We start from the raw sequence: 115343 nt of genomic DNA on the forward strand, positions 1-115343 counted from the left end.
TGTCCACCTGTTGGGGGTATTTGTGGGGAGGAATGTTTCGAAAGATCAACCAGGGGCGACGTGAACTCGACCGACTTGTGCGCATTCGGACAGGGCCTGAGTGGTCATACTGATTTGAGACAGGCATTCGTAGGAGAATGACTGCATGTCCAAGCGTCAAAAATTCACTCCGGAGTTCCGCGCAGAAGCAGTGGAGCTCTACCTTTCCTCCGAGAAATCCCTGAGCGAGGTCTCCACCTCCCTGGGCATCAACGAGGGAACGCTGGGCAACTGGGTCCGGTCCTACCGTCAAAAGCACCCGGAGCCCGAAACCCAGGACCGGGGTCCGGTCGATTGGGCCCACCACGAGAAACTGCAGAAGGAGCTGGCGGAGGTGAAACGGGAGAACGAGTTTTTAAAAGCTGTCGGCGCCTACTTCGCGGCAGAACGCAAGAAGTAGGCGCGGTCTTCGGGTTCATCAAAGCCCACCGGGACCAGTTTCCCGTGGACTGGATGTGCCACCGCCTGGCAGTCTCCCGCGCCTCGTTCTACCGCTGGCTTAACCCGCCGGCCGAGCTGACTCCCACGGCGGTGCTGCGGGCCGAACGCAAGGAACTGGTCCATGCCGTGTTCACCGAGGCCGCGGGCATGGCCGGGGCCGGACAGATCGTAGAACTGCTGCGCAACGAACACGACCACCTGGTGGCCAAGGCGACGGTGCTCTCGATGATGAAGGAGCAGGGGCTTCAAGCCAAGCGGCTGAAGGCCTCCAAGACGACCACGACCCGGGACGCCGATGCCAGGACCGCTCATATCAAGAACCACATGCTCGACAAGGCCGGGCGCCGGGACTTCCGTTCCCCCGCTCCTGGCGCCAAGCTGGTCGGAGGACATCACGTATTTGCGCACCGGTGAGGGGTGGCTCTATTTGGCCACCGTCATCGACCTGCACACCCGCATGATCGTGGGCTGGTCCATGGCCCAGACCATGCAGACGCAACTGGTCATCGATGCCATGGAAATGGCCCGGGCCAGGGGTTTCATCCGGCAGAAAACTGTGTTCAACTCAGATCGTGGATCGCAGTACACCTCCACCGCTTTCCAGGACTGGTGCAAGGCCGCAGGGGTCCGCCAGTCCATGGGAAAAACCGGTTAATGTTGGGATAATGCCGTGGCAGAATCGGCATTTTCCTCGTTGAAGAACGAGATGTACCACCACCGGGCCTTCACCCATCGGACCACTGCGCGTACCGCAGTGGTGGAATACATCGAGACTTGGTACAACCGCCGCCGGCCTCATACTCACAACGGCGGGATTAGTCCGTTAGCCAAGTTCGAGCAGTACCAGGAAGCTCAGATTGTGGCCCTCGCGGCCTGAAACCCAGAAGATCCATCAAACAATCTGTCTCAAAAACTTGACCAGCTCATTCCCTGGCTGTCTTTGGGTCCTTGCGTGCCTGCTCCATGAATTCGGAAAGTACCCATCCGTTAGCCTCAGCATGACTCTCTGCAGCTGCGGGCGCTTTTGATTCCATCTCTCCATCATGCCTGAACCCGTGATCGAACTATCCGACCAAGTCAGATTCCGGATGGCCCGTTACTACTTGAACAACACGTCCGAGGCGAACGGCCACATCTTATGGCGCGCCTAGTAGGCAGGGCAGGGCCCTTGCAGCTTCAACACCTTGAATAACCAGAGGCTTCTGGCGATCCTGCTACGACAGGCTTGCCCCGCCATACCGCTCAGCCATAGTGCTGCTTGAGGTGATGATGTGGAAGCGGCAATCGTAGAAAAAACAGGGAGGAAACACTTCCTAGCCCGGCGAGCTTCCGTGAGGTCTCGTGGGCCTGCTGGGCTGTGAGCCGGGGGCGTTGCCCGGGCAGTTGAAAACCGGAGATGAACGGTTCATGGTGAGCCGCACGGTCGCGCACCACGTGGACAATAGTCACGGTTTCCAGGCTCCAGGTCCTGGTGAAATGGGCACCCAAGGCGGCGGCCAGTACCTTAACGCCGGGGAACGCCTTGAGCAGCACTGTGCGGCACTGGCTCTCGTAATCGGTAGAGAATCGCCGGGGCTCGCGCCCCTGCTATCCCGAAGCGCGGATGAGTTATGAAAGCAGTCGGATGTCCTGCCCGGGCCGGCGCCCGGACCCCGGCCTGCCAGCTCGAATAACCCGTGCCCGGTCCCGTAGAACCCGGCTGCGGCACGCCGTGTAGGCGTACCCATGGATCCTGCGTGCCGACCATCACCGTTACGTAGTGCTTGTCTGGTTTCTGTCGACGACAACCAAGGCCAGCTATATCGTTAGGGATACGGTCCACCCGGCAGGAACTGGCGGCGTCTCGCATTAAGCTGGAACCATGACCCAGCTCGAGCCGGAGCTTCCCGGCGACTATTCCGACGCCCTGACCACCCTGAAAACCCTCGTGCGGGAAGCCCAGCACCGTGCGCAGCGTGTCGTGAACACCGCCATGATCGAGCTGTACTGGAACATCGGGCGCACGATCCTGGAGCGGCAGATAGACCAGCCGTGGGGGAGCAAGGTCATGGACCGGGTGGCACAGGACCTGCGCACGGAATTTCCGCACATGAAGGGATTCTCCCGGACCAATGTGTACAACATGCGTGCCTTCGCCACGGCCTGGAGCGGTGAGGAACCAATTGTCCAGACACCGTCTGGACAATTGAGTTGGAGCCATAACGTCGCGCTCCTGAACAAGCTCGATAACCAGGAGCTGCGTCGATGGTACGCCTCACGGGCCGTGCAGCATGGGTGGTCGGTAGCGGTCCTAGAACACCAGATCCGCACCTCGCTGCACACTCGTGCCGGTGCGGCACCCAATAACCTCGAGGTACGGTTGCCGGGTGAAGGTACTGATCTGGCGCGGGAGGTCGCCAAGGACCCGTTGGTCCTGGACTTCCTGGGGCTTACAGAGGACGCCCAGGAACATGCCATGGAGGAAGCCATGACGCTGCGCATGGCCCAGACCTTGGCCGAGTTCGGTGAAGGCTTCGCCTTCGTGGGGCGTCAGTACCACCTCGACGTTGATGGGGATAGCTTTTTTGTCGACCTGCTCCTGTACCACGTGCCGTCGGACCGGTATGTGGTGGTGGAGTTGAAGGCCGGCAAGTTTAAGCCAGCGCATTTGGGTCAGTTGAACTTCTATGTTGCGGCCATCAACGACATGCTCCGGCTGCCCCGGCAAGCCCCGACCGTTGGGATCCTCGTCTGTGGGTCCAAGAGCGAACGCACCGTCCGCTACGCCCTGGATGGTTCAACCCAGCCGTTGGCCGTGACGTCCTACACCTACGAGGCACTTCCCGTCGATGAGAAGGCTACGCTGCCGTCCCCGGACGCCATCATGGCAGCCCTTGAACACGATCCGGGGGATGACCCGGAGGCCTGATACGGTGACCGCGCGCACCATCCACCGATGCGGCATACGCGAGCCCAGCGAGCCGCAGGCCATACCACTGAGTCTTATTCAGCGGATTCTGCAATAGGATCATTTCCCGATTTCATATGTGCGGTTATCGGCGGTTTAAGGCGACGCGCGAGGTGGAATCGATCGGCCAACGCCTCAACTGACGGTGAGTAGGCCTCCTGCGAGGACCCTCCGGTCCAACCCGGTCCAGGGTGAAATCATCAAGGGCAGCGCGTGGAGGTAACTAAACAGGAGTGCTCAGCGCACGAGGTTCTCACCCTCGCCGACGACGACGTCGTCGATCGCGGGAAAGCACGCGTCTGGTCTGGCGAATGGATGCGACCCCCATTTTGCGCTGGCGCCGGAACCCCGGAAGGTCTAGGGGTTTGTCTCGTTCCAGTGACCCATGGGAGGTTGCCAAGCTCAATATCCCCAAGATTCTCAGTATCAGGACTGCTTCGATTGGTCCGATTGATGATACGTAGCCATGGGCAATGGTATTTCTGAGGTTCCACCCCTCGGCCATCAGTACGCTTCGAATCGTTCGGCTCCACCCAATTTCAAAACCCTCTTCATCAAGCTTGGCCAGGTAGGTTTCCAGACTGGGGAAACGGCCTCGGATGTCGCCAGCGGGAGCTCGGTAAACCGGCAATCCAAGAAATTGTGAAAGTTCTCGAGCCACTCTTTCGATCTGGAACATCGTGACAGTACCTACATGCTGAAAGTCCTCGTCCCAGAATGCTTGGATGCCTTCTCCAAGAACCAGGGCATTTTCGGGAGGAATGTTCATCTCTGAACTGAAGAAAGCCGCCATGTCGATGTGGGCCAGGTCTGGGAATTGATCGCGTAGCCGCATGAGCCCCGCCGCTGCAACTCCACCTTGAGCCTGAAGCGCAAATGACTCGACCCTCCCCAGATCGGCAGCTAAGGCTTGCTCTTCGGTCGTCCTGATGCTTTCAGGTAGCTGGTGTATCCCTACTCTTACATTCGTAAATGTATTTCGAATAGGGGAGTTGGCCATTAGCCTTTGGGCAGACTGCATATTTTTGGCATGATCCCCGGTCGGCGCGGGGAGCAGAAGAAATCGGTGCAGAGAGGCTTTCCAGTCGTCCCTGACGAATATTTTCTGGATCTCCCTCTCGATGATTCCGCGAGGGATAGAAATCTTTGATTCCACTTTCTGCCAGTCCATTGAGCCCTTGGGAACGTCTTGCAAGCTTCGAATGGATTCATCATGCAGGTCTTTCAACTCGTAGGCTTTTGCCAGCTGGGCTGCCTTTAGAAAGTGATGTTGTTTGGCGACTCCATCAGCAGCTATTTGGCCCAGCATCAGTTGGTGCAGGACGTGTTTGGACTGTACGGAATATCGGTCTTCGTCGTTGCGAGCCAGCGCGAGTCGTTCCGGCACCGCGTACTCGGCAAACTCCGACTGCTCGAACTTTGACCAAAGCCGACCAAGCAACTGCTGCCACCGAAGGCCCTGGGCGCCGTTGGCCGCAGGCAGGGTGAATTCACCCTGCCTGGGCGCCGTTGGCCGCAGGCAGGGTGAATTCACCCTTTAGGGCCTGCACAAGTCGCAGGAAGACGTGGTGAACCACACCCGCGGTATCGATGCATCGTTCGATCTCATCCAAGACGGCAGCATGAAGCGGTTCGACCAAGCCAGTAATCCTGAACTGTTGCACCACCGACAATGCCCGCATTGCCAAGTTGTATCGATCGCTCCTGTCCCAATCAGACTGGAGGGCCAGGATGGCCGACTCGACTAAAGATGATGCCCTGGCAGGAACATGCCCGTACTTGGATGACAGAAGCAGGTCGGCCAATCGGGCCTTGGGTGCCCCGTCGTCCAAGGAATTGTATAAAGCCTCCCAGGTTTGTTGCACAGGTTCAGGAGTTTTTTGCAGATTGGGTGGCCAGGGATCCTCGCCCCGATACTCAGACTCAAGACTCACCCGAATTCGCGCTCGGTTCCATGTAATCGAGGGAATGTAGGAGAACGCCTCCCCAAGAAGTTTCAGGGCTTGGGGTTCCTTGGTTTGGCCAGTCATGAAGCGTTCCGAAAGTTCATAACCTAGATCCCGGAATGAGGTTTGCCCGCATTCCTTGATTAAGGCGGAGAGAATCTGGACGTCCTTCTCGGAATACACCAGCTCGAATTCTTCTAAGTTGTCTTCCGCCATAGTCGGGCTATCGTTCACGACTGCTCATTCCATTTCATAGGTATTCGATGCTTCTAGCGTTGGGGGCAGTAGCGACTGGATTCAGCGAGCTCCTTTGACCACGTTCTGGGTGGAGCAAATTTGGTGGCGAAGATCAGGGCAAGAAAGCTAGCGGCCAGCAGTGGTAACGCTCGTTGCTTCCCTAGGTGCGTGGGTCGGTAGTCGTTTGACCAACGGCACCACCCACGAAGGAATACCGGCCCGGCCCGGCCGCCGCAGGGTCACACCACGGAGAAAAAGGCCTCCGGGCGCATCCGCCCTTCCCCGGGGCCCTCAAACCGGACCAGTGGGTTCTGGCGCGCAGCGCCAGGGCCCACCTCCGACCCTGGCTATCCGGCACCCTGGGCCCGGAACGCATGCAACTTGAGCAGGTTATGCCCTGCCGCCAACAACTTCCACTCCGCCTGCGCGTTCTGAAGTCCGCGCAACAACAAGTGCTTACCCTGACGGGTTTTGATCTGCCCGAACACCGGTTCCACGATGACCTTCCGGCGCGAGTAGACCTTCTTGCCGGGCTTGGTCTTCAGCTTCCGGGCCATCCGCTCACCCAAGGTGGCGTTGGCCGGGATCCGGCCCCGCGGGGACTCCGGGATCGGGGTGGAGTGCTTCACCCGGGCGGTGGAGATGAAGAACCCGGTCCCATGCTCCGCCTCCATCCGCCCCGCCTCCACCAGGTTCGCCTTCGAGCAGTACCCGGTATCGGCGCTCAACGTTTTGGGCATCATGCCCAGGTTTTCCTGGACCCGCTCGACCATGGGGACCAGCTGTCCGTAATCGTTGGCCCCTTGGCCCAACTCGGCGGCAACAATGACCTGATGCCCGGCGTCCACCACCGCCTGCGCGTTATAGCAATAGTGATAGGACCCGTCGGCGGTCTTCATGATCCGCGCTTGGGGATCCGTGAAATTCCGTTGCGCCGTGGGCCTCGGTTCCGATTCCCGGGCCGCGGTGTCACCGGCACCGGTGATCTCATCATCGTCATCCCCGCGCTTGGCGGCCTTCTCTTCGGCTTCTACCCGTGCCTTGTCCGCGGCCTCCTGCTCCAAGGAAGCCCGCGCGGCGGCCATGGCCTTGGACCGGGCCTGCCGGTTGGCCAGTTCCACCGGCAGCTCGTCCCCGCGCTTACCGGGACCGAACTTCGCATCCTCGGACTCGTCCACGGTCTTGGCCTCCGCCATCAGATCGCTGATCTCCTGGGCCAGGACCTTCTGCTTTTCGGTCAGCCGCGCGTAGGACATCGCCTTGTGCCGAGAGGCGTTGGCCCGCAGCTTCGTTCCGTCCAGCGCGACCATCCCGAGTTTGACCATGCCCGCGGCCCGGCAGAGTTCTAGCGCCTGCAGGAACACGTTGGCCAAGGCGGCCAGGTGGCGTTGGCGGAAGCGGCCGATGGATCGGAAATCCGGGGCCTGTTGGGCAGCCAGCCAGCGCAACGCCACCACGTCCGTGCATGCGCGCTCCAGCTGGCGGGAGGAGCGGACCCCGGTGCAGTAGCCGTAGAGCACGATGCGCAGCATCAGCCGTGGGTCGTACGGCGGCTGGCCCTTGGCCTTTTTGTGGGAGGCGTAGAACCGGGTCAGGTCCAGCTCGTTCTCGACCAGTTCGGCGATGAACCGGGCCAGGTGCCCCTCGGGCAGCCACTCCTCCAGGGAGGGTGGCACCAGCATCACCGCATCGGGTTCAAAGGCCCTGAACCGCTTCCGCTCCCCGCCGTTGGCATCCATCAGCCCGTCATCAACGGGCTCGAGGCGCTCCACCAGGGATGCGTCGAACAAGCCGTCCTGCGGGATGGAAGAAGAAGGGGAGTTCATACCCCTCATTCTTCCAGCGACCCCTTTGCGGCCCTGGTTAATTCCTCGGCGTTTTAAGAATCATTTGAGCCCGGCACCCGACTACCGACCCACGCACCTAGAGGGATGCATCTAGCGGGATTGGATTCCGTGCAGTGCCAGCGCCGCTTGGTAGGGAGGAAGGTTTACTGCGATGCCTTGCGCCCGAGACACCTGGGCCACGTCGTCGTCGAGACCAATGTCCCGGCGGCGCATCCAAAAGGCGTAGCAATGGCCGTGGCCGGCTCCGGCGCTGCCGTGCTTGGACGGGAACCGGATGCCCAGGGGATAGGACCCATCGTCGAGCACCTGCTCGCGCAGGTGCGCGGCCAGCAGCGTGGTGCTCCGGCGGTCTCCTCCGGTGACTTCGGACAGGGTCAGGGATTCGGGTAGCACGCCGTCATCGTAGAGGTCATGCCCGATAGCGTCGTTCAGGATTTTGAGCGTTGCCGCATGGGCGATGTCGATCCACCAGCCCGCACCGAACTCCAGGGTGTAGAGCAAGCGGCCCTCGCGCCAGTTCGCCGGAATCCATCCCGGGACCATGCTGGAATTGGCTGACCATTCCTCCTCAACGATCCGGCGCATCTCCTCAAGGGGCAACCCCATGAACTTGGCGGTCTTGGCCAAATACGTGCGGTGGCCGTGGGTCATCCGGGCCCAGGAAAGCCCCTCGATGAAGGCGCTCTCGGGATCGGCCGCGGCATAAAGCGTCCTGCCCGGGGTGTCGAAGCGGTACCAGTTGGCGCGATCCTCGTCCAAGGATCCGCGTTCCTGCGGGTTCAAGGGTCCGTAGGATTCCTTGGCCACCCGGTAGGCAGTGAGCGGACTCTCGATGAGGGCCAGCCCCGTTTCCTGGCAAATGCGGCTCAACCGGAGAACCCGTCCTCGACCATGGCCGTGGCGGCCGCGGCGACTTCCTTGAAACGGTCCTCACGGATCGCATCAAGGGGGGAGTCGTGCTCCAGCCAAGGGTTGGAACCGATGAACCACATGCGGGCCACGTGCTCGCCCTCGGCCTCGGCCACCAGGCTCCACTGGGTGTAGGCGAATTGGAGGCGCTTGACCGCGGCCGGCTTGGGGGTCGGTCCGTCCTGTTGGGCCCAACCGTAGCTGATCTTGCGGTCCTTGCTTCCGGCCAGGGCGGCGACGAGGGTCGCGCCCAGGGCGGCATTCAGCCGGCGGACGACCTCGCGGATCCCCAGCCGGGCCGTGCGCGCATGGGCCGCCCCGGTGATCGTGGCAATGCTCATGGGAGTAACCCTTTCCCGCGTGTCCGTATGGTCCGCTTGGCTGCGGCCATGCCTCAACAATACCCTGCATGGACACTAAAGTGTCCGTATGGAGACTAAAAATGGACAAAAAATCTACCAATTTCGGCATTGGGTTGCGCATTCGGCTGGCGGTTCCGCGGCTTCCGGGCGGAGGCGAACCTACCTTGAGCGGTGCGTTCACCAGGTCTTCGGCCCCGGTGGGGGAAGATATACCAATGGGTTCTTCATCTTTCGGCCAAGTCCTTGACCAGCTGTACTTTTCCGCCACCGACGAGCGGGACAAGGGCACGAAGTTCGAGCGGTTCATGAAGCGTTACCTGGAGCTGGAGCCGATGTATGCCGACCAGTTCTCCCAGGTCTGGCTATGGGACGAGTGGCCCGAGCGCAATGGGCAGGTCGACACCGGCATCGACCTGGTCGCCCGGGACCGGTACACCGGGGAACTGACCGCGATCCAGTGCAAGTTCTACGACCCCGCCCGGACCCTGGACAAGAAGCAGATCGACTCCTTCTTCACCGCCGCCGGCAAAACCGACTTCGCCTACGGCATGGTGGTCTCCACCACCGACAAATGGTCCAAGCACGCCGAAAGCGCGCTGGAGGACCAGTCCAAGCCCATGACCCGGCTGCGGCTGGCCGACCTGGCGGATTCGACGATCGACTGGTCCGAGTTCGACCTGGACCGTCCCGAAGACATGGTGCAGCTGGACCGCAAGGAACCGCGCAAGTACCAGCGCGAAGCCATCGACGACGTCGTCACCGGGTTCCAGGACGGCGACCGCGGCAAGCTGATCATGGCCTGTGGCACCGGCAAGACCTACACCTCGCTGAAGATCGTGGAGGAAATGGTCCCCGTGGGCGGGTCCGCCCTGTTCCTGGTGCCCTCCATCGCGCTGCTGCAGCAGACCCTCAACGAGTGGAGCGCCCAAGCCACCGTCGCCCTGCGTCCCCTGGCGGTGTGCTCGGACACCAAGGTCGGCCGGCGCGAACACGAAGACGTATCGGTGCATGACCTGGCGTTCCCGGCGACCACCGATCCGCAGAAGCTCTTCTACCGGGCCAGCATCAGCACCGGGACCGAGACGGTCACCGTGGTGTTCTCCACCTACCAGTCCATCGACGTCATTGCCCAGGCCCAGGGGCTCGGTTTGCCCGAGTTCGACCTGATCCTGTGCGACGAGGCGCACCGCACCACCGGCATCACCGAGGCCACCCACGATGACTCGGCCTTCGTCCGGGTCCACGACCAGGGGTATTTGAAGGCCAAAAAGCGCCTGTACATGACCGCGACCCCGCGGATCTATGTCCAGGAATCCAAGGCGACGGCCGCGGAGAACGACGTGGCCGTGTACTCCATGGACGATGAGGCCGTGTTCGGCCCCGAGTTCCACCACCTGGGATTCGGCAAGGCCGTGGAAATGGGCCACCTCGCCGACTACAAGGTCCTGGTGCTGGCAGTGAACGAGGAAGCTGTCTCCCGCTCCTTCCAGGGCCTGTTCGAGGAGAACGGGGACCTGTCCCTGGATGACGCCGCCCGGATCGTGGGCTGCTGGAACGGGCTTTCCAAGCGAGGGATCAACGGGGAACGCCTTTCCATCGGGGACAGCTCGCCAATGAACCGGGCGGTCGCGTTCGCGCGGAACATCAAGGAATCCAAGAAGCTTGCCGAGCAATTCGAACTCATCGGACGCCAGCTGCTGGTCGAGGACGAGCAGGCGCTGAAGCTGGAGGCAGAGCACGTCGATGGCACCTTCAATGTGCTGGAGCGCTCGGCGAAGCTCGCCTGGCTGCAGGAACCAGACACCACCAACACCTGCCGGATCCTGTCCAACGCCAAGTGCCTGACCGAGGGCGTGGATGTCCCGTCCCTGGATGCGGTGCTGTTCCTGAATCCGCGCAACTCCCAGGTCGACGTGGTCCAGGCCGTGGGCCGGGTCATGCGCAAGACCGAGGGCAAGGAATACGGGTACATCATCCTGCCCATCGCCGTGCCGGCGACGTCGGATCCGGAAACCGCGCTGAACGACAACAAGAAGTACAAGGTCGTCTGGGACGTGCTCCAGGCGCTGCGCGCCCACGATGATCGGTTCGAGGCGATGATCAACAAGCTGGACCTGAACGGGAATTCCAATGGGAAGATCGATGTCATCACCGTCGCGGACCCCTTCGGTGCCGGTGCCGGCGACGGCCCCGGCGAGGAGGACGGCAGCAAGAAGGCCGACGGGCAGGTCACCGAGGCGCTGTTCCACATGGCCAACGCCGACGAGTGGCGCAACGCGATCTTCGCCCGCATGGTCCGCAAGGTCGGGGACCGCCGCTACTGGGAACAGTGGGCCGAAGACGTCAAGGGCATCGCCGACCGGCACATCATCCGCATCCGCACCATCCTGGAGGGCCCCGATGCGCGGGTCCGCGACGAATTCGCCGTCTTCCTCGACGGGCTGCGCGGGAACCTGAACGCCTCGATCACCGAGAGCGACGCGATCGACATGCTCTCCCAGCACCTGATCACCAAACCGGTGTTCGAGGCATTGTTCGAGGACTACTCCTTCGCAGCGCACAACCCGGTCTCCCAGGTCATGGACTCCATGGTGCAGGTCCTGGAGCAATACAACCTGGACTCCGAGGTGCAGAACCTCGAGGAGTTCTACCGCTCGGTGCGGGTACGCGCCGAGGGCGTGGAAACCGCCGAGGGCAAGCAGAAGATCATTACCGAACTCTACGAGAAGTTCTTCAAGCTCGCCTTCCCCCGCACCGCCGAATCCCTGGGCATCGTCTACACCCCGGTGGAAGTCGTGGACTTCATCCTGCGCGCCGTCAACGACGTGCTGAAAAAGGAATTCGGGGTCTCGATCTCCGACGAGGGCGTGCACGTGCTGGACCCCTTCACCGGCACCGGAACCTTCATCGTGCGCCTGCTGCAATCCGGGCTCATCAAGCCCGAGGACCTGCTGCGCAAGTACACCCACGAACTCCACGCCAACGAACTGCTGCTTATGGCCTACTACATTGCCGCGATCAACATCGAGGCCACCGTCCACGGGCTGCTGCGCGACCACGCCATCGCGGCCGGGACGGATCCCGACGCAGTCGGGTATGCGCCCTTTGACGGGATCGTGCTCACCGATACGTTCCAGATGACCGAGGACGGGGACACCCTTGATGAGCACGTGTTCACCAACAACAACGCACGCGTCACCCGGCAGAACAACCTGGATATCAGGGTCATCATCGGCAACCCGCCGTACTCCGTGGGCCAGAGCAGCGGCAACGACAACAACGCGAATCTCAAGTACCCGACCCTGGACGAATCCATCCGCACCACCTATGCGGAACGCTCCACAGGACGATTGAAGACCTCCCTCTACGACTCTTACATCCGCGCCATCCGCTGGGCCTCCAACCGTGTCCTGAACTCAAACCATGGCGGAGTGGTGTGCTACGTATCCAACGGCGGCTATATCGACGGGAACACCGCCGACGGACTGCGCAAGACCCTCACCGACGAATTCCACGAAATCTACATCTACAACCTGCGCGGGAACCAACGCACCGCCGGGGAACAGAGCCGCAGGGAAGGCGGCAAGATCTTTGACGCCGGCAGCCGTGCCACCGTGGCTGTCATGCTCCTGGTCAAGCGCCCCGGGAAGGTCGACGCATGCCGGCTGAACTACCGGGACATCGGCGATTACCTGGACCGCAAGGAAAAACTGGCCATCATCGGTGGATCTACGCTGGGAAACATCCCCTGGGAACAGGTTACCCCGAACGCCGAGGGCGACTGGATCAACCAACGCAACGACCTCTTCGAGACCTTCACGCCCCTTGGTGCCAAGGATTCCAATGATCCCGCCATCTTCCAAACCTACTCGGGAGGACTCAAGAGCAATCGCGACGTTTGGGTATACAACTCCTCCCAGGAGAAACTGCGGCACAACGTCGAGTCCATGGTCGACTTCTACAACAGCGAAGTCGATCGCTATGCCGATGCAGGAGCAGGACTAGCGGTGGATGGATTCGTTAATAGGGACCCGATGAAGTTCAGCTGGGACCGCGCGGATCGGCAACGGCTTCCTCGGGGAACCAAATACACCGTGGATAGAGATCGTGTATTCGTTTCCGCTTACAGGCCCTTCACCAAGCAGCACGTCCAATTTGAGCGACACCTCAACAACACGGTATATCGACTCCCCGTCATCTTCCCCAAGACAGACACAGACAATGTCGGTTTCTATATTGTTGGCGGTGGGAGCGACAAACCATTCTCGACGTTGATGGTTGATGCGATACCGGACCTTTCATTTTGGGGATCCGGACAAGGCCAGTTCTTCCCTCGTTTCACCTATTCCCAAGTAACCGAAGGCAACGATCTGTTTGCTGAGCTGGAAGCTTCCTCGTCCCATGCCGGTCCACAGCGCATCGACAACATCACTGACGCATCGTTCGTCGACTACTGCAGGGTCTACGGGCCCGAAGTCTCCAAGGACGATATCTTCTACTACGTCTATGGACTCCTAAACTCGGCAGAATACCGCGGCAGGTTCGGGGCAGATCTGAAGAAGATACTCCCTCGCATCCCCAAGGTCTCCGACGAAGCTCGGTTTCGGGCATTCGCTGATGCCGGCCGTCAGCTCGCCGGATTGCACATCGGCTACGAAGACGCCGAGCCATACCCGCTGGTTGAAACCGATACCGGATTGACGCCCCAGGACAACGATTACGCCAAGTATTCCGTGAAGAAGATGAAATACGGCGGCAAAGCGGGGGCCTGGGACAAGACCCGGATCATCTACAACGGGCACATCACCCTCGACGGCATCCCGATCGAAGCCCACCAGTACATGCTGGGCTCCCGATCGGCCATCGACTGGATCCTGGAACGCTACCAAGTCAAGACGGACAAAGCCTCGGGGATCGTGAACGATCCCAACGACTGGTCCCGGGAACACCAGCATCCCCGCTATATCCTTGATCTCATTGGACGGATCGTAGCCGTGAGCATGGAAACGAATCGCATCGTCAACGCCTTGCCGTCACTGGGGCTGGATGAAAAGGGGAAGCAGTTGTGAGTGCCGGAAAATCTGTTCGCCTGTTTCTGGTGGATGGCACCCCTGGTGGTTTGGTGACCGCCGAAATCATGAATTGGACGGGCCATGTCCTGGCCGGCCCACGCAGCGGCATCGCGGAACTAGTCAAACGGCCCGAGGCCAAACGCACCGGTATCTATGTGCTCCTGGGGGAGGGGTCGCCCACCAGCCCCGGCGGGATCAAATCATATATTGGTGAAGGGGACGACATCAGCCGCAGACTCTATGAGCACACCCGCTCGGAGGACAAGGAATTCTGGAACCGCGCCATACTACTGACCAGCAAGGATACAAACCTCACCAAGGCCCACGCTCGCTACCTGGAGGCCCGCCTCATAGCCCTGGGCCACCAGGCAGCACGGTCTGAAATCGTGAACGGAACTGCGCCGACACCGCCGGCGCTGCCGGAATCAGATGTTTCGGACATGGAGTACTTCATCACCCAGGCGCTGATCGCCCTCCCCGTCCTGGGCATCAACATCTTCCGCGCCCCCGCGACGATTCCATCCCCAGCCGAAAACGTGAATGTCTCCGTCAAGACCGCGGAATTCAAACTGAAGCTCTCCAATACGGGAACCATGGCCCGGGCTGTGGAAGTCGATGGGGAGTTCACAGTTCGCGCCGGCTCGCCCGCCCGCGGATCCTGGGTGGGCACGGCCAATGCCGCGGGATATCGCCCGCTGCGCGAAGACCTCGAACGCGAAGGCGCCATCACCATCCGTGATGCGTCGGCGAAGGACGGCGCCATCTTTGCCCGGGACCAGGTCTTCGCCAGCCCCAGCGCCGCGGCAGCGGTAATCCTGGGCCGGGCCTCCAACGGCCGCAAGGAATGGATCGAAACAACGAGCCAGCGTACCTACGGGGACTGGCAGGAACGCGAATTGGTCGCCCCGCTGTAACGGCATCCGGTTTCGGAGCGAACCTGTTGCGATCGGACATGCCCGCGGTGAAGGCTACAAGACCGCGAATGTCTGGGAAGGACCGGATATGTCTTGGTAACCATGCCTCTTACAAGACGGCGGCATGATTTTCGGGACTCATGTCTGTTATCTAGAATTGGGGGGATCGGACTGCTTGGCGTGATTTCTTCTGAGCCGCTTTAAAGAGTTGCTCCACATCGTCCATAGTTTGTTGAAGGACGCTGCCTTTAATCATTCCATCGAGTCCCATTAGGTATTCATATACACGATGCTGGATTGCTTCAAAGGCTTCTCTTAGATCATCGGGTGCGACGATGGACAGTTCTAAGTTTCGTTCTTCTAAGATGTCGAGAGCCTTAACGATGTCTGTGAAGGCGTCGGCGGCCTGCTGGTCTGATTCGGCGGCTTCCTCGGCGTCGATTTCTTCCCATTCGGCTTCTTCGTTATCAGCAGGTCGGGTTCGACCACCGCCTCTCGGTGCATGGGTACCAAATTCGTTTGGTTCTCCTGACGTGAATGTGGGTCCCGTTATCTCTGGTACGGGAGCCTGACTTCCACCGGTCCGCAGGCGAGCATGATCAACGCCAACGCGGCCTCGGGACTGTGGAATCCGTAGGAGCGGCGGGTCATGGTGCGGATCTTATTGTTCAGGCCCTCGTGCTTCCCATTGGACAGCCCGCGGGTCACCGCGGCATGGACCCCGTCGATGTGCCCGCGCAGGGTTGCCCCGGCCTTCATGAACGGCCCCAACCCGCTGGTGGTGGCCGCATCGCACCAGGACTGGATCATCGCCATCACCACCTCAGGTTCCAGGTCCCCGGCAAAGACCTCGCGCAGGGACTCCTTGAGCAGATATCCCTCCCAGAGTGTCCCGCCGTCCTCACGCAGCTGTTCCAAGGTTTCTTGTTGCGTGGGGGTGAGAGTTCCGGGGTTTTTCAGCAGGGCGTAGCGGTTGCCCTGATACTTCTTCGCAAACGCCTGATCCGGCAGGGACCGGGCACGCTGCCAGTGGGCCCGGCGTACGGTTTCCAGGGCCTTGGTGCCAAGCTGGACCACATGGAACGGGTCGATGCAGATGGCAGCGTTCGGTGCGTTGGCCTTCACCGACTTGATGAACGCGGCCCCCATGTCCATGCTCACCGCCTGAATGTTCGCGGTATTTTCGGGGCCGATCTCGGAGAAGAACTGATCCAACGTCGCGGCGTTCTTCCCGGCTGATCCCCAGAGGATGGTGGAGGTTTCATGGTCCGAAACCAGGGTGAGGTAGTTGTGGTGCTTACGCCAGGAGATTTCATCCACGCCCAGGTTCACCAGGTTCCCGAAGCGGGAGGCATCGAGCTGGTCCGCGACCACGCGTTCGCAGATCGCCCCCACGGTGCGCCAGGCAATCCGGGTGAAAGCGGAGACGCTGGACTTGTCCATACGGGTCACCAGCCAAGCGACCAGGTCCTCGAAGTCACGGGTGAACCGGGAGCCATGGCGAGCGAAGGGCACGGCCTGAACCACGACTCCGTGGGCGGGGCAGCGTAGGCGCCGGCGCAGCATCTTCAGGATCATTGGTGTTCCGGCGGTGTCCAGGTGCCGCCAAGAGGATGCGTTCCAGCGGGTGTCATAGCTGGCGGTGGTGCTGAAGGGGCAGTGCGGACAGGAAAGTTTCGTGCGGGCGGTGAGTTTGACGGTGGCGGTGACCGGTCCGTGGCCGGGGTAATCCACGGCGGTGACCGTGGCGCCGGTGAATGTGAAGACGCGGTTCAGTAGAGTGGAAGCTCGCATGGGTGACTCCGTGTAGGTCTGTTGGTGTGAGAACTTCCAAACCTACCGGGGTTGCCCATGCTTTTTCGTACCATGCTTTCCCCGACCCACATCTCAGTCAGGAGAACCATTCGTTTAGGGATTCCGTTAGTTTCCTGCATGCGGTCAAGCTATCGAAAGTGGCGCTCATTAGTCGATCGCGAAGATCTTTGTGAAGTTCACGTTTGTGAGACAACCGGGAGGTTAGCCAGATGCCAGCGATGACGCTAAGCACTGGAAGAACTGTTTTCCAGAATTCACTGTCAGTGGCAACCGCCGAAAATGTTTTCCAGATCGGCATGAGATCGATATTGACGAAGGGGCGCGCGGGAGCAAACCTAATGTTCTGAAATAGGAACGCACCAGCAGCGGCTGAGATCACGACTATGAGCGTCAGTCGGATATTGGGATGAAGGGAGCGCCAATTTCTCATTATCAAAACCTATCCTAGAAGAGGTTTTGCATTCAGCGGATTGGCCGGCTCGCCTTCGACTGTGACGTACTTTGGCGTAGGGCGTTTACATACTCTCGACAGCATCGTGCACCCTTGCAGCGTTGTGGTGGTCCGGCCTGTTGTGTGTACATACCCTGGGCCCGTACTCATTGGAACGGCTGCCCCTGCTGGTGGGGTTGCAGCGCCATGCAAATTCATTAATAGGTGCGGCACCAATGAGGGCCGCGCCTATTGGTTGGGTTTCATCAGGAAGCTGGTGCATTGCAATGGCCGGATTGATCGTCTGGTGACGGAGTCCAATCAAAGGATCCTTTGATGGGATGCCGCACCGCTTGTCCCCACGCCGAAATCTAAACGCCATGAACAGCCGAATTTCGGGGAAACCAAAATTCTCAACATGGTGTCTCGTGTCCTATTTCTCAAAGAGGACGAAATCTAACCTTTGATAAGACCCGGGGGAGCCGGTTTAGCCGAGCACGACTTCTTCCCCTCGATGCCGGGCGCCAACCTGCCGGGTGTCGCACGAATCGTCCGCGAGTACTGCGAGGAACTCCAGGTCCCGTACACGGTGGCGATGCCGGCGCAGTCCTACGCCCCAGTGATCAGCCACCTCAACATGGTCGGGCTCTCCGTGTGTTTCGTCAACTTCAAGTCGGCCATTAAAGCGCTAAGAATCAGGCCACCTGGGCTCGTTTTCCTGCCATGTTGGCGTTTGGCCTATTTCATCAGGGCGTTCTTGACCCGGTAGGACTCCCCACGGAACTGCAGCAGCCTTCCGTGGTGGACCAGCCGGTCGATGACGGCAGCGGCCATGTTGTCATCCCCAAACACCGTCCCCCACCTTGAAAACTCCAGGTTGGTGGTAATGATCAAGCTACGGTTCTCATAGCTGTCGGCGATGACCTGGAACAACAGCCTGGCACCCTCGGTGTCGATCGGCAGGTAGCCCAGCTCGTCGATGGCCAAGACCTGATTTTTGGCCAGGGATGCGAGCTCCTTATCCAACCGGTCCTCCTCCTTGGCCCGGCGCAGCATCATCACCAACGCCGAGGTGTGAAGAACCTGGCCGCGATGCCCCGCCGGCAGGCCGCGGCCACCAAGGCGGTGGCCATGTGCGTCTTGCCGGTCCCCACGTCGCCATAGAGGACGAGGTCTTGGGCGCGGTCGATGAAATCCAGGGACTCCAGGGGCTCATGTCCGTAGTCCCCGGTGAACTTCACGCAGGTGTAGTCGAAGCCGCTCAGGGTTTTCAAGGCCGGCAGCCGCGCTGCCTTCAGCAGCCGCTGGCGCCGGGATTCGAGTCGGGATTCGTGCTCGGCGACCAGGACCCCGTGCAGGTATTCGCGTTGTTTCGGGGTGCCTTTCTCGGCCCACTCGGTGAGTACGCTGCCGGTCAGCGAGGCGTGCTTTCCGGCCTCGAGGATCTCCTGGACGGTGATCGGATTCATGCGACTTCTCCCGTGCTGGTGTTCAGGATGGTGAAGGTGTCATAGACGCTCAGATCCACGTTGGCCGCCGGTGGTTCGGTCCCGTCGGCCAGGCGGCGGGCCAGCATGCCCAGCATGGCCATGTCCGGTTCGTCCCCGCGCTGGATCAGGGTGTCGGCGGCCTGGATCGCGGTATCGAACCCGGTGGTCCCGGACGCGGCGTCCACCGCGCTGAACAACCGGCGCCGGTTGGTGGCGGTGGCCGCATCCAGCCAGTCGCGCACCGGGTCGCTGACCAGGGTCCGCAACGGGGAATGGGACCACGCACCGGGTTTGGTCACCAGCAACGGGAGAGGGGACGCCGGGTCGAAGATCGTCTCGGCCTGCGTCCCGAAGACACGCTCGAAGGTGCGCACCGGTGCCGAGTGCTCGTCCAGGATCTGCACCACCTCATGGCCCAGCCCCACGGTGAGCATCCGCCCATTGAACATTGGCCCGGCTGCGTAGGTGTTCCCATCAATGAGCAGGTTCCCGGTCTTGTCGGCCCTGCGCGATTCGTAGCGCACCGCTTCGAAACCGATCCCCGGCAGCTGAAGGGACGCGGCCACGTCCTGGGCAAACAGCTCGCCCAGGGGCAGGCCCTTGCGGTAGTGCACGGTGGCGGCCAACGAGTCGCATTTGGCCATCAACACCTCATTGAGCCTGGCCAGGGAGGCAGCTTCTGGCAGCGGGACCATGAAGTTGCGGCGCAGGAACCCGACCGCGTTTTCTTTCGTTGCCCTTCTCATGCCCCGAATACGCGTTGCAATAGCGTGATTCGGACCGGTAGTGGAGCTTGAACGCACCAAAGAGCTTCGACTCGACGACCTTGGTTCCGACCCTCCGACCGATGCCCGTGGCGTTGTCGAACACCAGGTGCCGTGGCGCCGCGTTGATGTGCTCGAACACGGTGCGCAGCCCGTGGGCGACGCATTCGGCGGTCTCGCCGCGGTAGGCCTGTACGAAGCGCATGTTCGAGAACGGGAAGGTCACCAAGAAGATGTGCAGCACCTGCCGGACCCCGGCAATGATGGCTTCGGCCTGCCCGAAGTCGACCTGCACGGTGCCGGCGGGCCAGAGAAGCTCGGTGAAGCCCTCCCCGGGCTTCCGGTGGGCGGCCTTCCATTTCTTCGCGTACCGCTGCACCGCCGAATACGCGCCGGTGAAACCGTGTTCCTCCACGAGCCGGTCAAAGACCCGTTTGGCCGTATGCCGCTGCTTGCGCGGTCGGCGATCATCATCGGTGAGCCACTGCCCGATGTGGTGCTCGAACCCGGTGAGCACCGAGGCGCCCGGCCGGGCGGTGGGGGCCGCCGGGGCCGGGGAGAAATCCTGTTGGTTGGCGTACTTGGAGACCGCGTCCCGGCTGACTCCCAACCGTCGGGCGATCTCCCGGCCCGAGATTCCCTGGGAATCCATAGTTCTGATATTTTCTTGTACGGACATGGGTACCGTCATCTGCTTTCCAGTTCCTTCCGGCGCACACGCTTTGCAATGGCAGCGCCGTATGGAACTTATCTGGGTGGTGGCGGGCCCATGTGCCTTGACACACTGGACGGGCCCGAACCACCGGGTGGTCTTTCTCTGCAGGCCAGTCCGGGAATGATGATTTCCGGGTGGAATTCTCTGGCCTGATTCTTACCGCTCTTTTGGCTGGAAACCGGCCACCAACTTGGCTGGATTCCTTGGCTCAAACGGCCTACAGATAGTCGATCACACACATCTCCGCCTGCGACCCGTTCGACTGCCCGATGGTGGACGAGTACCGCCCCTACTAAAAAAGGCGCAGCCCGGCAGCCCGTTGGCGTCGTCCAGGGAAGAACTGCACGGCGAGAAACATCTGCCCGGCAGACTGTCGCCGACCACCATGGAATCGCCTCAAGCGCCCGGCCGGGGATTCCACGGCCGGACGCTTGAGGTTTCACCGCTTGGGGGATAAACGTCTTCGCTGTTTTCCCCGGCCCGGGCAGAGGCGGCAAGATGCCCGCACCTCGAGGGCGGACGAGGGACTCGTTCCGGGTAAACAGAAGGCCCCTCTATGCCAGAGGGGCCCTCGATGAATGGGGTGGTTTGTCTCGGTTTAGGTTTAGCTTAACGGCGACGTGTCCCTCCCCTCTTGGCCGGTCAAATCCATCAACGGATGCAAGTAGCAATAGGCTAATAACGAGTGCCGGGCCCTGTCAAATCCATCCCTGCCCAGTGCTTCCGTGGCTGAATACAGCCAGTGGCAACCCCAGGCGACCAGGGGGAACCAAGCCTCATTCCGGACCAACAAGCTCAGGGGTCCGGTCCCGCGCCGAACCAACCTTTTCAGCGGACTGCATCAAGGTCCTGGACCACAAGGGTGTCGATGACCCCACGGGCAGGAACTTGCAGGTCAAAGCCCAAGCACCCGAGAACACCCGTTTCTTCAGCAGAACCGGCAAGGATCCGTGTGAATCAAGCGCCAGAGGTGTGCCCTCGGCCGCACCAGGCGGTTCTGCGGCGGCTTCCGTGCCGCGATGAGCGATTTTGCTGCGTTGCCAGGACCAGAACCGCACCAAGGAACTGACCGCAAGCATCGGCTACGAAGACTTCGACTACTCATTGGTTGTCCCCTGAGGTAGCGCCTTTGCTTGTGGCAACCCGATGACCGCGATCGACAGCTCCTCGTCCCGGTGGGTCCACCGCCGGCCGGCAGGATCTGCCCGCCGGTGAGTCCGCTACGGCCAGGTCCCCGTTACCCCGGGGCATCCCGAGGGGACCATGCCGTAAGCCAGCGACCTCGCTTGGTTTGGTGCCCAACCCCTCCAAAAACCCCGGAAACTTGGGGATTTGATTTTCTCTGGAAGCAGTACTATATTTTTTGGCATGCGGGGGAGGAGAGCGAATTACCCCCAGATTGAGGAAGCTGCAGTTGCTTCCTTTCGGGGGAACCCCGCATGGCAGTACCCGGCCGTCGGACAGCTTGAGACGGCCACCGCAGTAAAGAAGTGCCAGCAGTAAAGCAGTAGCCGGAGGGCGTGGTCGTCGGACAGCTTGAGACGACCGCAGCAGTACAGCAGTACAGCAGTACCAGCAACACCAGCAGTAAAGCAGTAGCCGGAGGGCGTGGTCGTCGGACAGCTTGAGACGGCCGCAGCAGTACAGCAGAACCAGTTACCCCGGCAATCAAGCAGTACCAGCAACACCAGCAGTAAAGCAGTAGCCGGAGGGCGTGGTCGTCGGACAGCTTGAGACGACCGCAGCAGTACAGCAGAACCAGTTACCCCGGCAATCAAGCAGTACCAGCAGTAAAGCAGTACCAGCAGTATCCGGCCGTCGGACAGCTTGAGACGGCCGCAGCAAAACCGGCAGTACCAGCAGTAAATCAGTAAAGCAGTACCCGGAGGGCGTGGTCGTCGGACAGCTTGAGACGACCACAGCAGTACCAGCAACACCGGTAGTACCTGCAGTACCGGGCCGTAGGACAGCTTGAGACGGCCACAGCAGTAAAGCAACACCCTATGGGGCGGGCTAGAGATGGAGCTATATCCATCACTAGCCCGCCTCATGCCGTTCGTGTCAAAGTTTGCATCGCTCACCAGTTGCGCGCACCAGGGCAGGAATCGGAGTTGACGCTCTCCAAGAGCTCACCCCTTGCCTCCTCGGGTGTTCCTCGGCCGCCCGCTAGAGCTTCCGCCTGGGGGTGGGGCATGGGTAGCAATGGCGTGAAATAGCGCGCCAGGTCACACGTGCCAGTTTGGGGTATACCCCAATCAGACGACAGGAGACGAGTTAACTACGTCTGGTTAGAGTAGTGCCCCGTAGAGTGGTGTAACACCCACCAGTGACCTGTACGTTCGTGAAACGGGCGCGGTCACCGTGGGTCCTTCGAGGAAACTCTCACATCCCACTCGAAAGGACATCTCACGATGACCGCTCCTCATATTGTCGACCCTGCCACCGTACTTTCCGAAGCATTAGGCGACGCGTCGCCCGATCTGATGCGTCACTTGCTGCAAACCATGATCAATGCCCTGCTTTCAGCCGACGCGGACGCCGTGGCCGGCGCCGAATGGGGCAAGCCCTCATCCGAGCGCCTGGCCCAACGCAACGGCTACCGCCACCGCGAGCTCGACACCCGCGCCGGCACCATCGATGTCGCCATCCCGAAACTGCGCCAGGGCACCTACTTCCCCGACTGGCTCCTGGAGCGCCGCAAGCGCGCCGAAGCGGCCATGATCACCGTCGTCGCTGACTGCTACCTTGCCGGGGTCTCCACCCGGCGCATGGACAAGCTCGTGAAAACCCTGGGCATCCACTCCCTGTCCAAATCACAGGTCTCCCGCATGGCCACGGACCTCGACGAGCAGGTCCACGCGTTCCGCACCCGGCCGCTGGGCGATGCGGGCCCGTTCACGTTCGTCGCCGCCGACGCACTGACGATGAAGGTCCGCGAGGCCGGGAGGGTGATCAATGCGGTGGTCATGGTCGCCACCGGCGTCAACGCGGACGGTCACCGCGAGGTCCTCGGGGTCCGCGTGGCCACCAGCGAGACCAAGGCCGCCTGGAACATGTTCTTCGCCGACCTGGTGGCCCGCGGCCTGACCGGGGTCCTGATGGTCACTTCCGACGCGCATGCCGGCCTGGTCGAGGCCATCGCGGCGAACCTTCCCGGGACGTCCTGGCAACGCTGCCGCACCCACTATGCGGCGAACCTGATGTCAGCGACCCCGAAAAACCTCTGGCCGGCGGTGAAAGCCATGCTGCACTCGGTCTATGACCAGCCGGATGCAGCCAGCGTGAACGCCCAGTTCGACCGGCTCCTGGACTACGTCGAGGAAAAGCTCCCGAAGGTGTTCGAGCACCTGGACGCAGCCCGTGCCGACATCCTCGCGTTCACTGCGTTCCCGAAGGATGTCTGGCAGCAAGTCTGGTCCAATAATCCCAATGAGCGTTTGAACAAGGAGATCCGCCGCCGGACCGACGTGGTCGGGATCTTCCCCAACCGCGACGCGATCATCCGCCTGGTCGGGGCCGTCCTGGCGGAGCAAAGTGATGAATGGGCCGAGGGGCGCCGCTACTTCGGCCTTGAAGTCCTGGCCCGCTGCCGCCTCACCATCGTGGACTCCGGCCCCGAAACACGCAGCGACCTGCCCGGACTGGAAACCCTGGAAGCCGCCGCATGAGCCACACCCGGACCGCTGCCCCGGAACGCGGGGACGACCCCGCGCTTCTTGCTGCCGGCCACGACACCGGCTGGTGGGACGAGCACGGCTGCCCGGCGCCCTGGCCCGCGGACTTCTGGCAGCCCGACGGCACGATCAACCCCGCTTGGCAGCACGCCGGCATCACCCACGAGGAGGTACCCTTCACCGAGTCAGATAACCACAGCTTCTAGCCCTCACCAACCTCGAAGCACCAAAACGGTTACACCACTCCACGGGACTTGACCCTGGTTAGGCTCATGGCTCGGTGGTGCCGACATTTTCTTGCACGCTCTAGGAAGCTAACTGGACATTTTCACGTGGATGGAAATCTGAGGTGACCCGGGAAAGATGCCTCTCGCAAAAAGACGGCATGATTTCCGGGATACTTCAGAGTGCCCGCGCTTGGGTGCGTGGCGAGGCCAAAATGATGAAGACGCGCGCCGTAGGCAGGCATGCGATGGGCGCGCGGCCAGAGACCTACGTGGGGGCAGCACGCTATCCCGCGTATACGGCCGGCCAGGCCGGTGTCGTCGCGCATGTCGCCGCAGGGCAACTCGAGTGTCAATGGCAGCGCGAACAGCGCCCAATGGTCATTCAAGAGCTAGTACCTAAAACCAGCGGTTGCGCAACGACATCTGCTGGTCGGTTTTCGACCCAAGTAAGCCTGCTGGCGAGCCCTTCGAACATTCCGTTTGAGGATCTGTGACCGAACAGATATCGCCGTCTCTTGAGTATGAGTCACCTGGGTGCGCGGCACAGTGTGGATGATGCTCGGCAAAATTCGCCCCAGCGCGTCCGAAGCGCCAGAAGCCTGCTGACCTATTCGTCGTCAGCTTCGTTTGTGCTCTCCGCGACGACCAGTTCGGCCTCGATCTGCTCTGAGTCTTGGACATCCTCGCCGACCTCGTTTCCTCGGTCATCTTCGCCAAGGCTGGCGCGGTATTCGTTGCGAACCTCCCAGAGCGACTTCCCAGACTCCTGGATCTTCCAGAATCGCCAACCATTGATGACGCCCCGATACAGGCCGGTCGAGTTGGCAGCCACCCCCGCCGCGGACGGCGTGTCATAACCAACATCGTCGACGAACACGCGCCCGTCGAGCCCGACCGCGGCGGTCGCACCGTTCAGGACAGCGGGGCGAGCGACGAGCACGGTTCCCGGCTGAATGAGCCCCTCCGAGACAAGTAGCGCCAGGTCGACTTCCCCCGAAGCTTCAGGCTGGACCGGCTGCGTTGCGAGCCCAATATGTCCTGCTGGTGCAGGCCAAACCTTTAGGACCGACGCCGCGAGCATCGTCGTACGCGCAGTGATCAGCGTCTCGTCCCAATTGGTCGGCGCGGACTGAATGACATCGTTCGTGAGGAGCACGTCGTTGATGTGCTGAAAGTGCTCTACCTTCTTCGACCATGATCCGTTTGAAACCTTCGAATTCAGTTTCTGGGTCACTAAGGTGAGGTTGCCGAGTTCGTGCAGAGTGCGGTCGCGTGACGCCGCCTTCGTTTCGGCTTCGTCGGGCGACCATATAGCCGGCCAGTTTGCCCGCCACTTTTGAGGGAGTAAGTGCTCGACCGTACCGACCCCACGCGCGATCGGCCCCATACCGAGTGCATTCCAATCAGGGTAACCACGGCGGTAGTCTTCGAGCGCTTCAAGGATCATTCGGAGTCGAGCACGGAGATACTTGTTGTATGCGGGCGCACCCTTCAGCGTCGAGGCGACCTCTGTGTCGTCCGGCCAGTACCCGACGGGCGTCTTGTTCGAAGCGAGGTAGGACTGGACTTCAATGGCCAGACGATCGTGCGGCTGCCTGCTGAGGTGGACGATGAGGTCGACCATGAATCGGTTTGTGCCCTGCGAGGGCGCTTTTACGATCGCGCGGCGGACGAACCAGCTTTCGAGGTACTTGAGGATCTGGGTCTTGTCTTTTTCCGGAACATCGGATTGCGGCTCCTCATCGAGCCAGATCAGCAGCGGTCGCACGACCTCAGAATCGAGAGTGCCGACACGATAACTGAACCATTGCACCCTCGTCAACGGACCGTTTACCGCTTGCGCCCCCTCGATGACGAACCGATATCTATCCGCAGCCGTCTTGATCTCCGGTAGCAAACTGGACAGGTCGGGCCGCCTGTCGGTCACGTAGCCCTTGAATTGCGTGAATAGCTCTCGGATCGGGAAGTCTTCGAGCCGTCGGGCGCGCAGCCAGTGCCAGAGGAACCAGGACGCACGCGGGTGCGAGGTGCGTCCGGCCGTGACCTGAGTGACCCACCACGGACTCTCGAGTTCAGCCCAGTTACTGAGGTACGCGACTTCGACTTCCGCTTCGGTTCCGGCGTGATTCTGGAAGATGAAGTTCTTGATGAGGTCCGCGGCGCTCAGCGGCTCGCCCCGTGCATTCAGCGTCTCAAAGATCGCCTGCGCATCCTCTGTCGCGTCGAGGCGAATGCTCACGATCTCAAGCTGACCGGACACGGCATCAACGAGGAGCTTCGCGCTGATCTCGAGCTCGTCCGCTTTGTCGAGCCACGCGCCGATGGAGTCGCTGAAGTACTGATGCGCCTCAGCGAGCCGCGACGGCACGACGCTCGAATAGTCAACCGGAGCAGGGGCGCTCATGACCGATTTGAATCCCGCCCGGTCGAGATTCGTCGGCCAGACCTTGTAGCGGTCCTCAGGCTTCTTGTGGAAGGCGGCCGGATTGACGATGAGCGGCTCGACCTGTGCCGCGAGCATTGCCAGACCGCGGGATTCAAGCTGCGAGTGAAGTGAATCGAGGAGGATCTGGAGCGTCGTGAGTCGCTGCTGACCATCGATGACACTCCACTCCTGCATGGTGCCAAGCGTGGAAGGCAGCTGCTGTACGACGAAAGCGCCGAGGAAGTGCGTGGCGGCCGGGTTCTTCGTGGCCAGCACATCAGCGAGCCGCGCTATGTCCTCCCAGAGGGGCTGCCATTGCCGCTCCTTGGACCAGACGTAAGGGCGCTGGAAAAGTGGCACCACCATTCTTGAGGGCTGATAGAAGACCTCCCGTGGATTGACCTTTTCGGGCTTCATGCCTTGTTCTCGTTCGTCGTCATAACTGCGTATTCCTAGCTGGGTGAATCAATTGTCATCCGCTGTCATCGGTTCTCCTTAAGGGATGGCCCGAGACAGACCCACATCTGAACCTACACAGCGTCGCTGACGTTCAGGATCACCAACGGTCTCGGCGCGCCGCGCCGCGCCTCCGGTGTCCATCGGAAACGGCCGTTTCCGGCATGGAATGGCCTCTATGGATATTTACCGGACATGCTGCTTCAGTGATGCACTCGCCCTGGCTGTGCGCCGGTCTGGGGTTCGCTGGGGGTTCTCCGACCTCGGGGATGGTGTGGCCGCTGCAGGCCGCCTTGGTTACCGCGGCCTGCTCGATGCGCGATACGGTAAACCGTCGCATTGCGTCGCGCATTCGGCACCACCCTACGAGGTACCACTGGCCGTCCGTGGAGGCGAACAACACGGGTTCGACGTCAGGGGTGGTCGTGGTCCTGTCTCTCGATGTGTAGCGAATGCGGACTACTCAATGCTCGGCCATCGCTTCCTCCAGGGGGGGACCTGACCATGCGCGATGAGGAGGGCGGCGTGCTGACCTAGATACGGTGGGCCAGCTCGTCGGCTCTTGCCCGCGTTCTTGGATCGAGGACGTCCAGGATCTTCTGGATACCGGCTGCTGCCAGGTCGGCGTAGGGGCATCGGGTGCGGCGGACACGGCCGCCATGAGCGCCACGGCCTGCGCGGGAGACAGGCTGACGGGTGGCAGGGACGCGTCGGCGGCCAATCCGTACCCACCGCCCGGACCTGGGCGCGCCCATAGAGGCGCGCCGCTGTTCTCCAGCGCATCGAGGTCTCTCTTGATCGTGCGCACGGAAACCTCGCACTCTCCGGCCAACCGTTCGGCGGACCCCCCACGCGCCGCTGCGGCTTAACCACTCAAGCTGGCCGAAGGCAAGACGACCACAAGGTCAGCCGTGAGCATTCCGGCTTAGGCCACTAACGCATTGCTGCCGTATGGCAGTGTCGGAAGCCTAGTGAGAACGCTGAATGATCCGGTACACCGTGCTCCGGGCCACTCCGAAGAGTTCGGCGATTTCGGCGCTGGTGTGCTGGCCTCCGCGGTGGAGGGCGACGAGGTGTTTTTCCTGGGCGGGGGAGAGCTTGGGCTGTTTGCCGCGGAGCCTGCCCTTGGCCTTGGCGATTTGCATGCCTCCGCGGGTGCGGGCGCGGATGAGGTCGGATTCGAATTCGGCGACCATGGCCAGGACGTTGAACAGCAGCTGGCCGACGGGGCCGGTGGGGTCGTGGATGGAACCGCCGAGACTGAGCTTGATGTTGCGCTTGGTGAGGTCCTCGACGATGTCGCGGGCGTCGGGCAGGGAGCGGGCGAGCCGGTCCAGCTTGGTGACCACCAGGGTGTCCCCGGCCCGGCATGCGGCGAGGGCTTGGTTCAGTCCCGGGCGTTCGCGGTTCCGTCCCGTGAGGCCGTGGTTGACATAGACCAGATCCTCAGGCACGCCGAGAGACTGGAGTCCCGCTTGCTGGGAGGAGAGGTCTTGTTGGTTGGTGGAGAGACGCGGGCGTACCCGACCAAGTGCGGTGACATGGATTGTGTAGCGTTTGCACCACCTTCACCGGGCATTAGTGCTGGCGGGGCATGCGCGAATCTGCAGGCTGCCGAAATAATTGAATTTTCGTAACTGTTCAGGGGGTGGCGGGGATCCAGGGGTCCCCGGCGAACGCGTCCTGGAGCGCCCGGAGCGTGTTGGCGCCCTGCTTGCAGGCGGTGCCCACGTAGGAGCGGATGGCCAGGAACGCCTCGGCGCCGTCCCATGAGCGCCAGGAGCCGGAGACCTTCTGCTGCAGCTTGACCATGCGGATACCGCGCTCGGCTTCGTTGTTCGAGAACGGGACCCGGAAGTCGCTCGCGAAACGCAGGACATCATCCCGGTTCACGTCCAGGCGCCGGAGCAGGGACCTGATGGTTCCCAGGGCCGGACGCCCGCGTTTGCCGATGGGCGGAGGCAACGGGTTCAGCCTGATTCCCTCGGCAACCAGGCGTTGGTATCGGCGTCGGTAGCCACGCAGGACCCGCTTGTTCAAGCGGGTCCGCCCGGCGTCCTTGGCCTCGTTGACGGCCACCAGGATTTCGACCAGCAACCCCGCCAGCCCGGTGGCCCATTGCTGCCCGGTGCCCTCCGCGATCCCGTCCAACTCCCGCAGGTGGTGGACATCGCACAACCCGTGTTGCACCGGGAACTTCCGGTAGGCCGGCAGCCCGTCGTGGACCGCGACCCCGGTGAAACCGTGACCCAGGATCCCGCCGGAGCCGATCGCCTCGGCTGAGCGGCCGGTGGCCAGATGCAGCAGCGTCAACTCGGGCGTGCATGCCACGTGCACCCTCCGCAGCACCCCGTTGACGCGGGCCCCCGTCTCATCGAAGTGTACCACCGAGGCGTGCCGCAGCCCCCGGCGGGCCGTTTCGAGGAATGGTTCCAGCAGTGTCTTTGCCCGGGCGGCCAGGGAAGCCAGCCACCCGGTGGACACCGGCGCGCCGAACGCGTCGGCCATGAGCTCGGCGGTGCGGGCGACCGGCAGGTGCTGCCGGTGCAGCAGGTAGGCGCCAAGTCCCTGGATCCGCGGTCCATAGCAGGTGGTGGCAGTCGCCTCGGGAGGGAACAGGGCCTCGGTGCGGTGCCCGCAGGAACACGTGCGGGTGAGCACCCGGTGCTCAACGATCTGGAGCCGGATCGGCGGCAGATCGAAGACCTGCCGGAAACGGTCCCCGGATATTGGTGCATCCGCCAGGTCCAGCCCGCACCGTCCGCAGGCGTCGGGTTCCTGGAAGAGCACTTCATCGGGGTGTTCGGCAGGCTCCAGGCGCATCCCCGCTTCCCCGGACTGCTTGCCGGGCTTGCGCCCGGTGGGCTGGCGCAGGGATCTGGGCGGGGGTTTGATGAACGCGTCGGTGCTGGGCGGCTTGGAGGAGTTCTGTGAGTTTTTCCCCAGGCGAACCTCGAGGGTGGCGACGGTGGCCTTCAAAGTGTCGATCTCGGATTTCAGTTGCACGATCAGCGCATCGCGTTCCTCCAGCCGGGCCAGCAAGGCCTGGACCGTGGGGACAACGGATGAATCGGACATGGAAACCAGCCAACCCTGGCGAGACGGTGCCTATCTGCGAACACTTTCAGGATCCACCCGCAGGGACGGGAAACCGCGGCAACACGCCGCACCAACCCCCTGAACAGTTACGAATTTTCAATGTTTTTAAATGTCGGGTCTTTTGTCAGTGGGTGTCGCGCTGGGGGATCGGTGAAGGGAACTTGTGGAAGGAAGTTCGCCATCGTCAAGCGATACCTCTTCATATTCAATGTGGCCAAGTTTCCGGGCTCTTGAACTTTGGACGTGGTGCTGGTGTTCAGCACGGCCGGAGGCCCGCCGTGGACAACAGTATACGAAGCCGATAGTTCCGGTGATTCCGGTAGCCCCGGCCGATCCGTTTCATGTTCTTCGCCGTCAGGTTCGCCGCCTCACTACGGGCATTGGTCAACCGGGTCACGCAGAACACCTGAAGCTCCGCCTTCCACGACTTCAGGGTCCGCAGCAGCGATTTTGCCTCCGGCATCGTGGTCGCCCGCACGCCGGCTTCCAGCGCCTCCCAAGCCGTTCCGAACGCCTCCAAATCGGTGGTTTTTAGCAGCTCCCGGACCTTCTCCTTCACCGCATACACGACACCGAGCTCAATATCGGCGGCAATGATCTCCTCCAACCGCACCTGCTGTCTGGAGCTCATGTTCTCCACGTTGCAGGTCAGCAGTTTCCGGTACTTGTAGCTCGGTTCGGTCATCCGTCCGCGCCGGCCCACCGTCTCATGAGAGCGGCGCAACCGCACCGCGGTGACCATCCGATTACTCAAGGCAACAACGTGGAAATGGTCCACCGTGATCTCCGCTTCAGGCAGCGCCTCGCGGACCGCCTTGCGGAACTCGGCTGACATGTCCATCGCCACGATCCTCACCCGGTCCCTCCAGGCTCGGGGCCTCTTTCCGATCCAGGAGAGCACCGTGGGCCCGCGCCGGCCATCGACAACGTCCAGGATCGTGCCGGTTTCCAGTCTCCGTGAACACGATCGACCACGGCTCGACCCGCATCACCTTGCCCGTGGTTCCCAGCACGTAGCGGACCTTACGAAACCGGTGCTCATCGACGCCCAGCCAGCGCACGTGCCGGGCGTCCACGTCCCCGACGGTCTTCTCGGTGGCGGTCAGTTTGCGCATCACCGTCGGCCAGGAGACACCGGACGCCCGGGCGATGCCCGTCACGGCGCGCAGCTCGTTCATGCCGGCGTCCACGATCTCGCCCACCAGGCGCGTGGTCAGCCGTGAGCGCAGCGGCAGCTGCTCGGTGCACTGCACAAAGGAGCGCCGCGTGCAGGCAGCCTCCCGGCAGGCGAGCCTGCGTTTGCGCACCAGCACCTGCAGGTCCTTCCCGCCGCAGGCCACGTCCTTGACCCGGTGCACGGGTCTGGCCTGGATGCGCGAGGAAAGAACCCCGCAGGAAGGGCACCCGGCCTCGGTGGAAAGCGGCTCGACGACAACGGTGCGCCCGGCCGTGGAAGTCTCCACGGACAGCACCCGGTAGTCCTCGAGATTGAACAAAATCGACGCGGCATCAACAGCGCCGGTATCCTTGAACACGGCTCGTAGTCCTCAGTATGAATGTCTTGAACAACACCAATACTTGCAGGGCTACGAGCCCTATCTATATTTGGGACACCACGCTAAAAGTCCGAGAGCCAGTTTCCGTAGCTGACGTGTCTCGAAGTTGCCTGCCGTAGGTTCCGAATACCCTGGTCAGATGGTGAACAACGATGGATCGAATGAGAACGAGTTGCCAGATGGCCTCTTTGAGGTATTACTGACCAGCGACCTTGAGAGCCACGTGGAGTCATTCGAAGGGCGTTCCGCCGTAGTCGAGGGGCTTGGCGTTGAACAGGCCCCGCGATCTTTGACCAGGTTTCTGGCTGATTCCATCGAAACGAGAATGAGTCAGCTTGCACCCCAAGACATGGTGCTGCTGTCAAATAAGATACTGCGCCTTATAGAAAGCGCTGAGGTCGTAGTCGATGGACCAAAGCGGCTCCGAGCGATTCAGAGGGATACGACATTCCGACGCCGTGAGATGCTGCGGCCCCAAACACCGCTGGACTCGGCCGCGCTCCTGACAAATAGCCGAGAAGATCCTCAACTCGCTGCCGAGCTGAAAGCCGAGTTGTCATCCGCCGATCGTGTTGACCTGCTTTGTGCTTTCATCAAATGGCAGGGGATCAGACTCCTGGCCGAGGCGCTTGACGAAGCGAAAGTCCGCGGGATTCCGATTCGAGTGATCACCACGACATATATGGGCGCGACCCAGCGTGAGGCCATCGATCAACTGGTTCAGCGTTACGGCGCCGAGGTTCGTATTAACTATGAAACGAACGCGACCCGTCTTCACGCCAAGGCATGGATGTTCCACCGGAATTCGGGATTCGATACGGCCTATGTGGGCAGTTCGAATCTCAGCAGACCGGCCCTTCTTGATGGACTTGAATGGAATGTGCGGTTGTCGGGCGTTGCAACGCCGCAGCTCCTACAGAAGTTCGGTATGACCTTTGACAGCTACTGGGGCGACCCTGCATTTGTTCCCTACGATCCAGTCCTCGATCGGGATCGCTTAGACGCGGCACTCAAACGAGCAGGAAGTACAACGGCCGAACGAACATTAGGCGCCACCGGCCTGGAAGTTGTTCCACTGCTGCACCAGAAGGAGATGCTCGAAGAACTGGATGGAGCTCGCTCGAACCGGGGCGAACATAGGAATCTCGTGGTTGCGGCCACAGGAACAGGCAAGACTGTACTTGCTGCGCTGGACTATAAGCGCCTCAATGAGGCCGCCGGCGAAGACCTGACGCTGCTGTTCGTTGCGCACCGCAAGGAGATCCTGGAACAGTCTGTATCCACCTACCGGAAGGTGCTCGGGCGTGGTGCCTTCGGGGAGCTCTTCGTGGATGGACAGCGTCCAACGTCCTGGAAACACGTATTCGCGAGTGTCCAGTCTCTTGCCGCCCTTGGACTGGCTGAAATTCAGCCTGGTGCTTTCGACGTTGTGGTCATCGATGAGTTCCACCATGCCGAAGCCAAGTCCTATCGTAAGCTCATCGAGTACCTGCAGCCCCAGGAGCTCCTCGGGCTGACCGCAACTCCCGAGCGTGGTGACGGTGTCAACGTCGCTGATACCTTCTTCGACGGACGGATCGCCAGTGAGCTGCGACTGTGGGATGCGTTGGATGCCGACTTGCTGGTGCCGTTCCATTACTTCGGGGTAGCCGATGACGTTGACCTGAGCGCCGTCGAATGGAAGCGCGGGAACTACGATATGACGGAACTCAGCAACGTTTATACCGGAAACTCCGTCCGCGCCCTGAAAGTCATCACGGAGTTGCGGGACAAGGTACTCAGTACTTCTGACATGCGGGCGTTGGGGTTCTGTGTATCCGTTCAGCACGCCCACTACATGGCCAAGGTCTTCAACGACGCCGGTATTCCGGCCGTTTCCGTCTCCGGGGACACTCCTTCGCAAGAACGAGAAGCAGCCCTGCGGAAACTGCGGGCAAGGGAACTGAACTGCATCTTCGCAGTTGACCTTTTCAATGAGGGGCTCGACGTCCCTGAGATCGATACGATCCTGCTCTTGCGGCCGACTCAAAGCAGCACCATCTTCCTCCAGCAGCTGGGCAGGGGTCTCCGCCGGGCCGATGACAAGGCCGTACTGACGGTGCTGGATTTCATCGGTCAACAACGTCGTGAGTTCAGGTTCGACGTGAAATACCGGGCGCTGCTGAATGCACCACGTGCCGAGTTGGAGAGAGTCCTGAATGGGCAAGGCCAGGGACTTCCTTCCGGATGTGCGATCGTGCTTGACCGGGTCGCCAGGAAGATCGTTCTCGATAACATCCGGAATCAGCTGAAACTGAATCGTCCGGCACTGGTCAGGGAAATTCGCTCCTATGGGCGAACGGAACTGGATGTGTTCCTCGAAGAGTCAGGACGCGACGTCCGCGATATCTATCGCAAGAGCGGGGACGCCTGGACGGAACTGCTTCGGAAAGCCGGGCTGGTGACTGCCCGCTCGTCGTGGGAGGAAGGCCTGGCCGAAATCCTGCCCGAGCACCGAACTGAAGAACAGGAGCTCCTTAAACGGATGACTCGTTTCTTGCACGTCGATGATGCAGAGCGGGCCGAGGCATATTCGACGCTTCTTGACCCAGAATCGCCACGCTATGAGGCCTTGGGGCAACGACAACAGACATTTGCCCGGATGCTCTTCTTCACGTTCTGGGACGATGGCGGAAGCTACAAGACCTACGACGAAGGATTGGACCGGATTCGGGCCAACGGATATGTTGTGGCCGAGCTGCGATCGAGCCTGGCCCGCGGCGTCAACTCAAGCGCATACGCGCCGAAGGGATTGGGCCTGGGACTGCAACACGTTCCGCTGTATTCACATGCGACCTATTGGAGGTCGGAGGTGTTGGCTGCACTCGAATATGGCTCGTTGGAAATGGGGAAGGGTGTCAGCCACAGGGAGGGGGTTGCCTGGTGCCCGGCTTCGTCCACGGACGCGTTCTTCGTGACGCTCAACAAGGATGAAAAGGTCCACAGTCCAAATACGTTGTACAAGGACTATGCCATCAGCTCCGATCTCTTCCATTGGGAATCACAGAACGCCACTTCTCCGAAGAGCCCCACAGGTCGCAGATACCTGGATCGGAAGTCCCACGGCTCCCACATCCTCCTGTTCACCCGGGATATCGGAAAAGACAGTCAAGGCCTTTCGCAGCCTTTTACCTGTCTGGGAACAGCAGATCTCGTCCAGCATCGGGGTGAAAAGCCTATCGCCATCACGTGGAAGCTGAAGCGGGATATGCCGGTCGATGTTTACAACGTGGCAAGTGCCGCAGCGCGGTAGCTATGGCAGAGAGGTCATGGTGAACTTTCTGGCCACGGCTGTCCTGATGTTTCCGGATGACACCAACGTCTGGAATCCATAATCTCGGAACCTGGAGAACTTTCCAGGAAACGACCGGCCAAGGGCCATGTTGAGGTGTGCCTGCCTGCCGGCAATCTTTGCTGCTTGGAGACGTTGAGCGCTGAAACGCTTCAGTAGGGCGGACACATCTCCGCCACAAGCGAGGATCGTGGCCAGTGCCATCGCATCAATCAGTCCTAAGGCCATGCCCTGACCACCGATGGGACTGACTTCGTGGGCGGCATCGCCTAATAGCACGACATGACCGTTGACCATGTCAGATACCCGGCGATTGGATGACCTGAACTGGCTTTCCATCGTGCAGGACTTTGGATCGGCCAGATGCCCAGTGCGCAGCCGAACCAGCTCGCTTAGGTCCTTCTTTTCGGAGGCGCTGGTCCAGGCCACCCAGCGGCGAATATTTCCGGGGAGCGGGAAAGATTCAACGATCCCATCATGGTGCAGGAAGAGCGCGGCTGTGGAACCGAAGTCCGTGGTATCCGGGTAATCGCCCATGACGTAGTGATCCGGGTACCGGCTGCCGCCAAACGTCAGACACATGGATTCACGCACAGAGGACTGGGTGCCGTCTGCGCCGACCAGATAGCGCGTATCAAGCTCGGCGACCGATGTGCCCAAAGAATCTCCGACGTGAGTCGTCCGAATCGATAGTCCTCGTTGCTGAGTGCCCTCGGTATAGCCACAGAACTCGACACCCCCTAGGAACGCCTCTGGATCAAGCTCATGGAGCCGGGACCGCAGGATCCTCACCGTCTCGTTTTGCGGCAGGGCGAGGACATATTTGTGCGGGCCCGGCAGGACTCCGAAGTCCAACGAAGCAATGACCTTTCCGCGCGAAATTCCCACACCTTCCCGGATCTTGATACCCCTACTGACGACCTCATCCCCGACGCCCGCCAGGTCTAGGACGTCCAACGCCGGCGGGTGGATACCTATGGCCCGGGAATGGCTGCCGATCTCGGGCCTTCGCTCCAGCACCTTGACCTTCATGCACGCTTGGATCAACAAAATGGCCAGCGTTAGCCCGGAAGGACCGCCACCGACAATGACCACATCAAGCATTGCCGGGCACCTCGGGTTGGAAAAGAGCAAGGTTCCGATAGAGGCCACCTTGTTGGACCTGCCAACCAGCCGGAACCAATCGAGCCAGTTCGTCCGCTGTGTAACTCCGCCTAATGGAGGTCAAACCATCGCGTCGGATGAAAGACGACTGTGCCAAGGGGAGCGTCGCGGCACCGAACCAGAAGAGTGCGGATCGGCTCCGACGGATATCACTGTGGATTGCCAAGGAACCGGTGAGTGACTCCGTATCGGAGAAGAGCCCCGCCAGTTGGGGCGGGCTCAGATGATGCAGGATGTGGTTCGAGACGACCACATCGAATTTTGCACCTTCGGCGACCAACTCCGAGCTGAAAGCGGGACGAAAGGACAGCCGGTCCCTTCCGAGCCCGGTCTTGTCGGCTGCTCTGGTGGCAAAGCGATAAGCGCGTTCATCGGGATCAATGCCCAGCACCCGGATGTCGAAGCCGTCCTTGGCGGCCCAGCGGGCCAGATTGATGGTGATGTCTCCGCCGCCGCAACCGATGTCCAGAAGGGTGGCCCGACGATCCCGGGGGAGTGCTGGTCTGATCAAGGACGTGTAGACCCCGCGCCACCCGGAGACGAACCTGTTCACCAGGGGGAACTGTGTGTACGTGCGTTCCAGCAGGCGCGGATCGCAGTCCGGGCGATCCATTTCCTCGATGGCGTCGGCATCACGTTCCACTGTGTTGCTCAGCTCGTGCGGTCCGGCAACAGGGTCATCAGGGCGGTCTCCACAGTCAGTCCGGGGCCGAAGGCCATCGAGCACACGCGTTCGCCCTCTGGTCCAGCCCCGGTAACGGCACCTTCCATGATGTCCTTGAGCACGAACATCACCGTGGCGCTGGACATGTTCCCGTAGTCGTTCAGGACCCGCCTGGCCGGTTCCAGCTGTTTGTCGGAGAGTTCGAGGCGACGCTGCACCCGGTCCAGGATGGCCCGGCCGCCGGGATGGATGCCCCAGTGCGGGATGTCCGCATAGGTGTCGGTCAATGATTCGTCATGGGCCAGCAATGGCTCCAGGGCCCCGACGATATGGTCATCGATGATGTGTGGAACATAGGTCCCCAACACCATCTCGAACCCCTCATCCCCGATGTTCCAGGCCATGGATTCCTCACCCACCGGGGTGAGGATCGTTTCGAAGTGATCCAGCCGCATGCCAGCGCCCTGGTACTCACGGGCCGTGACGACGGCAGCGGCGGCGCCGTCGGCAAAGATGGCCGATCCCATGATCGCGTCCGGGTTATTCGAGCTGCGCACATGCAGCGAACAAAGCTCGACGCAGATCACCAGCACCACGGCGTTGGGATCTGCTTCGCAGAAGCTCTTGGCCGCCCGCAGCCCCGGGAAGGCGGCATAGCAACCCATGAAACCTAGGTGATAGCGCTGGGTGGAGGGGCTCAGCCCCAGGCCCCGGACCACCTGGTAGTCCGGTCCCGGGTTGTAGAAACCCGTACAGGAAACGGTGATGACGTGGGTGACATCGGCTGCGGTCAGGTCCGGGCAGGCATCCAGTGCCTTGCGGGCCGATTCGATGAAGAGCGGGCCAGCCTCGCGGGCAAAGATCTCGTTGCGGACCTTCGTGCTGGGACTGAGCAACAAACCCGTGTCCCGATCGAAGAACACCGGATCTTGGGCCCGTGAGTCCAGGGTGAGCTCCGCAACTGCGGTGCGCCGGGTGGAGATCTGGGCCGAATCAAAGGACGTGGCAATCAGCCGCTGGCCCAGCCGGGTGAGCCCTGGCTGGGCCGCAAACACATCTCGGGCCGGTTCCTGAAGCAGCACGGTGGGTGGAAGAGCAGTCTGGATGGTTCTCATCATCACTGGCATGAGCCGAGCCTATGGCCCCTGGGCAACCACCGTAAAGGGTAGGGGCCCAAGATTGGCAAGTGATCAGACGGTTTGCAGGATTTCCACCTCGCTGGCGATGGACCGCGCCCGTTCGATCAGCGAATCGTGGCCCAACCCGCCGCCGAGCGAAACCACCACATAGCCCTGCGGATGCCCCTGCACCGGAGTGATGCTGGAAGCCAGCATGCGCACCGGTGTGCCTGTCTGATCCTGGAGTTGGTTGACCAGTGCCGACACGTCCACCGGACGGGTTCCGTCAAAGCGCAGCACCAGCTGAGTTTCCCTCTTATCCGGAGCGCCGGCCGGCGCCACGCCGGACAGTGCCCGGGTGATCTCCGGCAACGAGCTGCGCCGGAAGGATTCGAGCAGGCTCAACGTGGTCGGATGTTCCGGGGAGCTGAAGACCTGCCAGACCGGGCCGTGTTCCACGACTTTGCCCCCGTCGATGACGGCCACCAGGTCGCAGATCTCCTGGATGACACCCATCTCGTGGGTGATCAGCAAGATGGTGACACCACGCTCGCGGTTGATCCGCTGCAACAGTTCCAGGATGGATCGGGTGGTCTCCGGGTCCAGCGCCGAGGTGGCCTCGTCGCAGAGCAGGATCTCGGGATCCTGCACCAGCGCCCGGGCAATGCCGACTCGTTGTTTTTGTCCGCCGGACAGCTGGGCCGGATAGGCGTCGGCGCGGTGGTCCAGACCCACGAGTTCGAGCAGTTCGGCGACGCGTTGGTCGGCCTCCGCGTCGGGGACTCCTGCCATCCGCAACGGCAGCCTGACGTTTTCCCACACGGTCTTGGAGGACATCAGCGAGAAATGTTGGAAGATCATCCCGATCCGCCGGCGTACCTCGCGCAGCTGGTTGCCGGTGACCGCGGCAATGTCCTGCCCATCAAGCAGGATCCGGCCCGAGCTGGGACGTTCGAGCAGGTTCACCGTGCGCAGCAGCGTCGATTTGCCGGCACCGGAGCGGCCGATCACCCCGGTGATCTTTCCCGGCGGCAGATCCAGGCTCACGTCATCCAGCGCCAGCACGCCGGTGGCTGCGCCCTTGGCGGCGTAGGACTTGGTGATGTTCTCGAAGCGGACGCTGCCGCGCGCCGGGGCAAGGGGTGAAGAGGTCATTAGAAGCCCAGCGAGATGTCGCCGTGGTACTTGTCCAGGATGAACTGACGGGTCTTCTCCGAGTTCAGTGCCTCGCCCAGCTTCACGATGCGCGGGTCGTCCTTCAGCTCGGGACGGGTCACCAGGTACTCGGCATACTTCGGGTTGGCCTTGTCGGTGTAGATCGCCGTCTTCACGTCGATGCCGGCATCCAGCGCGTAGTTGGCGAAGACGAAGGCGACATCCACCTGGTCGATCGAACGGGCCAGCTGGGCCCCCTCGAGTTCCTTGATATCCAGCTTGCGCGGGTTATCCATGACGTCCTTGATGCTGGACTGCGAGTCGCCCGGGTTCTTCAGCGTGATCAGCTTCTGCTCCTCGAGCAGGACCAGCGCGCGGCCGGCGTTGACCGGGTCGTTGGGGATGGCCACGGTCGAGCCGTCGGTGACCTCGTCCAGGGTCTTGAACTTGGTCGAGTAGGCGCCGAAGGGTTCGATATGCACCGCGACGGTGGGAACCAGGTCGCCGCCGGTTTCCTTGTTGAAGTTATCCAGGAACGGCAGGTACTGGTAGTAGTTGGCATCCAGTGCCCCGGAGGCCAGCTGGGCGTTGGGCTGGATGAAATCCTGGAACACCTTGACCTCCAGATCGATGCCCTGTTCGGCGAGGACCGGTTTCAGGTTTTCCAGGATCTCGGCGTGGGGGACCGGGGTGGCGCCGACCACCAGCTTGGTCCGGGCTGCCGCCGGCTCGGCGCCCAGATGCGGCACGATGGCCACTGCGGCAACAGCCACGATGATCACACCGGCCAGAATCGAACCGATCATGATGTTGCGCTTCTTCGCCTGGGCGCGGCGGGCCGCAGCCTGTCCGGCGAGGGCCTGCGCCTTTGATTCCTGGGGTTCCGGCTGTGCCATGGGAGTGCTCCTGAAAGAAATGGGTTGTCCGTGTGATGGGAAGGAAACCAGCGCACCAGATGGACGCCCCGGCAGTGAAAACGCCCGACATGAACCGTCTTATGAAGGACACCGACGTGATTGTGACGCCGAAAGCGTCCCGCGTGACGGCGTGGATGACTGATTGTGACGACATGTTCCAACCCCCCATCCGTCATATGACGGACGGTCAGTCTTAGCCGGGTGGAACCGGACAGAATCGGGACAAAGAAGTCGTGACGTCGAAAGAGATCCACCCATGAGCACCACCGCAGCCACCACGTTGGCACACCGCATTACTTCGGAAGCCGAGGCCCTGGACCTGGCCGCCGACCTGGCCGCCCAATTCACCTCCCGCGGAGCCGAAATCGACGAGTCCGGAACCCTGCCGGCAGACGTGGTCGACGCGTTCTCGGCCAGCGGGCTGTGGGCCATCACGGTCCCGCAGGAGTTTGGTGGCCTGGGCGCCTCCACCGCCACGCTGGTGGAGGTCATTGCCCGGATTTCATCGGCCGACCCGTCGCTGGGACAGATCCCGCAGAACCACTTCTGCCTCATCGAGGACGTGTTGCTCTCCGGTACCCGCGAGCAGCAGGAGTTCTTCTTCTCCCTGGCACTTGAAGGTGCCCGCTTCGCCAACGCCTTCTCCGAGGCCGGCGGCAAGACCGCAGCCGAGGTCCAGACCCGGATCATGCGCGATGGCAATGACTACGTGGTCAATGGGCGCAAGTTCTACGCCACCGGCACGCAGTACGCGCACTGGATCCCGGTGCTGGCCGTGGACCCGGACGGCAAGGAACTGCTCGCCTTCGCGCCACGCGATGCACAGGGCCTGCACGTGGTGGGGGACTGGGACGCCTTCGGGCAGCGGGCCACCGCCAGCGGCTCGGTGGTACTCACCGACCTGCGCGTTCCGGCGAACCGGGTCTTCCCGATGTACCGCGAATACGAAAACCCCACGGTCGCCGGCCCACTGGCACAGATCACCACGGCGGCGATCGACCTGGGCATTGCCCGAGGCGCCTTCGCCGCCACCCTGGAAGCGGTACGTTCCTCACGCCCGTGGGTCGATGCGAACATCGACTCGGCCACGCAGGACCCGCTGACACTGAACGAGCTCGGCCGCCTGGACATCGACATCAACGCCGCAGACGCGCTGATACAGCGAGCGGCCCACGTGCTGGACGCAGCCAAGGACGAACCCACCGAGACCTCGGTGGCAGCAGCCTCCGTGGCGGTGGCCAGGGCCAAGGTGCTCACCACCGAGGTGGCACTGGCCGCCGGATCCAAGCTGAACGAACTCGGCGGAACCCGCTCGGTGGTCGGCGGTCGCCGGCTGGATCGCTTCTGGCGCAATGCCCGCGTGCACACCCTGCACGACCCGGTGCGCTGGAAGTTCAACCTGATCGGCAACTACGTGCTCAACGGCGTGTTCCCGAACCGCCACTCCTGGAACTAAGGCCATGACCCTCAACGAAACAGCTGCCTCCCGGCCCGCCGGTGAACTGATCCTCAACGCCTTCACCATGAACAGCCCCGGGCACCTTTCGCCGGGCCAATGGCGCCACCCGAAGGACGCCTCCCACCGTTACCTGGACCTCGACTACTGGCAGGAGCTGGCCCGCACGGCCGAGGCCGGACTGCTCGATGCGGTCTTCTTCGCCGACGTGCTGGGCATGTACGACGTCTATGACGGCACCGCTGACGCCGCACTGCGCGGGGCCATCCAAGTCCCGGTGAACGACCCGCTGCAGCTGATCCCAGCCATGGCAGCCGTCACCGAGAACCTGGGCTTCGGGGTGACGGCATCCGTTTCCTTCGAGCACCCGTTCCCGTTCGCCCGGCGCATGTCCACGCTGGACCACCTGACCAACGGGCGCATCGGCTGGAACGTGGTCACCAGCTACCTCTCCAGCGGTGCGCTGAACCTGGGATTGACCGGCCAGCAGGCCCACGACCGCCGCTACGACGTCGCCGAGGAATACCTCGAGGTCTGCTACAAGCTCTGGGAAACCAGCTGGCAGGACGACGCGGTCATCCGCGACGTTCAGCGTGGGATCTACACAGACCCGTCCAAGGTCCACCCCATCGGCCACGCGGGCGAATTCTTCACCGTGCCCGGCATGCACCTGAGTGAGCCCTCGCTCCAGCGCTCGCCGTTCATCTTCCAGGCCGGTGCCTCACCACGCGGGGTGCAGTTCGCCGCCCGCCATGCCGAGGCGGTGTTCGTCGCCGCACCGAGCAAGCGGGTGCTGGCCAAGCAGGTCGCCGCGCTGCGCAATGCGCTCACCGCATCGGGCCGGGATGCCGCACGGGTGCCGATCCTGAACCAGCAGCTGGTCATCGTCGGGGAAACCGACGCCGAGGCCAAGCGCATGCTCGACTCCTATCTGGAGTATGCGGATCCGACCGGGGCGCTGGTGCTGATGTCCGGGTGGACCGGCATCGACTTTGCCGCACTGGATCCGAACGAGGTGCTCACCCACCAGGAGTCCAACGCTCTGGCCTCCGTGGTTTCCGCCTTCACCGAGGCGGACCCTCAAAAGCAGTGGACCATCCGCGAGATCGCCGACTATGCCCGCCTGGGTGGAGACGGTCCGGTCATCTTCGGTTCGCCCGAGACAGTCGCAGATCAGCTGGAGGCGTGGGTTGCCGAGACCGGAGTGGACGGGTTCAACCTGGCCGCGGCGATTGTTCCAGAAACCTTCTCCAACATCGCCCACCTGCTGGTGCCCGAACTGCAGAAACGTGGACGGTTCAAAAAGGAATACCGCACCGGATCGCTGCGGGCCAAGCTGACCGGCGGTTCGGATGCCGTTGATTCCGCCCACGCGGCAGGAACGCTCAGGGACGCAGCCTGGAGTGCAACGCGTGGATAAGCTGCTGCCCAACGTCAGCTGGCCCGAAATCTGGACCGCGCTGGGCGACACGCTGATCATGCTCGGCAGCGCATTGTTCTTCACGTTGCTGTTGGCGCTTCCCCTGGGCGTGCTGATGTACCTGACCGCCTCGGGGAATCTGAAGGCGAACGTGGGTGTCTACCGGATCATCTCGTTCCTGGTGAACATCGTGCGCTCGGTGCCGTTCATCATCCTGATGATCACGGTGCTCCCGGTGACCGCGTTCCTGACCGGCACCACGCTGGGCGTGCGCGGGGCGGTACCGCCGATGGTGATCGCAGCCGTGCCGTTCATGGCCCGGCTGGTGGAGATAGCGCTGCGCGAGGTGGACAAGGGCCTGATCGAATCCGGCCAGGCGATGGCGGCCACCACCTGGCAGTGCATCCGCTACATCCTGCTGCCCGAGGCCCGCCCGGCGCTGATTGCCGCCGGGACGGTCACCGCGATCGCGTTGATCGACTACACGGCCATGGCCGGCGTCATCGGTGGCGGCGGGCTGGGCGATTTGGCGGTGCGTTACGGTTACCAGCGCTTCCAGACCGACGTCATGGTGGTGACCGTGGTGCTGCTGGTCCTGTTGGTGCAGATCCTGCAGTTCTCCGGGGACCGGCTGGTGCGCCGCTACACGCGCCGGCGCTGAGCGTGGTTCCCGGAGTCGGCAACCTGTTCTCGGGCACAATGGGTGCATGAGATCAGGTTTGCCTTCCATCGTGCCCCGAACGATCCACACCCTTCGCCTTGAACTGCAGGAGGTGGAGCCGGCCATTTGGCGAACCTTCGAGGTGGATGGCGGCATCCGTCTGGACCAGTTCCATGAGATCCTCCAGGTGGTGATGGGTTGGACCAACAGCCACCTTCATGGCTATTCCAGCCGTCCTCCGTTCGAACGCGTTGGGTCCGGGACTCCGCCGATCATTGAATGGCTGATGGAGTCCTCGCTGATCGAGCAGGAGGTGGACGGGATCGATGAAATGCAAGCGACCCTTTCCTCGGCGCTCGCTGCCACCGGTGGAAGGCTCTACTACACCTACGATTTCGGTGATAACTGGCTCCACTTGATCACCGAAATCTCCGCCAAACCGGCCGACCTCCAGGATCCGGTAGTCAGGATCCTGGAGGGAGCCCATGCGGCACCCCCGGAGGACTGTGGTGGCATTGGCGGATTTGCCAACCTGCAGCGGGTTCTCGGCGGTGAAGACACGGAGGAGCGTACCGACCTGCAAGCCTGGTTGGATTTCATCAGCGGCGGGTGGAACCCCTATGCACCGTCGGCTTTCGATGCTGAAGCCACCAGGCGGCAGCTGGATTTCATCTGCCACCTGCAAGGCATCGGCAGGGAACGCTTCGATCCGGAATCAGCCACAATGAACCGGCTGGGCAAGTTCCTCTTCGAACGCTCCCGCAGGGGAGAGCCGGACGGCCCGCGGGTCTTCCTGGCGCTGTTGATGGTGGCGGCTGGCCTCGATCCATTGGCGGCCCCTGTGAGCGTTCCCTTCCCGGAGGGCATTGATCCGCATACGGGGTGCTACCAGTGGATCCTGCGTGAAGCACTGGACGAGGGGATCAAACTGACGGCGGCCGGGTGGATGACACCGGCAGTAGTAAAGAAGGCTTACGCCGAACTGGACTTCGGACGGGAACTGTACTTCTGGGAACCGGTTGGTTCCGAATCCAAATCCACGACGGTCGCCGGGATGCGAGCCTCGGCCGTGGGCGTCGGACTGCTCAAGGTCGAGGGAAAGAAACTCACGGTCACCGCCGCGGGAAAGCGTTTGCTGGAGGAACCCGGCAAACTCTGGGGGCACCTCGCCTCCCGGGCCGTTGAACCGCGGTTGGAGGCCTCCAGGTTGGAGACCACCTTGTTGATCCTGATGGAACGGGCCCTGGACCGGGGCGAAGGCAACCCAGTCGGCTGGGAAGCCGCGGTGGCTCAGGGGCTGACCTGGTTGGGCTACCAGAACGCGGATGGTTCACCGATCAGCGACGTGTGGTGGTCGCACTCCTCCGAACGGCTGGGCGGCATTGACTCCTCGCTGAATATCGGGCATCGGGCGCCCGCAGGAAGGGCCGAAGCTACCCGTGCCTTTGCCCGGGCGGTCCTGCTGTCCTGACGGGTTACCGGGGAAAACCTGTGCGGGCGGGCATGCGCACAGGCAACAGGGCCCCTGCGCAACTGCGCAGGGGCCCTGTTGGTCGGTGGCGAATCCCTTAGGCGTTCAGGGCACCGTCAATACGACGCGGCAGCGACCACGGGTTGGCATCCTGCAGTGCCTCGGGCAGCAGGGCAGCCGGCACGTTCTGGTAGCTGACCGGACGCTGGAAGCGGTAGATCGCCAGCGAACCCACCGAGGTGGTCCGGGAATCCGAGGTGGCCGGGAACGGTCCGCCATGGACGATGGTGTCGTTGACCTCGACGCCGGTGGGCCAGCCGTTGAACAGGATCCGTCCGACCTTGCGTTCCAGGATCGGCAGGATCGAGCGGGCCGCTTCGGCATCCTCATCGTTGGCCTGCACGCTGGCGGTCAGTTGGCCCTGAAGGCTTTCCAACGCCGAGGCAAGATCCGCAGCATCGTTGTAACGCACCAGCAGGGCGGCGGATCCGAAGATCTCCTCCTGCAGGTCCGGGGTGCTGCGCAGCGTGGCCGTATCGGTCTGGAACAGGACCGGAGCCGGGGCGTTCTTCCCGGCAACTTCCTGGCCCTCGGACACGGCGGAGACACCGGGGGTGCCGGCCAGGCGGCTGACGCCCTGCCGGTAGGACTCGCAAATGCCCGGGGTCAGCATGGTCTGCCCGTTCAGTTCCTGCAATGCGGCGCCGGCGGCTGCGGCAAAGCCCTGGTCATTCGCGGGGACGAAGACCAGTCCCGGGTTGGTGCAGAACTGTCCCGAACCCATGGTCAGCGAGCCGACGAAGCCGGTGGCCAGCGCGGTCATGCCGGCTGACAGGGCGCTCGGGAAAACGACCACGGGGTTGATGCTGGACATTTCGGCGTACACCGGGATCGGTTCCGGGCGGGCGGCGGCGGTACGCATGAGTGCCAGGCCGGCGCCCTGGGATCCGGTGAAGCCCACTGCCTTGATCCGGGGGTGGGCCACCAGGTGCTGGCCCACGGCCGAGCCGGCGCCGAAGACCTGGGAGAAGACACCGGCCGGAAGGCCGGCTTCCTTCACTGCGGCGCTCACTGCCTGGCCCACCAGGGACGCGGTGCCCGGGTGGGCGTTGTGGGCCTTGACGATGACCGGGCAGCCGGCTGCCAGTGCCGAGGCGGTATCCCCGCCGGCGGTGGAGAAGGCCAGCGGGAAGTTGCTGGCGCCGAAGACGGCGACCGGGCCCAGCGGGATCTGGCGCTGGCGCATGTCCGGGGCGGGTGCCGGGGTGCGGTTGGGTTGGGCGGCATTGATCCGCACTTCCTGGTGGGCGCCGAGTCGCAGCTCGCCGGCGAAGAGCCGCAGCTGGTTGGCGGTGCGGCCCAGCTCGCCGGTCAGGCGGCCCAGCGGCAGGCCGGATTCCTGCACGGCGCGGGAGATGATGCGCTCGCCGTCCTGCTCGATGTTGCGGGCGATGAGTTCAAGGAAGGCGGCACGGGCTTCGGGGGAGGTGGCGCGGTAGGTATCGAAGGCGGCCCAGGCCGCTTCGGCTGCCTGGTCGACGGCGTTTTCGTCAACGAAGGTGAAGACGGGTTCCAGGACTTCCCCGGTGGCCGGGTTGATGCCCTGGACCGCTCCGGCGGTGCCCGCGAGGTGTTCTCTGGCGATGATTGAGCTGGCGATGATGGTCATGGTTCTCCTCTGACGTCTTGGTGGTGTGGGGGTGGGGTGGGCGGGGGCTAGGCCCCGAGCCAGCCGCCGTCGACATTGAACAGCTGGCCGGTGATGTAGCTGGCGGCATCCGAGAGCAGGAACACGGCCATGCCGCCGAGGTCGGAGGGATCGCCCAGGCGGCGCATCGGAATGCGGCCCATGATCCGGGCCTTCTGCTCGGGCTGGGCCAGCAGGTCTTCGGTGAGCTTGGTACGGAAGTATCCCGGGCCGATCACGTTGGCGCGGATGCCGCTTGCGGCCCATTCGGCCGACAGGGAGCGGGCAACGCCGAGAATGCCGGTCTTGGTGGCCACGTACGGGGCGATGCGGGGCAGCCCGATGCTGCTGTTCAGCGAGCCGACGAACACATGCGAGCCCGGGCGCTGCTCATCCTCCTGCAGCCGTGCAATGGCGGTGCTCAGGAAGAAGGGGGCCTGCAGGTTCATGGTCTGGACGAAGTTCCAGTCCTCGGGGGTGATGTCGATGGCATCCTTGCGCAGCTGGACCCCGGCGGCGTGGATGATCCCGTCGATGGGCCCGTTCTGGGCCGCTGCCCGGACCAGGTCTTCCAACCCGGCCAGGTCGGACAGGTCAGCCGGCAGGACGTGGCATTCGCCGCCGCGTTCGGCGGCCAGCTGCGCGGTGTGGTTCAGCTCGTCAGTCGAACGGGAGATGGCGGTGACGCGTCCTCCGCAGGCGGCAACGGACAGGGCCATGCCCTGGCCCAGGCCGCGGCCGGCGCCGGTGACCAGGATGTGCTTTCCGGCCAGGCTGAAGGCGCTGGGCAGGCAGGCGAGGGTGTCGGTCTGCTGGGTCTGGGTGGTGTTCATGATGTGCTTTCCTTGCTTGTCGTGAGATGTTCGCTGGCGGCCAGGACGCGTTCGAGGTGGGCGCGGGTCATGGCCGCGGCTTTGGTGCTGTCACGCGAGAAGATCGCTTCGGCGATGGCAGTGTGTTCCTGCAGGGTGGCGTGTTGCTCGGCAACATAGCCCAGGCTGGATTTGTAGGTCCGGCGCAGGTACTCGTTGATCGGTTCGACGCTGTGCACGAAGAACGGGTTTCCCGAGGCGATGGCCAGGGCACGGTGGAAGGCCAGGTCCCATTCCAGGGCCTTTTCCTGATCGGCTCCTGCCGTGCCGTAGGCGGTGATCGTTTCACGGATCAGCGCCGCATCTGCTTCGGTGTGGTTCAGGGCGGCCAGCTCGGTCATCCCGACCTCCATGACCAGGCGCATTTCCATGAGCTGGCGGAAGGTTCCGTCGGTGAGTTCGAGCATGAGTGCGTATTGCCGGGAAATACCCGAACCGTCGAAGGCCGCTACGACCATGCCGCGACCCGGGCGGATATCAACCAGGCCACGTTCATCGAGAATGCGACCGGCCTCGCGGATGACCGATCGGCTCACGTCGTACTGTTCCACCAGTTCCGGTTCGGTCTCGAGCCGGTCGCCGGGCTTGAGGCCGCGGCGGATCAGATCGGCGGTGATCTGTTCGGCGACCTGTTCGGAGAGTCGGTTGCGCTTGGGGCGCGGAGTGGAAATCAACCGGGACATGGGGCTTTTCTCAGTCTGCATGGTTCAAGTGTCCTTGGTTGCTACGCGATTCGGCAGCGAAGCGGCTCGCCGTTCAGGGCGCGTCCTGCTTCTTCGCTGGCCAAACGCTGAAGGTTTGCCAGTGAGTCGTCGTCGTAGAAGGCTGCATGGGGGGTGAGAACCACCTGAGGGAAGCCTCGGAGCGGGGAGTCTGCCGGCAGTGGTTCGGGATCGGTGACATCCAGTGCGGCGCCGGCAATGCGGCCATCGGCCACTGCCTCGGCCAGGGCCTCCAAGTCCACCAGCGGACCACGGGCGGTGTTGACGATGAAGCTTCCGCGCTGCATCCGGGCCAGGAATTCGGAACCGATCAGGTGGTGGTTTTCCGGGGTGCTGGGGGCATGCAGCGACACGGCGTGGGCCTGTTCGGAGAGTTCCTGCAGGCTGACCGAGGTCACGTTGAGCCGTTCAAAGACCTCCGGTCCGCAGAACGGATCAAAGGCGACAAAGCGGAAGCCGAAGGGAGCCAGGCGGCGGTGTACCGCCTGGGCGATGCGGCCGAAGCCCACCAGGCCGATGGTGGTCGACCTGAAACCGCGCAAGGAACCCACCTCGGCGGGCTTGGCCCAACCATTGGCCTTGATCAGTGAATCGTAGACCGGAAGCCGGCGCATGATCGCCAACAGGCTGGAGGTCGCGTGGTCAGCCACCGTTTCCACGCCGTAATCGGGCACGTTGGCCACCGCCACGCCGAACTTCTTGGCAGCCTCGATGTCCACGTTGTCGTAGCCGATGCCGTAGCGGATGAGGGTGGCGCCCGGCTTGAACCGGGAGAGGACCGCTTCGGTCATCGGGGCGAAGTTCACGAAGGCCACGTCCGCGTCCTTGATGGCGGCAATGGTCTCTTCCTGCTCGTCGCAGGAAAAGCATTCGAACTCGGCGCCGTGCTTCGCGGCGATGGCCATTTCAAATTCCACGTCACGGAATGCGTGGTCCGTGACTACTACTCGCTGGCTCATTGATTCGTTTCCCCTCCGGCGGTCCCTGCTGGGCCACGTGCGTTGAATCTGCGAAGAAAAGTTCCGCGGATTGCTTGTTCAGATCATATGATGATTATATGTTAGACCATGACAGGTATCACAAGCCCTCGTGAGTCATCTCGCACACGGCTGAGTGACAGAAAAAGCCCGCGGTCACCAGGCCCGGGTGAGACAGACCATCGGCATCAAGAATTAAGGCGGCACAGCATGGCATCGACTCCCACTTTTGCCCTTTTGTCCAAGCGGACGGCCTTCAAGGCCCTGGCCTTGGGATTGGGCCTGGGACTGAGCCTCACGGCATGTGGGGGAAAGGCCCCGACAGCCGCCGGGGCATCCGCGGACGGCCTGAAGGTCGGCATCTTCGTGGACAACGCGTTCGGAGACGGAGACTTCTTCGACCAGGCCGGCGTTGCCGTCGATTCGCTCAAGAGCGACCTCGGCGCCACCGTCAAGACCTACGAGGGCCAGCTCCAGGCACAGAACTTCGCACCGATGATGCAGGACGCCGCAGACGCCAACGACCTGGTCTTCGTGCTCGGATACGAAGCCATCGACGCCATGGACAGCGTTGCCGAGCGCAACAAGGACACCACGTTCGTGTTCATCGACGGAACCGTCGATAACCCGGAGGTCATTTCGGCAGGGTTCCGCACCGCCGAGGGCTGCTTCATGGCAGGCGCACTGGCCGGCGTCGTCGGCAAGGACAAGTCCGCCGCGGCCGCCGGATTCATCGGGGGCGCCAACGCCCCGGTGGTCAAGAACTGCGAAACCGGCTTCACCTCCGGCGTATCCAACGTCGCCCCGGACATGAGGGTGCTCGCCCAGTACGTCGGCTCCTTCACCGATCCCAGCAAAGGCCGCGAAGTGGCCCTGGGCCTGGAGAACCGCGGGGCGCGCAGCATCTTCGCCTACGCCGGACTCTCCGGCGCCGGTGCCTTCGACGCAGCCAAGTCCGGCGCCGACATCGCACCGATCGGCATCGTCGCCGACAAGAGCGCCCTGGCACCGGGCAAGGTCCCCGGAAGCCTGATCATGCGCGTGGACAAGGTCATGGAAAACATGGCCCAGGAATTCGTCGACGGCAAGCTCAAGCACGGCGAACAGCGCAGCTACGGCTTCGCCGAAGGCGGCTGGGAAATGATCTACGACGACAAGCTGGTCCCGGCCGACCAGGTCAAGGAACTCGAAGCGCTGCAGGCAAAGCTGGTCAGCGGGGAAGTGGCTCCTGATGGCAAGTAACAGCACGACTGCCACACCCCCGGTCCTGGAACTGCGCGGCATCACCAAGACCTTCGGCCCGGTCATCGCGAACCAGGACGTCGACTTCGATTTGAAGGCCGGCGAAATCCACGCCCTCGTGGGCGAAAACGGGGCGGGCAAGACCACCCTGATGCGCATCCTCTACGGGATGTACCAGCCCGATGGCGGCGCCATCGCGATGGACGGCCAGCCGATCTCCTTCAAGAAGCCGATCGAGGCCATCAAGCACGGCATCGGCATGGTGCACCAGCACTTCATGCTGGTCCCCGGCTTCACCGTCGCCGAAAACGTCACCCTCGGTGCCGAGCCACGCAAGCGCGGGCTCTTCGACCACGGCGCGGCCAGCGCCGCGCTGGTCGACCCGATGAAGCGCCTGGGCATCGAGCTGGATCCGGACACCATCACCGGCACGCTGAACGTGGCCACCCAGCAGAAGCTGGAGATCATCAAGGTGCTCTACCGCGGGGCGAAGATCATCATCCTCGATGAGCCCACCGCCGTGCTGACCCCGCAGGAGACCGAGGAGCTCTTCGTCCTGCTCAAGTCGCTGGCCAAGGACGGGGCTTCGGTCGTGTTCATCTCGCACAAGCTGCGGGAGGTCTTCGCCGTGGCCGACAGGATCACCGTGCTGCGCAACGGCAAGACCATCGAGACCTTCGTTGCCGCCGATACCGACGCCGCAGCCGTGGTCGCCTCGATGACCGGACGCACCGACGTGAACCTGGGCCGGGTCCAGCGCACCGAACCCGGCACCTCGACGGTGTTGGAGGTCAGCGGCCTTCACACCGCAAAGCACGGATCCGATGCCGCGCTCAAGGCCGTCTCCTTCAGCGTCCGCGCCGGCGAGGTCCTGGGCATTGCCGGTGTCGAGGGCAACGGCCAGAGCACCCTCGCCGAGACCCTGATCGGGATCCAGTCCATGACCGGAGGAAGCATCCGGCTGAGCGAGGCCGATCTGGGCGGCCTGAACGTCGCCGAACGACGCTCCCGCGGACTGTCCTACGTTGCCGAGGACCGGCACCTGGAAGGCATCCCGCTCAACGGCACCGTGCTCGAAGGCATCACCGCCGGTTTGATCCGGCGCGATTCTTCCGCCGCCGGGCTCGGACGGGCGTTCCCCCGCACGGTGCGCCACTGGGCCACCCACATGATCACCAAGTACGGCATCAAGACCTCGGGCTACGACGCCAAATGCAGCACGCTCTCGGGCGGCAATCAGCAGAAGATCGTCATGGCGCGCGAGCTCGAAGACAAGCCCGAATGCATCATCCTGGCCCAGCCGACCCGCGGCGTTGACCTCGGAGCCATCGAGTTCCTCTACAACCAGGTCGCCGAGGCCACCGCCGCCGGCTGTGCCGTGGTGCTGATCTCCGCCGACATGGACGAGATCCTGCGGCTCTCGGACCGGGTACTGGTGATGTACGGCGGTGAAGTGGTTGCCGAACAACGGGCCTCCGAAACCAGCCGCGAGGAACTCGGGATGTACATGGTGGGCGCGCAGACAATGAAAGTAAACAAATGAGCCTCAAGACACCCTTCAAGACCCTCCCGCAGTCCCAGGAGGGCGTGAAGTCTCCGGCCAACTCGAGCGTGCGGGCACTGGCCCGGCGCGCGGTCCCCGGGCTCTTCACCCTGGCCGTGGGCCTGGTGCTGGCAGTCATCCTGATCGAAGCGCAGGGCTACCAGGCGCTGCCGACCATCATGGCGGGCCTTGACTACGCGGTCGGGGATGCCACCAGCATTGCCCGCACGCTGGCCTGGGGACTGCCACTGATCGTAGCCACCCTGGGCGTCTCGCTGGCCTACCGCTCCGGGATGTTCAACATCGGCGCCGAGGGCCAGATCTACGCCGGTGCCATGGCAGCGGCCCTGACCGGCGCCTACATCGGTCCGATGTTCACCGGGCTGCACCTGTTCCTGTGCCTGGCCGTCTCCGCCGTGGTCGGCGGCGCCGTGGCCGCGGGCCTGGGCTGGCTGCGTGCGGTGTGGAACGTCGATGAAGTGCTCTCGACCCTGCTGTCGAACTACATCATCATGCTCTTCTGCGCCTACCTGGCCACCGCACCGCTGCGTGATCCGGCCCGACAGAGCGGAACCACCCGGGCCGTGCACGACACGGCGATGTTCACCGAACTGATTCCCTCCACACAGCTGACCTCCGCCCTGTTCGTCGTGATCGTGCTCTGCGGGGCCACCTGGTGGCTCAGCGAACGGTCGGTCACGGGCTACCGCTGGCGCATGACCGGGGAATCCCCGGCCTTCGCAGCGGCGTCGGGCATCAACGTCCGCCGTTCCCGGATCGGTTCGATGGCCGTCAGCGGCGCCCTGTGCGGCATCGCCGGCGCCCTGCTGGTCACCGCATCGCAGGGCCGGTTCTGGACCGAGATCGGCACCGGAATCGGCTGGGACGCCGTCCTGCTGGCCATGATCGCCCGCGCCCGTCCGGTCTCCGCGATCATCTGGGTGCTGGTCTACAGCGTCATGCGCTCCGCCGCCCGCGGCATCGAACAGGTCTCCACCGTTCCCTCGGAAATGTCGCTGATCCTCATCTCCGGAATCATCATCGCCGCCACCGCGCGGGCAGGTTTGTTCACCCGTCTCGCCGAGCTGAAAAACCGCTACATTCGTTCGGAAGGTAAGTAACCGATGGAACTGCTCAATTCCTTTCTAGGATCCGGGGTCCGGCTCACGACCCCCATCCTCCTGGCCGCACTGGCCTGCCTCCCGACCCAATGGACCAAGGACCTGAACGTCGGGCTGGAGGGTGCCATGCTCTTCGGCGCCTTCGGTGGCGTGGTATTCGGCCTGGCCTTCGGCTCCGGATTCGCCGCGGTCACCCTGACCATCGCCGCCGGGATCCTCAGCGGCCTGGTCTTCGGCTGGATGATCACCCGCCTGAACGTGAACGTCTTCATTGCCGGGATCGTGTTGAACATCTTCGCTGGAGCCGCGACGGTCTACCTCCTGCGCTCGCTCTTCGGCGTCAAGGGCACCCTCAGCGCCCCGGGCATCCCCTCGCTGCCGACCTACCGGATTCCGTTCATTGACGGCGTCCCGATCCTCGGCCCGATCCTCTCCGGCCATACGGTGCTCACCTACCTGAGCTGGGTCATCGTGGCCGTTGCCCTGTTCGCCGTGAAGAACACCGTGCTGGTCCGGCACCTCAAGGCGGCCGGCGAACACCCGGCAGCCCTGGCAGCCGCCGGCGGCAATGTCCAGCGCATGCGCATCCTGGCCCAGGTCTGGTGCTTTGCCTTGTGTGCCATCGCCGGGGCCCAGCTGAGCATCGGCCAGCTGACCCTGTTCACCGAGGGCATGACCAACGGACTGGGCTTCGTGGCCCTGGCCGCCGTCATCTTCTGCCGCGGCCGCGTGCTGCTGCTGACCATGATGAGCGTGGTCTTCGGACTCGCCTCCGCCGTGGCCATCCAGGTCAACGACGAGGTCATCCCGCCGCAGATTGCCCAGATGCTTCCGTACCTGATTGCGTTCATCGGCCTGGTGGTCCTGGCCAGAACGAGCAAGGACGGCGGAGTCCGTATTGCCACACCAACGATGGAGTCCTAGGACATGCACGTCAACGAGCTGGATTCCAGCGACATCGAACTCTTCGAGTCCGTCAAGAGCCTGCTGCTCGCGCGCCACGATGCCGAAAAGCATGTCGTGGCGGCCGGAGTACGCACCAGCACCGGGCAGATCCACCTGGGCCTGCACCTGGGCTCGCGCCGGATCAACGTCTGCGCCGAATCCTCGGCCATCGCCAACGCGGTGATGTCCGGGGACGATCAGATCGCCACCATGGTCGCCCTGTGCCTGGATGACGAGGGCCGTGCCATCGTCACCAACCCGTGCGGCGTCTGCCGCGAACTCATGGGGGCCTACTGCCTCGAGGCAGAGGTCATGATCGATGACCACGGCGCTGTACGCAAGGTCGCCTCCGCGGCACTGATGCCCCAGCGCTGGATGTTCCCGCACGAGAACGACTGGGCCGTTGAAGAGCCCCACGCAGCAAAGGAAACAAACTAATGCACAAGCCGAACATCACCGACATCTGCCTGATCACCCGCGACCTGGACCGGTCCATCGAGTTCTACACGCAAAAGCTGGGCTTCACGCTCAAGCACCGGATGCCGGGCTTCGCGGACTTCGCCGGTCCGGGGGTCATCCTGGCCCTCTGGGAAGCGACCCACATCCAGGAAACCACCGGGGTCATCTCCCAGCGCGAGGAACCGCAGGGCCACAACGTCATGCTCGCCGTGAAGCTCGACGCCCCGGCCGCGATCGACGCCATCCACGATGAACTCGTGGCCCAGGGCGTTCAGGTCTACGGCGCACCGGATGACTACCCGTGGAACGCCCGCTGCCTCTACGTCTCGGGCCCCTGTGGAGAACTCTGGGAGTTCTTCGCCTGGTATGAGGGCGGCGAACCCGGAGCCGTCGCGGGCGCAACCACCGCGCAGGAAACACTCTAATGAAGAAGGACACCATGGAATTCTCGATCACCGATTTGCTGCCGCTCGATGCGGAAAAGGCCGTTCTGATCGGCCGCGTCTTCGACCCGCTGGTCGGAGGACCCTGCGTGGTCGTCGTGGACGGCACCCAGGCAGTGGACATCAGCTCCGTGGAGCCCACCGTCTCGACCCTGCTGGAACGCGATGACCTGCTGGCGGCAGTGCGTGAAGACTTGAGCGGCCGCCGCTGGGAACTGCAGGAGCTGCTGGACGCCACGGCAGCCGGGGATTCCTCCCACGCGCAGCTGCTGGCCCCGATCGACCTGCAGGCGATCAAGGCCGCCGGGGTGACCTTCGTGGAGAGCATGCTCGAGCGGGTCATCGAAGAGCGCGCCCAGGGCGACTCGTCCAAGGCCCTGGCCATCCGCGAACGGCTTTCCGCAGCCATCGGCGGTGCCATCTCCTCGGTCCGTCCCGGATCCCCGGAAGCCGCACAGGTCAAGGAAATCCTGCAGGCCGAGGGCCTGTGGTCGCAGTACCTGGAAGTGGGGATCGGCCCGGACCCGGAGATCTTCAGCAAGTCCCAGGTGCTCTCCGCCGTGGGCACGGGTACCGACATCGGCGTCCTGGCGCGTTCCACCTGGAACAACCCCGAACCCGAAGTGGTCCTGGCCGTGCGTGCCGACGGCCGTGCCGTGGGCGCCGCACTGGGCAACGACGTGAACCTGCGCGACTTCGAGGGCCGTAGCGCCCTGCTGCTGACCGAGGCCAAGGACAACAACCGCTCCTGCGCCATCGGCCCGTTCATCCGGCTCTTCGATGACTCCTTCTCCATGGACGACGTCCGCGAGCTGGACATCGAGCTGACGGTCTCCGGGCCCGACGGATTCTCCATGGACGGCACCAGCTCGATGAAGAAGATCAGCCGGGATCCTCAAGAGCTCATCGGCCATGCCCATGGCAAGCACCACCAGTACCCGGACGGGTTCGTGCTGTTCACCGGCACCCTGTTCTCCCCGACGCAGGACCGGCACGCACCCGGAGCCGGCTTCACCCACGAGGTCGGCGACGTGGTCTCCATCTCCAACCCGAAGCTGGGCATGCTGCGCAACACCGTCAAGCATTCCGAAGAGGCCGCACCCTGGACCGAAGGCATCTGGTCGTTCATCCAGAACCTGAACTCCCGCGGCCTGCTCTAACCACCCAACACGAAAGTCACACACACCATGTATCAGGTCATTAACCCCGCCACCGGTGAACTCGTCGCCGAGTACCCCCTCGCCACCGACGCCCAGATCGGCGAGGTCGTGTCCCGCTCGCACCAGGCCTACCTGTCCTGGCGCGATACCCCCATCGAGGAGCGCGCCCGCCTGGTCAAGCGCGTGGCCCAGCTCTTTGCCGAGCGCACCGACGAGCTCGCCGCGATCATCACCCGCGAAATGGGCAAGCGCATCGAGGAGAGCAAGGGCGAGCTGCAGACCGTCTTCGAGATCTTCACCTATTACGCGGAGAACGGCCCCGCGCTGATCGCCGACGAGGCACTGGCCATCCAGGGCGGAAACGCGCTCATCCAGAAGCGTCCGATCGGCTCGCTGATCGGCATCATGCCGTGGAACTACCCGTACTACCAGGTGGCACGCTTCGCCGCGCCGAACCTGATGCTGGGCAACACCATCATCCTGAAGCACGCCCGCAACTGCCCGGAATCGGCTGCGGCGATCGAGTCGATCATGGTGGAGGCCGGCCTCCCCGCCGATGCCTACATCAACGTCTACGCCTCCGCGGCGCAGATCGCCACGATGCTCACCGATGACCGGATCCAGGGTATTTCACTGACCGGTAGCGAGCGGGCCGGTTCGGCCGTCGCCATGGAAGCCGGACGCAACCTGAAGAAGGTCGTGCTGGAACTGGGCGGTTCGGACCCGATGGTGCTGCTCGACAGCTCGGACCTGGACAAGTCCGTGGAGATCGCCGTCGAGGCACGCATGGGCAACAACGGCCAGGCCTGCAACGCACCCAAGCGCATGATCGTGATGGAGGACCTCTACGAGGTCTTCGTGGCGAAGCTGACCGAGCGTTTCGCGGCCTTCGAAGCCGGCGATCCGGCGGACCCGGCCACCACCCTGGCCCCGCTGTCCTCGCAGGCTGCCGCCGACGAGCTCGTCGGGCAGATTGCCGACGCCGTCGCCAAGGGCGCCACGCTGCACACCGGCGGAACCCACATCGAGGGCCCCGGCGCCTACGTGTCACCGGCGGTGCTGACCGGTGTCACCAAGGACATGGATGCCTACTACGGCGAGCTGTTCGGCCCGGCAGTAGTGGTCTACAAGGCCTCCAGCGAGGACGAGGCCATCGAACTGGCCAATGACACGGTCTACGGCCTGGGCTCGGGCGTCTTCAGCGACGACGTGGCTCGCGCCCGCCGGGTGGGCGACCGCATCGAAGCCGGCATGGTCTACATCAACGCCGCCGGCGGATCCCAGGCTGACCTGCCCTTCGGTGGCATCAAGCGTTCGGGTGTCGGACGCGAGCTCGGCGCCCTGGGCATGGATGAATTCATGAACAAGCGGATCGTCCGGCTCTAAGCGCATCGAAGCGGGGGCCTGAACGGTCGATCATCACAGCGGGCGGGGTTCCTTTTCGGAAGGAACCCCGCCCGCTGTTTTTGTTTCCGTCCCCGGTCATTGCCGACTGCGGGCTTCGGGACGGATCCGCCGGTGGCATCATTCCGGATCCGGGATAACTCGATTCTCCGGACTACCGTGCCGTCCTTGCGGTTAATGACGTGGATGTGGGTCGTGGCCGGGGCTGTGGCGAAGGCCGTTTCGCCTTGCACGGACAATGCCGACCGCGGTTGCTGCCGTTGCCGCGGTTCCTCCCCATCCGCCACGACGCCACCGGCCGCGGTTTCCTTGCCGAAGGCGGCGTCGTAGCTGTTCAGCTTTTCGTCAGTGCCCTGGTGACCGATCATCGGCGTTGCGAGTGAGGTCACCTTGGCACGAGGCCGCCGAACCGCTCCGAATGGATGCATCAACGAGCGGAAACCTCCGGCTGGGGATTCGGGGAGCGCTGGTCCGGTTACGTGTTGGTGCACCGGCTCGCGGAAGGTTCCCATGGTGAGCTAATTGAACAAGTGTTCAAAAAGTATTGAACGATTGACCAGTTAACGTTACGGTCATCACATGACACAACACACTGAAAGCACCGAAGACCGGGTAGTTCTGGCCGACGACGAGGTCGACGCGATCTCGGCTGGATATGGTGCCGACCCTGGAAACTCCCATTCGCTTCGCGCCGAGGCCTATACGGAGCAGAAATGGCACGATGTTGACCTCAAGGCGATCATCGGCCGTACGTGGCAGTGGGTCTGCCACGTGGAGAAGCTGCGGGCCCCCGGCAGCTACCTTGCCGTCACCATCGCCGACATGCCGATCGTCATCGTCCGGGATCGTTCACAAAACACCCTTCGTGCCTTCTACAACGTCTGCAAGCACCGGGCCCACGAGCTCCTGAAGGGATCGGGAACCACTCGTGCCCTCGTCTGTCCCTATCACGCGTGGACCTATGACCTGGAAGGCAACCTGAAGGGGGCCCGCCAGACCGATCAGCTGGAGAATTTCAACAAGTCGGAGATCTGCCTGGACCAGGTGCAAGTGGAGGAGTTCTGTGGTTTTGTCTACGTCAACCTCGACGGAAAAGCACGGCCGCTGGCGGAGCAGGCGCCCGACTTGGCCGAGGAAATCAATTTCTGGGCACCGGACGTAGAGCAGCTGACGCATGCCAAGCGGCTGACCTACGACGTGGCCACGAACTGGAAGAACGTGATCGATAACTTCCTGGAGTGCTACCACTGCCATGTGGCGCACAAGGCCTTCGTGTCGCTGGTCGACATGGACACCTATGACGTGAAGACCCACGGGATCTGGTCCAGCCACTTTGCCGATGCCGGCACCTCGGAGAACGCCGCCTACGATGTTTCCGACGCGACGGTCAAGACCCACGCCGTGTGGTGGCTGTATCCCAACACCTGCCTCTTGCGCTATCCCGGCCGCAGCAACTTCATGGTGTTCCAGGTCATTCCGGCCGGACCCAATAGGACCCTGGAAACCTGGGATTTCTTCCTGGAGACCGCTGAACCCAACGAGGCCGAAGTGGAATCGATCAAGTACATCCACGAGGTCCTCCAGCAGGAGGACATCGCATTGGTCGAAAGCGTGCAGCGGGGCATGTCGTCGCCGGCGTTCAACCAGGGACGGATCGTCTATGACCCCGACCATGCGCCGGGGCTCTCAGAACACGGAATCCATCACTTCCACGGGCTGGTCCTCGACTCATACCGTTCGCTGGCCGAGGACTAAGCCCGCATGAGCAAGATCAATCCATCCTCTGAACACTGGAAGGCGTAACCGAATGTCCAAGCCAGTCATCATTACCTGCGCACCGACCGGTGGCATCCACACTCCGACCATGTCTGCGCACCTGCCGATCACCCCGGACGAGATAGCAGTCGCCTCGATCGAAGCGGCCGAGGCCGGCGCGGCCATCATTCATTTGCATGCGCGGGATCCGGAAACGGGAAAACCCGATCCCAGCCCGGAAATCTTCGCGCAGTTCCTTCCGCGGATCGCGCAAGCAACCGATGCCGTCATCAACATCTCCACCGGTGGCGGGCTCGGGATGACACGCGAGGACCGGCTCAAGGCCGCCAATGCATTCTCTCCCGAGATGGCGTCCCTGAACGTGGGGTCGCTGAACTTCGGGATCTTCCCGATGAAGAAAAAGTACACGGATTGGAAGCATCCCTGGGAGCCCGAGTTCTTGGAATCAACCCGGGACCTGGTCTTCAAGAACACCTTCGCGGACCTTGAATACACGGTGAAGGAACTGGGACAAGCACACGGTACCAAGTTCGAGTTCGAGTGCTATGACCTCGGTCATCTGTACAACCTGGCCTGGTTGATCGACCAGGGTTGGGTGAAGGGGCCGTTTTTCGTGCAGATGGTCTTCGGTGTGCTGGGCGGAGTGGGCGCCGATGTCGATAACTTGATGCACATGCACACCATCGCGGACAAGCTCTTCGGTGACGACTACGAATGGTCGGTCTTGGCGGCCGGCAGGCACCAGATGAATTTCGCCACCCAGTCGACTCTTCTCGGCGGGAACGTGCGGGTCGGGCTGGAGGACAGCCTGTACCTCGGGCCGGGGCAGCTTGCTCCCTCGAACGCCAGTCAGGTGAAAAAGATCCGAACCATTATTGAATCGCTGGGCCACACCATTGCCACTCCGGCTGAGGCCAGGCAGCGGCTAGGCCTGAAAGGGGCAGACAATGTCAACTTCTGATGCTGATATCGGCACGGGGAGCATCGAACGCGTCGCAAGCTTGGGCGGGGGAGTCATCGGTCAAAGCTGGACGGCACTCTTCCTGGCCGCCGGCAAGAAAGTCAGCGTCTTCGACCCCGATCCATCGGCGCCTGAACGGGTCAGGGCGGCCGTGGCGGAAGCGTGGCCGATACTTGAACAACTGGGGCTTGCCGAGAACGGTAGCCCAGATAACATCACCTTCTGCGCTGATGCCCGCGAGGCGGTAGACGGGGCGGACTTCGTCCAGGAAAGCGTCCCGGAACAAGTCGCGCTGAAACATGAGCTCTATGGGCTCATCGAACCGGTGCTGGGCAGCGGAACGATCGTGGCATCATCGGCCTCCGGGCTCACGCTGACCGAAATGCAAGCCGGCTGGCGGGACCCGAGCCGTTTCATCCTGGGTCATCCCTTCAACCCGCCACATCTGATCCCGCTCGTCGAAGTGATGGGCAACGACCGCACCGCGGCCGGCGTGGTCGATGCGGCCAGCCGGTTCTACGAATCGATCGGGAAAGTCACGATCGAGATAAAGCGTGAAGTTCCTGGACATGTCGCGAACCGGCTGCAGGCCGCACTCTGGCGCGAAGCGATTCACCTGATCAACGAGGGAGTGGCCAGCGTCGAGGACGTCGACAAGGCGGTCTCCGCGGGCCCGGGTCTGCGCTGGGCTGCCATGGGGCCGACGCAACTCTTCCATTTGGGTGCCGGGGACGGTGGCCTGAGCGCATTCTGTGATCGGTACACCGAGAGCTTCAACCGGTGGTTCGACGACCTGGGTACGCCACATCTGGATGCTGCAACGGTATCGCGTCTGGTGGCAGGGCTTTCCGCAAACGAGGAGCCGCATTCCATCGAGGAGCTGGCCCGTCGCCGAGATGCATTGATCGCCCGGATGGTTGCCCTCAAGGCGTCCCAGGAGGTCCTGGGCGGAACTCGATGAGGCGAAGGCCTCTGTCAATGAGGCCAAGCACCTGATCAGGCGTTGCGGACCATCGGTGGTCCGCAACGCAACCGTTCGTTTTAACGACTGCGGCTAAACGGAGTGTCTAGCTCCACCTCACCCAACCACGAGTGCAGAAGACGGTCTGCCGCAGGCGCACCAACAGGCTCGGCCCTTTCCTGGAGGGCCCCCGAAACAACGCGTGATAAGTGAAGGGACGATCAAAATGCGACTCCTGACATCCCCGGGCCCTGTGCTAATCTCATGAAGATGAGCGCCGAACCTGGAAAGAAGATTCACCGGGAGCAGCTCATTCTCGATGCCGTTCTCACGCTGTTAGCCCAGCACGGGATATCCGGTGTGAGTATGCGTGCCGTCGCCAGTGAAGCCGGCGTTTCCTTGGGTCTTGTCAACTACTACTACTCGGACAAGATCTCCTTGATGGCCGCCGTCCTGGAACGTGTGGAAAAGGACGACATGTCCATCGTCACCCCGGATCCTGACAAGAGCGCCGAAGAAAACCTGCGGCTGGCCCTACACCAGGTGAACAGCCCCAAATTCCTGACGACGGACTATGTCTCATTGCGTCTTCAGTTGTGGGCGCTTGCCCCGTCCCATCCGAGCTTCGAAGAAATCAATACCAGGGCCCAGAAACGCTACCGGCAGGGACTCTCGGTCCTCATCCGGGCAGCCCGCCCCGAACTTTCACTCTCGGATGCCAACAAGTTGGCGACGGATATCGATATCATCCAGAACGGCGTATGGCTGACCTCATTGCTCGGTGTGGGGCGTCCCGCCGTGAAGCGGGCCACCGAGCTGTGCGAAACGATAGCCTTCAGTTAATCAAAGTCGCCAAGCCGGACCGAACCGATGAACAGCTCATCAAGGCCTGTGCCGCTCAGGCTCATGCCCTGGATTCCCGCTGTTTCACCGACGTTGACCTGAATGGCACCGGAAGGCCAAGCGAAAGTCAGTGAATCCCCGTCCCGGGTTTCCGACCCACCCAGTACATCCCCGAAGAGCTGCTGGGAGGCAGTACGGTCCGTTGACCCCAGATGCGTTTTCCCCAAGGTGCCGAGGGCGGATGGTTCGGCATCCCACACATCGGCCCACCACAGGGGTTCAGTGGCACCCAGGACACTGGGCAGTTCGTCAATGTTGCGGGTTCGTGTGCTCAGCAGTTCTTTCGGAAGGGGGTAGCTGCGTTCGGACTGGGCGAGTTGAATGACAACGCCATGAACGGGGTCCGGCATGATGAACGCTTCGCGCCAGGGTGGATGCTCATAGTGTTCCCCCACGACCGTCAGTCCCAGCGAGCGGGCTGCTGCGACGGCAACGCCCACGTCGGGCACGGTGAACGTGATGTGGTGGGGCCCCTCGCCGCGCTTTTCCAGGTTCCGCTGGAGGAAGCCCGGCCCGGTGGGTTCAATCAGTTCGATGCGGGCTCCTTGGGCGGCCGATCCGAGGTAGAGCAGCAGGTACCTGAATTCGGAAAGTGCCTCACCGATGATCGGCGTCGCACCCAGATCCCGGCGGAGGCGCATTCCCCACTCAAGTGCGTTGTGAACCGCAAACGACGTGTGGTCCAAATCGACGACGTTGCCGGTCGAGTCGATGCGGGAGGTGGATGACGAGCCCATTAGAAGGCTCCAGGGGTCATGGGCGAGGCGACCGTCAGGCCGCCGTCTATGGTGATGCACTGACCGGTAATAAAATCGGATTCTTCAGATGCCAACCAGGCTACGGCGTTGGCGATGTCCACCGGCTGACCGAATCGGCCCGCCGGAGTGCGGGCGAGGCCATCACGTCTCGCGGCCTCTGGATCCCGGGCCAGGGCGAAGGCATCTTCTGCCATTTCGGTCATGATCCACCCCGGTTGGACGGCGTTGCAGCGGACGTGCGGTCCGTGATCGACGGCGATCGAACGGGTCAGTCCATGCACGAACGCCTTCGAGGCGTTATAGGCGGCCATGGAACCATCGGCCACGTCCCCGGAGATGGAGCCCACGTTGATGATCACGCCGCCGTGCTCGGTCATCTGGGGAAGTACCGCGCGGGACATGTTGAATACCCCGGTGCAGTTCACGCCCAGGACCAGTTCCCAGTCCCGGTCGGTGGTATCCATCAGGGTCTTTTCGACTTGTACACCAGCATTATTGACCAGCAGGCTCACCGGCCCGAAAGCATCGTTCGCGACGGCGAGCATGCGTTGGGCATCGGCCGGCGAAGACACGTCTCCGCTGAACCACAGGACAGCATCGTCTAGCTCATCGGGGCGTTCGCCCCGTCCGCAGGTCAGTACCCGGGCTCCATCTGCGGAAAGCCGCTTGACGATCGCACGGCCGATTCCGCGGCTGCCGCCGGTGACGATCGCGGTGTGGGTGGTGGTTTTCATGTCCGTCATGGTGATTCCCCTTACCGCATCTGCTGTACTTGGGCCGTCAGTCCGCCATCGAGGACCCACAGCTGTCCGGAGGCGTAGCCGGCTTCGTCGGATGCCAGCCAGGTGACGAGGTTGGCGACGTCTTTCGGTGTCCCGTACTTGCGCAGCGGATGCACATCGCGGACCGATTGTTGGAGTTCGTCGATGGTTTTTCCGTCTCCGCCGGAACCCGCGCCATTGAAGAAGCTTTGGAGCATCGGCGTATCGATGTAGCCGGGGCAGATGGCGTTGACTCGGATGCCTTCCGGGCCGTGGTCGCAGGCCAGGGCGCGCGTCAAGGCATGCACCGCACCCTTGGTGGCGCAGTAGGCGGCCAAGCCGGGATCGGCGATGAAGCCGTCGTAGGAGCCGAAATTGATGATCGAGGAAGTGATCTCCCCGCCCACGGCATGGCGAAGTAGCGGCAAAGCATGTTTGCAGGTCAGGAAGGTGCCGGATACGTTCACTGCGAAGGAGAGGTTCCACTCATCGAGGGTCGTGTCCTCAATGGTCTTCTCGATCTCGATACCGGCCGCGTTGACCAGAATGTGCAGTTCCCCGGCTTCCTTTCGGACGACATCCATGGCTGCCATGACCGCGTCCTCATCGGTGACGTTCATCGAAAGGTAGCGGTAGTTCTTGTCATCGAAAAGTGGTGCGGTTTGTTGGGGTGCCATGTCTGTCGCGTAGACGACGGCGCCCTCGGTGAGGAAGCGTTCGACGATCGAACGACCGATTCCGCCCAGTGCCCCGGTGACAAGCGCGGTTTTTCCAGAAAGCTTCATGCGGGTTCTCCTTTGAACGATCAGCAAATGGGTCACGTGACGATGGAGCGTGGATGGCACGGTGGATGGGTTGCAATGGCGGGACCAAGGGTTTGCGGGTGGAAAGTCGGCGGCCATGTCGTGATAATTGAACGATCGTACAACATGAGATGAGAAAAGTCTTGAACGTATGTACAAGCTGTCGTAGATTATGGACGTACTCCAATGAGATCCAGATCACAATCTAATTGAGGGAAGTCGACATGCATGAAGCGCCAGGCGAAACCGGTAGTCCAGCCGCCACCATTGATATACCGCAGCAGACCCGCAGGAGCCGGGTGAACCTCCCGGTTTTCATCGGCTCCGCGGTCATCATGCTGATCATCGTGATCTGGACCATGGTGGCGCCCGAGTCGGCCTTGGACATCATTGGCACGCTCTCGGCTTGGACCATTGGAAACTTCGGCTGGTTCTATGTCGCCTTGGCTGCCGCGGCCCTTGTCTTCCTGATCTACCTGGCGCTGTCCCGATATGGGCAGATCAAGTTGGGCCCCAAGTATTCCAAACCCCAATACAGCACGTTTGCCTGGGCCGCCATGCTTTTTGCCGCCGGCATCAATATCGATTTGATGTTCTTTGCCGTGGCCGGCCCGGTCTCCCAATACATCTCCCCTCCGGCAGCCGAGGGAGGCACCGACGCTGCGGCGCGAGAGGCAAGCGTCTGGACGATCTTCCACTACGGGATCAACGGGTGGGCGCTTTATGCGCTGATGGGATTGGCCCTTTCATACCTCACCTACCGCAGGAACCTGCCGCTGGCCGTACGTTCCCTGCTCTATCCCATCGTCGGCAAGCGCGTCAAAGGCGTGGTGGGCCACAGTGTCGATATCGCAGCCATCCTGGGCACCATCTTCGGCGTGGCAGCATCGTTGGGAATCGGCGTGGTGCAGCTCAACTTCGGCCTGCAGGCCATCTTCGGCGTACCCGAACACATCGCGGTGCAGATCGGGCTGCTCGGCTTCGGCCTTCTGATAGCAACGATCTCGGCAGTCAGCGGCGTGGATAAGGGCATCAAATGGCTATCCCAGCTCAACGTCGTGTTGGCCGCACTCCTGGCGGTCTTCGTGCTCTTCGCCGGAGAAACGATGTACCTGCTCAACGCCATGGTCCTGAATATCGGCGACTACTTCACCTCTCTCGGCAGCCGCTCCACGGAGACCTTTGCCTTCAATCCACAGACCGAATGGATGGGAGACTGGACGCTGTTCTTCTGGGCCTGGTGGATCGCCTACGCCGCGTTCATCGGACTCTTCCTCGCCCGCATTTCCCGTGGACGTACCATCCGTCAGTTTGTGGGAGGCGTCCTGATTCTTCCCTTCTCCTACATCGTGATGTGGATTTCGATCTACGGCAACGCCGCCATCGGACTGATCCGCGGGGGCAACACGGACTTCGGTGAAATCGCCGCGAACTTCCCCGAACAAGGCTTCTACACGCTTCTTGCGGAGTACCCGGCATTCACCCTCGTCGCCTTGATCGCCACGATCACCGGAGTACTCTTCTTTGTGACCACCGCTGATTCCGGGGCGCTGGTCATGGCACAGCTCAGCTCCCATTCCAAGGATTCGCGTGATTTACCGCGCTCGGGTCTTCGGATATTCTGGGGAGTTGCGATGGCCCTGCTCACCGCGGCAATGATGATTTCCGGCGGCATCGCCGTCATGCAGTCGGCCACGATCATCATCGCGCTTCCCTTCAGCTTCGTCTTGATCGTGGTGATGCTTGGCCTGCTCAAGTCCCTGCGCAGGGAGTTCGTCACCGATCGTGGAGGCAACCCCCGTGAACCTCGCCGGCAGGGTGGCCGAGCCCGGTCCCGTCGCGGGGCAGGCGTATTCCCCGGTGACGAATCCGCAGAAGATTATCTGGATGCCGTTGCGATGCCGGCGATCGAGGAACTCGCCATCGAACTCCGCGACCGTGGCTTTGAGGCATCCACGCAGAATGGTCATCGGGAGGATGCGGTGAAGACGGTGGAGCTGACGATCATGGCTTCAGATCCTCAAGAGTCCATGCTGCGCATCAGCTTGAGCCCCCGGCCAGTTGCCGAAGGAGTGCGTGCAGCAGAGGTGCTCAGCATCTACGTCGATGGAGTCAGGCAAGCCAAAGTGGTCCAAGACCTGGCCTATGCGCAATTGATCGACTACATTTTCGATGAGTTTGTCGGCTGGTCTGAATCGTTGGGTATCAACGAAGAAGCACTGCATACAGGCATAGCCGCACCCGAGGATATCGGAGGAGGCTACGCCGTGGACCTGGCAGCTGCAGGGGAGCCGGAGCCCTCCATCTAATCCAGGCCACGGGGTGCCTCGTGCCTTTGCCCGATCGGAGGTCCTGGGTGGACCATCATCTGCCCAGGACCTCTGGATAATCATCGGTTTGCTTGAGCTGCCAACGGAAGGGTCCTCCTTGATGCCATAGAAGAAGCTGAAGAGCGATGGGACTGATGAAAAGGTGCCACCGCCCGCGATTCTGCTTCGGACGGGGTGCTGGGACTCATCCGCTCCGCTGGCCCCGATCCATGGTCAAAGCGACATGACACGCTGGTTTCCGAGGGATTGCCGGAGCGCCGGAGCGCCGACAGGCATACGTCCATGGGCAAGACACGTGCACGCAAAGCCAAGCCCTGGGTGCATGTTCCTTCATAGGCTGGATGAACGACCGAAACCGACGGAGGACACCCGCAGTGGCGATTGAAACAGCAGACCTCGTACTGAAGAACGGCACCATCGAGACCATGGACGAGGGCGAGAGGCGGGTCTCCGCGCTCGCCGTGCGCAACGGCCGCATCCTAGCCGTCGGGGAGGCCGCGGAGGCGGCCATCGGCGCGGGGACCCGGGTCATCGACCTGGAGGGCGCCTTCGTGATGCCGGGACTGCAGGACGTGCACAACCACCACATGCTGGCCGGCCAACTGGACTTGTTCGAACTGGACAAACCGCCAACGCTGAGCCTCGACGGATTCCTGGCTGCCATCGCCGAGTACTCGGCCACTCTCGCTGCCGATGCCTGGGTAGTCGGTGGCAGTTGGGGTTCGGGACTGCTCAACGAGCTGAACACCGTCGACGCGCTGGCGCGGCTGGACGCGGCCACCGGCGGGCGCCCCGCCCTGTTCAAGGACGACAGCAAGCACAACCGCTGGGCCAACACCCGGGCCCTGGATTTGGCCGGCATCACCGCCGAAACCCCCGACCCCGACGGCGGGCAGATCCTGCGCGATAAGAACGGGGCCGCCACCGGCGTGCTCATCGAGGCCGGGGGAGTCCTGGTCGAAAAGGCATTGGCGCTGCTGTCGCCGACCACCACCGAGCAGCTTTCCCGGGCTGCTGCACGCGGCATCGAAATCCTGCATAGCTACGGCATCACCGCCTTCCAGGACGCCGCCACATCGCTGCAGCTGATGCGGGCGCTGAAGGCACTCGATGACGACGGGCAGCTCAAGGCCTGGGTCACCAGCTCCATGGCTGCCAACGACTTCATCTTCGGCACCACCCCGCTGGGTGAGGGAATCATCGAGCACCGCGAGGAAACCCGCTCGCCGCACCACCGCCCGGACTTCATCAAGATCTTCCTGGACGGGGTGCCGCCGGCAGGCACCGCGGCGTTCATCGAGCCCTATCTGAAGGACGTCGGATTCGGTGACTGCCACTGCGGCGGCACGACCATGCCAGCCGAAGACCTCGAGCACTGGCTCATGAGCACCGCCGAGCGTGGCATCTCCGCCAAGATCCACTGCACCGGCGACGCCTCGGTACGCCTGGTGCTGGACACCGTGGAGAAGGTCCGCGCAGCCGGCCACCACGAGGTTCGCTACCACATTGCCCACGGCCAGTTCATCCAGCCCGATGACATCGCCCGTTTCGCGCAGCTGGACGTCACGGCGGACATCTCGCCCACGCTCTGGTTCCCGGGCGTGATCTCCGAGGCCATCGCCACCGTGCTCTCGCCCGAGCGCGGCAACAAGATGCACCCCAACCGCGCGCTGCTGGACGCAGGCACCCGCATTGCCGGCGGCTCGGACTGGCCGGTCAGCGTCTCCCCGAATGTCTGGGAAGGCATCTACGGGCTGATCACCCGGCAGGACCCGTCGGGCGAATTCCCGGGAACGCTCTGGGCCGAGCAGGCCGTTTCCCTGCGTGACGCACTGCGGATCTACACCATCGACAGTGCCGAGGCCATGGGTGTGGCAGATCAGGCCGGTTCGCTGGAGGTCGGCAAGTCGGCGGACTTCGTGATCCTCTCTGCAGATCCGGGCGCGATCGACGTGGACGGCATCCGCTTCATCACCGCGCGGCAGACCTGGTTCGCCGGCGAGCTGGTCTTCGAGGCTGCCGAAGTTGCTGCGGCAGCCGCCAGCTGATCGACGTTTCATCGGCAGCCCCGCTTCCGCGCCCGCTGGTGCGGAAGCGGGGCTGCCCGCTTGTGGGAGGTTGCCTGACTGCAAGGAGCCGCGTGGTGTGTCACGTGCCGGAACGAAGTGGAAGTGCCCGCTGCAAGGCGCTAGAGTTTGAAAATGTGTCGCGGCCCACATTTCCTGGTCGACGGGAATCCGCATCCCGGAACACGATTAATAACAACCCTCGCACCATAGGGACGTCTCGAATGAATGCCTCAACAGGATCCGTCAGCTCCGTTCGATCCACTGTGGTCGATTCGTTTTCCGATTGGCATGACCTCGTTTCCGATTCATTTGTTCCCTTGCGCGTGCAATCCAAGGACCCCGTCACATTCCGCGGAAGCATGAAATCCCGGAGCCTGGACGATCTGGCGGTCGTCGAGGTCTCCGCCTCTGGACACAGCGTGGAACGCACCGAGTCCCTCATTGCGCGTTCGGACCGCCCCTATTTCAAGCTTAACCTCCAGCTGTCTGGAACCGGGATCCTTGTCCAGGACAACCGCGAGGCAGTGCTGCGGCCCGGCGACCTGGCCGTCTACGACACCAACCGGCCCTACACATTGGCCTTCGAATCGGATGCCCGAACGCTGGTGCTGATGTTTCCCCATGATGCGGTGGACCTCCCGGCCGGATTGCTGGGTCGGCTGACGGCAACGCGGATGGCCGGGGACCAGGGCATGGGGCAAATGGTCAGCCCGTTCATGACCCAACTGGCGCAGAACCTCGACGTGCTGTCGGGACCCAGCGGCAGCCGGTTGGCCCGCAACACGGTTGACCTGTTGAGCACGATGTTCGCGGCCGAACTCGACCTGCTGCGCGATGGTGCCACCAGCCCGCAGGAGGAACTGCTGAACCGGGTCAGGCGTTTCATCGAGGCGAACCTCTCCGACCCGGCATTGTCGCCGTCGAGCATCGCCGCCGCCCACTTCATTTCCGTCCGGCACCTACACAGCGTTTTCCGGGTGGCCGGAACCACTGTGGCTCATTGGATCAGGACGGTGCGCCTGGAAAACTGCCGCCGCGAGTTGCGCGACCCGCTGCTGGCCCACCATCCGGTCAGTGGCATCGCCGCCCGATGGGGCTTCATGGACGCAGCCCACTTCAGCCGCATCTTCCAGACCGCGTATGGCGAGCCGCCCAGTGCCCAACGGCAGGCTGCGCTGCTCTCCCGGTAGCGAGGGCCAACCCGAGTTTTATGGCTCTCCTGACGTAAATGTGGGTGGTGTCATTTCTGGTATGGGAGCCGGGTGGTGACCGGTCCGCAGGCGAGCATGATCAGTGCCAGCGTGGCCTCCGGTGAATGGAACCCGTAGGAGCGTCTGGTCATGGTTCTGATCTTGTTGTTCAGGCCCTCATGCTTGCCATTGCTGATTCCTCGCGTCACCGCCTGGTAAATGCCTTCCATATGTCCGCGCAAGGTCGCTGCGGCCTTCCTGAACGGAGCCAGGGCGCTGGTGGTCGCGGCGTCGCACCAGGCGCTGATCATGCCCATGACGTCTTGGGTTTCAAGGTCCCCGGCGAAGACCTCCCGCAAGGACTCCTTGAGCAGGTATGCCTCCCAAAGTTCCCCTCCGTCCTGCTCCATTTGCTTCAGGGTCGCGCCCTGCTTTTCGGTGAGGTCCCCGGGATTTTTCAGCAGGGCCCAGCGGTTGCCCTTGTATTTTTTGGCGAAGGCCTTATCCGGTAGTTCACGGGCCTTTTGCCAGAAGGCACGACGGACGGCTTCCAGGGCGTTGGTGGCCAGCTGGACGCAGTGGAACGGATCGATGCAGATGGCGGCCTGCGGCGCATTCTTCTTCACGGATTTGATGAATGCCGCTCCCATGTCCATGCTGACCGCCTTGATGTCTTGGGTGTTTTCGGGGCCGATTTCCGTGAAGAACTGATCCAGGGTGGCGGCGTTCTTCCCGGCTGCTCCCCAAAGGATGGTGGAGGTTTCGTGGTCCGAAACCAGGGTGAGGTAGTTGTGGTGCTTTTTCCAGGAGATCTCGTCCACGCCCAGGTGCACCAGATTCTCAAAGCGTGTGTCGTCGAGTTGTTCCTCCACGACGCGTTCACAGATGGCTCCGACGGTGCGCCAGGCGATCCTGGTGAAGGCGGAAACGCTGGTCTTGTCCGCCCGGGTGACCAGCCAGGCGACGAGGTCCTCGAAGTCTCGGGTGAACCTCGCATTGGAGCGGGCGAAAGGCACGGCCTGGACCACGACTCCGTGTTCGGGGCAACGCAGCCGCCGGCGCAGCATTTTCAGGACCAGGGGGCTGCCGCCCAGATCCAGGTGCCTCCACCTGGATTCGGCCCACCGGGTGTCGTATCCGACCGTGGTGGCAAAGGGGCAGTGCGGGCAGGAGAGCTTCTTCCGGGCGGTGAGTTTCACCGTGGCGATGACCGCGCCATGACCATCGAATTCGACGTTGGTGATACTGGTGCCGCTGAATTTGAGGGCGCGATTGAGTAGAGTGGTAGCTCGCATGGGTAACTCCGGTTAAGTCTGATAGTTGAGGAACTTACAAACTTACCGGGTTGTGGCGAGCACGGCCTGATGGTACGGTCAGTCCGGGCACCCGGTACCGTTCATTTCGGCTAGGTGGTACCGCTCCGGAATGAAACATGGTCCGCTGAAGAAGCCGACGGCACATCGGGTGCTGCCGGCTTCGACGGAGAGGTCCTTTCATGGCTGATTACGGCGCGATCATGGCGTTGGTGCTCGAACACAGAAGTTACAGTGAAATTGTCGAGACGGTGGGATGTTCACGCCGGGAGATTTCCCTGGTGAAGAAGACCGTCCACGCCCACTCGATCACCGCAGCCCAGGCTGCGGGAATGAACCGGGAGCAGCTGGAGCGGCTGTTTCCCGATGGCAGGAAGAACGTCTCGGCCGGGTTCGCTCAACCAGATTTCCCCGGGATCGTCAGATCGATGAAATCCAACCGGCACTACACGTTGCAGCAGGCCTGGCACCGCTACCTCCAGCTCATCGGTGTTCCGGGGAAGAAATACGGATACACGCAGTTCTGCCAATTGTTCAACGACTACGCGGCAACCCACGAGGTGGTCGCGACGCTGCACCACGAACCGGGACGGGCGATGCTGGTGGACTGGGCCGGAGACACCTTGGCGCTGCAGGATGCGCTGACCGGGCAAGTCACCAAAGCGTACCTATTCGTGGCGGTGCTGCCGTATTCGGGCATGGTGTTCTGCCGTGGGTTCACCGATATGAAGCAGCCAGCGTGGAACAGTGCGCACGTAAAGGCGTTCGAGGCCTTTGGCGGGTCCAGCCAAATCGTGGTGCCTGATAACGCTGCCACGGCAACGAACCGACACAGCCAGGGCGATGGCACCAGAATCGTCAACGCCAGTTACCGGCGACTGGCGGACCACTATGGCACCGCGGTCGTCCCGGCCAGATCGAATCACCCTAGAGATAAGGCTGCAGCGGAATCGGCGGTCAACGTGGTCAACAAGCGGGTCATCGGCTACCTGGCCGAAGAACTCTGGTTGACCCTGGACGAGCTGAATGCCGCCATCGAGGAACGGGTGGTGGAGATCAACGAGAAGATCCGGCGGGTGGATGGATCGACCCGTTACGAACGGTTCACCCAGGAGGAAGCTGACTTGCTCCAGCCGTTGCCGGCGGAACAGTTCGACTCGGTGGAATGGAAGCAGCTGAAGGTCGGACGCAACTACCACGTGAGCGCCGATTACCAGCATTATTCGGCACCCTACACCTTGGCCGGTCGGATCCTGAAGGTCCGGCTCACCAGCCTGAAGGTCACCATCTTCGATGGGGAATCGGTGCTTTGCGAGCATCCGCGCAAGCACGGACGCAAAGGCCAGTATTCGACCCTGCCCGAGCATGTTCCGGCGCAGCACCGTGACGTGGCGGGGTTATGGTCCAGAAACTGGTTCCTAGAGAGGGCACGTGGTTTCGGGCCGGCAACGGTGGAGGTGATTGAGATGCTTCTTGATCGTGCCGCCATCGAGGCCCAGGCATATCTGGATTGCCAGAACATCCTGATGGGTTTGGGCAAGCGGAACCGAACCCGGTTGGAGGCAGCCTGCCAGCAGGTGGTGAATCAGCACGGCTATCCCACCTACACCACGCTCAAGCGGGTGATGGCCGGGCTCAATAGCGACAGTCAGCAGGCTGCGGCCCCCTCCCCGGTGCCCTCGGACATGAAGAAGAAGACAGCACCTCCGAGCCCGGAGGATGAACCGCTCCAGGTGTTTGTTCGAGGTGCCGATTACTACGGTGAAGGGCGGTGAGGGCCATGTTCAGCAGCGTGGACCACGACAAGTTCCGAGCGTTGCGCATGACCCAGGTGGCGCTGGCGTTTGAGGAACTGATCAGCGATGAGGGCAATGAGCAGCGCACCCCGGAGGACCTCTTCCTCAGTGCGGTGGATGATGCGTTGGAGCTGCGGCGCTCGAACCGGATCGATAAGCTCATCCGCCAGGCGGGGTTTCCTTTTCCACATGCTTCGATAGCCGAGATCGATTATTTGCCCGAACGCAAGCTCACGCAGGTGCGGATGCAACGATATGCGACCCATGATTGGCGGGCTGATCCGACGAATCTGCTGCTGATTTCCCCGACTGGTGGCGGCAAGACCTATATTGCCTGCGCGATCGGAATCGCTGCCTGCCATACGGAACACAGCGTGCATTACGCCCGGATGGATGACCTGGCCCGGGAGCTGATTGTTGCCCGTGGAGACGTGATTGCCCACCAGAATCTCTTGAACAGGCTCAGCGATGTTGAGGTGCTGATCATCGATGACTTCCTCACGGTAGGCATCAACGAGGTCATAGCCAATGACCTGTTCACCGTGTTGGTGAATCGGGATCAGCGGTTGCCGACGGTGATCGCCAGTCAGTCAGGTCCGAAGTATTGGGTGGAGACCCTGCCGGAGAAGGTAGCTGCCGATTCGATCGTGAACCGGCTCTCCAGTCGAGCCCGCCAGATTACCTTGGGCGATCTGGATATGCGCCGGTTACGTGCCGATCAGGAAAGGGCAGTTGCCGATTATTGGGAATAGCGGCGGCGCGATCCGGTAAGCCACTACCGGAGTTGGGGCTCTGGGTGCCGGTCGGGAATCGGAGGTGACGGTTCCTGGCCGGTACCCGGTCGCTGAAACAAACGGTACCGGGTGCCCGGACTGACCGTACCATCACGCCGAATTTGCCAGGTTGCCCATGCTTTCTCGTTTACCACGTTTTCCCTGACCCACATTTACGTCAGGAGAGCCAGTTTTATCAGTAGTGAAGAAGGCTGCACTCCAGGCAGTCTCGTCAGGCCGAAGGAGGCACGTGGTGGAAAACGGTGGACCCACGGCGAAAGCCACCGAATCCGTCACGACCGGACACATCGAGGAATTCGCGCGCATGGTCTCCGCGCGGTTTGCACCGCTGAGCATCAACACCGATCGAGCCGAGCGGTTCAAGGGCCGTATCCTGGGCCGGGACCTAGGTGACCTCGAGGTCTTCGACGTCACCGCGAACCAGCATGAGGTGCTGCGCACCGAGCCGATCGCGTCCCAGACGCCCAAGGGCAGCTACATGCTGCACATCCAGCTCGAAGGCATCGGGGTGATCAGCCAGGACGGTCGCGAAGCCGTGCTGCAGCCCGGTGACATGGCGTTCTACGACAGCGACCGGGGCTACTCACTGTCGCTTGACGACGATTTCCGCAACGGCATCATGGTCTTTCCGCGACGCCAGCTGGCCATCCCCGTTGAATCCGCCGGGCAGCTCACCGCCACGCGGATTTCCGGCACCGAGGGATTGGGAGTCGTGGTGGTGCCGTTCCTGACCCATCTTGCCCGGAACCTCGACCAGATACCCGGGCATAGCGGCCTGCGCCTGGCCCACAATGCCCTGGACATGATCACCACGGTGCTGCACGAGAAGCTCGGTGCCACGTGGGAAGGCGATACCGAGCTGGTGCGCAGGGAAAACCAGCTGAGACAGGTGCGCGCCTACATCGAGGACAACCTGGCCGATCCGGTGCTGAACCCACAGCAGATTGCAGCTGCCAACTTCATGTCGGTCAGGCAGCTGCATGCCTTCTTCAGCAAAGAGGGAACCACCGTGTCGGCTTGGATCCGCACGCGCCGGCTTGAGCGGTGCCGCGCCGACCTGAACGACCGGTTGCAGGACACGCTGCCGGTCAGCTCCATCGCGGCGCGCAGCGGTTTGGTTGACGCCGCCTATTTCTCACGTCTGTTCAAGGGCGCCTACGGGGAATCCCCGAGTGATTTCCGCCAGCGCATGCGGCGCCGAGGCGGCCCGGAGTAAGCCGGGCCGCCCCGGAGCCGGGTCGTTGCGCAGCGATCACCAAGTGCTCGCAAAACGTCAACTCCTGCGCACGGAAATACAAGTAGCTTCCCGAGCTTTCGCCCTACGGTTGTAGAAAGTGGAGCGCAGTGACGCGCAACACACTCTTGGGAGGACATCATCTTGCGCATTCATAGGAAAATCACCGCATTCGGAGCCATGGCCGCCGTGGGCGCGCTGGCCCTGACCGCCTGCGGCGGCAGTGCGCCGGACGCCAGCACGGCCACCGGCGAACCGATCATCGTCGCCTCGGTCAACGCCCTGTCCGGACCGGCAACCTTCCCCGAGGCCTCGGCCGCGGCGGCCGCGGTCTTCTCGGACTACAACGCAGCCGGTGGTTTCAAGGGCCGTCCGATCCAGTACGAGGCCTTCGATGACAAGGGCGACCCGGCTGCGGCAACGGCAGCAGCCCGCGATGCCCTGGGCAAGAAGGCAGTGGCCATGGTCGGATCGGCCAGCCTGCTGGACTGCGAGGTCAACTCGAAATACTACGAGACCGAGGGAATCGTCTCGATCCAGGGGACCGGCGTTGACCCGTTCTGCTTCAGCACCCCGAACATCTCCCCGGTGAACACCGGCCCCTACCTGGATACCACGCTGACCCTGACCTATGGTTCGGAAAAGCTGGGCCTCGAGAAGATCTGCGGGCTGCTGGCCATTGCCGGCTCCACCCGCCCTGCCTACCAGGCGGCCATCGACGAATGGAGCAAGGCCACCGGCAAGTCATTTGTCTTTGTTGATGACACCGTGCCTTACGGCGGAGCCGATTACACCCCGTACGTCATCAAGGCCAAGCAGGCCGGTTGCGATGCCATCTACTCCAATGCCGTCGAGCCCGAAGCCGCCGGCCTGTTGAAGGCCGCAGAAGCGCAGGGCATGAAGGACATGACGTTCCTGTTCCTGACCTCGACCTACTCGGCGCCGTTCGCCGAGGCAGCAAGCTTCGTCGGCAAGGGCGTGCACGTCCCGGCCGAATCCGCACCGTTCACCGTTGAGGGCATCGAGGCCAACAAGGAGTGGTCAGCACTGATGGAGAAGCACGACGTGCCGCAGTCGGCCTTCGCCCAGGGCGGCTACATGGCAGCGAAGCACTTCATCACCATGCTCGAATCCATGGACGGGGACATCACCAAGGAGAGCGTCACGACGGCGTTCAAGTCCCAGACCGAAGGCTACGTCACCGACATGGTCGGTGACCCGTGGATCTTCGGATCCGGCGACAGCCACGGTTCGAACCGCTCGGGTTGGCCGATCACCATCGCACCGGGCTCCACCACCTGGGAATCGGAAGCCGATACCTGGTCCCGCTTGAGCTAGCAGTGACCCGTGGAGGGGCCGGTGGGCAACAGCCGCGCCGGCCCCTCCACAGCTTCACGATCCACCGGCATTTGATTTGAAACACAGCTAAGGAGAGCAGCATGCTCCAGGGAGCACTGGCCGGACTGGCCGCCGGAGGCGTTTACGCCGTGGTGGCCGTCTGCCTGACCATGATGGCCCAACTTGTACGGGTCATCAACTTTTCACAAGCGGCCATCGGAATGTTCGGTGCCTTCACCTCGGTCCTGCTGATCGCCAACAAGGTTCCGCACATCCCCGCTGTTTTCCTGGGCATCCTGGTCAGCGCGCTGCTCTCGGGCATCATCGGCTGGATCATTGCCACCTGGCTGCCCGACGCCTCGATCAGCGCACGTTCGGCGGTGACCATCGCCGCGCTGCTGTTCATCATCTCGCTCTCCTTCATCCTCTTCGGCACCAAGCCCAAGGCGTTCAAGGCGATCGTCTCCGGCCCCGCGTTCGAGGTCTCCGGTGTGGTGGTCTCCAAGGTCACCATCGTCATGGTGCTCTTCGCCGTGGTACTCGCCGTGGTCTCCAAGCTGGTGCTGGGCAAGACCAAGATCGGTGTGAAGCTGCGCGCGATCGCCGACAAGCCGGTGGCAGCGGAGCTGATAGGCATCCCGGTCAAGCCCCTGGCCATCGGCGTCTGGGTGGTCACCGGTCTGGTGGTCGGCCTGGCAGTGGCCATTGTGGCCCCCACCCAGAACTCGGATGCCGTCTCGCTTTCAATGCTGGTGATCTACGGTTCGGCAGCTTCGCTGCTCGGCGCCTTCAAGAGGCTGGACCTGGCGCTGGTCGGAGGCCTGCTGCTCGGCGCCGTTCAGGGTGCTGCAGCGCAGTTCCAGGTCCTGTCACTTGCCCGGGACTGGATCCCGCTGCTGGCCATCGTCGTGTTCCTGCTCTGGAACCAACGCAAGGAGGTGTGGGATGCTGCCCGCTAAGAATTCGACGTTGAAGACCACTGCCCCCTACCTGGTGGGCCTCGGTGCCCTTGCAGCCGCCTGGCTGCTGAGCATCGCGCTGCCGAACTACCTGGTTTTCCTGGGCACCACTGCCCTGCTGGCAACCATCGCACTGATCGGTTTGGGTATCGTCACCGGCACCGCCGGCATGATCGTGCTCTGCCAACTCACGTTTGCCGCTGTCGGCGCGTGGGTGGTGTCCTGGTGCAACGTGCACGGGGTCCCCGGCGGCCTGATCATCTGGATCATTGCCGGAGCGCTGGTCGCCGCGGTGATCGGGCTGCTGCTCGGGCTCCCGGCGCTGCGCCTGCGCGGGGTGAACCTGGCTGTGGTGACGCTTGGCTTCGCCGCCGCGGCGGACATGACACTGACCAAGACCCAGTTCCCCGGTGCCGCACAGGCAGTGAAGATCGCTGTGCCCGGTCCCTTCGAGACAGACCGCGGCTACTTCCTGCTGGCCGCCCTGGCCACCATCGTCATCGGCGTTGCCGTCTACCAGATCCAGCGCACCCGCTTGGGCAGCGCCTGGAAGGCGGTGGCGTTCTCCGAACGCGGGGCCGCCGCTGCCGGAACCTCGGTTCGCTCGGCCAAGCTCAGCGCGTTCGCGATCAGCGCCGCCATCGCCGGTGTTGCCGGCGGGCTCATGGCCGGTCAGGTCGGCACCGCCTATGCGGCGGGCTTTTCCACGCTGCAGTCCCTCGCCCTGTACGTTTTGGCCATCGTCGCCGGCGCGCACCTGGTCGAGATGGCGCTGTTCGGCGGCATCCTCTGGGTGCTGATCCCCGAACTTCTCAAGCGCTGGGGAGTGCCCCAGGACTGGGGCCTGGTGGTCTTCGGCGTGCTGGGCATCCAGGCGCTGACCACCAACTCGAACCTCGGGGCGGACCTGCGCAATGCGGTGGCCAAACGGCGCCGGGCAAGGAACGGCCCGCCGGAAGCCAAGCTGGTTCCGCTGGAAACCGACCCGGCGCGCCTCCCCGCGAACGCCGATGCGCCGACACTGCTCGAGGTACGCCATCTCGGCGTGGCCTTCGGTCAAGTCAAGGCCCTGAATGACGTGTCGTTCAGCGTGCCGGCCGGACACATCGTCGGATTGATCGGCCCCAACGGCGCCGGCAAGTCGACATTTGTTGACTCGGTCTCCGGCTTCCTGCCGCAGCACACCGGCGAGGTCTTCCTCGGCGGGGAACCGGTCAACGGGCTGGCCCCGCACCTGCGTGCCCGTCTGGGCCTGCGCCGCACCTTCCAGCAGGACCGCGTGCCGCCGTCGCTGAGCGTGGCCGACTACATGGCCTACCTGTCCCACGGCAAGGCAACGACGGAGCGCATCGCCGAACTGATCGAATTCTTCGGCTGCCCGGGCGCGGGGGAGAAGATCTCCTCGATCGACGTCGGCACCCGGCGCATCATCGAGGTCGCCGCGAACATCGCTGCCGACCCGAAGCTGCTGATCCTCGACGAACCGGCCGCCGGGCTCTCGCATGAGGAGCACGTGGCCTTCGGCCAGCGCCTGCGCCAGGTGCCGGCCCGCTACGGCACCACTGTACTGATCATCGAACACGACCTGGACCTAGTCCGCAGCGTCTGCGACTCCTTGGTGGTGCTGGACTTCGGTTCGCTACTTGCCTCCGGCCCGCAGGAAACGGTACTGAACGACCCCAAGGTCCTCAAGGCCTACATGGGCGAAACGGAGATGCTATGAGCACGTTGAAACTCACCGACGTGGCAGTCAGCCGCGGCGCCGGACCGGTGATCTCGAACGTCTCGCTGGCGGTCGCACCGGGGGAGATCACCGCACTGGTCGGTCCCAACGGGGCCGGCAAGACCAGCCTGCTCGAATCGATTTCCGGTGTGCTCGCACCGAGCCACGGGACCCTTCAGCTCGACGGCGTGGACATCACCAGGGCCTCGCGGCGCAAACGCTTCAAGGCGGGCATCGTGCACGTTGAACAGGGGCGGGCCGTCTTCCCGTCGCTGACCGTGCGCGAGAACCTCGAGCTGACCGCCACGACGCCCGCGGCGCTGGAACAGGTGCTGGAGATGTTCCCGGAACTGAACAAGCGCATCGATTCGCCCACGGCGCTGCTCTCGGGTGGCGAACAGCAGATGGTGGTGCTCGCCCGCGCGTTCGCCGCCGGACCGAAGATCCTGCTCATCGACGAGATGTCGCTGGGGCTCGCCCCCGTCGTCTTCCTGCGCCTGCTGCCCGTGGTGCAGACCATCGCCGCCACCGGCGTCGGTGTGCTGCTCGTCGAGCAGTTCGCCCACTTGGCCCTGAAGATCGCCGATACCGCCCATGTGATCACCGGCGGCATGGTCAGCTACAGCGGCCCGGCCGCCGAACTGGTCGCCGACCCTGAACGGCTGCAAACCGCCTACCTGGGCTAGCGCCCCGAACGGCCGGCACCGGCCACAATAGCTTCCACCCAGTTACGCGGCAACAAGGAGAACACCACAACATGAACACCACACCGAACTTTGACGTCGATGTCATCGTCATTGGGGCCGGTTCCGCCGGTTCGGTCATCGCCCGCCGCCTGATCGATGCAGGCAAGAAGGTGGCAGTGCTCGAGGCTGGCGGATACGACACCAACCCGGTCATTTCCAACGTGGCGATGGCCGGAGCGCTCTGGGGCGGCCCGGAGGACTGGAACTACCAGACCATGCCCCAGTCCGGCTGCGACGGCCGCCAGTTGAACCTGCCCCGCGGTAAGGTCATGGGCGGATCGCACGCGTTGAACGCCACCATCTGGGTGCGCGGCGCGAAGCAGGATTACGACACCTGGTCCTATTTGGGCTGCCCGGGCTGGAGCTGGGACGAGGTGCTTCCGGTGTTCAAGGACATCGAGAACTTCGACGGCGGCGCCTCCGATTTGCGTGGATCCGAGGGCCTGCTGGACGTGCGCCGGGACTTCGAGCGCAACCCGATCCAGGAGGACATCTACGCCGCCGCGGTTCAGATCGGCATCCCCGAGAACCACGACTACAACTCCGGGGACGTCGAGGGCGTGTCCCGGATGCAGCTGAACGTGCGTGACAACAAGCGTTTCAACACCTGGCACGCCTACCTCAAGCCCGTTGCCGTGCACGAGAACCTGACCCTGCTCACCAACGCGCTGGTGCACCGGCTGATCCTTCGTGACGGTGTGGTCACCGGCGTCGAGTTCGAGCACGAGGGTTCGCTGAGCACGCTCACTGCCGCCGAGACGGTGCTGGCCGCCGGAGCCATCGGTTCACCGGCGCTGTTGATGCGTTCGGGCATCGGCCACGCCGAGGAACTGGCCCGGGTGGGCGTCACCCCGGTGCACCACCTGCCCGGCGTCGGCAAGAACTTGCATGATCACCTGCTCTCCCCGGTCATCTACACCACCACCGAAAAGGAGGTTCCCTCCGGTGCGGTGGCGGCGGCCGAAACCCACCTGTTCCACAAGTCCCGCCCGGACTTGGCGGTGCCCGACACCCAGCCGATCCACTTCTCGCTGCCGATGTACTTCCTGAACACCATGTCCGGGCCGGATAACGGCTTCTCGCTGGTGGCCGGCATCGTGCGCCCGGTCTCCCGCGGTTCGATCGAGCTCACCGGACCCGGTGCCGAGGACGAACTGGCCATCGACCTCGGTGCCCTGTCCGATGAGGCTGATGTAGATTCGCTGGTCGCCTCGGTGCGGCAGTGCCGCGAGCTGGGCCGGGCCGACGCGTTGGCCCACTGGGGACCGGTCGAGCTCTACCCGGGCCCAGAGGTCGGCGACAGCGACGGGGAACTGGAAAACTATGTCCGCTCCACAGCAGTGACCTACCACCACCAGGTCGGCACCTGCAAGATGGGCATCGATGAAATGGCAGTGGTGGATCCGCGCACGCTGCAGGTCCACGGGCTGTCCGGCGTGCGCGTCGCCGACGCCTCGATCATGCCGCTGATCCCCACCGGCAATACCAACGCGCCGGCGATCCTGATCGGTGAACGGGCAGCAGCGCTGCTGGCCGGCTGACCTATTTTCGCAGCACAAGGGAACGGGCACCCGAAACCACATTGGTTTCGGGTGCCCGGCTCCTTTTTTCTAAGGGCCCACCATGGGGCCCCGAAAGCAGGGATTCCTAGTTTTCCCAGAACGGGTAGTCCGTGTACCCGGTGGCGCCACCGGTGTAGAACGTGGCCTGGTCGGGCTCGTTCAGCGGCAGGCCTTCGCGCCAGCGGCGGGCGAGATCCGGATTGGCCAGGACGGGGCGGCCCACCACGACGGCATCGGCCCCGCTGTTCCCGGTCAGCGCGAGGGCATCGTCCAGTGTGGTGATGGCCGCAAAGCCCGTGTTCAACAGCACCGGGCCGCCAAACCCGGTGCGCAGCGACTGGACCAGGGGGGCCGAGGGATCCTGGTGCAGGATGCTGAGCCCGGCCAGCCCGATCGGTGCAATCCCCGCCAGAAGTGCCGAGTAGGTGGCCAGGGTTTCCTCCGGGTCGGTCTCCAGTGCCCCCTGGATGTTGTGTTCGGGTGAGATGCGCAGCCAGGTGCGATCGGCCCCGATCGCGTCGGCAACTGCAGCAACCACCTCGATCACCAGGCGGGCCCGGTTTTCAGCGCTGTTGCCGTACTCGTCGGTGCGCTGGTTGGCCGCGGGGGAGAGGAATTCGTGCAGGAGGTAGCCGTTGGCGCCGTGCAGTTCGACGCCGTCGAACCCGGCCTCTATGGCATTGCGGGATGCCTGGACAAACTCCCCGATGATTCCGGGAAGCTCGGCGGATTCCAGGGCCCGGGGTACCGGGTAGGGCAGCTTGCCCACGTAGGTGTGGGTGAGCCCCTCGACGGCAACGGCACTGGGAGCCACCACCTCGTGCCCGCCATTGATCTCCGGGTGGGTCACGCGGCCCGAATGCATGACCTGGGCGATGATGCGTCCACCGGCTGCATGCACGGCATCGGTGACCCGCTTCCAGCCGGCGATCTGTGCCTCGGTCACCAGCCCGGGCTGGCCGCAAAATGCCTGACCGGCGAAGCTCGGGTACACGCCCTCGGTGGTCAGCAGGCCCATGGAGGCACGCTGGCTGTAGTACTCGACGACGATGTCACCGGGGACGCCGTCCAGCCCGGAGCGTGAACGGGTCAGTGGCGCCATGACGAGCCGGTTGGGAAGCGTCAGGTTGCCGAAGATGACGGGGGAAAACAGATTCAAGGACTTCTCCTGGTGCAAGGTCTGGGAACCATCCGATCCCCTTCATGACAAGTGCGGGCCCTGCGTAAATATTCCATCGGCGCGCGGATCCCCTCGCATTCCACTGGAAGCCGGATGGCCTGGAGCGTGGCCGTGATGCCAGCCATCGAGATGCCCGGCATGTTCCCGGGGGTTCTGTGGTGGGCGCGTCCGTCGAACCAACTGCGCGCTGTTCGTCAAAGCCCGGGCACAGATAGACAAGCCCCGGCAGCCCCCGCCTCCCTACAGTGGAAGGAGCGGGGCGGAAGCCGCAGTGCGGCAACGCACCACGCGTCTCCCGCGCGCCCGACCGGGGCCGCCTCCTCCCGGAGGCGTCCCACCAGCAGCGCAGAGCCACCTGTCGTTCCACTGACGCACATCCATAGCAGCCAAGGAGAACACCACAGATGAACACCTCAGATATCGACGTCATCGTGATTGGAGCCGGCTCGGCCGGTTCGGTCATCGCCCGCCGCCTGATCGATGCCGGCAAGAAGGTCGCCGTGCTGGAGGCCGGCGGCTATGACACCAACCCGGCGATTCACTCCGTGGCGCGGCTCGGCGAGCTGTGGGGAAGCGCCGAGGACTGGGCGTTCAAGACCACCCCGCAAGCCGGCTGCGACGGCCGGACGTTGAACCTGCCCCGCGGCAAGGTCATGGGTGGATCCCATGCGCTGAACGCGACCATCTGGGTACGCGGCGCCAAGCAGGACTATGACACCTGGGCCTACCTTGGCTGCCCCGGCTGGAGCTGGGACGATGTCCTTCCGGTGTTCAAGGACATCGAAAACTACGACGGCGGGGCCTCCGAACTACGCGGGTCCGAGGGCCTGCTGGACGTGCGCCGGGACTTCGAACGCAACCCGATCCAGGAAGACATCTACGCTGCAGCAGTGGAGATCGGCATTCCCGAAAACCACGACTACAACTCCGGGGACGTCGAGGGCATATCCCGGATGCAGCTGAACGTGCGTGATGGCAAGCGCTTCAACACCTGGCACGCCTATCTCAAGCCCGTGGCCGAGCACGAGAACCTCACCCTGATCACCAACGCGCTGGTGCACCGGCTGATCCTCTCGGACGGAACCGTCACCGGCGTCGAATACGAGCTCGACGGTGAACTGCACACGCTCACCGCCACCGAGACCGTACTGGCCGCAGGGGCGATCGGCTCCCCGGCACTGCTGATGCGTTCGGGCATCGGGCACGCCGAGGAACTGGCCCGGGTCGGCGTCACCCCGGTGCATCACCTCCCGGGTGTCGGCAAGAACCTGCACGACCATCTGATCTCCCCGGTCATCTACACCACCACCAAGAAGGAGGTTCCGGCCAGCACCGTCTCCGTCGCCGAAACCCACCTGTTCCACAAGTCCCGCGCGGACCTGGCCGTACCCGACACCCAGCCGATCCACTTCTCCGTCCCGATGTACATGTCCGAGGGCATGAGCGGCCCGGACAACGGGTTCTCGCTGCTGGCCGGGATCGTGCGCCCGCTGGGCCGCGGTTCGATCGAGCTCACCGGCCCCGGGGCCCAGGACGAATTGGCGATCGACCTCGGGGCGTTGACCGAGGAAGCCGACCTCGACGCGCTGGTGGCTTCGCTGCGCCAGTGCCGTGAGCTGGGCAGGGCCGACGCGCTGGCGCACTGGGGACCGGAAGAAATATACCCGGGCCCGGGCATCGGGGACGGAGACGAGGAGCTGGAAGACTACGTCCGCTCCACCGTGGTGACATACCACCACCAGGTCGGCACCTGCAAGATGGGCCTCGACGAGATGGCCGTGGTCGATCCGCGCACGCTGCAGGTCCACGGGCTGGCAGGGGTGCGCGTCGCCGACGCCTCGATCATGCCGCTGGTCCCCACCGGCAATACCAACGCGCCTTCCATCCTCATTGGCGAGCGCGCCGCAGCATTCATGAGCGCCTAGGCAAGGAAAGGCACCCCGTGGACACCACCACCGACCTGCGCTCCATCACCTTGGCCGAAGCCGAGGTGCTCATCCGCGCCGCCCTGCCCGCCTACGGGATCGAGGCGGCGACTGCCGAACTGGAACTGCTCAAACACCGGGAGAACTTCGTCTACCGGCTGATCGTTCCCGGAGCCAGGGACGTGGTGGTGCGCCTGCACCGCCCCGGGTTGCGCAGCGATGCGCAGATCGGGGTGGAAATGGACTTCCTGGCCGCCGCCGCCCAACGCGGGATCAGTGTCCCTGAGGTCATCGCCGCGACGGACGGGCGGTTGTTCATCTGCGCCGTGGACCCCGTCGGGCGCGGCTGCCAGATAGACCTGCAGGAATGGATCGATGGTTCCGCGCAGATGGGTTCGATCGATGAGGGACTCGCCGGAACATCCGCGCTGGAACCGGAAGCCTTCCTCGAGCTCGGCGTGGCCCTGGCCAGGCTGCACGAGCTGGCCGTGGAGCTGGGTCCTGTGGCCGGCGCCTCGCGCGGGGCCTGGGACGCCGAGGGCCTGACCGGGGAGGCGCCGCTGTGGGGAGACCCGCTGCTGCTCCCGGGCCTCGACGCCGACGGTCGCATCCTGCTCGGCGAGGCACTGGCTAAGGCCGGGGCAGAGCTGTGCGCCTACGGCACCGGGGCGGACCGCTTCGGTGCCATCCATGCCGATGCCACGCCGGAAAACGTGCTGGTCTCGGACACCGGCCTGCGGGTGATCGACTTCGACGACTTTGGTCCGGGCTTCTTCCTCTTTGATCTGGTCACTGCACTCTTTTGGTACCAGCCGCACCCGCGCTACCCGGAGTACGAAGCTGCGCTGTTCAGCGGGTATCGTTCGGTGCGCCGGCTGGGCGTGGAGCACCTGGAGCTCTGGCCGGCACTGCGGCTAGCCCGCGGGGCCAGCTACCTGGGCTGGGCCGCTGCCCGCGACGGGCAGGACGATGCCGGCTTCATCACCGAAAACGTGCTGCCACTGGTGCTGCGCCTCGCAGCGAATTATCCGAAGGGACCCACCGTGGAATCATCATCAACGAAGGAGCTGCTGGCCCGTCGTTATGCGAGCATCGGCAAGCACTCCCCGCTCTTCTACTCCGAGCCGCTCTCGCTGGCATCGGCCCAGGGCGTCTGGATCACGGCCACCGATGGGACCCGCTACCTGGATGGCTACAACAACGTCCCGCACGTGGGCCATGCCAATCCCACCGTGGTGGAAGCCGCCAGAGCGCAGGGCCTCACGCTGAACCTGCATAGCCGCTACCTTAACGAACCCATGGTCGCCTACGCGGAGAAGCTGCTGGCCACCTTCGATGCACCGCTGGACAAGGTCTTCTTCACCAATTCCGGTTCCGAATCAAATGAGCTGGCACTGCGCATTGCGCGCCAGCACACCGGGGATCGCGGCGTGCTGATCAGCGATTTCAGCTATCACGGAAACACCACTTCGCTGGCTGAAATCACCACCGGGCTCACCGCCCGCGAGGAGTTCGCCGACTACGCCCGCACCATCCACATCCCCGACCTCGAGCATGCCGGCGGGCTGGACGAGGAAGCGCTCACTGCCGCCGCACTGGCCCAGGTCGACGAGGCCATCGCCTCGCTGGCCGATGCCGGCTACGGCCTCTCCTGTGTGCTTTTGGATCCGCTCTTCTCCACCGAGGGGCTGAACAAGGTGCCACGTGGCTACGTCACCGGGCTGGCCGACCGCGTCCACGCCGCCGGCGGACTGGTCATCAGCGACGAGGTCCAGTCCGGCTTCGGCCGCACCGGGCACTCCATGTGGGGCTTTGGCCTGTTTGGCATCAACCCGGATCTGGTCACCTTGGGCAAGCCCATGGGCAACGGCCACCCGATGGGCGCCGTGGTGACCACCAGCGCGTTGCTTGACGAATTCGGCGAGCACAACATGTTCTTCAATACCTTCGGTGGCAACCCGGTTTCCGCGGCTGTCGGCATGGCAGTGCTGCAGGTCATGGAGGAACAAGACCTGGTGGAGAACTCCCGCCTGCTCGGCCTGAGGGTGCGGGACGCACTGCGCCCGGTGGCAGCCGCCTCGATGATTGCCGGCCCGGTCAAGGGCACCGGGCTGTTCTTCGGCGTGGAAATCATCAACGCCGACGGCACCCCCTGGGCCGCCGGGGCCAAGGCCGTCATCGAGCATATGAAGGCCAACATGGTGCTGGTATCCCGGATCGGTCCGAACGACAACGTGCTGAAGATGCGTCCGCCCATGGTCATCAACGCCGGGCAGGTTGACCTGCTTGTGGCGGCCTTCGCCGCGGCGCTGGATGCCGTGGAGGCCACGGTGCCCGGCGGCTGATCGATACCCGACGCGGCAAGCAAACCTTTGAAGCGGGCCCCGGGGGAAGCAGGCGACGCCGAACGTGTGGCCAGCCGTTGGCGGACCCTCGTTGGCGCGGCTGGCTTCGCCAAGGGCCCGTGGCAGGCACTTGGGATGCATGCCCTTCCGGGCTAGGCCACTTTGGGGCGCATCCGTGTTGCCACGAAGTGGACCAGCAGGGAAGCGAAGACCGCCATGCACAAGATGGCGCCGATTTGGAATGACAAGCTGATTCCTGCGCCGCTGGAGTGCTGGTCCGGGCCCATGTGCGCGGCGAGTACAGCAGCCGAAACTGCCGTGCCGAAGGAACTGCCCACGGTGCGCAAGACCTGGTTGAAGCTCACCGAACTGCCCAGTTCTTCGGTGGCAACGGAGCGGGCGATCAAAGCCGGCATGGCCGCGTAGCTTGCTCCCATGCCCAGGCCGAAGAGCAGCATTCCGAGCAGGACTTCCCAGAGCCGGGTGTGGGCAAACCAGAGCATGGTTCCGGAAACCATGACGATGCCTGCGCCGATCGGCAGCAGCGTCGCCAGTCCGATCCGGTGTGCCAGTCGACGGACCAGCCGGTTCGCCGCAAAACTACCCACCGACAAGGGGAGCATGACGAATCCGGCCCAGAAGACCGGAAGGGCGATGCCGTACCCGGTAGAGGTCGGCGCCTGCGCGACCAGGCTGGCCATGGAGAATCCGATGTACAGGGCGGCGCCCAGGCCGATGGCGGTGGCGTTGGCCAGCAGCACCTCGGCATTCCGGAAGACCCGGAGGTTGACCAATGGATACTGCTTGCGCAGGGCCCCGCGAACCCAGAGAGCCAAAACCAGGGCGGCGAGGATGAAGGCGCCAATGGTCAAGGTGGATCCCCAGCCCCAATTGGGGCCTTCGCTCACGGCCAGCAGCAGGACGCCCAAGCCCAGCCCCAGCGAGCCGGCACCGACGTAGTCGAAAGGATCCGAGCTTCCCTGTTCATCGGGTCCGTCGGGCACGATGCGGGCGACCACGATGAGGGCGCTCACGACGAACAAGGCGGCAAACCAGAAGGCGAAGCGGAAGTCGAAGAGGCCGGCGAGGATTCCTGTGAGCGGGTATCCGACGCCGATGCCGGTGGATACGGTCACCGAGAGGCTGGAGATGGAGAACTGGACCTTATCGGCTGCGACATAGCGGCGGGCCAGGGAAATCGTTACCGGGACGATGCCGTAGGTCAGGCCCTGCAAGGCCCGGCCGATGAGGAAGATCGTAAAGTTTGGGGCCATGGCCGCGATGATCGACCCGATGAGGATGATCACCAAGGACCACATCAGCAGTCGTTTCTTGTGCCTGCCGTCGCTGAGCCGGCCCATGACGGGTGTCGCTATGGCCCCGACCAGGAGGTTCAGGGTGAGCATCCACTGTGCCGTACTGACCGAAACGTGCATTTCGGTGGCGATTGACGGCACGAGCAGCATGCCCAGGGAGCTGACGATGGCGGTGGAGAGCGCCGCGTAGACCAGCGCAGGGACCAAGCGTGATTGTGTTTTCTGTTCAGCCACGGGGTGACTCCGATCCCAGCTTGCGCAACAGTGGAACGATGGCTTCCAGATCCCGGCGTTCCTGCTCCGTGAGCCGGTCTTTGAGGGCCCGGTCCATCCAGCCATGTCCTGCGGCCAGTTCCTCGGCCAAGCCCTCCCTGCCCGCATCGGTCAATTCGATCCGGATCCTGCGGCGGTCCTCCGGGTCGGGGATCCGGGCCACGAAGCCCAGCCGTTCAAGTTCCCGCACTGCCAGCGAGATCCCCTGGGTGCTCACATGGAGGATGGCTGCCAGCTCGGTGGTAGTCGAGTTCCCGTGCCCCTCCAGATGACGCAGTACGCCTAGTTTGCCGGGGGAGAGGGTCCGCCTGGCGCTCAAGTGCGCGGACAACGGATAAAGCGTCTGCAGGAAGGAGTTCGTCAAGGATTCTTTGCTCACTCACTGAGTATAAAAGCCTGCAAGTAACTTTATCAACTTACTTGGCGGATTTTTATCGCCACCGACATGCCCGGCAGCGCCGGAGCCTGGGCCGCGCCAGCCTCAGGCCGGAAAGCCAAAAGGCCACGGGGCCGGGAAAACAACGACTACGTGTTTTCCCGGCCCCGTGGCTCCGGCCTCCATCTGCTTCTAGACAGTGTTCGACACGTGTCGCACGAAGCGCTGGATGCGTTCGTGGCCCTCGCTTCCGAAGATGAGCGCCGGCGGACCGGCCTCGACGACGTTGCCGTCTTCCATGAACACCACCCAGTCCGCCACATCGCGGGCCAGCTTCATTTCATGGGTCACGATCACCATCGTCATGCCGTCATTGGCCAGGTCGGCAATGACCTCCAAGACCTCTGCGACCAGCTCGGGATCCAGTGCGCTGGTAGGTTCGTCGAAGAGCATGACCGACGGTTTCATGGCCAGTGCCCGGGCAATGGCCACGCGCTGCTGCTGTCCGCCGGAGAGCTGGTGCGGATACTTCGACGCGTGCTGCGCCAAGCCGACCCGGCCCAGCAGGGTGCGTGCGTATTCCTGAGCCTCCTCCCGACCCATGAGCCCGGTCTGCTGAGGTGCCAGCGCAATGTTTTCCAGCACGCTCAGGTGCGGGAAGAGGTTGAAGCGCTGGAAAACCATGCCGATGTTTGACCGTTGTTCGGCCATGGAGGCATCACTGCGGGGTATCAGTCGGCCGTCGTTGCCCGGCCGGTACCCGACGGTCTCTCCGTTGACCAGCACTATTCCGCCATCGTGGGGTTCGAGGTGGTTCAGCGTCCGCACCAGCGTGGTTTTTCCGGATCCGGAGGGGCCGATGACGACCACGACCTCGCCGCGGTGCACATCCAGGTCCACTCCCTTGAGAACCTGGTTCTCGCCGAAGGTCTTGGTGACCCCGCGTGCTTCGACGATCTTCTCGCCGCTGTGCGGGTGCGCTTCGCGAATGCGCTCGACCCGGCCCGGAAGGTCGGAGGAGACGTTCTCCAGCGCCGTGTGGCGGCGGGTGACATCGAGGTGTCGTTCGAGCAGCCCGCGCAGCTGATCGAAGATCGTGACCAGCAGGACGTAGAACGCGGCCACGGCGGTCAGGGTCTCCAGCACCAGGAAGTTCTGCGTGTAGAGGCGCTGACCGACCAACAGGATTTCCGGCAGGGAAATCACGCTGGCCAGCGAGGTGAGCTTCAGGATCGAAACGAATTCATTGCCCAGCGAGGGCAGCGAAATCCGGAAGGCCTGGGGCAAGACGATCCGGCGCTGGAACTGGCCGTAGCGCAGGCCCAGGGCCTTGGCTGCCTCGCGCTGGTCCAGGCCGACGGAGAGCAGGCCGCCACGGTGGATCTCGGCCATGTAAGCGGCCTCGTGCAGGATCATCGCCACCAGCGCAGCATTGAAGGACGAACCCAGGATGACTTGGGACGGGGGAAAGACCTGCGGGATGTTGTAGGCAAACACCAGTAGGACCAACAGCGGCAGGCTCCGGAAGAGCCAGATGTAGAGCCCCGCGACGATGTTCAGGACCCGGGTGCGCGATTCACGCATGAGTGCCAGGATGATGCCAGCCACGTTGGCGATGGTCCAGGCAAGAACGGACAGCGCGACGACGATGCCGGCGCCTTGCCATAGCTCGGGATCCAGGAACAGTGAGAACGTGTAAGCCCAGTCGAACTGCATGGCGTTCGCCTACTTCCGTTCCATGGATGCCTTGAGTACTGCGGGATCCACGGGCTCGAGGTTGTACTTGGCCAGCAGTTCGTCGTAGCTGCCGTCTTCCTGCATGGACTTGATGGCGTCGGTGATGGCTCCATGCATGGGCGCATCGCCCTTCTTGACCCCGATGCCCACTGCAATGGGGTAGATCAGGGAGGTGCTGGTCAGCTTCAGGCGGCCCTTCGTCTTTTCCACCGCGACCTTTGCCACGGCGCCATCGGTCATCTGGGCATCGACCTGGTTCGAGAGCAGGGCCTGGGTCGCTTCCGGATCGGTCGGGAACTCCTTGACTGTGATCGCGCCCTTGCCCTCGGCCTTGCAGCGGTCTGATTCCTCCTTGGTCATGATCCCCACGATGACGGTGGCGGTGACCACGCCGACGGACTTGCCGCAGAGGTCTCCCGGGCTGACATACTCGGTTCCGTCGGCACGGCTGATGATGGAGTTGCCCGTCTGGAAGTAGGGCACGAAGTCGACTTCCTTGGCGCGGGGAGCCGAGACATAGAGGGTGGATGCGATCGCGTCATAGCGGTCGGCCTTGATCCCGGCAATGATCTGGGCGAAGCGGGTATCGACGTAGTTGGTGGCAACGCCCATCTTCGCGGCCACGGCGTCCATGAATTCGACATCGAATCCGGCCGGCTTCCCGTTCTCCAGGGTGTCATAGGGGGGATAGGTCAGGTCGGTGCCGATCGTCAGCTTGCCCGAGACCTTGGTGGGAATCGTGCTCTCGGAACCGGGTGCTGCATTGGTTGTCGGTGAAGCGGAACCGCAGGCACTGAGTGCGAGGGCGGCGATGGCCGTTCCTGCAACGAGACTGCGACGAAGGGTGGTGCGCATGGTGATCTCCTCGAACGAGCTGGATGGGGAAGGGTGGTGCGGGGACCTGCGGTGAAGCTGGCGGCTAACGCGGTTCGTTACACCACTGGTCAGCCAACGCCGAGTAGATGGCGATGATCTCGTCGTACTTGGCTTGTTCGACCCATTCATCGGCCCAGCTGTAGGGAGGGGTGCCAGGGCCGATGTTGACGGCTGGGATGCCGGCTTGAGCCAGGGGCACCATGTCGGTCCAGAACGGAATCCCGCGGAAGACCGGGGTCGAGCCGATGCTGCTCACTGCCGCTGCCACCGAGGTGGCGATCGGGCTTTCCGGGTCGATCTCGTAGGGCAGCCGCGGTCCGGAGAGCCAGTGTTCGCTGAACTCGACGGTTGCCTGGATCCGAGGATCCTGGCGGGCCAGGTCCTGGATCATGCGCTCTGCCTGGTCGCGCACGTCGTAGGGATCCTGGCTGGGCAGCAGTCGGATATCGCAGGTCATCTCACACCGGTCCGGGACCTGGTTGTGCTTGGTGCCGCCACGGATGGTACCGATGTTCAGGTTCGGGCCTCCAGGAAGTTCCGGGTGCGGTTCGTAGGGCATCTCTGCCTCGAAGCGCCGCATCCCGGCCAGGAGCGGTTCCATCGTTTCAATGGCGTTCAGTCCGAGCTCCTTGGCGGAGGTATGGGCCTGCTTGCCGTGTGTGGTGACCTTCAGGTAGGCGGCCCCCCGGTGGACGGTGCCGATGGTGTTGTCCGTGGGCTCCCCGCAGATCCCGGCATCCGCGGTGAATCCGGCTTCCAGCAGGGAGCGGGTTCCCACGCCTCCTTCAAAGTGGCAGGAGACTCCATGGAAGACCACGTCGCCTTTCGGACGCCTGCCCGAGGTGGCGATATCGCGCATCACCGCCAGGCCCGCGGTGGTGGCGGCCTTCATGTCGGCGATCCCGGCGCCGTAGATGCGTCCGCCTTCCACGGTGGCGGCGAAGGGCTCCTTGGTCCAGTCCGGCGAGACTTCGTAGGTGTCCAGATGGCCGTTGAAGAGAATCGATTTCCCGCCCCCGGTGCCCCGGATGCGGCCACCGACTGAATAACGGCCCGGCATTGACTCGACCAGCTCTACCTCGTCGACCCCCCATTGGCGCATCTGCTCGGCCATGAATTCGGCCAGTGGAGTTTCCCGGCCCCACGTGGAATCGATCGAGAGCACTTCGCTCAGCAGCTGAAGGTTGCGTGCGGAGGTGTATTCGGCGGTGGATTCGGTGGTGTGCATGGACATGGATGCTCCTCATGCTCGGGGTGGGGCGTGCGGCGCGTCCGCAGGCGTTGAGTAGACTATGCTCCACGCCGTAGGGTGTTGTATATCACACGTAATCTGCGAAAGGTATCGGAAAAATAGATGGCAGACATTACGCTCAAGCAAATCGAGTACTTGATGGCTGCGGCCGAAGCGGGGAGCGTCACGGGAGCCGCAGCCAAGCTCTTCCTGAGCCAATCAGCAGTTTCCACCGCACTGACCGATCTGGAGCAGGCCCTCGGGGCTCAGCTTTTCGTACGCCATCCGCGCGGCATGACACTGACCGCAGCGGGCCGTGAAGCGCTGGCCGAGGGGCGCCGCGTGCTGGCCGGGGTCGAGGAGATGCGGGAAACCGCTCGCGCAAACGTGGACTCATTGGCGGGGCGGCTGCGCATCGGGTGCTACTCGACGCTCGCGCCGGTGCTGCTGCCGCGGGTCATCGATGGATTCCTTCGCAAGAACCCGTTGGTCGACCTTTCCTTCATCGAGGGGTCGCAGTCGGCGCTCGCCGACGCCTTGCGCAGCGGGACCATCGACCTGGCCATCGTCTACGACTACGACGTCCATGAGATGCGCCATCCAGATGAATTCACGCTGCGGCGCGTCCATGCCTCCGAGCCCTACGTCTTGCTGCCCCCGGAGCATCGCCTGGCCGGTCGGCGCACGGTGAGCCTGCAAGAGTTGGAATCCGAGGAGATGATCCTGTTCGATCTGGCCCCGGGCGGAGAATACTTCCTCTCGCTCTTCCACCAGGCAGGGCTGGAGCCGAACGTCCGCTTCCGGACGAGCAGTTTCGAAATGGTCCGCGCCATGGTGGCCAGGGGGCTGGGTTATTCGATCCTGAGCCAACGCACGGATATTTCCATGAGCTATGAGGGCAAGGTCTTTACCGTCTGCGAACTGGCCGAGGAAATCAAGCCGCTGGGCATCTCCACCTCGCGGCTGACTCGGGCCAGGCCCACCCGGCGGATGCGCGCGTTCGCCGAAGAGCTGAGCCGGCAACTCAGCAGCTGGCGGACGGGAGGAAACCAAGAGTCCTGAGATGGCTTCTGTTTTGCCGATGGACATCCTCTGAAGAATCTGATTGTTCTATTGAGAGCTGTCTCACAAACTTGTTCATATCAGCGAATGCACCGGTGAACCCCGGATGAACAAGGAGGCAGAAGATGGCTACATCAACTGAAGCCAGCACGGTCGGCGGCCCGGTTGCCGCCGCCGGCGAAGCGACGGAGCAAGATATCCTGCGCACGTCATTCATCGAAGCTATGGGCCGCACCGCCACCGGTGTCACCGTGGTCGGCACGGACGGGCCCGCGGGCCGCCTCGCCCAGACCGTGAGTGCCATGTGCTCGGTCTCGGCGGACCCCGAAACCCTGCTGGTCTGCGTGCATCGCAAGAGTCCCCTGAACGAGGCCATCGCCCGTCACGGCGTCTTTTCCGTCTCGGTCCTGGGAGTCCAGCACGACCACGTGGCCGACACGTTCGCCGGCCGGCCCTGGCCGGGCAAGGAGCGCTGGGATTTCACCTGCGGCAAGTGGGTCAGCCTCCCCTCCGGATCACCGGCGATCGAAGACGCCTTGGCCTACTTTGACTGCAGCGTGCGCCAGGTCGTGGAATGCGGATCGCACTTCATCTACTTCGGCAACGTGCTCCATGCCGGTGGAGAAGCCGGCGAGCCGCTGACCTACCACGCCCGGACGTACGGGAAGCCGCTTCCTGTCCCGCCGTCACAGTTTGACGACTATCCGGGTTCCGGACCGGTCCGCTAAGCCCAGAAAAGACTAAATCAACGATTGTTAGGTGGTTATTGTGCTTCGTACTGGAGAAGAATACCGGGAGTCCATCCGAGATGGCCGCAAGGTCTACGTCAATGGCGAACAGGTCCGGGATGTCACGACGCATCCGATGTTCAAGCCGATCGTGGACCGCCGCGCCCACATCTACGACATGGCGCACCAGGAATCCACCCAGGCGGTGATGACGTACACGGACGAAGCGAGCGGGGAGCTGAACGCGATCGGCAACCGGCTGCCGCGCACCCAGGAGGATTGGTGGGACAAGCGCCGTGCCGTGGATGCCGTGCAGCGCGAGTCCGGCGGAGTGGTCACCCGGGTGGGCGATGAGACGATCGGCGAAATGTGGTCGCTCTTCGATGGCCAGGACGTGCTCAACGAGGTCGATCCGCGCTTTTCGGATAATATCCGACGGCATATCGAGCACTCCATCAGTGCTGATACGTTCCATATCTCGGCGAACACCGACCCCAAGGGAGACCGGTCCAAGGCTCCGCAGGATCAGGATCCGGACATGCTGCTGCATGTGGTCAAGGAGACCGACAACGGCATCGTGGTCCGCGGTGCCAAGTATGAAACCGCTGCCGCCTACGCCAACCAGGCGTTCACCAAGCCGACGATCGCCAACTGGGGCAACAGTGAACTTTCCGAGTACGCGGTGGGCTTCATTGCCGACCTGGGCAGCCCTGGACTGCAGTTCATTTCGCGCACCGGTTTCGCCGGACGTGCCTCGGCCGCCGACTATCCGCTGTCGAATTCCGTGGACGAGGTCGAATCGCTGGTCATTTTCGACAACGTTGAAATCCCTTGGGAGAACGTGCTCTTCTACCGCCACACCAAGGCCGCGAGCTTCATCCGCTCCACGCTTCACCGCTACTCCGCGTTCCCGTTCGTGCAGCGCACCCAGCATCTGGCGGACCTGATGATCGGTGCCGCGCTGTGGAACGTGAAGCAGACCGGCCTGGAAAAACAGCAGGCCGTCCAAGAGAAGCTCGCCCAGCTGGCTTGCTACCGTGAAAACATCAATGCCCACCTGACGGCATCCATCGCGCTGGCGGAGCCGAGCCCCGGTGGACTGTTGATGCCCAACCAGTCGCTGCTCTACACCGGACGCGTCACCGCGCTGTCCCAGCTCCCGGCGATGATGCACATCGCCCGCGAACTGTGTGGCGGTCAGATCTGCATTACCCCGGATGCCGGTGCGTTCAGCCACCCCGACACCAAGGAATGGATGGAAAAGTACTACAACGTCAACGAGAACTGGATCGCCGATGACCGGCGCAAGCTGCTGGCCTTCGCCCGCGACCTGCTCAACAGCGACTACGCCGGACACCGGCTCACTTTCCAGCTCTTCGCCCAGTCCCCGCCGTTCGCCCAGCTCGGTGCGATCTACCGAAACTTCGACTTCGATGGACCGCTGGACCTGGTCCGGAAGGCCGCCGACCTCTCGGAGAACGTCTTGGGTGGACAGGTGCTAGGTACCGGTAACCGTGCGGCACAGGATGGAAAGGTCGCGGTCAAATGATGACGCGCAACACCACTACCTTCAACCCAGAGGAGAAACAGTAGACATGACCTTTTCACTCGTTGCCAGGGACCCGAAGACCGGCGCCTTCGGCATGGTCGTCACCTCATCCAGCCCGGCTGTCGCTGCCCGCTGCATCCATTTGCGTTCGGAAGTGGGTGGCGTCGCCTCGCAGAACGTCACCGATCCCGGGCTCGGTGCCCGGATCCTGGATGAGCTGGCCCGTGGAGCCGACGCCGTGGAGGCCTTGGCCCGCGTCACCGGAGCCGCGGCAAACATCGATTTCCGCCAGCTTTCCGTGGTCGACGCGGCGGGCAACACCGCGTCGTTCTCGGGGGCCGGAACATTGGGCACGCACCGCACCGTGGAACAGGACGGGGCCGTGGCTGCGGGAAACCTGCTCAGTGACCCCAGGGTTCCACAGGCGATCATGGATGCCTACCAGAATTCCACCGCCGAGGCCTTTGAACGCCGGCTGCTCGATGGCCTGGCGGCTGGGCAGGCTGCCGGGGGTGAAGAGGGACCGGTGCATTCGGCCGGCCTGATGGTGAAGGACCGGCACAGCTGGGCCCCCACCGACCTGCGGGTGGACTGGGACGATGAAGACCCGATCGCAGCCCTGGCACTTTTGTGGGATCGGTGGGCTCCGGAAAAGGAGGCCTACCGCACCCGGGCGATCGAGCCGGCGACCGCTCCAACCTATGGCGTCCCCGGGGACCAGTAGGCTCGGAGTTCGGCTTCAAAAGGAAGGCGCTCTGGCGGCCGCTGGCCGCCAGAGCGCCTTCTTCGCGTAGGGGGACAGTTGGCAGGAACCGGCCGCAGATCGGCGGCTGTGCGGAGAGGAGCCACGGATGGCTGCGCTTGAGCGGCGCACCATCAGCGCGCCGGAAGTACTGGGGTGATTCAGCTGCCGGAATCGGCGTCCGGGTGCTCAATGCCTGCACCGGTGGCTACCGCTGCAAAGCGTAACAGGATGCCTCTGGCCTGTGCCGTGCTCAAGGCGCCACTGCCGGCAATGATCTGCAGCCCCAAGCCGTCTTCCATGGCAATGAAGGCCCGGGCCAGGGCCAGGGGCTCGGCGGCCAGGACGAAATCTCCGGTATCGCGGCCCTTTTCCAATACCCGTTGATACAGCGATACCTCGTCCCGGTACAGGTCGGACATCAACTGCTCGTGCTGCTCACTGCGTGCCGCGCTGAGGCTGAGTTCGAACAGCACCCGGGTGAGCACGTCCTCGCGCCCGCTGGGCAGGCCGCTTTCGATCAGGCCCGTCAGTGCCTTGGTCGGGTTAAGGTGCTTGTCGATGGCGTTCAGGCGATTCCAGTAGTACCGTTCCGAGGCCTTGCGGTGGGTGGCCGAGACCAGATCCTCGAGTTGCGGATAGTAGTAGCTCACCAGCCGTTCGGAGACCTCGGCCTCGGCGGCAATGTCCTTGATGCGCAGCTGTGGCAGGCCGTTGCGCGCAATGGTCTGCACCGTGGCATCGACGATTCCGTCCATGCGCTTGTCCCGGTTCCGTGACAAGTTCCCGTCCTTTCCTGCCCTACTGCGTAAGCTCTCGCTTATTCCGAAGGGAAGCCGCTAATAATCAGAGGCATGGGGATCTCGCCTAAGTGACTAGGCTCACATAAAGTTGCGGTTAAGCGCAAACTTTAGCAACGCCCGAGGAGACATTCCATGCCCAGCAATACGCTAGCCGATTGGCAGAAGCTCGCCGAAAAAACCACCCTTCCCACACGTGCTCATATCGATGGCCAAGCCGTGGACGCGCTCTCGGGGGAGACGTTCACCTCCATCAACCCGGCCAATGGCAAGTCTCTGGCCGAGGTGGCTTCCTGCGACGAGGCCGATGTCGACCGTGCCACGCAAGCGGCCCGGGCCGCCTTCGCGGACGGACGCTGGTCCAGGGCACCACAGGCAGAACGGAAGCGGGTCATGGGCCGCATGGCCGAGGCGATGCGGGAGAACGCCGAGGAACTCGCGCTGCTCGACAGCCTGGACATGGGCAAGCGAGTCGTCGACGCGCTGAGCATGGATGTGCCGTTCTCGGCCTCGCTCTTCGACTTCTATGGCGAGGCCATCGACAAGCTCAACGGCGAGGTGGTCACCACTGACCCCGGTGTGCATGCGACCATCACCAAGGAGCCCTTGGGCGTCGTCGGTGCCGTGGTGCCCTGGAACTATCCGGTGGACATGGCCGCATGGAAATTGGCCCCGGCGTTGGCGGCCGGATGCAGCGTGGTGCTGAAGCCAGCCGAACAGTCCCCGCTCTCGGCACTTCGCCTGGCCGAACTCTTCTCCGCCGCCGGGCTGCCCGACGGGGTGCTTAATGTACTCCCCGGGATGGGCGCCACCGCCGGCCGGTCCATTGGCCTGCACCAGGACATCGACACCGTCGTCTTTACCGGTTCCACGCAGGTCGGCAAGATGTTCCAACGGTATGCCGGCGAATCGAACATGAAACAGGTGTGGCCAGAATGCGGTGGCAAGAGCCCCAACCTCATCTTCAATGACACCGCCGACCTGCAAAAGGCCGCTGAATCAGCGGCCTTCGACGTCTTCTTCAACCAGGGGGCCGTATGCTCCTCGCACTCCAGGGTCCTGGTCCAGCGCGGCGTGCACGCCGAATTCGTAGGCCTGCTGCGGTCGATCGCCGCCGGGTATGCCCCGGGCAACCCGCTTGATCCGGCAGCCGGCATGGGCGCGCTGGTCACCAAGGAACACACCGACATGGTGCAGGGCTTCATCGAACGTGCCCGCCCGGACGCCGAGCTGATCCACGGCGGGGGACGCCTGTTCCTGGAGGGCAGCGACTGCTACATCGAACCAACGATTTTCGACCAGGTGCATCCGGACTCCGAGTTGGCCCGCGACGAAGTCTTCGGACCCGTCATGGCCATCATCCCCTTCGACACTGAAGAAGAGGCCCTGCGCATCGCCAACGACACTCCCTTCGGGCTCGCCGCCTCGCTATGGACCTCCGACATCTCCCGCGTGCACCGGCTCTCCCGGAGCCTGGTCGCCGGTACCGTCACGGTCAATGCGACAGATGCCTTCGGAGCCCAAACGCCCTTCGGTGGTTTCAAGGGATCGGGATACGGCAGGGACCTGTCCCTGCACGCCCTGGACAAATACCAGGGCTTGAAAACCACCTGGATCTCCTACTAGGAATCACTCCATCACTTCCACCGGATCATCCATCTTGAAGGGAACCATCATGAATGCCCATCACTCCCAGTGCTCCAAGAACGGGGGGAACCGCCATGGCCAGTCTGCTTGAGCAAAACTCCATCGGACCGATTCCCCAAGATGAACGCCACGGGCGTCCTCGGGACCTGTTCTTCGTGTGGTTCGGCGCAAACATGTTCCTCATTACGGTGGTGACCGGCGGTCTGGGAACCACGGTGTTCGGACTGAACTTCTGGAGTACGGTCACAGCCATCGTTGCCGGACTTCTGATCGGCGGCCTCTTCATGGCCTTGCACGCGGCCCAGGGCCCCGTGCTGGGGGTCCCGCAAATGATCCAGTCACGTGGCCAATTCGGTTCACGCGGGGCGACGGTGATTGTCATCGTGGTGATCGTGATGTACATGGGCTGGTTCGCCTCGAATGCCGTGGTCGGCGGGCAGGCTCTGCACAGCCTCATTCCCGGCATTTCGGTCGGGCTCGGCGTGGTGCTCCTGACGGCCACCAATATCGTGGTCGCCGTCATCGGCTACCGGATGGTGCACCTGGTCATGCGTGCCGGAACGATCATCCTTGGCGGGGGTTTCCTGATCTCGCTGGTGCTTACCCTGACCAGCGGACAAGTGAGCGCGCCGGTATTGGCCCAGGGGGACTTCAGCTGGGCAGGATTCTTCTCGGTGCTCTCGATTTCGGCCCTGTGGGCCGTGGCCTACGCGCCGTACGTCTCGGATTATTCACGCTACCTGCCGGCAAAGACCGGACCCAAGCCCGCCTTCTGGGCGACCTATGCCGGGATCGGCATCGGATCTGCCTTGCCGATGGTGCTCGGCGCGCTGATCGGTTCGTTGATCCAGGGTGATGACGTGGTGGCTGGCCTGCTTGCGGTGATTGGACCCTTCGGAATCTTCCTGCTGTGGGCGGCCGTCATGTTCTCCGGACTCAGCAACGCCATGAACCTCTACGGCGCCACCCTCTGCAGCATCACCCTGGTCCAGACCTTCGCCGAACGCTTCATTCCGCGGGCCCGCGGCCGGGCTGTCATTGCCATTCTGCTCGGGATCCTGGCCATGATTCTGGGTGTTGGCGGTTCGGATAACTTCCTCGTGCTGCTTGTGGACCTGATCGGGCTGATGTTCTTCGTGATCACGCCCTGGACGGCGATCAACCTCATGGACTACTACGTGGTCCGGCGCGGTCACTACGAGGTCGACGAATTCTTCAAGCGTGACGGCGGCATCTATGGACGCTGGAACAAGGCGGCGATGACCTGCTATGCGGTCGGCCTGCTGGTCCAGATCCCCTTCCTTGCATCGACCGTCTATACCGGTCCCTTCACCGAGGCGATGTCCGGGGTCGATATCTCCTGGCTCGTCGGCCTGGCTGTGACCTGCCCGCTCTACTACCTGCTGGTTCGGAGCAGTTCCACCCCAAAATCATCGATCGCCTCCGCCGACCGCAAGGGAGCAGCGCTGTGACACCGTCCCGGCTAGCCACGTCCAGAACCAGCCCTGCCGGAAGTGAACTTGAGGGTGCTGGCCCCGGCGCCACAGTGACCGAGCGGATCGTGCGGCGGATTGCGGCCAACGAGGCCGAGTTGGTGGAATTGGCCTCGGCGCTGGTGGGCTTTGACACCACCACCCGCTCCGAAGACCACGAACCGGCCCGGGAAGAGGCCGCCCTGCAGCGGTTCCTGGCCGACCGGCTGGCGTCCATGGGTGCGGAAATCGATTTGTGGGAACCGGAGCCCGCCTCGCTTCCGGAGGCCCCCCAGATTCCGCAGGGCGCGACTTTTGCCGGACGACCTCAGCTGATCGCCCGTTTCCCCGGCCGTGGCTACGGTAAATCGGTGGTGCTCAATGGGCACATTGACGTGGTTTCGGCCGAACCCCGTGGGCTGTGGGGGTCGGATCCTTTCACCGCCGTGGTGGAAGGCCGCCGGCTCATCGGACGCGGAACCTGCGACATGAAGGGCGGCATCGCGGCCATGGTCATGGCGATGGCCGCGCTGCAGGCCGAAGGCATCGAGCTTGCCGGCGACGTGCTGATCAATACCGTCACCGATGAGGAAATCAACGGAGCCGGGACGGTCGCCTCGCTGGCCCGCGGGCTTCAGGCCGATTACGGAATCGTGCCCGAGCCCAGCGACCTTCGGCTGTGCACGTCCAACCGTGGAATCGTCGCGGGACGGATCACCTTCACCGGGCGGCCGGGCCATGCCGACATACCTCAACCGCATTGGCGCGACGGAGGCGCCGTTAACGCGATAGAAATGGCCGTCCCTGCCATTGCCGCACTGCAGGACCTGCGGGGCCGGTGGATCGAGCAGCATGATCCGGGTTCGCCCCTTCCTGCCGGGAACATCGTTCCGACCACTATCAAGGGCGGTGAATGGGTGGTCAGCTATCCATCGGACTGCTCCTTCGAAGTCGATGTCACCTACCATCCGGATCAGGCCGACAGCCAGGGCGCAGGTAGCGGCATCCGCCAACAGATTGAGCAGGCAGTGCTCGGCAGCGCGCCGGATCCGGGCTGGGAAGCCCAACACCCGACGGACTTCACGTGGTACACCGACCTGCCACCGGTGGCGCTGCCGGAGAACCATCCGCTGGTCGAGGCGCTGGTGCAGGTGGCCGGTGAACTGGACCTGGACCCGGGCACCGTCGCCCATCCGTCCTGGACCGATGCGGCCTCGCTCACGCATGCCGGCATCCCGTCGATGGTCATCGGTCCGACGGCCACGCGTCCGGATGGATCGGCAACCCTTCACACCATCGACGAGTACGTGGACATCGATGACCTGCTGGCCACCGCCCAGATCCTGGCTCTGGCAATTGTCAGACTGACCGGAAGCTGACCCGCACTCCCGCGTCCACCGGGCGCGGGACCCCTCGTCCGGTATGTGGCCGGGCTTTCATTGGACTCACGTGTCTTCGGCATGCCCGAAAACACGACTTGCTCGGAAGGAGCAGGCAATGGCAACAACGAACACGCAGTATATGGAAGAACAACAGGGAAAACTGGTCCGGACGCTGGGCCGGATGGATATTGTCCTGCTGACCATCGCCGCCGTGATCTCCATCGAGATCCTGGGCCAGCTCTCCTCCTATGGAGGTGAAACGTTCACTTGGCTCGTGGTGCTCGTGATCACCTTCCTCATTCCCTATGCGCTGCTCTTCTCGGAGACCGGAAGCACATTCGTCGAAGAAGGGGGCTGTTATACCTGGGTCAAGCGGGCCTTCGGCCGCCCGGTGGCAGCGGTTTCCACCGTGTTCTACTGGGTGACCACACCGGTGTGGATCGGTGGATCGATGGCCTTGCTGGCAGGGGAGACCTTCAGCGTTTATTTGATCCCGCTGAACACCAGCGGTGCCAGCGGTTACCTGTTCTACCTCGCCTTCATCTGGGTGACAGTGCTTGCCGCGATAGCCAGCCTGCGCTGGGCCAAATGGCTGCCGAACTCCGGTGCGATCGTGAAGGTGGCCCTGTTGGCACTGTTCGTAGTGACCACTGTGCTCTACGGGCTCCAGCATGGGTTTGATGGAATATCGTTTGGGGACCTCAGCCCCACCTTGACCGGACTCTTCGGTGTGGCGCCGCTGCTGCTTTTCGGTTTTCTCGGCTTCGAGGCGGCTAACGGTGCCGCGGGCGAAATGAAGAATCCGCAGCGCGATGTCCCCAAGGGGCTTGCCCGCTCGACCGTCATTGCCGCTGCCTGTTACTTGCTGCCGATCCTGGGAATCCTGCTGGTGATTCCCAAGGACCGCATCAACGGTGTCTCCGGGCTGATGGAAGCCGTGGGAGAGGTGTTCGTGGTCTACGGGCCCGCTGCCCCGGTCATGTCCACCGCTGCCGCACTGATGTTCGTCTATGTGTTGGTGACACAGGGCGGTGCCTGGATGATCGTTAGCGACCGGGTGCAGGGCATAGCCGCAGCCGACGGCGCCTTCTTTGGCGGGTTCTTTGGAAAATTCCACCGCACACTGGGCACCCCGATCCGCATCAACCTGCTCTCGGGCATCCTGGCCAGCGGCTTCCTCGTTGCTTCGCTGACATTGATCGAAGGTTCTTCGGCCGCTGTTTTCGGGGTCGTGCTGACCATTTCCATCAGTACCTATCTGATCTCCTATCTGGCGATCATTCCCGCTGCGGTGGTGCTGCGTTTCAAGGACAAGCGAACGGTCCGCCCGTTCCGGGTGCCCTTGGGTAATGGCGCCTTCGCCGCGATGGGTGCGTTGTGCCTGCTCTGGGTGGCGTTGGGATCATTTGTCGCAGTCTTTCCCGGAGTGTTGGAGGCGGTGTTCGGCATCGACTATCCGTTTGTTGAGATCTGGGGTGTGGGACGCGGTTCATACGCGGTCTTCACCTTGGGCACACTCGGATTCCTGACCGTCCTGGCGCTCAGCGGTTATGCGGCAGGGAGAAAGCTTCGGGCAGTGCAGAGCGAGCACCCTGAGGGGCTGGCCCCGGATGCGCCGGCGCCAGGGGAGCCGGAGCAGCTCAGAACCCGCTGAAGGAGCAGCGAGGGAGCGGTCCGCAGCCGGCAAGGTACCGCTCCCACGCTGTTTTAAGCGTCACGGAATCAACATGGGCGAATTCTAGGGGTCGATGCAACACCCGTGGTTATGTCGTGACCAGTAAATCCCGTAGACGCTCGGCCGGGGTGTCCCAATCCAACGTTTTACGTGGCCGGCTGTTGAGCTCCTGGGCGACATGCTCCAGATCCTCCAGCCCATAAACACCTAAATCGGTGCTCTTGGGGAAGTACTGACGCAGCAGCCCGTTGGTGTTCTCATTGGACCCGCGCTGCCAGGGGCTATGTGGATCGCAGAAGTAGACATCCATGTCGGTCGCGACGCTGAAAGCCAGGTGTTTGGCCATCTCCGACCCCTGATCCCACGTCAGCGAACCACGCAAGTGTTCGGGCAGGGTGAGCATTGCTTCGATGAGCCCGTCACGCACCGATGCGGCCGTGTGATCCACCGGTAGATGTATCAGCATCACGTAGCGGGTGGTGCGTTCCACCAGGGTCCCGATCGCCGAGCCACTGTGCGCCCCGATGATCAGGTCCCCTTCCCAATGCCCGGGCACGGCACGGTCCTCAACCTCTGCCGGGCGCTCAGAAATATTGACCATTGGATCCCGGAAACGCTCCGTACGCTCCCGGGGATTCTTGTGCTTTTTGCGTCGGGTACGCCCGGTACGCAGGGCCGATTTCACCTCCAGGCTTAGCCCACCACGGGCCTGAAGATAGAGGGCCTGATAGATCGTTTCGTGGCTCACGCGCATGGAGGGGTCATCGGGGAACTCCTTGATCAACAAGTTCGAAATCTGCTCCGGGGACCAGTGCTTACGTAGCTTGGCAAGCACGTAATCACGCAGTTCTCCCGGCGCTGCCAGCTTACTGGGCTTGGGCCGCTGGCGCTGGGCGGTGGAGGTTCGCTGGGCGGTGTAGGGGCGGTATCCCAACACAGGGTGGGAGTTGCGCTTGATCTCCCGGCCAATCGAGCTGGGGCTACGCCCCAGCTCCCGGGCGATGGCCCGCTGCGAGGCACCGGCTTGGAGCATGTCCCGAATCGTTTCGCGCTCGGGCAGCGACAGGTAGCGGGTGCTGTTCGTGGCTTCGAGGACCTCCAATGGAATCTCGGGGATCAGCGCAGGTTCCAGGTTCCCGGGGTCGAGGCTGGCCGGTGAATCGGGCACCCGAACCCCTAAAACGGGCAAGCAGGTTTCGAGCGCAGGTGTTTCGCAGACGAGTGTGGTCACCTCCTGTTTATACGCGTCTGATGAAAGGTTTGGGGTATCAAGACGATCTATGACCGGCATCAGTGCCTGTTCCCAGCGGGCTGCATTCTTCCGCTTTGCGCCCGTGGCGGCTACGGCTGTCTTCTGGGGCATGCCCTCACGGCGTAGTGCCAAGTATTGATCGCGTTGACCCGAGAGCCGGGGGATGTTGCGGATCCCGGCGGCCCTGGCCCAACTGGCGCCTTGGCTGGGTTCCACGCCCACCTCCCGGGCGGCGACGGTGACGCTTCCCACGCGCGCCAGTGCGGTGAGGAACCCCTCGCGCAAGGGTTTGAGTTCCTGTTCTCTGGCGCTCAGGGCGCGCTGGGGCCTGCGGGTGACCGCCTTGATGGAATAGGCCCAGTTGAATGCAGTTTGGACGTTGATCCCCAGCTGCCGTGCAGCATTGGCGACGTTGTTCAGGCGGTCGTGCAGGACGAAGAACTCCTCGCGCTGCGCGGGGGTGTATTCCTGTCCCGGGGGCTGGGCAGTGGTGCGGGACCACATGGTGCAAGTGGCACGGTTGAAGCCCAGTTCCCGGGCTGCGGCCGCGATGGTGCCCAGACGGTCCAGCGCCTCGAAGAACGCGGTCTTATCTTGGGGTGTGTGGTGCCGGTTGGGGCGCTTAGCCGGTGCCGGGGGTGTGGAGGCTGTTTTTCCCCTTAAGGAAGCATTATTTGATGGTGAGGGTGCGGTGTTCATGGTTGTTGCATCTCCCGAGGGATTCGGGGGTGTTGCAACGATCACTAGAACTCAAGATGACATCGGCAGAAGTGAAGGCAAGCAGCGGCTAAGCCCATGGGAAAACACCTAGGAAGTGTGACGCGCAACATATATTCTTGCGGTTAAGCGCAAAGTTTTTACCGGTTGAACCGGTCAGTCGATCTTGGAGGTTTTGATGCAGTCAACCGTTCTATCCCCGGCAGATTTAGGGATCACCCACCCGCTGGACATGCTCACCGCGCAGGAAATCAATGCCGCGCGACAGATCCTCATCGATTCCGGCAAGATAGGAACCGGCACCCGGATTCCACGCCTGCTCCCGGTGGAACCCGATAAGGATTTGCTCTCCAGGTTCACTCCGGGCCAGACCGACTTCGACCGTTCCGTGCGTGTGACCCTGTTGGAGCCCTCCACCGGCGAGGCGGCCGAGGCAGTGGTCTCCGTGACCTCCGGTAGCGTGACCGGCTACCGCGTCCTGCCCACCGGGGAGCACCCGTTCGGCCAGCCGCAGTACCTTTTCGAGGAATACGAGCAGGCACAGGCCATTGCCAAGGCCGACCCGCGATGGCAGGCCGCCATGGCCAGGCGCGGCATCATCGACACGACCCACACCTTCCTCTCGCCACTGGCGCCGGGCTTTTTCCCCCGCGAGGGAGAAACCGGACGCCGCATGATCCGTTCATTGACCTTCCACCGCAACTTCGAGGGTGATAATGCGTGGGCGCACCCGGTGGAGGGCCTGATCTGCCACACCGACCTGACCGCCGGCATCGTCACGCGTGTGGAAGACGACTACGAGCACAGCGAGCCAGTCCCCATCCCGATGGAAAACAGGCTCTATGACCCCGAAAGCGTCGGGCCTGCCCGCACCTCGCTGAAACCACTGGAAATCACGCAGCCCGAGGGTCCCTCGTTCATCGTCGATGGAACCCACGTGACCTGGGAGAACTGGAAGCTGCGCATCGGTTTCAACGCCCAGGACGGGCTGGTGCTGAACCAGGTCAGTTTCCGTGACGGGGAAGAAGACCGGATGGTGCTGCACCGGGCCTCCGTACCCGAAATGGTCGTCCCCTACGGGGATACCAGCAATACTCGGTTCTGGATCAGCTACTTCGACGCCGGAGAATACCTGCTGGGCAAGAATGCGAACTCGCTGAAGCTGGGCTGCGACTGCCTGGGCGTCATCGAGTACTTCGATGCGTTCGTCGCCGGCGACCACGGTGAAGCGGTGAAGATCCCCAATGCCGTGTGCATGCATGAAGAGGACTACGGAGTGCTGTGGAAGCACTCCGAGTTCGGTGAAACGCCGCAGGTCCGCCGCTCCCGCCGACTGGTGATCTCCTATTTCGCCACCATTGGAAACTATGACTACGGGTTCTTCTGGTACTTCTACCTCGATGGATCGATCCAGATGGAAGCCAAGGCCACCGGGATCGTCTACACCGGGGGGTGCTTCCCCGGTCATCCCAACCGCCATGCCCCGGAAATCGCCCCCGGCGTGATTGCCCCGGTACACCAGCACATCTTCTGCGCCCGGCTCGATGTCGCCGTGGACGGGGACGCGAACACGGTCCAGGAGCAGAACATCGTGGGCATCCCCATGGGGCCGGAAAACCCTTATGGGAATGCCTTCACCTGGGAACGCACGACGATGTCCAAGGAGTTGGACGCCGTGCGCGATGCCAACCCGGAATCCGGGCGCAGCTGGTTCGTCACCAACCCGAACCGGCTGAACTATGTCGGGGAACCCACCGCATATCAGCTCCTGCCCATGCCCGGTCCCCGGCTCATGGCCCAGGAGGGATCCTCGGCCTGGAACCGGGCGCAATTCGCCACCCACCACATGTGGGTCACCAAGAACGAGGACAGCGAACGCTTCCCGGCCGGCGACTACCCGAACCAGCATGCCGGGGATGGCATCGGCGAATGGGTCAAGCAGAACCGTGACATCGAGAACACCGACATCGTGCTGTGGCACTCCTTCGGGCCCACCCACATCCCGCGGACCGAGGACTGGCCGGTCATGCCGGTGGACTACAGCGGATTCTGGTTCAAGCCCCATGGCTTCCTGGACCAGAACCCGGCCATGGACCTTCCCGACTGGAGTTCGCGCCCAACCGCGGAACCGGACGTGGCGCACCAGCCGCAGGACGCGGGGGAGTGCTGCCACTAGGAAGCAGAACAGCATGAGGGGGGTGGGCGTCGGCGGAGGACTCTGCTGATGCCCACCCGTCCATCGGGGTATCAAGGAGGAAGCCAATGACCACTGCACATGCGCTGCTGGCTGAAGGAATGCTCGTATTTACCGGGCTGGGCACGGCGTGTTGCTGGTGGGCCGAGAAGGTCCGAACCCTCGGGGGCCTGCGGGACCGGATCGTTCTACTCGGCAGGGGAAGGCGCAGCTTCCCGAAGCCGGCGCTACCGACCCGAGCCACCTGGTGGATGGTGTTGATGACACTGGCGATGGCCGACCTTGCCCAAGGTGAAGGTGGTGCCGTGCCGGGAGTTCTCTGGGGCTTGATCCTGATACTTGCCGCGCCCGTCTCCATCGGCCTGGAACGCATGCTTAACGGTGCGCAGCTGCGCGATGGCATGGCGCTGCACCGGTCCCTGTGCATGATTGCCATGGGCGTCTGCATGCTTTTCCTCCACTGCGGACCCGTGGCGCCGCAACCTGCTAGCCATCATGGTGGAGCGGGGACCGCAATGGTGATTCCGGTGCTGGTCGTTCTCGGCGCCTACGCCGCCTATTCGCTGAGATGCGGAATCCAGCTGGCGCATGGTGCCCGGCGGGATTCCAGAGGTTATGCGCAGGGCGGGGAGATGGCTTGCGGCGCGGTGGCGCTGCTGTGCATGCTGGCAATGTCCGGTCACTGATGAGTCGCCAAGCTGTGCCCTGCGGGACACCGGTCGGAGCCGGATCCTGGGGTAAGTCCCGGCAGGTTTTCCTGCGGGTCAGTGCGCGGGGGGCAGTTCTAGGTCAAGACCCGGCCTTCGGGATGCGCCGGGGTGGGCAGTATTTCCTCCATGATCTCCAGCAGCCGCCCGGTGGCCGGGTTGGGGTGTGTGTGCCAGGCGATGACGGCGGCAAGATACCGTTGTTCGCCGGCAAGTTCCCGGTAGACCAGGCCCGAGGTGGAGATGTGCTGGACCGAGGATACCGTCAAGGTCACGCCCACACCGGCGGCAACGAGCCCGAGAATGGCGTAGGAATCCGGGGCCTCCTGCGCAATGCGCGGAATGAACCCGGCCTCGCGCGCCAAGCGGATCCCCGCGTCCCTGACGGTGGATCCTCGGGTGGCTGGAAACATCACCCAGGGCTCCGCTGCGAGGTCGGCCAGCTTGATCTCCTTGCGCTTGGCCAGCGGATGGTCCGCGGGCATCGCGACCAGAATGCGTTCGTAGGTAAAGACGCGGGATTCGACGCCCGGGTGTTTCAGCGGTAGCCGGGAGAATCCGATGTCCAGCTCCCCGGCGGCAATCATCCCGGGGGTGAAACCCGCGTAGATCATCGATTCCAGGCTCAGCTCGATACCGGGTTCCCGGGTGCGCAGTACCCGGGCAATCGGCGGAAGCACCTCGCGGCTGCTGGCTCCGGCATATCCCACGCGGACGCGGCCAATGATCCCGGGTCCCTCGAGTCGGGCACCGAGCTCCACCTGGCGGGCCTGCGATAACATCTCCCGGGCCGGTATGAGGATCGCTGCCCCTTGTGGGGTCAGTGCCACGGTCCGGGTACTGCGGTCAAAGAGCGGTGCGCCTAGGTCGTCCTCGAGGCGTTTGATCCACTGGCTGAGTTGTGGTTGGGCAATGCGCAGCCGGCTGGCGGCCCGACCGAAATGCAATTCCTCGGCAACCATGAGGAACGCGCTAACGTGTTTGAGCTCCATGATCCGATCTTATAAGAAATCGTTCATGGTGAGAGAGCATTTGTTTATTGGACAGTCATCAAATGCAGGCGCATTCTGGTTAATGTGCCGTGGATCATGCCTCACTGTGTGGTGGGGCACCTGCCCGGGGCAAGATACCTGAAGCAACGGACAAGGGGAGGTTTTCCACATGGAACCTGCACTGCCAGCCAACCCGCGCTGGGTCAATCGGCCGGAGGGATCCAACTGGGGAGACTTCGGTCCGGATGACCATCTGGGCCGGCTCAACCTGCTGACCGTCGAAAAGGTCCATGAGGGACTGGCCGAGGTCCGCGACGGTAGGACCTTCGCCCTGGGCCTTCCGCTGGACCTTCCCGGCGGCACGTCGCTGAACCCGAACCGGCTCCCACCGGTGCTACGCCCCAACTTGCGCTCGGGCCATGTGAACTTCAATTGCCGGATGGATTCCGTCTACCCGGGTTCCTCCGACGTGATGAACGACGACTTGGCCGTCCTGCACCTGCAGTACTCCACCCAATGGGATGCACTGTGCCATGTCGGTTCGCTCTTCGACGCCGATGGGGATGGAATCCCCGAGCCGGTCTATTACAACGGTTTCCGTGCCGGCATCGAGGTGATCGGCCCGGATAACCTCGGCGATGCCGGCTTCGATACGCTGCATGCCTCCAGCACGTCCAACGCGGGGGTCTTGGGCATCGGAGCCATGGCCGAACGCCCGATCCAGGGGCGGGCCGTGATGGTGGATCTTGTCGCCCATCTGGGCACCGAACAAACCGTGGTCGGTTTCGAGAGCCTGCGCAAGATCATGGAGGTCGATGGGATCATCGTCGAACCCGGGGACATCCTGACACTGCATACCGGCTACGCCGACAAGGTGCTGCAGATGGCCGGGAACCCGGACCCAGCTGTCCTACACAGTTACGGTGCGGTGCTCGACGGACGCGATGCGGCACTGCTCCAGTGGATCACCGACTCCGGGGTGGCGGCCATCGCGGCCGACAACTACGCGGTAGAGCTCTACCCCGCCAGGCCGGCACCGGCACCCGCCTCGGTGCTGCCGCTGCATGAACACTGCTTGTTCAAACTCGGTGTGCCGCTGGGTGAACTGTGGGCCCTGGGGCCGCTGGCCGCTCACTTGCGCGCCTCCGGGCGCTCTCGCTACCTGTTGACAGCGTCCCCGCTGAACCTGCCGGGAGCCGCGGGCTCCCCCTTGAATCCCATCGCCACCACCTGAGCTGGATCCGTCCCCGTCCTCATCCCGTACGACCCGTATAGAAGGAAACCCGCCATGCCTGAATCCCCCCGCCCACGCATCCTGGTTACCGGAGGCGCCTCCGGTATCGGTGCCGCCATAGTCGCCCGTTCCATTGCCGACGGCTACGATCCGGTCGTCATCGACCGGGTTGGCGACGGTATCATCGCTGACCTCTCGGATGCCCAGTCCACTGCCGAGGCACTGGAGCAGGCGCTCGCCGGCGGGCCGATCACTCGTTTGGTGAACAACGTCGGTGCCGTCTTCCCGGCTTCGGCCCAGGATCAGACGCTGGCCGAGCTGGACGCGGCCTGGTCGTTGAATCTTCGCACAGCGATGCAGGCCACTCAGGCGCTGCTGCCGGGCATGCGCGAAGCAGGCTTCGGCCGGATCGTCTCGATCTCCTCCCGGGCTGCGCTGGGCAAGGAAATGCGCACCGCCTACGCCGCCACCAAGGCGGCCCTGATCGGAATGACCCGGGTCTGGGCGCTTGAGCTCGGTGAATTCGGGATCACTGCCAACGCCGTCGGCCCCGGGCCCATCGCCACGCCGCTCTTCAACGGGGCCAACCCCCCGGGGGCCCCGCGCACCCGCGCCATCATTGAGGGCATCCCGGTCAAGCGCATGGGCACCGCCGAGGATGTTGCCCATGCCACGTCCTACCTGCTTGATGAGCGCTCCGGATTCGTCACCGGACAGACGCTTTATGTTTGCGGCGGCATGACAGTAGGTCATTCCGGTGTCTGAGCGGCTCACCGGACGCGCCCCGGTTGCCGTGATCGGGGCCGGCAGCATCGGCGTCGCCTTTGCCCTGGTCTTCGCCCGGGCAGGGCACCTGGTGGTGCTTTCGGACCCCGATGCCGGGCGCCGCTCCGCTGTCACCGGCGAGGTGGCTTCCCGACTTGAGGCACTGCAACGGCACGGTCTGCTCTCCGAGGCCCCGGAGGTGATCCTGGAACGCATCTCCACCACGGCATCGATGGCCACGGCGGTGACGGGTGCCGTCCTGGTCCAGGAATGCATCCCTGAACTGTTGGAGCTCAAGCGCGAGATCTTCGCCGAACTTGATGTGCTGGCAGCTCCCGATGCCATCTTGGCCAGCTCCAGTTCGGCTTTGACTGCCGGGGCCATCGCCGCCGGGCTTCCCGGCGCCGCGCGCATCCTGGTGGCCCATCCGGGGAATCCTCCCTACCTGATTCCGGTCATCGAATTGGTGCCGGCCAGCGCCACCTCGGCACAGACGCTCGAGGCGGCCCGCATCATGTACTCGGCAGCCGGACTTTCCCCGGTGGTGGTGCACGGTGAGCCCGAGGGCTTTGTTTTCAACCGCCTCCAGGGAGCCGTATTGCGCGAGGCCTATGCGCTGGTACGCGACGGTGTCGCCAGCGTCGAGGACATCGACACTGTGGTCCGAGAGGGCCTCGGGCGGCGCTGGTGTTTCATGGGACCCTTCGAAACGGTTGACCTGAACACCCGCGGGGGCATCGAGTCCCACGCCGCCAAGATGGGACCGGCCTACGCGCGAATGGGCGCCGAACGCGGACAATCGGATCCCTGGTACCCGGAGCTGGTGGCCGAGGTTGCCGCGCAACGCCGCGCGGTGCTGCCGTTGGACCAATGGGAAGAACGGGTCGCCTGGCGCGACGAGGAATTGATGAAACGCCTGAACCACACCACTAAGGACAGTCATGAGTAAAAAGCCTGAAATCCGGACTCCGGCAGCGCCCGGGGTGATGCAGAAGATCACCGGTTTCTTCACCGAACTGATGCGCAAGTATTTGCCTGATCCCTTCGTTTTTGCCATCGGGCTGACACTGCTCACCTTCGTGCTGGCCTTTGCGATCCAGCACCAGAGTCCTATCGACGCCGTGGTGAATTGGGGTAATGGGTTCTGGGATCTGCTGGCCTTCACCACGCAGATGGCCGTGATCCTTGCAGCCGGTTTCGTGCTGGCCAACTCACCGGTCGTGGACCGGTTGCTTGATCGGATCGTCGCCAATGTGCACACGCCCAAAGCGGCCATCGTGGTGGCCACACTGGTCGGAGGCTTCGGGTCCTACCTGAACTGGGGCTTCGGCCTGGTCATCGGCGGGGTGGTGGCCCGTAAGCTGGCCACCGAGATCAAGGGGATCCACTACCCGCTGATCATCGCCAGCGCCTACTCCGGATTCACCATGTACGGGTTGGGGCTCTCGGCCACTATCCCGTTGACCATCGCCACCCCGGGGCATCCCTTGGAAGGGAGCATGGGCCTGATTGGTCTGGGGGAGACCATCTTCTCCCCGCCGATGATTGTCACCGCGGTCGTGGTCATGGCCACGCTGCCAATCCTCAACGCAGCACTGCACCCCAAGCCCGGCCAGCCGGTGCGTGAACTGGATCCAGCATTATTCGCCGGAACCGAAAAGGGGCCGGTCAACGACGATTTCTCCGAAGACACCATTGCAAACAAGCTGAACAAGTCCCGGGCCTTGTCGATGATCATCGGCCTGGTTGGCATCCTCTATGTCGTCCTGCACATGGTCCAAGGCGGCAAAGTCGACCTGAACCTGATCAACTTCATCATCCTGTTCCTGGGCATCATCCTGATGGGGAACCCGATCTCCTATGTCACCAAGCTCAACGAGGGCATAAAGACGGTCTCCGGGATCATCCTGCAGTTCCCGTTCTACGCCGGCATCATGGCAATCATGGCCGGTTCCGGTCTGGTGCTGACCATCTCGGGCTGGTTCGTGAACGTCGCTACCGCCCAGACCCTGCCTTTCTGGGGGCTGATCAGCTCGTTCGTGATTAACTTCTTCGCCCCCTCCGGTGGCGGACACTGGGTCATCCAGGGCCCCTTCATGATCGAAGCCGCCCATACCCTGGGTGCTTCGATACCGCAGACCGCCATGTCGGTCATGCTCGGTAATGCATGGAATGACCTGATTCAGCCGTTCTGGATCCTTCCGGCACTGGCCCTGTCCAAGCTCAAGCTCAAGGACATCATGGGTTACACCGTGGTCATGATGTTCTGGGTCGGTTTGATCTACATCGTCTCCATCCTGGCCTGGGGCTTCCTGGGCTAACTCCTTGACCACAGACGGTGGCAGGGTCCAACCGGGAGAAGACCTCCGGCTGGTGGTGTTTGCGACAGCAACCAACACCAGCCGGAGGTTATTTTCATGTCCTCCAACCACATCCCCGCGAACAGCAGATCCTTGACGGGTAGGCGGATGCCCTCCGAACGGTGGGAACTGCGTCCGATCCCTCGTCTTTTAGGAGCAGGATGCGCCGTGGGACATTTACCGTGACCGGCACGACAAGTGCCAGGTCCCCGTCGCTTCATGGATCAGATCCGCCCCGCAGAACTTTTTCGTGAGTCCCGGACCTACTGACCGTCGAGCATCTTCGAGGTGATGTGGACGGATGCCGGAATGCTCCACTTGGAGTTCATTACCTGGTAGTCGGGGCTGTCCAGAACAGTCCGCACGGCTTCCTGAACTGCCTCCTTCAAGCCGGTGTCCTGGCCAAGCGCCAGACCGGTGGGACTGGGCTGATATACCGGGCCTTCGGCGAGGACGAACTTTCCCTTGGACAGGTCACCCTGATAGGCCAGGGATACGCTGTCGGCCATGACCGCGTCCACCCGCCCGGACCCAAGTGCGAGGTTGGCGTCGGTTTGCGACGGGAAGTTCTGGACGCCGATGGGCTCCTTGCCTGCCGTGGTGCATCCATCATTGAATTTGGGTAGGTGGTTCATGGATTGGATCGAACCTTTCTGGACCCCGATCTTGTTGCCACACATGGTGAGCAGATCCATGCTGATGGCCTTCGGATTCCCGGGCGCGACGGCCATGCCCGAACCTCCGCTCATGTACTGGACGAAGTCGACGATTTTCTCGCGTTCCGGAGTGATGGAAAACGACGACATCGCCATGTCGTATTTGCCGGATGCAAGACCCGCCAAAATCGTGTCGAACGTTGCGGGCACATGCTCTACTTTCAGGCCCAGTGCCGCACCTACGGCGTCCGAGAAATCGACGTCATAGCCGATCATGGTCTTGTTATCCGTGTCGTAGTACTCGAAGGGGGCGTAGGTCGGGTCGGAAGCGACGCGTAGTAGCCCGGAGGCGAGAATACTTTCGGGAAGTAGCGCTTTCGCCTTCTCGTTGACGGAAATCCCCGCCATTTTGACGGGATCCGAAGTGCTCGTGGAGACTGTCGGGGCAGCGCTGTCCTGGGCCCCTCCCGCTGCGTTCGTGCAAGCGCTCATCGATAGTGTCAAGAAGATGGACGTGAAAAGGACGGTGGAACGTGTAGCCGTACGACGCATATGGAACATGGTTTTCCTTTCATCACCGGACCTCATTGTCCGGAATTATTTATCGAGGGTACGAAGCTGATCGTCGGGACGGGTGCGGGAGCGCAGCGGGGGAGCCGTTCCACTGGGATGAATGGGATAACACTTATAGCCCAGCCGCTTCAGCGAGCGTCGCAGGGCCCCTTGCTCGGCACCTAACCGCGCAGACCGGCGGTCGGGATCCACTGCGACCAAGCACTTCTTGGCTTTTCTTTCATCGGGAAGAGGTTGAGTCCAACCGTTCAGGCATAGTCAAATCTTGCATACCAAATAAACACTTAGTGAAAAAGATGAAGC

General features: G+C 63.1%; 82 protein-coding genes and 5 pseudogenes. 51 read left to right on the forward strand and 36 right to left on the reverse strand.

What is annotated here, in order from left to right:
• Positions 1–145: 145 nt before the first annotated feature.
• Positions 146–1357, forward strand: a pseudogene (locus tag E9229_RS09095) (IS3 family transposase).
• A 984-nt stretch (positions 1358–2341) separates the two neighbouring features.
• Entirely contained in the window at positions 2342–3388 is a 1047-nt protein-coding gene (locus tag E9229_RS09100; RefSeq protein WP_183510889.1) for a PDDEXK nuclease domain-containing protein, read from the forward strand.
• A gap of 292 nt (positions 3389–3680) precedes the next feature.
• On the opposite strand, the gene E9229_RS09105 is transcribed toward E9229_RS09100, so the two are convergent.
• The 5 genes from E9229_RS09105 to E9229_RS09125 form a co-directional block, all read right to left on the reverse strand.
• The gene (locus tag E9229_RS09105; protein WP_183510890.1) at positions 3681–4961 is read right to left on the reverse strand and encodes a hypothetical protein; all 1281 of its coding nucleotides are present in this window, start codon (positions 4959–4961) and stop codon (positions 3681–3683) included.
• A complete protein-coding gene (locus E9229_RS09110) occupies positions 4918–5607 on the reverse strand; it encodes a hypothetical protein (RefSeq protein ID WP_183510891.1) in 690 nt (229 codons plus the stop codon). The genes E9229_RS09105 and E9229_RS09110 overlap by 44 nt, the downstream gene beginning before the upstream one ends.
• A 350-nt stretch (positions 5608–5957) precedes the next feature.
• Positions 5958–7349, reverse strand: a complete 1392-nt coding sequence (locus E9229_RS09115; protein ID WP_246380652.1) for an IS1182 family transposase — start codon at positions 7347–7349, stop codon at positions 5958–5960.
• Between the two features lie 198 nt (positions 7350–7547).
• Positions 7548–8327, reverse strand: a complete 780-nt coding sequence (locus E9229_RS09120; protein WP_183510893.1) for an RES domain-containing protein — start codon at positions 8325–8327, stop codon at positions 7548–7550.
• Positions 8324–8707, reverse strand: a complete 384-nt coding sequence (locus E9229_RS09125) for a hypothetical protein (protein ID WP_183510894.1) — start codon at positions 8705–8707, stop codon at positions 8324–8326. The genes E9229_RS09120 and E9229_RS09125 overlap by 4 nt, the downstream gene beginning before the upstream one ends.
• Positions 8708–8943: 236 nt before the next feature.
• On the opposite strand from E9229_RS09125, the gene E9229_RS09130 reads away from it, so the two are divergent.
• The gene (locus tag E9229_RS09130) at positions 8944–13797 is read left to right on the forward strand and encodes a DEAD/DEAH box helicase (protein ID WP_183510895.1); all 4854 of its coding nucleotides are present in this window, start codon (positions 8944–8946) and stop codon (positions 13795–13797) included.
• Positions 13798–13850: 53 nt separating this feature from the next.
• Positions 13851–14714: a GIY-YIG nuclease family protein gene (locus E9229_RS19825; RefSeq protein WP_221184417.1), complete on the forward strand. Its 864-nt coding sequence runs from the start codon at positions 13851–13853 to the stop codon at positions 14712–14714.
• Positions 14715–15263: 549 nt separating this feature from the next.
• Here E9229_RS19825 and E9229_RS09140 read toward each other — a convergent pair.
• The 3 genes and pseudogenes from E9229_RS09140 to istA (E9229_RS09150) all read right to left on the reverse strand — a co-directional run bounded on the left by E9229_RS09140 (position 15264) and on the right by istA (E9229_RS09150) (position 19892).
• Complete coding sequence (locus tag E9229_RS09140; RefSeq protein ID WP_183510896.1) at positions 15264–16508, reverse strand: ISL3 family transposase; 1245 nt, start codon at positions 16506–16508, stop codon at positions 15264–15266.
• Between the two features lie 1189 nt (positions 16509–17697).
• Positions 17698–18428, reverse strand: a pseudogene (istB, locus tag E9229_RS20065) (IS21-like element helper ATPase IstB).
• Positions 18425–19892: pseudogene (gene istA / locus E9229_RS09150) on the reverse strand (IS21 family transposase). The pseudogenes istB and istA (E9229_RS09150) overlap by 4 nt, the downstream one beginning before the upstream one ends.
• Positions 19893–22339: 2447 nt before the next feature.
• On the opposite strand from istA (E9229_RS09150), the gene E9229_RS09155 reads away from it, so the two are divergent.
• The 3 genes from E9229_RS09155 (at position 22340) to E9229_RS09165 (ending at position 24323) form a co-directional block, all read left to right on the forward strand.
• A complete protein-coding gene (locus E9229_RS09155) occupies positions 22340–23596 on the forward strand; it encodes an IS256 family transposase (RefSeq protein WP_183510242.1) in 1257 nt (418 codons plus the stop codon).
• Positions 23593–23808 carry a hypothetical protein gene (locus tag E9229_RS09160; protein ID WP_183510243.1) on the forward strand — a complete coding sequence of 72 codons (216 nt, stop codon included), beginning with the start codon at positions 23593–23595 and terminating at the stop codon, positions 23806–23808. The genes E9229_RS09155 and E9229_RS09160 overlap by 4 nt, the downstream gene beginning before the upstream one ends.
• A gap of 143 nt (positions 23809–23951) precedes the next feature.
• Complete coding sequence (locus E9229_RS09165; protein ID WP_221184418.1) at positions 23952–24323, forward strand: putative immunity protein; 372 nt, start codon at positions 23952–23954, stop codon at positions 24321–24323.
• Positions 24324–24436: 113 nt separating this feature from the next.
• Here E9229_RS09165 and E9229_RS09170 read toward each other — a convergent pair whose 3' ends face one another.
• The 5 genes and pseudogenes from E9229_RS09170 to E9229_RS09190 all read right to left on the reverse strand — a co-directional run bounded on the left by E9229_RS09170 (position 24437) and on the right by E9229_RS09190 (position 31344).
• The gene (locus E9229_RS09170; protein WP_183510897.1) at positions 24437–26671 is read right to left on the reverse strand and encodes a GmrSD restriction endonuclease domain-containing protein; all 2235 of its coding nucleotides are present in this window, start codon (positions 26669–26671) and stop codon (positions 24437–24439) included.
• 256 nt (positions 26672–26927) lie between these two features.
• Positions 26928–27542 (reverse strand): annotated as a pseudogene (locus E9229_RS09175) (helix-turn-helix transcriptional regulator); the annotation flags it as partial.
• Between the two features lie 136 nt (positions 27543–27678).
• Complete coding sequence (locus E9229_RS19830) at positions 27679–28164, reverse strand: recombinase family protein (RefSeq protein WP_312855651.1); 486 nt, start codon at positions 28162–28164, stop codon at positions 27679–27681.
• A 187-nt stretch (positions 28165–28351) separates the two neighbouring features.
• On the reverse strand, positions 28352–29788 hold the full coding sequence (gene tnpC / locus E9229_RS09185; RefSeq protein WP_183510899.1) for an IS66 family transposase: 1437 nt from the start codon (positions 29786–29788) through the stop codon (positions 28352–28354).
• A 277-nt stretch (positions 29789–30065) separates the two neighbouring features.
• Positions 30066–31344: pseudogene (locus E9229_RS09190) on the reverse strand (ISL3 family transposase).
• Between the two features lie 160 nt (positions 31345–31504).
• Between E9229_RS09190 and E9229_RS09195 the strand changes: the two are divergent.
• A complete protein-coding gene (locus E9229_RS09195; RefSeq protein ID WP_183510900.1) occupies positions 31505–34657 on the forward strand; it encodes a DUF3427 domain-containing protein in 3153 nt (1050 codons plus the stop codon).
• Here the strand turns inward: E9229_RS09195 and E9229_RS09200 are convergent, their stop codons facing one another.
• From E9229_RS09200 to E9229_RS09220, 5 genes are all read right to left on the reverse strand, one after another.
• Entirely contained in the window at positions 34658–35800 is a 1143-nt protein-coding gene (locus E9229_RS09200; protein ID WP_183510901.1) for an FAD-dependent oxidoreductase, read from the reverse strand.
• Complete coding sequence (locus tag E9229_RS09205; protein ID WP_183510902.1) at positions 35793–36503, reverse strand: class I SAM-dependent methyltransferase; 711 nt, start codon at positions 36501–36503, stop codon at positions 35793–35795. Before E9229_RS09205 ends, E9229_RS09200 begins: the two co-directional genes overlap by 8 nt.
• 8 nt (positions 36504–36511) lie before the next feature.
• Complete coding sequence (locus E9229_RS09210; protein ID WP_183510903.1) at positions 36512–37651, reverse strand: type III polyketide synthase; 1140 nt, start codon at positions 37649–37651, stop codon at positions 36512–36514.
• A gap of 63 nt (positions 37652–37714) precedes the next feature.
• The gene (locus tag E9229_RS09215) at positions 37715–38797 is read right to left on the reverse strand and encodes a methionine ABC transporter ATP-binding protein (RefSeq protein WP_183510904.1); all 1083 of its coding nucleotides are present in this window, start codon (positions 38795–38797) and stop codon (positions 37715–37717) included.
• The gene (locus tag E9229_RS09220) at positions 38797–39693 is read right to left on the reverse strand and encodes a MetQ/NlpA family ABC transporter substrate-binding protein (RefSeq protein WP_221184419.1); all 897 of its coding nucleotides are present in this window, start codon (positions 39691–39693) and stop codon (positions 38797–38799) included. Before E9229_RS09220 ends, E9229_RS09215 begins: the two co-directional genes overlap by 1 nt.
• A gap of 277 nt (positions 39694–39970) precedes the next feature.
• Here E9229_RS09220 and E9229_RS09225 point away from each other — a divergent pair, with 277 nt between their 5' ends.
• The 4 genes from E9229_RS09225 to E9229_RS09240 all read left to right on the forward strand — a co-directional run bounded on the left by E9229_RS09225 (position 39971) and on the right by E9229_RS09240 (position 44722).
• Complete coding sequence (locus E9229_RS09225) at positions 39971–41170, forward strand: SfnB family sulfur acquisition oxidoreductase (protein ID WP_183510905.1); 1200 nt, start codon at positions 39971–39973, stop codon at positions 41168–41170.
• A gap of 4 nt (positions 41171–41174) precedes the next feature.
• Positions 41175–42590, forward strand: a complete 1416-nt coding sequence (locus tag E9229_RS09230) for an LLM class flavin-dependent oxidoreductase (RefSeq protein ID WP_183510906.1) — start codon at positions 41175–41177, stop codon at positions 42588–42590.
• Positions 42583–43251 carry a methionine ABC transporter permease gene (locus tag E9229_RS09235; protein ID WP_183510907.1) on the forward strand — a complete coding sequence of 223 codons (669 nt, stop codon included), beginning with the start codon at positions 42583–42585 and terminating at the stop codon, positions 43249–43251. Before E9229_RS09230 ends, E9229_RS09235 begins: the two co-directional genes overlap by 8 nt.
• 70 nt (positions 43252–43321) lie before the next feature.
• Positions 43322–44722: a plasmid pRiA4b ORF-3 family protein gene (locus tag E9229_RS09240; protein ID WP_183510908.1), complete on the forward strand. Its 1401-nt coding sequence runs from the start codon at positions 43322–43324 to the stop codon at positions 44720–44722.
• A gap of 97 nt (positions 44723–44819) precedes the next feature.
• On the opposite strand, the gene E9229_RS09245 is transcribed toward E9229_RS09240, so the two are convergent.
• From E9229_RS09245 to E9229_RS09260, 4 genes are read right to left on the reverse strand one after another with little or no spacing between them, the layout of a single operon-like run.
• Positions 44820–46391 carry an aldehyde dehydrogenase (NADP(+)) gene (locus tag E9229_RS09245; protein WP_183510910.1) on the reverse strand — a complete coding sequence of 524 codons (1572 nt, stop codon included), beginning with the start codon at positions 46389–46391 and terminating at the stop codon, positions 44820–44822.
• Between the two features lie 47 nt (positions 46392–46438).
• A complete protein-coding gene (locus E9229_RS09250) occupies positions 46439–47242 on the reverse strand; it encodes an SDR family NAD(P)-dependent oxidoreductase (protein WP_183510911.1) in 804 nt (267 codons plus the stop codon).
• The gene (locus E9229_RS09255) at positions 47239–47985 is read right to left on the reverse strand and encodes a FadR/GntR family transcriptional regulator (protein WP_183510912.1); all 747 of its coding nucleotides are present in this window, start codon (positions 47983–47985) and stop codon (positions 47239–47241) included. Before E9229_RS09255 ends, E9229_RS09250 begins: the two co-directional genes overlap by 4 nt.
• Positions 47986–48005: 20 nt before the next feature.
• The gene (locus E9229_RS09260) at positions 48006–48962 is read right to left on the reverse strand and encodes a C-terminal binding protein (protein WP_183510913.1); all 957 of its coding nucleotides are present in this window, start codon (positions 48960–48962) and stop codon (positions 48006–48008) included.
• Between the two features lie 228 nt (positions 48963–49190).
• Between E9229_RS09260 and E9229_RS09265 the strand changes: the two genes are divergently transcribed.
• The 12 genes from E9229_RS09265 (at position 49191) to E9229_RS09320 (ending at position 61838) form a co-directional block, all read left to right on the forward strand.
• Positions 49191–50222: a BMP family lipoprotein gene (locus E9229_RS09265; protein WP_183510915.1), complete on the forward strand. Its 1032-nt coding sequence runs from the start codon at positions 49191–49193 to the stop codon at positions 50220–50222.
• On the forward strand, positions 50212–51765 hold the full coding sequence (locus E9229_RS09270) for an ABC transporter ATP-binding protein (RefSeq protein WP_183510916.1): 1554 nt from the start codon (positions 50212–50214) through the stop codon (positions 51763–51765). Before E9229_RS09265 ends, E9229_RS09270 begins: the two co-directional genes overlap by 11 nt.
• Positions 51762–52886, forward strand: a complete 1125-nt coding sequence (locus tag E9229_RS09275) for an ABC transporter permease (RefSeq protein ID WP_183510917.1) — start codon at positions 51762–51764, stop codon at positions 52884–52886. The genes E9229_RS09270 and E9229_RS09275 overlap by 4 nt, the downstream gene beginning before the upstream one ends.
• A gap of 3 nt (positions 52887–52889) precedes the next feature.
• Positions 52890–53810 (forward strand): ABC transporter permease, encoded by a 921-nt coding sequence (locus tag E9229_RS09280; RefSeq protein WP_183510918.1) that lies wholly within the window; start codon positions 52890–52892, stop codon positions 53808–53810.
• A 3-nt stretch (positions 53811–53813) separates the two neighbouring features.
• Positions 53814–54269, forward strand: coding sequence for a cytidine/deoxycytidylate deaminase family protein (locus E9229_RS09285; RefSeq protein WP_183510919.1), 456 nt, complete (start codon positions 53814–53816; stop codon positions 54267–54269).
• Positions 54269–54715 (forward strand): VOC family protein, encoded by a 447-nt coding sequence (locus E9229_RS09290; protein WP_183510920.1) that lies wholly within the window; start codon positions 54269–54271, stop codon positions 54713–54715. The genes E9229_RS09285 and E9229_RS09290 overlap by 1 nt, the downstream gene beginning before the upstream one ends.
• Entirely contained in the window at positions 54715–55893 is a 1179-nt protein-coding gene (locus tag E9229_RS09295) for a fumarylacetoacetate hydrolase family protein (protein ID WP_183510921.1), read from the forward strand. The genes E9229_RS09290 and E9229_RS09295 overlap by 1 nt, the downstream gene beginning before the upstream one ends.
• Before the next feature lie 27 nt (positions 55894–55920).
• Entirely contained in the window at positions 55921–57279 is a 1359-nt protein-coding gene (locus E9229_RS09300) for an NAD-dependent succinate-semialdehyde dehydrogenase (protein WP_183510922.1), read from the forward strand.
• 597 nt (positions 57280–57876) lie between these two features.
• Positions 57877–59052 (forward strand): aromatic ring-hydroxylating oxygenase subunit alpha, encoded by a 1176-nt coding sequence (locus E9229_RS09305; RefSeq protein WP_183510924.1) that lies wholly within the window; start codon positions 57877–57879, stop codon positions 59050–59052.
• A 52-nt stretch (positions 59053–59104) separates the two neighbouring features.
• Positions 59105–60034, forward strand: coding sequence for a BKACE family enzyme (locus tag E9229_RS09310; protein WP_183510925.1), 930 nt, complete (start codon positions 59105–59107; stop codon positions 60032–60034).
• Positions 60021–60995 carry a 3-hydroxyacyl-CoA dehydrogenase NAD-binding domain-containing protein gene (locus E9229_RS09315; protein WP_183510926.1) on the forward strand — a complete coding sequence of 325 codons (975 nt, stop codon included), beginning with the start codon at positions 60021–60023 and terminating at the stop codon, positions 60993–60995. The genes E9229_RS09310 and E9229_RS09315 overlap by 14 nt, the downstream gene beginning before the upstream one ends.
• Before the next feature lie 264 nt (positions 60996–61259).
• Positions 61260–61838: a TetR/AcrR family transcriptional regulator gene (locus E9229_RS09320; protein ID WP_183510927.1), complete on the forward strand. Its 579-nt coding sequence runs from the start codon at positions 61260–61262 to the stop codon at positions 61836–61838.
• Here E9229_RS09320 and E9229_RS09325 read toward each other — a convergent pair.
• From E9229_RS09325 to E9229_RS09335, 3 genes are read right to left on the reverse strand one after another with little or no spacing between them, the layout of a single operon-like run.
• Complete coding sequence (locus E9229_RS09325; RefSeq protein ID WP_183510928.1) at positions 61835–62635, reverse strand: VOC family protein; 801 nt, start codon at positions 62633–62635, stop codon at positions 61835–61837. The two genes, E9229_RS09320 and E9229_RS09325, sit on opposite strands and share 4 nt — an antisense overlap.
• Positions 62635–63399, reverse strand: coding sequence for an SDR family NAD(P)-dependent oxidoreductase (locus E9229_RS09330; RefSeq protein WP_221184421.1), 765 nt, complete (start codon positions 63397–63399; stop codon positions 62635–62637). The genes E9229_RS09325 and E9229_RS09330 overlap by 1 nt, the downstream gene beginning before the upstream one ends.
• Positions 63400–63410: 11 nt before the next feature.
• A complete protein-coding gene (locus E9229_RS09335) occupies positions 63411–64202 on the reverse strand; it encodes an SDR family NAD(P)-dependent oxidoreductase (protein ID WP_183510929.1) in 792 nt (263 codons plus the stop codon).
• A gap of 242 nt (positions 64203–64444) precedes the next feature.
• On the opposite strand from E9229_RS09335, the gene betT reads away from it, so the two are divergent.
• The 3 genes from betT (at position 64445) to E9229_RS09350 (ending at position 69809) form a co-directional block, all read left to right on the forward strand.
• Entirely contained in the window at positions 64445–66529 is a 2085-nt protein-coding gene (betT, locus tag E9229_RS09340; protein ID WP_183510930.1) for a choline BCCT transporter BetT, read from the forward strand.
• A gap of 395 nt (positions 66530–66924) precedes the next feature.
• Positions 66925–68598, forward strand: a complete 1674-nt coding sequence (locus tag E9229_RS09345; RefSeq protein WP_312855652.1) for an amidohydrolase — start codon at positions 66925–66927, stop codon at positions 68596–68598.
• Positions 68599–68840: 242 nt separating this feature from the next.
• On the forward strand, positions 68841–69809 hold the full coding sequence (locus tag E9229_RS09350) for an AraC-like ligand-binding domain-containing protein (protein WP_183510932.1): 969 nt from the start codon (positions 68841–68843) through the stop codon (positions 69807–69809).
• Between the two features lie 50 nt (positions 69810–69859).
• Here the strand turns inward: E9229_RS09350 and E9229_RS09355 are convergent, their stop codons facing one another.
• On the reverse strand, positions 69860–71104 hold the full coding sequence (locus tag E9229_RS09355; protein WP_183510471.1) for an ISL3 family transposase: 1245 nt from the start codon (positions 71102–71104) through the stop codon (positions 69860–69862).
• Between the two features lie 200 nt (positions 71105–71304).
• Between E9229_RS09355 and istA (E9229_RS09360) the strand changes: the two genes are divergently transcribed.
• The 8 genes from istA (E9229_RS09360) to E9229_RS09395 all read left to right on the forward strand — a co-directional run bounded on the left by istA (E9229_RS09360) (position 71305) and on the right by E9229_RS09395 (position 81253).
• On the forward strand, positions 71305–72897 hold the full coding sequence (gene istA / locus E9229_RS09360) for an IS21 family transposase (RefSeq protein ID WP_183510933.1): 1593 nt from the start codon (positions 71305–71307) through the stop codon (positions 72895–72897).
• Positions 72898–72902: 5 nt separating this feature from the next.
• Complete coding sequence (locus E9229_RS09365; RefSeq protein WP_183510934.1) at positions 72903–73670, forward strand: ATP-binding protein; 768 nt, start codon at positions 72903–72905, stop codon at positions 73668–73670.
• A 271-nt stretch (positions 73671–73941) separates the two neighbouring features.
• A complete protein-coding gene (locus E9229_RS09370) occupies positions 73942–74928 on the forward strand; it encodes an AraC-like ligand-binding domain-containing protein (RefSeq protein WP_312855653.1) in 987 nt (328 codons plus the stop codon).
• Positions 74929–75090: 162 nt separating this feature from the next.
• Positions 75091–76284 (forward strand): ABC transporter substrate-binding protein, encoded by a 1194-nt coding sequence (locus E9229_RS09375; RefSeq protein ID WP_246380446.1) that lies wholly within the window; start codon positions 75091–75093, stop codon positions 76282–76284.
• Positions 76285–76385: 101 nt separating this feature from the next.
• A complete protein-coding gene (locus E9229_RS09380; protein WP_183510936.1) occupies positions 76386–77243 on the forward strand; it encodes an ABC transporter permease subunit in 858 nt (285 codons plus the stop codon).
• Positions 77230–78966 (forward strand): branched-chain amino acid ABC transporter ATP-binding protein/permease, encoded by a 1737-nt coding sequence (locus tag E9229_RS09385; RefSeq protein ID WP_183510937.1) that lies wholly within the window; start codon positions 77230–77232, stop codon positions 78964–78966. Before E9229_RS09380 ends, E9229_RS09385 begins: the two co-directional genes overlap by 14 nt.
• Positions 78963–79652, forward strand: coding sequence for an ABC transporter ATP-binding protein (locus E9229_RS09390; RefSeq protein ID WP_183510938.1), 690 nt, complete (start codon positions 78963–78965; stop codon positions 79650–79652). Before E9229_RS09385 ends, E9229_RS09390 begins: the two co-directional genes overlap by 4 nt.
• Before the next feature lie 71 nt (positions 79653–79723).
• Entirely contained in the window at positions 79724–81253 is a 1530-nt protein-coding gene (locus E9229_RS09395; protein ID WP_183510939.1) for a GMC family oxidoreductase, read from the forward strand.
• 106 nt (positions 81254–81359) lie between these two features.
• Here E9229_RS09395 and E9229_RS09400 read toward each other — a convergent pair whose 3' ends face one another.
• Entirely contained in the window at positions 81360–82433 is a 1074-nt protein-coding gene (locus E9229_RS09400; RefSeq protein WP_183510940.1) for an alkene reductase, read from the reverse strand.
• A gap of 425 nt (positions 82434–82858) precedes the next feature.
• Here E9229_RS09400 and E9229_RS09405 point away from each other — a divergent pair, with 425 nt between their 5' ends.
• Positions 82859–84379 (forward strand): GMC family oxidoreductase, encoded by a 1521-nt coding sequence (locus E9229_RS09405; protein WP_183510941.1) that lies wholly within the window; start codon positions 82859–82861, stop codon positions 84377–84379.
• A gap of 17 nt (positions 84380–84396) precedes the next feature.
• Positions 84397–86724: an aminotransferase class III-fold pyridoxal phosphate-dependent enzyme gene (locus E9229_RS19390; protein WP_183510942.1), complete on the forward strand. Its 2328-nt coding sequence runs from the start codon at positions 84397–84399 to the stop codon at positions 86722–86724.
• Positions 86725–86876: 152 nt separating this feature from the next.
• On the opposite strand, the gene E9229_RS09415 is transcribed toward E9229_RS19390, so the two are convergent.
• The 5 genes from E9229_RS09415 to E9229_RS09435 form a co-directional block, all read right to left on the reverse strand.
• Positions 86877–88274: an MFS transporter gene (locus E9229_RS09415; protein ID WP_312855654.1), complete on the reverse strand. Its 1398-nt coding sequence runs from the start codon at positions 88272–88274 to the stop codon at positions 86877–86879.
• Positions 88267–88677 (reverse strand): MarR family winged helix-turn-helix transcriptional regulator, encoded by a 411-nt coding sequence (locus E9229_RS09420; RefSeq protein WP_221184422.1) that lies wholly within the window; start codon positions 88675–88677, stop codon positions 88267–88269. Before E9229_RS09420 ends, E9229_RS09415 begins: the two co-directional genes overlap by 8 nt.
• A 204-nt stretch (positions 88678–88881) precedes the next feature.
• A complete protein-coding gene (locus E9229_RS19835) occupies positions 88882–90405 on the reverse strand; it encodes an amino acid ABC transporter permease/ATP-binding protein (RefSeq protein WP_183510946.1) in 1524 nt (507 codons plus the stop codon).
• Between the two features lie 9 nt (positions 90406–90414).
• On the reverse strand, positions 90415–91281 hold the full coding sequence (locus E9229_RS09430) for an ABC transporter substrate-binding protein (protein WP_183510947.1): 867 nt from the start codon (positions 91279–91281) through the stop codon (positions 90415–90417).
• 64 nt (positions 91282–91345) lie between these two features.
• Positions 91346–92536 carry a M20 family metallopeptidase gene (locus E9229_RS09435; protein ID WP_183510948.1) on the reverse strand — a complete coding sequence of 397 codons (1191 nt, stop codon included), beginning with the start codon at positions 92534–92536 and terminating at the stop codon, positions 91346–91348.
• 120 nt (positions 92537–92656) lie between these two features.
• On the opposite strand from E9229_RS09435, the gene E9229_RS09440 reads away from it, so the two are divergent.
• The 4 genes from E9229_RS09440 (at position 92657) to E9229_RS09455 (ending at position 96596) form a co-directional block, all read left to right on the forward strand.
• Complete coding sequence (locus E9229_RS09440) at positions 92657–93595, forward strand: LysR family transcriptional regulator (protein ID WP_183510949.1); 939 nt, start codon at positions 92657–92659, stop codon at positions 93593–93595.
• Positions 93596–93720: 125 nt separating this feature from the next.
• Positions 93721–94323 (forward strand): flavin reductase family protein, encoded by a 603-nt coding sequence (locus tag E9229_RS09445; protein WP_183510950.1) that lies wholly within the window; start codon positions 93721–93723, stop codon positions 94321–94323.
• 40 nt (positions 94324–94363) lie between these two features.
• Positions 94364–95872, forward strand: a complete 1509-nt coding sequence (locus E9229_RS19680; RefSeq protein ID WP_183510951.1) for a 4-hydroxyphenylacetate 3-hydroxylase family protein — start codon at positions 94364–94366, stop codon at positions 95870–95872.
• Positions 95873–95918: 46 nt separating this feature from the next.
• A complete protein-coding gene (locus E9229_RS09455) occupies positions 95919–96596 on the forward strand; it encodes a DUF1028 domain-containing protein (protein ID WP_183510952.1) in 678 nt (225 codons plus the stop codon).
• A 179-nt stretch (positions 96597–96775) separates the two neighbouring features.
• Here the strand turns inward: E9229_RS09455 and E9229_RS09460 are convergent, their stop codons facing one another.
• Entirely contained in the window at positions 96776–97396 is a 621-nt protein-coding gene (locus E9229_RS09460; RefSeq protein ID WP_183510954.1) for a TetR/AcrR family transcriptional regulator, read from the reverse strand.
• 153 nt (positions 97397–97549) lie between these two features.
• Here E9229_RS09460 and E9229_RS09465 point away from each other — a divergent pair, with 153 nt between their 5' ends.
• The 4 genes from E9229_RS09465 to E9229_RS09480 all read left to right on the forward strand — a co-directional run bounded on the left by E9229_RS09465 (position 97550) and on the right by E9229_RS09480 (position 103569).
• Positions 97550–99040 (forward strand): aldehyde dehydrogenase, encoded by a 1491-nt coding sequence (locus E9229_RS09465; RefSeq protein ID WP_183510955.1) that lies wholly within the window; start codon positions 97550–97552, stop codon positions 99038–99040.
• A 95-nt stretch (positions 99041–99135) separates the two neighbouring features.
• Positions 99136–100533, forward strand: a complete 1398-nt coding sequence (locus E9229_RS09470) for a purine-cytosine permease family protein (RefSeq protein WP_183510956.1) — start codon at positions 99136–99138, stop codon at positions 100531–100533.
• 74 nt (positions 100534–100607) lie between these two features.
• On the forward strand, positions 100608–101912 hold the full coding sequence (locus E9229_RS09475; RefSeq protein ID WP_183510957.1) for a M20 family metallopeptidase: 1305 nt from the start codon (positions 100608–100610) through the stop codon (positions 101910–101912).
• Positions 101913–102030: 118 nt separating this feature from the next.
• The gene (locus E9229_RS09480; protein ID WP_183510958.1) at positions 102031–103569 is read left to right on the forward strand and encodes an APC family permease; all 1539 of its coding nucleotides are present in this window, start codon (positions 102031–102033) and stop codon (positions 103567–103569) included.
• Positions 103570–103678: 109 nt separating this feature from the next.
• Here the strand turns inward: E9229_RS09480 and E9229_RS09485 are convergent, their stop codons facing one another.
• Positions 103679–104953 (reverse strand): IS30 family transposase, encoded by a 1275-nt coding sequence (locus tag E9229_RS09485; RefSeq protein ID WP_456152387.1) that lies wholly within the window; start codon positions 104951–104953, stop codon positions 103679–103681.
• Between the two features lie 784 nt (positions 104954–105737).
• On the opposite strand from E9229_RS09485, the gene E9229_RS09490 reads away from it, so the two are divergent.
• Positions 105738–107735, forward strand: coding sequence for a primary-amine oxidase (locus E9229_RS09490; protein ID WP_183510959.1), 1998 nt, complete (start codon positions 105738–105740; stop codon positions 107733–107735).
• 86 nt (positions 107736–107821) lie between these two features.
• Positions 107822–108439 (forward strand): hypothetical protein, encoded by a 618-nt coding sequence (locus E9229_RS09495; protein WP_183510960.1) that lies wholly within the window; start codon positions 107822–107824, stop codon positions 108437–108439.
• Positions 108440–108537: 98 nt separating this feature from the next.
• Here E9229_RS09495 and E9229_RS09500 read toward each other — a convergent pair whose 3' ends face one another.
• Positions 108538–109452, reverse strand: a complete 915-nt coding sequence (locus E9229_RS09500; RefSeq protein ID WP_183510961.1) for a LysR family transcriptional regulator — start codon at positions 109450–109452, stop codon at positions 108538–108540.
• A 169-nt stretch (positions 109453–109621) separates the two neighbouring features.
• On the opposite strand from E9229_RS09500, the gene E9229_RS09505 reads away from it, so the two are divergent.
• From E9229_RS09505 to E9229_RS09520, 4 genes are read left to right on the forward strand one after another with little or no spacing between them, the layout of a single operon-like run.
• A complete protein-coding gene (locus tag E9229_RS09505; RefSeq protein WP_183510962.1) occupies positions 109622–110686 on the forward strand; it encodes a cyclase family protein in 1065 nt (354 codons plus the stop codon).
• A 54-nt stretch (positions 110687–110740) separates the two neighbouring features.
• Positions 110741–111451 carry an SDR family oxidoreductase gene (locus tag E9229_RS09510; RefSeq protein ID WP_183510963.1) on the forward strand — a complete coding sequence of 237 codons (711 nt, stop codon included), beginning with the start codon at positions 110741–110743 and terminating at the stop codon, positions 111449–111451.
• Complete coding sequence (locus E9229_RS09515; protein WP_183510964.1) at positions 111444–112400, forward strand: 3-hydroxyacyl-CoA dehydrogenase; 957 nt, start codon at positions 111444–111446, stop codon at positions 112398–112400. The genes E9229_RS09510 and E9229_RS09515 overlap by 8 nt, the downstream gene beginning before the upstream one ends.
• Complete coding sequence (locus tag E9229_RS09520) at positions 112393–113772, forward strand: short-chain fatty acid transporter (RefSeq protein ID WP_221184424.1); 1380 nt, start codon at positions 112393–112395, stop codon at positions 113770–113772. Before E9229_RS09515 ends, E9229_RS09520 begins: the two co-directional genes overlap by 8 nt.
• A gap of 302 nt (positions 113773–114074) precedes the next feature.
• Here the strand turns inward: E9229_RS09520 and E9229_RS09525 are convergent, their stop codons facing one another.
• On the reverse strand, positions 114075–114875 hold the full coding sequence (locus E9229_RS09525; protein WP_246380447.1) for an ABC transporter substrate-binding protein: 801 nt from the start codon (positions 114873–114875) through the stop codon (positions 114075–114077).
• Between the last annotated feature and the right edge of the window lie 468 nt (positions 114876–115343).

The sequence above is a fragment of the Paeniglutamicibacter cryotolerans genome, from assembly GCF_014190875.1.
Taxonomy (GTDB): Bacteria; Actinomycetota; Actinomycetes; order Actinomycetales; family Micrococcaceae; genus Paeniglutamicibacter; species Paeniglutamicibacter cryotolerans.

Bases quoted from the DNA above. Each gene is read 5' to 3' on its own strand.
- E9229_RS09485 (WP_456152387.1), bottom strand. From the start codon at position 104,953: ATGCCCCAGAAGACAGCCGTAGCCGCCACGGGCGCAAAGCGGAAGAAT.
- E9229_RS09215 (WP_183510904.1), bottom strand. From the start codon at position 38,797: ATGACCTCTTCACCCCTTGCCCCGGCGCGCGGCAGCGTCCGCTTCGAG.
- E9229_RS09195 (WP_183510900.1), top strand. From the start codon at position 31,505: ATGGTGAACAACGATGGATCGAATGAGAACGAGTTGCCAGATGGCCTC.
- betT (WP_183510930.1), top strand. From the start codon at position 64,445: ATGCATGAAGCGCCAGGCGAAACCGGTAGTCCAGCCGCCACCATTGAT.
- E9229_RS19835 (WP_183510946.1), bottom strand. From the start codon at position 90,405: ATGCAGTTCGACTGGGCTTACACGTTCTCACTGTTCCTGGATCCCGAG.
- E9229_RS09335 (WP_183510929.1), bottom strand. From the start codon at position 64,202: ATGAAGCTTTCTGGAAAAACCGCGCTTGTCACCGGGGCACTGGGCGGA.
- E9229_RS09315 (WP_183510926.1), top strand. From the start codon at position 60,021: ATGTCAACTTCTGATGCTGATATCGGCACGGGGAGCATCGAACGCGTC.
- istA (WP_183510933.1), top strand. From the start codon at position 71,305: ATGGCTGATTACGGCGCGATCATGGCGTTGGTGCTCGAACACAGAAGT.
- E9229_RS09250 (WP_183510911.1), bottom strand. From the start codon at position 47,242: ATGAACACCACCCAGACCCAGCAGACCGACACCCTCGCCTGCCTGCCC.
- E9229_RS09170 (WP_183510897.1), bottom strand. From the start codon at position 26,671: ATGAAGCCCGAAAAGGTCAATCCACGGGAGGTCTTCTATCAGCCCTCA.
- E9229_RS09115 (WP_246380652.1), bottom strand. From the start codon at position 7,349: ATGGATGCCAACGGCGGGGAGCGGAAGCGGTTCAGGGCCTTTGAACCC.
- E9229_RS09155 (WP_183510242.1), top strand. From the start codon at position 22,340: ATGACCGCTCCTCATATTGTCGACCCTGCCACCGTACTTTCCGAAGCA.
- E9229_RS09405 (WP_183510941.1), top strand. From the start codon at position 82,859: ATGAACACCTCAGATATCGACGTCATCGTGATTGGAGCCGGCTCGGCC.
- E9229_RS09125 (WP_183510894.1), bottom strand. From the start codon at position 8,707: ATGAGCATTGCCACGATCACCGGGGCGGCCCATGCGCGCACGGCCCGG.
- E9229_RS09465 (WP_183510955.1), top strand. From the start codon at position 97,550: ATGCCCAGCAATACGCTAGCCGATTGGCAGAAGCTCGCCGAAAAAACC.
- E9229_RS09440 (WP_183510949.1), top strand. From the start codon at position 92,657: ATGGCAGACATTACGCTCAAGCAAATCGAGTACTTGATGGCTGCGGCC.
- E9229_RS09480 (WP_183510958.1), top strand. From the start codon at position 102,031: ATGGCAACAACGAACACGCAGTATATGGAAGAACAACAGGGAAAACTG.
- E9229_RS09320 (WP_183510927.1), top strand. From the start codon at position 61,260: ATGAAGATGAGCGCCGAACCTGGAAAGAAGATTCACCGGGAGCAGCTC.
- E9229_RS09200 (WP_183510901.1), bottom strand. From the start codon at position 35,800: ATGCTTGATGTGGTCATTGTCGGTGGCGGTCCTTCCGGGCTAACGCTG.
- E9229_RS09260 (WP_183510913.1), bottom strand. From the start codon at position 48,962: ATGAGCCAGCGAGTAGTAGTCACGGACCACGCATTCCGTGACGTGGAA.
- E9229_RS09270 (WP_183510916.1), top strand. From the start codon at position 50,212: ATGGCAAGTAACAGCACGACTGCCACACCCCCGGTCCTGGAACTGCGC.
- E9229_RS09290 (WP_183510920.1), top strand. From the start codon at position 54,269: ATGCACAAGCCGAACATCACCGACATCTGCCTGATCACCCGCGACCTG.
- E9229_RS09295 (WP_183510921.1), top strand. From the start codon at position 54,715: ATGAAGAAGGACACCATGGAATTCTCGATCACCGATTTGCTGCCGCTC.
- E9229_RS09470 (WP_183510956.1), top strand. From the start codon at position 99,136: ATGGCCAGTCTGCTTGAGCAAAACTCCATCGGACCGATTCCCCAAGAT.
- E9229_RS09505 (WP_183510962.1), top strand. From the start codon at position 109,622: ATGGAACCTGCACTGCCAGCCAACCCGCGCTGGGTCAATCGGCCGGAG.
- E9229_RS09500 (WP_183510961.1), bottom strand. From the start codon at position 109,452: ATGGAGCTCAAACACGTTAGCGCGTTCCTCATGGTTGCCGAGGAATTG.
- tnpC (WP_183510899.1), bottom strand. From the start codon at position 29,788: ATGTCCGATTCATCCGTTGTCCCCACGGTCCAGGCCTTGCTGGCCCGG.
- E9229_RS09100 (WP_183510889.1), top strand. From the start codon at position 2,342: ATGACCCAGCTCGAGCCGGAGCTTCCCGGCGACTATTCCGACGCCCTG.
- E9229_RS09380 (WP_183510936.1), top strand. From the start codon at position 76,386: ATGCTCCAGGGAGCACTGGCCGGACTGGCCGCCGGAGGCGTTTACGCC.
- E9229_RS09430 (WP_183510947.1), bottom strand. From the start codon at position 91,281: ATGCGCACCACCCTTCGTCGCAGTCTCGTTGCAGGAACGGCCATCGCC.
- E9229_RS09265 (WP_183510915.1), top strand. From the start codon at position 49,191: ATGGCATCGACTCCCACTTTTGCCCTTTTGTCCAAGCGGACGGCCTTC.
- E9229_RS09230 (WP_183510906.1), top strand. From the start codon at position 41,175: ATGACCCTCAACGAAACAGCTGCCTCCCGGCCCGCCGGTGAACTGATC.
- E9229_RS09365 (WP_183510934.1), top strand. From the start codon at position 72,903: ATGTTCAGCAGCGTGGACCACGACAAGTTCCGAGCGTTGCGCATGACC.
- E9229_RS09140 (WP_183510896.1), bottom strand. From the start codon at position 16,508: ATGCGAGCTTCCACTCTACTGAACCGCGTCTTCACATTCACCGGCGCC.
- E9229_RS09310 (WP_183510925.1), top strand. From the start codon at position 59,105: ATGTCCAAGCCAGTCATCATTACCTGCGCACCGACCGGTGGCATCCAC.
- E9229_RS09435 (WP_183510948.1), bottom strand. From the start codon at position 92,536: ATGTCCATGCACACCACCGAATCCACCGCCGAATACACCTCCGCACGC.
- E9229_RS09255 (WP_183510912.1), bottom strand. From the start codon at position 47,985: ATGCAGACTGAGAAAAGCCCCATGTCCCGGTTGATTTCCACTCCGCGC.
- E9229_RS09280 (WP_183510918.1), top strand. From the start codon at position 52,890: ATGGAACTGCTCAATTCCTTTCTAGGATCCGGGGTCCGGCTCACGACC.
- E9229_RS09510 (WP_183510963.1), top strand. From the start codon at position 110,741: ATGCCTGAATCCCCCCGCCCACGCATCCTGGTTACCGGAGGCGCCTCC.
- E9229_RS09305 (WP_183510924.1), top strand. From the start codon at position 57,877: ATGACACAACACACTGAAAGCACCGAAGACCGGGTAGTTCTGGCCGAC.
- E9229_RS09300 (WP_183510922.1), top strand. From the start codon at position 55,921: ATGTATCAGGTCATTAACCCCGCCACCGGTGAACTCGTCGCCGAGTAC.
- E9229_RS09350 (WP_183510932.1), top strand. From the start codon at position 68,841: ATGAATGCCTCAACAGGATCCGTCAGCTCCGTTCGATCCACTGTGGTC.
- E9229_RS09275 (WP_183510917.1), top strand. From the start codon at position 51,762: ATGAGCCTCAAGACACCCTTCAAGACCCTCCCGCAGTCCCAGGAGGGC.
- E9229_RS09245 (WP_183510910.1), bottom strand. From the start codon at position 46,391: ATGACCATCATCGCCAGCTCAATCATCGCCAGAGAACACCTCGCGGGC.
- E9229_RS09520 (WP_221184424.1), top strand. From the start codon at position 112,393: ATGAGTAAAAAGCCTGAAATCCGGACTCCGGCAGCGCCCGGGGTGATG.
- E9229_RS09225 (WP_183510905.1), top strand. From the start codon at position 39,971: ATGAGCACCACCGCAGCCACCACGTTGGCACACCGCATTACTTCGGAA.
- E9229_RS09355 (WP_183510471.1), bottom strand. From the start codon at position 71,104: ATGCGAGCTACCACTCTACTCAATCGCGCCCTCAAATTCAGCGGCACC.
- E9229_RS09285 (WP_183510919.1), top strand. From the start codon at position 53,814: ATGCACGTCAACGAGCTGGATTCCAGCGACATCGAACTCTTCGAGTCC.
- E9229_RS09160 (WP_183510243.1), top strand. From the start codon at position 23,593: ATGAGCCACACCCGGACCGCTGCCCCGGAACGCGGGGACGACCCCGCG.
- E9229_RS09390 (WP_183510938.1), top strand. From the start codon at position 78,963: ATGAGCACGTTGAAACTCACCGACGTGGCAGTCAGCCGCGGCGCCGGA.
- E9229_RS09395 (WP_183510939.1), top strand. From the start codon at position 79,724: ATGAACACCACACCGAACTTTGACGTCGATGTCATCGTCATTGGGGCC.
- E9229_RS09445 (WP_183510950.1), top strand. From the start codon at position 93,721: ATGGCTACATCAACTGAAGCCAGCACGGTCGGCGGCCCGGTTGCCGCC.
- E9229_RS09325 (WP_183510928.1), bottom strand. From the start codon at position 62,635: ATGGGCTCGTCATCCACCTCCCGCATCGACTCGACCGGCAACGTCGTC.
- E9229_RS09525 (WP_246380447.1), bottom strand. From the start codon at position 114,875: ATGGCGGGGATTTCCGTCAACGAGAAGGCGAAAGCGCTACTTCCCGAA.
- E9229_RS09385 (WP_183510937.1), top strand. From the start codon at position 77,230: ATGCTGCCCGCTAAGAATTCGACGTTGAAGACCACTGCCCCCTACCTG.
- E9229_RS09495 (WP_183510960.1), top strand. From the start codon at position 107,822: ATGACCACTGCACATGCGCTGCTGGCTGAAGGAATGCTCGTATTTACC.
- E9229_RS09130 (WP_183510895.1), top strand. From the start codon at position 8,944: ATGGGTTCTTCATCTTTCGGCCAAGTCCTTGACCAGCTGTACTTTTCC.
- E9229_RS09220 (WP_221184419.1), bottom strand. From the start codon at position 39,693: ATGGCACAGCCGGAACCCCAGGAATCAAAGGCGCAGGCCCTCGCCGGA.
- E9229_RS09455 (WP_183510952.1), top strand. From the start codon at position 95,919: ATGACCTTTTCACTCGTTGCCAGGGACCCGAAGACCGGCGCCTTCGGC.
- E9229_RS09210 (WP_183510903.1), bottom strand. From the start codon at position 37,651: ATGCCAGTGATGATGAGAACCATCCAGACTGCTCTTCCACCCACCGTG.
- E9229_RS09490 (WP_183510959.1), top strand. From the start codon at position 105,738: ATGCAGTCAACCGTTCTATCCCCGGCAGATTTAGGGATCACCCACCCG.
- E9229_RS09330 (WP_221184421.1), bottom strand. From the start codon at position 63,399: ATGACGGACATGAAAACCACCACCCACACCGCGATCGTCACCGGCGGC.